This window comes from Azospirillum fermentarium (assembly GCF_025961205.1).
Classification (GTDB): Bacteria; Pseudomonadota; Alphaproteobacteria; order Azospirillales; family Azospirillaceae; genus Azospirillum; species Azospirillum fermentarium.
The window spans coordinates 170,213-284,006 of sequence record NZ_JAOQNH010000003.1; the positions used below are offsets into that span (position 1 = coordinate 170,213).

General features: G+C 69.4%; 100 protein-coding genes (2 of these 100 cut by a window edge). 24 read left to right on the forward strand and 76 right to left on the reverse strand.

The window, feature by feature from the left end; genetic code table 11:
* On the forward strand, window positions 1-27 hold the final stretch of the coding sequence (locus tag M2352_RS21025) for an MgtC/SapB family protein (RefSeq protein WP_264666489.1). Its footprint begins 687 nt before the window's first position; the window shows 27 of its 714 coding nt (coding positions 688-714); its start codon lies off the left edge, out of view; it ends in the stop codon at window positions 25-27.
* 133 nt (window positions 28-160) lie between these two features.
* Here the strand turns inward: M2352_RS21025 and M2352_RS21030 are convergent, their stop codons facing one another.
* The 12 genes from M2352_RS21030 to M2352_RS21085 form a co-directional block, all read right to left on the reverse strand.
* A complete protein-coding gene (locus M2352_RS21030) occupies window positions 161-823 on the reverse strand; it encodes a hypothetical protein (protein WP_264666490.1) in 663 nt (220 codons plus the stop codon).
* 271 nt (window positions 824-1,094) lie between these two features.
* On the reverse strand, window positions 1,095-1,595 hold the full coding sequence (locus tag M2352_RS21035; RefSeq protein WP_264666491.1) for a hypothetical protein: 501 nt from the start codon (window positions 1,593-1,595) through the stop codon (window positions 1,095-1,097).
* A 17-nt stretch (window positions 1,596-1,612) separates the two neighbouring features.
* On the reverse strand, window positions 1,613-2,356 hold the full coding sequence (locus M2352_RS21040; RefSeq protein WP_264666492.1) for a glycine zipper 2TM domain-containing protein: 744 nt from the start codon (window positions 2,354-2,356) through the stop codon (window positions 1,613-1,615).
* Between the two features lie 114 nt (window positions 2,357-2,470).
* On the reverse strand, window positions 2,471-4,048 hold the full coding sequence (locus M2352_RS21045; RefSeq protein ID WP_264666493.1) for a formylglycine-generating enzyme family protein: 1,578 nt from the start codon (window positions 4,046-4,048) through the stop codon (window positions 2,471-2,473).
* The gene (locus M2352_RS21050; RefSeq protein ID WP_264666494.1) at window positions 4,041-5,297 is read right to left on the reverse strand and encodes an ABC transporter permease family protein; all 1,257 of its coding nucleotides are present in this window, start codon (window positions 5,295-5,297) and stop codon (window positions 4,041-4,043) included. The genes M2352_RS21045 and M2352_RS21050 overlap by 8 nt, the downstream gene beginning before the upstream one ends.
* Entirely contained in the window at window positions 5,294-6,034 is a 741-nt protein-coding gene (locus M2352_RS21055) for an ABC transporter ATP-binding protein (RefSeq protein WP_264666495.1), read from the reverse strand. Before M2352_RS21055 ends, M2352_RS21050 begins: the two co-directional genes overlap by 4 nt.
* A 23-nt stretch (window positions 6,035-6,057) precedes the next feature.
* Window positions 6,058-8,172 (reverse strand): vWA domain-containing protein, encoded by a 2,115-nt coding sequence (locus M2352_RS21060; protein ID WP_264666496.1) that lies wholly within the window; start codon window positions 8,170-8,172, stop codon window positions 6,058-6,060.
* Window positions 8,173-8,185: 13 nt separating this feature from the next.
* A complete protein-coding gene (locus M2352_RS21065) occupies window positions 8,186-9,304 on the reverse strand; it encodes an SEL1-like repeat protein (RefSeq protein WP_264666497.1) in 1,119 nt (372 codons plus the stop codon).
* Window positions 9,305-9,330: 26 nt separating this feature from the next.
* Window positions 9,331-12,003: a putative virulence factor gene (locus tag M2352_RS21070; protein WP_264666498.1), complete on the reverse strand. Its 2,673-nt coding sequence runs from the start codon at window positions 12,001-12,003 to the stop codon at window positions 9,331-9,333.
* Window positions 12,004-12,015: 12 nt separating this feature from the next.
* On the reverse strand, window positions 12,016-15,027 hold the full coding sequence (locus M2352_RS21075) for a virulence factor SrfB (protein WP_264666499.1): 3,012 nt from the start codon (window positions 15,025-15,027) through the stop codon (window positions 12,016-12,018).
* Window positions 15,028-15,089: 62 nt separating this feature from the next.
* On the reverse strand, window positions 15,090-16,757 hold the full coding sequence (locus tag M2352_RS21080) for a hypothetical protein (protein WP_264666500.1): 1,668 nt from the start codon (window positions 16,755-16,757) through the stop codon (window positions 15,090-15,092).
* Entirely contained in the window at window positions 16,757-18,781 is a 2,025-nt protein-coding gene (locus M2352_RS21085) for a VWA domain-containing protein (protein WP_264666501.1), read from the reverse strand. The genes M2352_RS21080 and M2352_RS21085 overlap by 1 nt, the downstream gene beginning before the upstream one ends.
* A 251-nt stretch (window positions 18,782-19,032) precedes the next feature.
* Here M2352_RS21085 and M2352_RS21090 point away from each other — a divergent pair, with 251 nt between their 5' ends.
* Complete coding sequence (locus tag M2352_RS21090) at window positions 19,033-20,070, forward strand: S1 family peptidase (protein WP_264666502.1); 1,038 nt, start codon at window positions 19,033-19,035, stop codon at window positions 20,068-20,070.
* A gap of 3 nt (window positions 20,071-20,073) precedes the next feature.
* Here the strand turns inward: M2352_RS21090 and M2352_RS21095 are convergent, their stop codons facing one another.
* Entirely contained in the window at window positions 20,074-20,469 is a 396-nt protein-coding gene (locus M2352_RS21095; RefSeq protein WP_264666503.1) for a GlcG/HbpS family heme-binding protein, read from the reverse strand.
* Between the two features lie 5 nt (window positions 20,470-20,474).
* Window positions 20,475-21,788 carry a LysR family transcriptional regulator gene (locus tag M2352_RS21100; RefSeq protein ID WP_264666504.1) on the reverse strand — a complete coding sequence of 438 codons (1,314 nt, stop codon included), beginning with the start codon at window positions 21,786-21,788 and terminating at the stop codon, window positions 20,475-20,477.
* Between the two features lie 778 nt (window positions 21,789-22,566).
* Between M2352_RS21100 and M2352_RS21105 the strand changes: the two genes are divergently transcribed.
* Together M2352_RS21105 and M2352_RS21110 are read left to right on the forward strand one after the other, a co-directional pair.
* A complete protein-coding gene (locus M2352_RS21105) occupies window positions 22,567-23,880 on the forward strand; it encodes an MFS transporter (protein WP_264666505.1) in 1,314 nt (437 codons plus the stop codon).
* Between the two features lie 88 nt (window positions 23,881-23,968).
* Window positions 23,969-24,997 carry an amidohydrolase family protein gene (locus M2352_RS21110; protein WP_264666506.1) on the forward strand — a complete coding sequence of 343 codons (1,029 nt, stop codon included), beginning with the start codon at window positions 23,969-23,971 and terminating at the stop codon, window positions 24,995-24,997.
* A 145-nt stretch (window positions 24,998-25,142) separates the two neighbouring features.
* Here M2352_RS21110 and M2352_RS21115 read toward each other — a convergent pair whose 3' ends face one another.
* The 5 genes from M2352_RS21115 to M2352_RS21135 all read right to left on the reverse strand — a co-directional run bounded on the left by M2352_RS21115 (window position 25,143) and on the right by M2352_RS21135 (window position 31,169).
* On the reverse strand, window positions 25,143-26,675 hold the full coding sequence (locus M2352_RS21115; protein ID WP_264666507.1) for a PepSY-associated TM helix domain-containing protein: 1,533 nt from the start codon (window positions 26,673-26,675) through the stop codon (window positions 25,143-25,145).
* Window positions 26,672-26,962, reverse strand: a complete 291-nt coding sequence (locus tag M2352_RS21120) for a hypothetical protein (RefSeq protein ID WP_264666508.1) — start codon at window positions 26,960-26,962, stop codon at window positions 26,672-26,674. Before M2352_RS21120 ends, M2352_RS21115 begins: the two co-directional genes overlap by 4 nt.
* The gene (locus M2352_RS21125) at window positions 26,959-29,415 is read right to left on the reverse strand and encodes a TonB-dependent siderophore receptor (protein WP_264666509.1); all 2,457 of its coding nucleotides are present in this window, start codon (window positions 29,413-29,415) and stop codon (window positions 26,959-26,961) included. Before M2352_RS21125 ends, M2352_RS21120 begins: the two co-directional genes overlap by 4 nt.
* 141 nt (window positions 29,416-29,556) lie before the next feature.
* Entirely contained in the window at window positions 29,557-30,612 is a 1,056-nt protein-coding gene (locus M2352_RS21130; RefSeq protein ID WP_264666510.1) for a FecR family protein, read from the reverse strand.
* A complete protein-coding gene (locus tag M2352_RS21135; RefSeq protein WP_264666511.1) occupies window positions 30,609-31,169 on the reverse strand; it encodes an RNA polymerase sigma factor in 561 nt (186 codons plus the stop codon). The genes M2352_RS21130 and M2352_RS21135 overlap by 4 nt, the downstream gene beginning before the upstream one ends.
* A 431-nt stretch (window positions 31,170-31,600) precedes the next feature.
* Here M2352_RS21135 and M2352_RS21140 point away from each other — a divergent pair, with 431 nt between their 5' ends.
* Entirely contained in the window at window positions 31,601-32,515 is a 915-nt protein-coding gene (locus M2352_RS21140; RefSeq protein WP_264666512.1) for a TauD/TfdA dioxygenase family protein, read from the forward strand.
* Window positions 32,516-32,660: 145 nt separating this feature from the next.
* Here M2352_RS21140 and M2352_RS21145 read toward each other — a convergent pair whose 3' ends face one another.
* Genes M2352_RS21145 through M2352_RS21170 form a run of 6 tightly spaced genes read right to left on the reverse strand, consistent with a single transcriptional unit; the run spans window position 32,661 to window position 36,608 of the window.
* Window positions 32,661-34,775: a heavy metal translocating P-type ATPase gene (locus M2352_RS21145; protein ID WP_264666513.1), complete on the reverse strand. Its 2,115-nt coding sequence runs from the start codon at window positions 34,773-34,775 to the stop codon at window positions 32,661-32,663.
* Entirely contained in the window at window positions 34,772-35,107 is a 336-nt protein-coding gene (locus M2352_RS21150) for a YtxH domain-containing protein (RefSeq protein ID WP_264666514.1), read from the reverse strand. Before M2352_RS21150 ends, M2352_RS21145 begins: the two co-directional genes overlap by 4 nt.
* Window positions 35,100-35,426, reverse strand: coding sequence for a hypothetical protein (locus M2352_RS21155; protein WP_264666515.1), 327 nt, complete (start codon window positions 35,424-35,426; stop codon window positions 35,100-35,102). Before M2352_RS21155 ends, M2352_RS21150 begins: the two co-directional genes overlap by 8 nt.
* The gene (locus M2352_RS21160; protein WP_264666516.1) at window positions 35,423-35,743 is read right to left on the reverse strand and encodes a hypothetical protein; all 321 of its coding nucleotides are present in this window, start codon (window positions 35,741-35,743) and stop codon (window positions 35,423-35,425) included. The genes M2352_RS21155 and M2352_RS21160 overlap by 4 nt, the downstream gene beginning before the upstream one ends.
* 8 nt (window positions 35,744-35,751) lie before the next feature.
* Window positions 35,752-36,069, reverse strand: coding sequence for a cation transporter (locus M2352_RS21165; RefSeq protein ID WP_264666517.1), 318 nt, complete (start codon window positions 36,067-36,069; stop codon window positions 35,752-35,754).
* Window positions 36,070-36,107: 38 nt separating this feature from the next.
* Complete coding sequence (locus M2352_RS21170) at window positions 36,108-36,608, reverse strand: HMA2 domain-containing protein (protein ID WP_264666518.1); 501 nt, start codon at window positions 36,606-36,608, stop codon at window positions 36,108-36,110.
* Window positions 36,609-36,826: 218 nt separating this feature from the next.
* Between M2352_RS21170 and M2352_RS21175 the strand changes: the two genes are divergently transcribed.
* Window positions 36,827-38,278 (forward strand): catalase, encoded by a 1,452-nt coding sequence (locus M2352_RS21175; RefSeq protein WP_264666519.1) that lies wholly within the window; start codon window positions 36,827-36,829, stop codon window positions 38,276-38,278.
* Between the two features lie 188 nt (window positions 38,279-38,466).
* Window positions 38,467-39,129 carry a DUF1906 domain-containing protein gene (locus M2352_RS21180; RefSeq protein WP_264666520.1) on the forward strand — a complete coding sequence of 221 codons (663 nt, stop codon included), beginning with the start codon at window positions 38,467-38,469 and terminating at the stop codon, window positions 39,127-39,129.
* A 10-nt stretch (window positions 39,130-39,139) separates the two neighbouring features.
* Here the strand turns inward: M2352_RS21180 and M2352_RS21185 are convergent, their stop codons facing one another.
* From M2352_RS21185 to M2352_RS21215, 7 genes are all read right to left on the reverse strand, one after another.
* Window positions 39,140-40,249 (reverse strand): 4Fe-4S dicluster domain-containing protein, encoded by a 1,110-nt coding sequence (locus M2352_RS21185; protein ID WP_264666521.1) that lies wholly within the window; start codon window positions 40,247-40,249, stop codon window positions 39,140-39,142.
* Between the two features lie 53 nt (window positions 40,250-40,302).
* Complete coding sequence (locus M2352_RS21190; RefSeq protein ID WP_264666522.1) at window positions 40,303-41,058, reverse strand: TorD/DmsD family molecular chaperone; 756 nt, start codon at window positions 41,056-41,058, stop codon at window positions 40,303-40,305.
* Window positions 41,059-41,796, reverse strand: coding sequence for a 4Fe-4S dicluster domain-containing protein (locus M2352_RS21195; RefSeq protein WP_264666523.1), 738 nt, complete (start codon window positions 41,794-41,796; stop codon window positions 41,059-41,061). It lies immediately after the preceding gene.
* 21 nt (window positions 41,797-41,817) lie between these two features.
* The gene (locus tag M2352_RS21200; protein ID WP_264666524.1) at window positions 41,818-44,367 is read right to left on the reverse strand and encodes a molybdopterin-containing oxidoreductase family protein; all 2,550 of its coding nucleotides are present in this window, start codon (window positions 44,365-44,367) and stop codon (window positions 41,818-41,820) included.
* An 8-nt stretch (window positions 44,368-44,375) separates the two neighbouring features.
* On the reverse strand, window positions 44,376-45,575 hold the full coding sequence (locus M2352_RS21205; RefSeq protein WP_264666525.1) for a cytochrome c3 family protein: 1,200 nt from the start codon (window positions 45,573-45,575) through the stop codon (window positions 44,376-44,378).
* Between the two features lie 196 nt (window positions 45,576-45,771).
* Entirely contained in the window at window positions 45,772-46,374 is a 603-nt protein-coding gene (locus M2352_RS21210; RefSeq protein WP_264666526.1) for a hypothetical protein, read from the reverse strand.
* A gap of 200 nt (window positions 46,375-46,574) precedes the next feature.
* Window positions 46,575-46,865, reverse strand: coding sequence for a hypothetical protein (locus tag M2352_RS21215; RefSeq protein WP_264666527.1), 291 nt, complete (start codon window positions 46,863-46,865; stop codon window positions 46,575-46,577).
* A 650-nt stretch (window positions 46,866-47,515) separates the two neighbouring features.
* Between M2352_RS21215 and M2352_RS21220 the strand changes: the two genes are divergently transcribed.
* The 3 genes from M2352_RS21220 to M2352_RS21230 all read left to right on the forward strand — a co-directional run bounded on the left by M2352_RS21220 (window position 47,516) and on the right by M2352_RS21230 (window position 51,808).
* Window positions 47,516-48,535, forward strand: a complete 1,020-nt coding sequence (locus M2352_RS21220) for a S1C family serine protease (RefSeq protein WP_264666528.1) — start codon at window positions 47,516-47,518, stop codon at window positions 48,533-48,535.
* 147 nt (window positions 48,536-48,682) lie between these two features.
* Window positions 48,683-49,777 carry a TAXI family TRAP transporter solute-binding subunit gene (locus M2352_RS21225; RefSeq protein WP_264666529.1) on the forward strand — a complete coding sequence of 365 codons (1,095 nt, stop codon included), beginning with the start codon at window positions 48,683-48,685 and terminating at the stop codon, window positions 49,775-49,777.
* Between the two features lie 57 nt (window positions 49,778-49,834).
* Window positions 49,835-51,808, forward strand: coding sequence for a dipeptidyl-peptidase 5 (locus M2352_RS21230; protein WP_264666530.1), 1,974 nt, complete (start codon window positions 49,835-49,837; stop codon window positions 51,806-51,808).
* A gap of 112 nt (window positions 51,809-51,920) precedes the next feature.
* Here M2352_RS21230 and M2352_RS21235 read toward each other — a convergent pair whose 3' ends face one another.
* Both M2352_RS21235 and M2352_RS21240 read right to left on the reverse strand, forming a co-directional pair.
* A complete protein-coding gene (locus M2352_RS21235; RefSeq protein WP_264666531.1) occupies window positions 51,921-53,003 on the reverse strand; it encodes an ATP-binding protein in 1,083 nt (360 codons plus the stop codon).
* Complete coding sequence (locus tag M2352_RS21240; protein ID WP_406567318.1) at window positions 53,000-53,779, reverse strand: response regulator; 780 nt, start codon at window positions 53,777-53,779, stop codon at window positions 53,000-53,002. Before M2352_RS21240 ends, M2352_RS21235 begins: the two co-directional genes overlap by 4 nt.
* A 131-nt stretch (window positions 53,780-53,910) precedes the next feature.
* On the opposite strand from M2352_RS21240, the gene M2352_RS21245 reads away from it, so the two are divergent.
* From M2352_RS21245 to M2352_RS21260, 4 genes are all read left to right on the forward strand, one after another.
* Entirely contained in the window at window positions 53,911-54,951 is a 1,041-nt protein-coding gene (locus M2352_RS21245) for an efflux RND transporter periplasmic adaptor subunit (protein ID WP_264666532.1), read from the forward strand.
* A gap of 9 nt (window positions 54,952-54,960) precedes the next feature.
* A complete protein-coding gene (locus tag M2352_RS21250) occupies window positions 54,961-57,984 on the forward strand; it encodes an efflux RND transporter permease subunit (protein ID WP_264666533.1) in 3,024 nt (1,007 codons plus the stop codon).
* Window positions 57,985-58,121: 137 nt separating this feature from the next.
* Window positions 58,122-59,549 (forward strand): efflux transporter outer membrane subunit, encoded by a 1,428-nt coding sequence (locus M2352_RS21255; RefSeq protein WP_264666534.1) that lies wholly within the window; start codon window positions 58,122-58,124, stop codon window positions 59,547-59,549.
* Window positions 59,546-60,799 (forward strand): MFS transporter, encoded by a 1,254-nt coding sequence (locus M2352_RS21260; protein ID WP_264666535.1) that lies wholly within the window; start codon window positions 59,546-59,548, stop codon window positions 60,797-60,799. Before M2352_RS21255 ends, M2352_RS21260 begins: the two co-directional genes overlap by 4 nt.
* Before the next feature lie 147 nt (window positions 60,800-60,946).
* Here M2352_RS21260 and M2352_RS21265 read toward each other — a convergent pair whose 3' ends face one another.
* The 3 genes from M2352_RS21265 to M2352_RS21275 are packed head-to-tail and all read right to left on the reverse strand — an operon-like array spanning window position 60,947 to window position 62,546.
* Window positions 60,947-61,393 carry a hemerythrin domain-containing protein gene (locus M2352_RS21265; protein ID WP_264666536.1) on the reverse strand — a complete coding sequence of 149 codons (447 nt, stop codon included), beginning with the start codon at window positions 61,391-61,393 and terminating at the stop codon, window positions 60,947-60,949.
* The gene (locus M2352_RS21270) at window positions 61,390-61,767 is read right to left on the reverse strand and encodes a DUF1858 domain-containing protein (protein ID WP_264666537.1); all 378 of its coding nucleotides are present in this window, start codon (window positions 61,765-61,767) and stop codon (window positions 61,390-61,392) included. Before M2352_RS21270 ends, M2352_RS21265 begins: the two co-directional genes overlap by 4 nt.
* Window positions 61,768-61,826: 59 nt before the next feature.
* A complete protein-coding gene (locus M2352_RS21275) occupies window positions 61,827-62,546 on the reverse strand; it encodes a Crp/Fnr family transcriptional regulator (protein WP_264666538.1) in 720 nt (239 codons plus the stop codon).
* Window positions 62,547-62,819: 273 nt separating this feature from the next.
* On the opposite strand from M2352_RS21275, the gene M2352_RS21280 reads away from it, so the two are divergent.
* The 4 genes from M2352_RS21280 (at window position 62,820) to M2352_RS21295 (ending at window position 67,559) form a co-directional block, all read left to right on the forward strand.
* Window positions 62,820-64,469, forward strand: a complete 1,650-nt coding sequence (locus M2352_RS21280) for an FAD-dependent oxidoreductase (protein WP_264666539.1) — start codon at window positions 62,820-62,822, stop codon at window positions 64,467-64,469.
* Complete coding sequence (locus tag M2352_RS21285) at window positions 64,466-64,813, forward strand: 4Fe-4S dicluster domain-containing protein (RefSeq protein WP_264666540.1); 348 nt, start codon at window positions 64,466-64,468, stop codon at window positions 64,811-64,813. Before M2352_RS21280 ends, M2352_RS21285 begins: the two co-directional genes overlap by 4 nt.
* Before the next feature lie 33 nt (window positions 64,814-64,846).
* Window positions 64,847-65,857, forward strand: coding sequence for an ABC transporter substrate-binding protein (locus tag M2352_RS21290; protein ID WP_264666541.1), 1,011 nt, complete (start codon window positions 64,847-64,849; stop codon window positions 65,855-65,857).
* A 379-nt stretch (window positions 65,858-66,236) separates the two neighbouring features.
* Entirely contained in the window at window positions 66,237-67,559 is a 1,323-nt protein-coding gene (locus M2352_RS21295) for an LLM class flavin-dependent oxidoreductase (RefSeq protein WP_264666542.1), read from the forward strand.
* A gap of 62 nt (window positions 67,560-67,621) precedes the next feature.
* On the opposite strand, the gene M2352_RS21300 is transcribed toward M2352_RS21295, so the two are convergent.
* The 12 genes from M2352_RS21300 to M2352_RS21355 form a co-directional block, all read right to left on the reverse strand.
* A complete protein-coding gene (locus tag M2352_RS21300; RefSeq protein WP_264666543.1) occupies window positions 67,622-68,488 on the reverse strand; it encodes an alpha/beta fold hydrolase in 867 nt (288 codons plus the stop codon).
* 27 nt (window positions 68,489-68,515) lie between these two features.
* Window positions 68,516-69,091, reverse strand: coding sequence for a hemerythrin domain-containing protein (locus M2352_RS21305; protein WP_264666544.1), 576 nt, complete (start codon window positions 69,089-69,091; stop codon window positions 68,516-68,518).
* Window positions 69,088-69,840, reverse strand: a complete 753-nt coding sequence (locus M2352_RS21310) for an ABC transporter ATP-binding protein (protein ID WP_264666545.1) — start codon at window positions 69,838-69,840, stop codon at window positions 69,088-69,090. The genes M2352_RS21305 and M2352_RS21310 overlap by 4 nt, the downstream gene beginning before the upstream one ends.
* 3 nt (window positions 69,841-69,843) lie before the next feature.
* Complete coding sequence (locus M2352_RS21315) at window positions 69,844-71,682, reverse strand: branched-chain amino acid ABC transporter ATP-binding protein/permease (RefSeq protein WP_264666546.1); 1,839 nt, start codon at window positions 71,680-71,682, stop codon at window positions 69,844-69,846.
* The gene (locus M2352_RS21320) at window positions 71,679-72,719 is read right to left on the reverse strand and encodes a branched-chain amino acid ABC transporter permease (protein ID WP_264666547.1); all 1,041 of its coding nucleotides are present in this window, start codon (window positions 72,717-72,719) and stop codon (window positions 71,679-71,681) included. Before M2352_RS21320 ends, M2352_RS21315 begins: the two co-directional genes overlap by 4 nt.
* Before the next feature lie 240 nt (window positions 72,720-72,959).
* Window positions 72,960-73,991, reverse strand: a complete 1,032-nt coding sequence (gene dmpG, locus M2352_RS21325) for a 4-hydroxy-2-oxovalerate aldolase (RefSeq protein WP_264666548.1) — start codon at window positions 73,989-73,991, stop codon at window positions 72,960-72,962.
* 14 nt (window positions 73,992-74,005) lie between these two features.
* Window positions 74,006-74,923, reverse strand: coding sequence for an acetaldehyde dehydrogenase (acetylating) (locus M2352_RS21330; RefSeq protein WP_264666549.1), 918 nt, complete (start codon window positions 74,921-74,923; stop codon window positions 74,006-74,008).
* Between the two features lie 15 nt (window positions 74,924-74,938).
* Window positions 74,939-75,745, reverse strand: a complete 807-nt coding sequence (mhpD, locus tag M2352_RS21335) for a 2-keto-4-pentenoate hydratase (protein ID WP_264666550.1) — start codon at window positions 75,743-75,745, stop codon at window positions 74,939-74,941.
* Window positions 75,742-76,887, reverse strand: coding sequence for an ABC transporter substrate-binding protein (locus M2352_RS21340; RefSeq protein ID WP_264666551.1), 1,146 nt, complete (start codon window positions 76,885-76,887; stop codon window positions 75,742-75,744). Before M2352_RS21340 ends, mhpD begins: the two co-directional genes overlap by 4 nt.
* A gap of 40 nt (window positions 76,888-76,927) precedes the next feature.
* The gene (locus M2352_RS21345; RefSeq protein WP_264666552.1) at window positions 76,928-77,518 is read right to left on the reverse strand and encodes a flavin reductase family protein; all 591 of its coding nucleotides are present in this window, start codon (window positions 77,516-77,518) and stop codon (window positions 76,928-76,930) included.
* Window positions 77,519-77,536: 18 nt separating this feature from the next.
* Window positions 77,537-78,736, reverse strand: a complete 1,200-nt coding sequence (locus tag M2352_RS21350) for an acyl-CoA dehydrogenase family protein (protein WP_264666553.1) — start codon at window positions 78,734-78,736, stop codon at window positions 77,537-77,539.
* A 55-nt stretch (window positions 78,737-78,791) separates the two neighbouring features.
* Window positions 78,792-79,733 carry a 3-carboxyethylcatechol 2,3-dioxygenase gene (locus M2352_RS21355; RefSeq protein ID WP_264666554.1) on the reverse strand — a complete coding sequence of 314 codons (942 nt, stop codon included), beginning with the start codon at window positions 79,731-79,733 and terminating at the stop codon, window positions 78,792-78,794.
* Window positions 79,734-80,014: 281 nt separating this feature from the next.
* Between M2352_RS21355 and M2352_RS21360 the strand changes: the two genes are divergently transcribed.
* Window positions 80,015-80,830, forward strand: a complete 816-nt coding sequence (locus tag M2352_RS21360) for a DNA-binding transcriptional regulator (protein WP_264666555.1) — start codon at window positions 80,015-80,017, stop codon at window positions 80,828-80,830.
* A gap of 63 nt (window positions 80,831-80,893) precedes the next feature.
* Here M2352_RS21360 and M2352_RS21365 read toward each other — a convergent pair whose 3' ends face one another.
* From M2352_RS21365 to M2352_RS21400, 8 genes are read right to left on the reverse strand one after another with little or no spacing between them, the layout of a single operon-like run.
* Window positions 80,894-81,151: a hypothetical protein gene (locus M2352_RS21365; RefSeq protein ID WP_264666556.1), complete on the reverse strand. Its 258-nt coding sequence runs from the start codon at window positions 81,149-81,151 to the stop codon at window positions 80,894-80,896.
* The gene (locus tag M2352_RS21370; RefSeq protein WP_264666557.1) at window positions 81,148-83,841 is read right to left on the reverse strand and encodes a chemotaxis protein CheA; all 2,694 of its coding nucleotides are present in this window, start codon (window positions 83,839-83,841) and stop codon (window positions 81,148-81,150) included. The genes M2352_RS21365 and M2352_RS21370 overlap by 4 nt, the downstream gene beginning before the upstream one ends.
* On the reverse strand, window positions 83,838-84,254 hold the full coding sequence (locus tag M2352_RS21375; protein WP_264666558.1) for a response regulator: 417 nt from the start codon (window positions 84,252-84,254) through the stop codon (window positions 83,838-83,840). Before M2352_RS21375 ends, M2352_RS21370 begins: the two co-directional genes overlap by 4 nt.
* The gene (locus tag M2352_RS21380; protein ID WP_264666559.1) at window positions 84,251-85,117 is read right to left on the reverse strand and encodes a CheR family methyltransferase; all 867 of its coding nucleotides are present in this window, start codon (window positions 85,115-85,117) and stop codon (window positions 84,251-84,253) included. The genes M2352_RS21375 and M2352_RS21380 overlap by 4 nt, the downstream gene beginning before the upstream one ends.
* A 14-nt stretch (window positions 85,118-85,131) precedes the next feature.
* A complete protein-coding gene (locus M2352_RS21385) occupies window positions 85,132-85,758 on the reverse strand; it encodes a HEAT repeat domain-containing protein (RefSeq protein ID WP_264666560.1) in 627 nt (208 codons plus the stop codon).
* 1 nt (window position 85,759) lies between these two features.
* On the reverse strand, window positions 85,760-86,830 hold the full coding sequence (cheB, locus tag M2352_RS21390; protein WP_264666561.1) for a chemotaxis-specific protein-glutamate methyltransferase CheB: 1,071 nt from the start codon (window positions 86,828-86,830) through the stop codon (window positions 85,760-85,762).
* A gap of 58 nt (window positions 86,831-86,888) precedes the next feature.
* The gene (locus tag M2352_RS21395; RefSeq protein ID WP_264666562.1) at window positions 86,889-88,442 is read right to left on the reverse strand and encodes a chemotaxis protein CheW; all 1,554 of its coding nucleotides are present in this window, start codon (window positions 88,440-88,442) and stop codon (window positions 86,889-86,891) included.
* Window positions 88,443-88,487: 45 nt separating this feature from the next.
* The gene (locus M2352_RS21400) at window positions 88,488-90,416 is read right to left on the reverse strand and encodes a methyl-accepting chemotaxis protein (protein ID WP_264666563.1); all 1,929 of its coding nucleotides are present in this window, start codon (window positions 90,414-90,416) and stop codon (window positions 88,488-88,490) included.
* Between the two features lie 248 nt (window positions 90,417-90,664).
* Here M2352_RS21400 and M2352_RS21405 point away from each other — a divergent pair, with 248 nt between their 5' ends.
* Window positions 90,665-91,096: a bacteriohemerythrin gene (locus M2352_RS21405; protein WP_264666564.1), complete on the forward strand. Its 432-nt coding sequence runs from the start codon at window positions 90,665-90,667 to the stop codon at window positions 91,094-91,096.
* A gap of 2 nt (window positions 91,097-91,098) precedes the next feature.
* On the opposite strand, the gene M2352_RS21410 is transcribed toward M2352_RS21405, so the two are convergent.
* The 14 genes from M2352_RS21410 to M2352_RS21475 form a co-directional block, all read right to left on the reverse strand.
* Window positions 91,099-92,961, reverse strand: coding sequence for a hybrid sensor histidine kinase/response regulator (locus tag M2352_RS21410; RefSeq protein WP_264666565.1), 1,863 nt, complete (start codon window positions 92,959-92,961; stop codon window positions 91,099-91,101).
* 21 nt (window positions 92,962-92,982) lie between these two features.
* Window positions 92,983-93,621, reverse strand: a complete 639-nt coding sequence (locus M2352_RS21415; RefSeq protein WP_264666566.1) for a chemotaxis protein CheX — start codon at window positions 93,619-93,621, stop codon at window positions 92,983-92,985.
* A 6-nt stretch (window positions 93,622-93,627) separates the two neighbouring features.
* Window positions 93,628-94,026, reverse strand: coding sequence for a response regulator (locus M2352_RS21420; RefSeq protein ID WP_264666567.1), 399 nt, complete (start codon window positions 94,024-94,026; stop codon window positions 93,628-93,630).
* A 37-nt stretch (window positions 94,027-94,063) separates the two neighbouring features.
* Window positions 94,064-95,107: an ATP-binding protein gene (locus tag M2352_RS21425; protein ID WP_264666568.1), complete on the reverse strand. Its 1,044-nt coding sequence runs from the start codon at window positions 95,105-95,107 to the stop codon at window positions 94,064-94,066.
* Window positions 95,107-95,523, reverse strand: coding sequence for an anti-sigma regulatory factor (locus tag M2352_RS21430; RefSeq protein WP_264666569.1), 417 nt, complete (start codon window positions 95,521-95,523; stop codon window positions 95,107-95,109). The genes M2352_RS21425 and M2352_RS21430 overlap by 1 nt, the downstream gene beginning before the upstream one ends.
* Window positions 95,520-95,900 carry an STAS domain-containing protein gene (locus M2352_RS21435; RefSeq protein WP_264666570.1) on the reverse strand — a complete coding sequence of 127 codons (381 nt, stop codon included), beginning with the start codon at window positions 95,898-95,900 and terminating at the stop codon, window positions 95,520-95,522. Before M2352_RS21435 ends, M2352_RS21430 begins: the two co-directional genes overlap by 4 nt.
* Window positions 95,901-95,904: 4 nt before the next feature.
* Complete coding sequence (locus M2352_RS21440; protein WP_264666571.1) at window positions 95,905-96,732, reverse strand: STAS domain-containing protein; 828 nt, start codon at window positions 96,730-96,732, stop codon at window positions 95,905-95,907.
* A 30-nt stretch (window positions 96,733-96,762) separates the two neighbouring features.
* The gene (locus M2352_RS21445; RefSeq protein ID WP_264666572.1) at window positions 96,763-97,137 is read right to left on the reverse strand and encodes a response regulator; all 375 of its coding nucleotides are present in this window, start codon (window positions 97,135-97,137) and stop codon (window positions 96,763-96,765) included.
* 12 nt (window positions 97,138-97,149) lie between these two features.
* Entirely contained in the window at window positions 97,150-98,655 is a 1,506-nt protein-coding gene (locus M2352_RS21450; protein ID WP_264666573.1) for an ATP-binding protein, read from the reverse strand.
* The gene (locus M2352_RS21455; protein ID WP_264666574.1) at window positions 98,645-99,007 is read right to left on the reverse strand and encodes a hypothetical protein; all 363 of its coding nucleotides are present in this window, start codon (window positions 99,005-99,007) and stop codon (window positions 98,645-98,647) included. Before M2352_RS21455 ends, M2352_RS21450 begins: the two co-directional genes overlap by 11 nt.
* A 17-nt stretch (window positions 99,008-99,024) precedes the next feature.
* Window positions 99,025-99,396: a response regulator gene (locus M2352_RS21460; protein ID WP_264666575.1), complete on the reverse strand. Its 372-nt coding sequence runs from the start codon at window positions 99,394-99,396 to the stop codon at window positions 99,025-99,027.
* Window positions 99,393-100,628, reverse strand: a complete 1,236-nt coding sequence (locus tag M2352_RS21465) for a methyl-accepting chemotaxis protein (protein ID WP_264666576.1) — start codon at window positions 100,626-100,628, stop codon at window positions 99,393-99,395. Before M2352_RS21465 ends, M2352_RS21460 begins: the two co-directional genes overlap by 4 nt.
* Before the next feature lie 142 nt (window positions 100,629-100,770).
* A complete protein-coding gene (locus M2352_RS21470) occupies window positions 100,771-101,424 on the reverse strand; it encodes a response regulator transcription factor (protein WP_264666577.1) in 654 nt (217 codons plus the stop codon).
* A 530-nt stretch (window positions 101,425-101,954) separates the two neighbouring features.
* Window positions 101,955-102,728, reverse strand: a complete 774-nt coding sequence (locus M2352_RS21475) for a response regulator transcription factor (protein ID WP_264666578.1) — start codon at window positions 102,726-102,728, stop codon at window positions 101,955-101,957.
* Window positions 102,729-102,993: 265 nt separating this feature from the next.
* On the opposite strand from M2352_RS21475, the gene M2352_RS21480 reads away from it, so the two are divergent.
* The 3 genes from M2352_RS21480 to M2352_RS21490 all read left to right on the forward strand — a co-directional run bounded on the left by M2352_RS21480 (window position 102,994) and on the right by M2352_RS21490 (window position 108,691).
* On the forward strand, window positions 102,994-105,084 hold the full coding sequence (locus tag M2352_RS21480; protein WP_264666579.1) for a sensor histidine kinase: 2,091 nt from the start codon (window positions 102,994-102,996) through the stop codon (window positions 105,082-105,084).
* Between the two features lie 465 nt (window positions 105,085-105,549).
* Window positions 105,550-107,349, forward strand: coding sequence for an ABC transporter permease (locus tag M2352_RS21485; protein WP_264666580.1), 1,800 nt, complete (start codon window positions 105,550-105,552; stop codon window positions 107,347-107,349).
* Window positions 107,350-107,362: 13 nt separating this feature from the next.
* Window positions 107,363-108,691 carry an ABC transporter ATP-binding protein gene (locus M2352_RS21490; protein ID WP_264666581.1) on the forward strand — a complete coding sequence of 443 codons (1,329 nt, stop codon included), beginning with the start codon at window positions 107,363-107,365 and terminating at the stop codon, window positions 108,689-108,691.
* 79 nt (window positions 108,692-108,770) lie between these two features.
* On the opposite strand, the gene M2352_RS21495 is transcribed toward M2352_RS21490, so the two are convergent.
* The 3 genes from M2352_RS21495 to M2352_RS21505 all read right to left on the reverse strand — a co-directional run bounded on the left by M2352_RS21495 (window position 108,771) and on the right by M2352_RS21505 (window position 110,945).
* Window positions 108,771-109,142 (reverse strand): hypothetical protein, encoded by a 372-nt coding sequence (locus M2352_RS21495; protein WP_264666582.1) that lies wholly within the window; start codon window positions 109,140-109,142, stop codon window positions 108,771-108,773.
* Between the two features lie 159 nt (window positions 109,143-109,301).
* Complete coding sequence (locus tag M2352_RS21500; RefSeq protein WP_264666583.1) at window positions 109,302-110,168, reverse strand: prephenate dehydratase; 867 nt, start codon at window positions 110,166-110,168, stop codon at window positions 109,302-109,304.
* 21 nt (window positions 110,169-110,189) lie between these two features.
* Complete coding sequence (locus tag M2352_RS21505; RefSeq protein WP_264666584.1) at window positions 110,190-110,945, reverse strand: 3-deoxy-manno-octulosonate cytidylyltransferase; 756 nt, start codon at window positions 110,943-110,945, stop codon at window positions 110,190-110,192.
* 219 nt (window positions 110,946-111,164) lie between these two features.
* Here M2352_RS21505 and M2352_RS21510 point away from each other — a divergent pair, with 219 nt between their 5' ends.
* Complete coding sequence (locus M2352_RS21510) at window positions 111,165-111,692, forward strand: c-type cytochrome (protein ID WP_264666585.1); 528 nt, start codon at window positions 111,165-111,167, stop codon at window positions 111,690-111,692.
* An 87-nt stretch (window positions 111,693-111,779) separates the two neighbouring features.
* Here the strand turns inward: M2352_RS21510 and M2352_RS21515 are convergent, their stop codons facing one another.
* On the reverse strand, window positions 111,780-113,672 hold the full coding sequence (locus tag M2352_RS21515) for a methyl-accepting chemotaxis protein (RefSeq protein ID WP_264666586.1): 1,893 nt from the start codon (window positions 113,670-113,672) through the stop codon (window positions 111,780-111,782).
* Between the two features lie 117 nt (window positions 113,673-113,789).
* Window positions 113,790-113,794, reverse strand: partial view of a DNA-3-methyladenine glycosylase family protein gene (locus tag M2352_RS21520; RefSeq protein WP_264666587.1) — the final stretch only. 703 nt of this gene lie beyond the right edge of the window; 5 of the gene's 708 nt are visible here — the last part of the coding sequence; its start codon lies off the right edge, out of view; it ends in the stop codon at window positions 113,790-113,792.

Here is a 113,794-nt window from a genome sequence, read left to right on the forward strand (position 1 = left end):
ACCTGGACCGTCAGCACGACGACTTAGAGTCCTTCAGGTGCTTATTGAAGCACCTGAAGGACTCTAAGCTTTTGGTTTTCCCGTCTGATTCACGCTTCAAACGATTCCGTTTGAACCGATCACACTCTGGAGCGTGAAGCACACGGAAAACCGACGGTCCCTAGCCTGTGGTGGCCAGAGCCTCCTGGAATTTATGCAGCAGGGCGATCTGGTTTTCGCGCACCGGGCGCTGCCACTCCTTATCGAAACGCTTGGCATACTCCAGCCCTTCGATGGTCCTGGCGGTCATGGCGCCGTAATCGGCGTCTTCGGGGATATAGGCCGAGCCGTTGTTCACGCCGGGGATCACCAGCGGCATGAAGCTTGTCATCAGCAGCAGATCGTTGCCGTTCAAGTCTTTGGTGGCCGTCTTCCATGCCTCCTTCACGCTGTCCGGTGCGTTGTTGGGCGGGAATTGCCACATCTTGGCCAGCCCGACCATGTTGAAGCCGTCGCGGTCCACATCCTCGGCCCGGTTGGGCGGCAGGATCAGGTTCTGCGCCCCCTCCTCGGTCAGCCCGTCGGGATCGATGGGGTCCGCCAGGGAATGAATCGTCTGAAGCGCGTGCCGTTCCTGCGGCGACAGGGATTTCAGGAACGCCTTGGGGTCGGACAGGCCGTTCTGGGCCGCGGCCTTTTCCAGAACCGACAGATAGGTGGAGGATTGCGACTCCACCGCCTGCTGCCGGTCGGCGAACACCCTGGGTTCATAGCCGGCGCGCCATTCCTGGAAATCGGCGGTCAGGGCGGCCACGCTGGTGCTCCGCCCGCCCAGGGTGGTCATGGAGACGGGCGGCGGTGCGGGCTGGGCCGGAACGGCCGGATCATTTTGCTCGGCGGCAGAAAGTGCCGCCCCGAAGGCATCCGCCGATCCGGTCCTCTTGTCCCGTGCGGCTGCCCCGGTTTGCGGGGAAACCGCGGATGAAGAGTGTACGGCGATTGTCATGTGGCCCTCTTTGGCTTCTGGTTGCAGGTGAAGCCAAAGCAAATCCGGGGCCAAGGGAGCCCCACACGGAACCGGAGGGCGCCGCGGCACCCCCCGGTTCCGGGAAGGGTCAGTTGGTGTAGGCGAGCTTCAGGGCCTGTTCCAGCTCGTTCTTCTTGCGCTGGAGGGCTTGCAGCTCCTGTTCCTTGGCCGCGAGTTCCGCCGGGTTGCCGGAACGGGCGGTGCGGACCTGGAAGTCCAGGTCGGCGGCTTCCCGCTGCAGGCTTTCCGCCTCCTGGCGCATCTTGCGGTACGCGCTCTCTTCGATGCGGTTCTGGCGGCGGGCGGTTTCCAGATCCCGGCGGACCTTCGCCAGATCCTTTTCCGCCGCGCCCAGCATGCGGTTGGTGCGGTCGATGTCGCGGTCCAGCCCCAGCTTCTCGTCGTTCAGGTCGGTCTGCTGCTGCTGCGCCCGGTCCAGCCGCTGCTGGGCGGCGGCGACGCGGTTCTGGGGGCCGCCGCTCGCCAGATCGGCTTTCTGGTTCAGATAGGTCTGGACGCACCCGCCTTGCAGCAGGACCGCCGTCAGCAGGACGGCCAGGGTGGGGGTGCCGTGGCGTTTGACTGTCATGATGGCCCGTATCCTTCTCAGGTGCGGCGGATCTGCATGGCGGCGTTCATGCCGGAAATGTTGTTTTCCAACTGGGCGATCTGGGTGTTCATGTCCTTGATCTGGCGGTCCAGGGTGGCGGTGGAATCGCCCTGCTGGCGCATCTGGGCGGACGCCTGGACATACTTGTCCCGCTCTTCCTTGGCCTTGCCCAGCCAACTGACCAGACGGTCGCGGTTTCCTTCGATGCGCTGGCGTTCGGCGGCGACCTGTTCGGCGCTGGCGCGCCCGGCCTTCTGGTCGGCGGTCAGCCTGGCGTAGCGCTGCTGGGAATCCTCCAGAACCCGGCGGGAGCTGACGACCAGCTTCTTCAGCTTGTCGTTCTGCTGTTCCACGTCGGCGGTCATGGAGTTCAGCATCATGGTGCGGTTGTTGCCGGTCTCCTGCGCCTTGGCGGTGACATAGCCGTCCACGCCCCCCATGATGCCGCCCGCTGCCGCCCCGATGAGGGCGCCGCGGGCGACATCGCGGGAGTTGCCGGTCAGCAGCCCGGCCAGCGCCCCGACCGCCGCCCCGGCCAGCGCGCCGGTGATGGCACCGCCGGCCACGGTTTCGTTGAAGGTGGTGGCGGCGTCGGCGCACATCTGGCGTTCCGCCGGGGTCAGGCGGGGGTTGTTGGGGTTGCAGTAATCATCCCCCGCGGCGGTGTTGGTCCCCCCGCCCGAGGTGGCGCACCCCGACACCGCGAGGCTGGCCGCCAGCACCAGGGCTGCCGAACGCATGGCCCAGCCATGGCGACGGGGGGCTTGAAATGGACTGTGACAATCGCCCATGGACTATCTCCTGCTGTCGCTGTTCTTTTATTGGTTGTCGAAGAAAAACCGTCTGCCGAACCGTCACGGGTGGGGGATGGACGCCAGCACCGCATCGCGGTCCAGCCGTCCGTTCTGGCGCAGGGTCCGCGCGTGTTCGGTGAAAAGGTCGGTGAAGCGGTTGACCGCGGCCAGCCCGCGGGCTTCCGTCTCGCGTTTCAGCACGTCGGCCTGTTCCCGGACCGCCGTCTCCGGGTGGTCGGCCACAAGCTGGGTCAGGGTGTCGAGATAGTAGGAGAGGTTGAGCGTCAGCGCCTCGCGGTTGCTGTCCAGGGACGCCTTGAGGCTGTCGCGCAGGCCCTTGTTGGCCTCGCTCAGCGCGGCGATCTGTTTTTCCTTCAGCGCGATGATCTGCTTGTCGTCGGCCAGCTTGCGGGCCAGATAGGTGCCGACGCGGATCTCGCTCTTCACCGCGCGGCCCCGCTGCTCGTTGGTGGCCTGCACGTTGGATTTGATGACGGTGGCCAGACTCTGGATGCGCTGCTTCAGCGCCGGTTCCTCCACCGCGGCGACCAGGGCGTCCACCTCGCGCACCGGGTCTTCCTGGCGTTCGGTCAGGACGTTGGTGGCCGCCACCGACAGGGTTTTCCAGGCGTCGCGCACCGCGGCCAGCCGCTGCCGGCTGGGCACGCCGGGGGCGGCCAGGACCAGACGGAAGCCCACGGTGGCCAGCCGCCGTTCACCTTTCTTGTCCACCGGCACGAATTCGTCGCGGGCGGCGGCGCGGATGGCGTCGGCGGGCGTGCGGAAATCGCCGCCCTTGGTCATGAAGCCGCCCACCTGCCCGTGCTGGTGCGACAGCTTGTTCAGCCGGTAGGGGTCGAGCACGAATTCCGCGGCGTTGCCCAGCATGTCGTGGATGCCCAGCGGGTTCGGCTTCAGCAGGCCGATGGCGTTCAGGGCGTTGTTGGCCGAATCCGGCCCCTGGTACCAGACATAGCGGGCCATGCCCTCGGGCATGGGGTGGGTGGGCTGGACGAAATCGCTGTCGGGCACGGCGATGCCGCCGCGGGCGGCGAATTCCCATTCCGCTTCCGTGGGCAGGCGCAGGAAGCCGGGGCTTCCCTCCTCCACCGGCAGGGCGCCGCCGCCGTCGCGCACCAGCCACGCGGAATAGGCGGCGGCGAAGGCCGCGGCCTCGGCCCACGTCACGCCGACCTTGGGCAGGCGGCTGTCGTCCCCCGGCGTGGGGCAGGGACCGCCCAGAGCCGCGAACTGAAGCTGCGACACCTCGTACTTGCCGATCCAGAAGTGGCGCAGGCCCGCCGTGCCGGCGCTGGTGAAGCCGCCGGCCACCCAGTCGCGGCGGGTGTGCTCCGACCAGGAAAAGCGCTCGTCGCTGCCGCCCAGCTCCACCCGCCGGTCGTCCAGCACGCCCGCCGCCGGCACCGCCACCGCGCGGAACGCCATGCGCCCGCCGCACGGCATGGGCATCACCAGGTCGTCGGCTGCCGGCTGGGGGTTCCACAGGGCGTCCGGCCACGCCGCCGCCGTGGGTGCCGCCGCGGGGGGCTGTGAGGCCGGCGGCGTCTGGGCCGCCGCCGGGGCGGCGGACAGGACCGCCGCCACAATCACGCGCATCAGGGTGCGGGGATCAGACATGGCGCAACTCCTCATTCACGTCGATGCGGCGGAACGCCAGCCCCACGGCGGCGGCCGGCAGCGTGGACAGAACGGTGGTGACCGCCGCCGCCGCCAGCAGGCTGGCGGCGTCCAGACGGCAGGCCGCCTCCCCGTGGGCGATGGAGGCCTGGAACAGGGTGTTGATGGCCGCCGCCGCCCCGGCGAAGCCGGCCACCGCCGCCACGCTGCCGGCGGCGGCCAGCACGACGGCCTGCGCCACCGGAAAGGCCACCATCCAGCCGGTGCCGTAGCCGGCAAGGTTCAGGATGGCCAGATCGCGCCGCTTGCGCCGCAGGTTGCCCCATTGCCCGGCGGTGACCGCCACGATGTAGCCGGCCACCGACAGGCTGGAGATGATCAGCAGCACCGCCCGCAGGCTGTCGTCCAGCGACAGGGCCGAGGCGATTTCCGCCCGCCGGGTGGCGACGGTGATCCCCCGCGCCTCCAGTGCGGCGGCGACGGGCTGCACGCTGCGGATGGAGCGGGCGTAGAGCCGGAACAGGGGATAGTCCGCCGCCGCGTGCGCCGGCTCGCCCGTGGTGACGCCCAGCGCCGGCACCGCCTTGCCGTCGCGGAAATCCTGCACCGCCTCCACCAGCGCCAGAGAGCCATAGGCCGTGGTGCCGCCGTCGTTCTGCGCCGCCAGCACCGCCGCGACGGTCAGGGGAACCGCCAGCGGTTCGGTGCGGCCGCCGCGCACCCGCTCCACGAACGCCGTCACCCCATCGCCCGCCGCCACCCCCAGGCGCCCAGCGGCGCGTGCGCTCAGCACCACCGCCCCCGCCCCCGCCCCCGCTCCCGAGGGCGTTCCCATGGACGCCGCCGCGCTTCCCGTCACCGGGTCGCCCGGGGCCGTCGGGATCAGGGAGGTGCGCACCTCCACCCGGCTGGCGCCCGGCGACGGGGCGGCGGGCAGCAGGTCGATCTGCCCGGCGATCAGCCGGGTGGACGGGATGACGAAGGCCACGTCGGGGTTGCCCGCCATCTCGCGGAACCACGCGGCGTCGAAACGGTTGGCGCCCGTGGCCTCGGGCGTGATCAGCCGCATGGCCGGGTCGCGGTCCAGGCGCGCGATCAGCGTGCCGATGGCCCCCTGGTGCAGCCCGAACAGCACCAGCAGCGGCGTCAGCACCGCGGCGATGGCGATCACCTGCGCCAGCGCCACCGGCCATTCCCCGCGCAGGTCGGCCAGCGACAGCCGCAGAAGCTGGACCAGACGCCCGGTCATGGCGTGTCCCCCGGTTCCGCCGCGCCGCCGTGATGGAGGAGCGACCCATGAGCCCGCGGCTGGCAGACGGCGACGGTCAGGCCGTGGCGTTCGGCCAGGGCACGGTCGTGGGTCACCACCACCAGTGCTGCCCCGTGGCGGCGGGCGGCGGCGGTCAGCAGGGCCATGGTGGTCTCGGCGCTGGCGGGATCGAGGGAGGCGGTGGGCTCGTCGGCCAGGATCAGCGGCGGTTCGTGGGCCAGGGCGCGGGCGATGGCCACCCGCTGGCGCTGGCCGATGGACACGTGCCGCGGCAGCCGGGCGCGCAGGGCGGCGATGCCCAGCTCCTCCAGCAGCCGGTCCGCCGGGCCGGGGCAGGGCAGGCCCAGCAGCCGGCGCGTCAGCAGCGTGTTCTCGCCCACGCTCAGGAACGGGATCAGCCCGCCGGTCTGGAGCACATAGCCGATGCCGGCGGCGCGCAGCCGGGTCAGCCGCCCCCGCGCACCGTCCCGCCACAGGGCCGGCACGTCCGCCGCCGGTTCCGCCGTCACCCGCAAGGTGAAGCTCCGGGCCGCCGTCGGGCGCAGCACCAGGGCCAGCATGTCCAGCACCGTGCTCTTGCCGCAGCCGCTGGGGCCGGTCAGGGCGATCTGCTCCCCCGGCATCACCCGCAGGCGTTCGATGCCCACGATGAAGCGGCCAGCCCCCTCGCCCCGCTGGAGAAAGCAATCGGCGATGTCGATGACCGGGCCGCCCATGTCCCCCTCCCGTTCCGCCGCCGTCAGGGCAGGCTGTCGATGGGAACGGGATAGACCGCATCCCCCGCCGCCGATCCGTCGGACAGCGGAACCCAGCGGTCCACGTCATCGTGAAAACGCTGGTACAGCGCGACCTTGGACTTGATCTCGTCGATCAGCGTCTGCTGCTCGCCCACGCTCATGCGGGTCCAGGAATCCGGGTCGATGCCCATGATCTTGCTCTGATAGGGCAGGCCGTCGAGATACTCGCCCATCAGCCCCACCTCCTCCAGGTTGCGGGCCGGGCCCTGGGCGATGCGCGACGGGTCGCGGCCCATGGCGGCGGCGGCGCTGCGCAGCTGGTTGAAGAAATCCTCCGGCTCGATCTGGCCCTTTTCGCCCGCGTCCACCACCCGGCGCAGGGTGGCCTGCAGGTCGCTCAGCTGGTTCTTGGTCAGCAGCAGCCGCACGCTGAAGGCGGCCAGATCGGGGCGGCGGAAATCCCGGTCGGAGGCCCAGGCTTCGAACATGGGCGGCGCCTTGGTCCCCTGCACCGTGCCCAGATAGGCCAGCCGCATGGCGCGGCCCACCGCTTCCGCCGTCTGCTGCAGCCGGTCGGCCGCCGCCGCGGGTGCCGCCGCGGCTGCTGCTGCGGGCGCCGCCGTGGCGGGCGCCGGGGGCGGGGCGGTGGGGTCGGTCTTGCCGGCGTCGCGGACCTGGGTGACGAGGCTCTGGGCCAGCTTTTCCACCTGACTGCGGAACACCTCCTGATCCCCGGCGTCCACCGGGAAATACAGGGAGCCCACGCCGGGGAAGTGCGACAGCCGTTCGTACTGGGCGCGTGCCGCGGCGTGGTCGTTGCGCCCCTCCGCCGTTTTCAGGTGCAGGATGTAGAGGGCGATGCCGTTGGCCTCCGCCAACTGGCGGATCTGGTCGGTGGACAGGCCGGTGCTGGCCAGCGGCGACGACCCTTCGCGCGAGCTGGCGTCGGTGACCATGATGATGTAGCGGCCCCCGAACCCCTTCCAGTCGATGCCGCGGATGGCCTGTTCCAGGCCGGCGTAACCATCCTCGGCAAAGGCGCGGGTGGAGATGGGGGTGGCGCGCAGATCCTTGACCTGCTGCATGAAGGCATCGCGGCTGGCGGTGGCCGACGGGTCGGCGAACATGCGGGCCAGATACTCCAGCCCCTTCACCTTGCCCGGATCGTCGCGGTAGGCCACCAGCCCGAACCGCACCCGGCTGTCCAGCTTGGCGCTTTCGATTTCGCGGTACACGGCATCCACCGCCTGACGGGTGCGGTCGATGTAGGGCTGCATGGACGAGGTGGCGTCGATGACGAACACCACCCCGGACCGGAACTTCGCCAGCGCGTCGTCCATGTTGCCGCGCTGGAGCACCTGCGGCTGCGCCGCCTGGGGCGGGGCCGGCTGGGTCTGGGCCTGCGGCTGGGGGACGGCGGTGGCCGCGTCCGCCGTCTCCTTGGTGACGGACGCGATCTTGACCGTGCGCACGCGGAACCCGCTGGGCAGCGGCTTGGTCTCCGCCTCCAGGATCGGCAGCAGGTAGAACTGCTTTTGCAGGTCGATGAAGGTTTCCGGCTCGATGGACACCACCGGGCTGCCGGGGGGCAGGGCACCCTTCACGATCTGCCGGCGCCATTCCTCGCTCTGGGCCAGCAACTGGTCCGATTGCAGCAGGCCCGTCAGGGACGGCTGGTCGCGGAAGAACAGCACGCGGTCGCGGTTGGCCGGGTTGTTGAACGCCAGGACCAGCGAATGGCGCCACGGGATGGTGTCCTGGATGCGCACCCACCCGGCGGTGGTTCCCTGGCTGTCCGGCCCCACCTCCACATAGGACGCCTCGCCCTGCTCCTGCTGGCCATAGACGTACATCACCGACAGCGGCGGCAGGCTCTTGCCCGGCGGTCCCCCCGGCTGGGCGGCAAGCTGAGCCCCCGGACGGGTCAGCACCCGCTGAAACAGGGTGGTCTTTCCCGGAATCAGCAGCGGCGTGCGCTTGCCCGCGGCCTGGGGCTGGGCGGCGGCCTCCTGCGCCGGGGCGGCGGCTGCCCCCGCCAGCAGCAGGGCCGCGGCAGCGAGGCCGGCGGCAAGGCGGCGGCGGAGGGCCGGACGGATGGCAGGGAACGGCGTGGTCATGATCTCCCCCCGGTCATTGTTGCTGGGGCAGGGCGCTGCGCGCCTGCTGGTGGCCATGGCCGGCGGCCCGCTTCAGCCACGCCAGCCCGCTTTCCGCCCCCTGGGGATCGCTGGTGGCGCCGCTCATCAGCACACGGCCCAGCCGGTATTCCGCCTCCGCGTCGCCGGCCTCGGCGGCCTTGCGGTACCAGCTTGCGGCCACGTCGGCGTTGGGGGTGGGCATCGGGCTGGTCTTGGGCGAATGGAACGCGGGGTCGTACATGGCCCCTACCTCCACCGCCGCCTGCGGCATCCCCTTGTCCGCCGCGTGGCGCAGCAGCAGGAAGGCGCCGTCCAGCGACGCGGCCTCCAGATAGCGCTTGCCCTCGGCATAGGCGCGGTCGGCGCCCACCCCTTCCTGCAGCAGGCGGCGGGCGTCGGCGGTTCCCGTGGGGGCCGGTGCGGCGGGGGGCGGCGGTGCCGGGGCCGCAACGGGCGCCGGTGCGGGCGCCGGTGCGGGCGGCGGCTCCGGCTCCGTGCCGGCAATCCGGCTGTCCCGCTGGGTCAGGAACCACCAGCCACCGGCGGCACCGCCCGCCAGTATCAGCACGGCGGCCACGGCCAGCCACGGCATCCCGCTCCGGGTGACCGGCGGCGGAGGGGGCGGGGGCGGCGGAGGGGGCGGCGGCGGGATGATGATCTCGTCCGGTCCCGTCGGCGGGGGGGTGGCTTCCCCGCCCGAAGGCCCGGCGGGCGGCCACTCGGCATCGGGCGGCGGCTGCCAGTCGGGCGGGGTGGACTTGCCGCGGAAGGCGCGCAGGATCAGCCGCTCCTCCACGACGCCGCCGTCCACCGCCTGCAGCCGCAGCAGATAGGGTGCGTTGGGCCGCAGGTGGAACATGACGCCGTGTTCCAGGTCGAACAGAAGCTGCCCGTCCTCGTGCCGGACATTGGCGGGGGGGAACCAGAACACCGCGGATTTCCACGGCGCGTCCGGGGTCCGCGGGTCCAGGTGCATCGCCTTTTCCGTGCCCCGCGTCTGATCGACCAGGGTGATGAGCACGGGCATGGCGATGCGCCCGGTATCCCCGCCGACCGCGACCAGAACGCGGCCGCCGGGATAGCTGGGGGGTTGGCTCGTACGGACGGGCATGGCGGCTCCTGCTGGGTTCCCGGTGGTCAGGATGCGAGGTCGATGGTGGCGAGGATGGCGCCGAGCGCGCGGTTCTGCTGCTCGTCGATCTCACGCCCGCCGGCAAACGCGATGTTGTCCAGCCCAAGCTGACGCAAGGCCACGCCCCAGTCGATGAAGCGTTCCCGGTCGATCAACTGGCGCTGGGTGCCCAGGGCGGGCAGCCGTTCGGGCAGCGGCGGCAGGGTGAAGACCGCCCGCTGCCGCGGCTTGGGCGCTTCGGGGAAGCCGGGGCGCCCCGTCTCGTCCGCTTCGCCGAACCCCAGATAGGCGACGTAATCGTTCAGCCGCATCAGGGCGATGCCGGCGGCCCGCTCCACCACGTCGTCCCAGCGGGTGTTGGCCGCCTGCACCTGGGCGCGCACCCCGTCGGCGATCTGGCGGCGCAGGTCCAGGCGGTTGGCGCCGATGATGACCTCCTGCACCAGCTGGTCCAGCACGTCGGCGCCCAGCCCCAGATGGGCCAGCAGGCCGGCGTCGCGGGACAGGGTGCGCAGCCGTTCGGTCCAGGCGTTCATCATCAGCCCGGCGAAGATCTCGGGCCGGTCGGGGGGCGCCTTGGCCGCAGCGGCGGGGGCCGCCCCCGCCGGCTCCTCGGCCCAGGGGTCGTCGTCGTCCACCGGGGCGGCGTCGGCGGGCGGGGGGGCAACGCGGTCCAGCCGCAGGGCCGCCACGTTGAGGAAGATCTCCACCACGTCGTCCGCCGGCATCATCAGCCGTTCCAGCAGCAGCCCGAACAGCGCGTAGTCCCCCGGCTTCAGCGCCGTGTTCAGCCGGACGCGCAACGAGCCCAGCGCCTGTTCCCGCTCGGTGCGCGAGGCGTCGTCGGCGGCGTGGTAGAAGCGCTTCAGGCTGGCGTGCAGGCCGGCCGCCTCGCTCATCAGCCGCTGGCGGATCTGGTTGGCCTTCAGGTTGGGGTCCAGCACCGCGTCCAGCCGGCGGACCAGCAGCCCGACGCCGCCGTCGTTGGGGGCGAACGCCGCCTCCCACACCTCGGCGGGATTGCGGAAATGGGTGCGGCACAGGGGCGAGGCGTCGAAGGCGCCGCGGTATTCCGCCAGCCGTTCGGCGTGGCGCCGGGCCGGGCCGGTTTCCACCAGCCCCTGCCCGCCCGCGGATTCGTCGTAATCCATCAGGTGTTCCTGGCGCATGCCGGGATTGCGCAGGAACAGGCTGTTGTCGAACGGGCGGCCGTCCCAATCGTGGGGCCAGCCGTCCTTGCCGTACATTTCCAGGAACGAGGCGTCGAGCCGGCGGTCCCACTTGCCGCGGCGCGAATCCGCCGTCTCCCCGCCCTTTTCCAGGAATTCCAGGTCGAACTTGGTCAACACCAGGAACAGGGCGTTCCTTACCTGCGCGCGCAGGGCCGGGGTGGCGCCGTGGGTCACCTCGATCCAGCCGCGCACCAGGGCGGCCAGATCCTTCACCTCGGCCACGCTGGGCGGCATGCACAGCAGCATGGCCGTCAGCTCGCGCTCCTCGCTGTAGCGCTGGAAGAGATAGGCGATCTTGCCGCGCAGCAGCAGCTCGCGCACCTGTTCCGACCGGTCGGCGGCATCGGCGGGCAGGCTGGTCAGCTTCAGCCGCGACCGCGCGCCGGGGAAATCCAGCAGGTCGGTGTGCTCGAAGAAGCCCCAGGGCCGGTCGTTCATCACGATCTTCAGCTCGGCCACCAGCGCGCACAGCACCGCGCGGGGCACCGGCACCGCCGGCCCCAGGGCGCCGCCCGCCGCCATGGGCCGGACGCTGACCGGATCGGCGGCGTCCTCCGCCGTGCCCAGCCGCTGCTTGACCAGCATCACGTCGATGATGGACCGCTCGCGCGGGATCAGTGCCGTCAGGGCGGCGTGGGCGTCGGTGGGGTGGCCCAGCCGTTCCAGCGCCCCGGCCAGCATGACGAACAGCTCGGTGAAGGCCGGCAGCCCGCCCCACAGCATGGCGTACACCTGCGCCCGCCGCGCCAGCGGCAGCCGCCCGGCGGTGCGGATGACCGCGTCCCAGTAATCGGTGCCGTTCAGCGTCTTGATGCGGGCGGCGAAATTGCGCTGGAAATAATCGCCCAGGTCGTAAAGGGCGATTTCGTCCAGGTGGGGGGCCGCCGGCCCGGTGGCCTCGGCCTGTGCCGCGGCCAGAACCTGCCGGATCTCCGCCTCGTCCGGCAGCGGCACCGTCATGTTGTTGGGGTCGAAATCGGACAGGAAGCTGTTGGCCAGGATCTTCACCAGATCCGTTTCGGTCAGCATCCGCAGCTCCACCGGATGCTCGGGGTCGGTCACGCCGCCGCCGTGAATGGTGAAGCGCGTCACCAGCCCGGTGGATTCGCGGTCCCCCGGCGGGTTGATCTCGGTCAGGAAGTCCTTGCGCAGCGGGCCGAAGCAGGCCTGGAGCTGCTGGGGCGGCTTGCGGGCCAGCGCCGACACCAGATAGGACTTGCCCGCCTGGCTGGGGCCGAACACCCCGGCGCAGTTGCGCCGCCCGGCGGCCCCGGCCAGCTTGCGCGCCAGGTTTTCCGCCCGCCGCGTGGCGGTGGACAGGCCGTGCGCCTCGTTGGCGACGCTGACGGCGCCGCCGCGCACCGCGTCGATCCACAGCCGGGCCTGCCGGCTGCCCTCGGCCAGACGGCGGACCCCATCCACCAGCGTGTTGTCACCCTGAGTCACGATCCGCCCCCGTCACTTGTCCAGCAGAATGCCGGTGTCCAGCCAATAGCCCTGTTGCCGGTCGATGGTTTGCAGCCGCAGGCGAAGCTGGTTCTTGGGCACCGTCCGTCCGTTGGCATCGGTGATGGTGTCGGGCTCGAAGCTGTCCACCACCTGTTTCTTCACGTCGCGTTCCGTCCGCTTGAGGCAGACGCTGAGCGGCGTGCGCGCGTTGAGGGCCTTGGCGATCTCCGACGAGGCGTAATCCAGGCTGTACTGCCGGGTCGCCGGCCACCAGTCCACGGGAAACTGCCGGAAGCCCAGCGCCATCGGCCCGCGGAACTCGAACGGCGTGTCGGGCAGGGTGTAGTCGGGATCGTCCAGCCGCATGCCGGCGTAATAGACGTCGGCGTCCAGCAGGCGGTTGTTGCGGTCCAGCTTGCCGAAGAACTGCGCGGTCGAACCGGGCTTCAGCTCGTCGGAGCGGAAGTTGAAGTTCTGAAGCTGCCCTTCCCCCAGCAGGCAGATCATGGCCCCCACCGACGCCGTGGTCTTGGGATCGGCGATGGTCGCGTCCAGGGCGCGGAACGGATACCACTGCCCCACGCGGAACTGGTGCAGGCAGATGATGCGGTGGGGCGGCAGGCACCCCGTTTCCTCCATCACCGCGCGGATGGCCGGCAGCCGCGACGGGCGGCCCGACAGCAGCAGCAGGTCGGCCCGGCAGCGCCAGATCACCTCCGCCAGGGCCTGGAGCATGTCGCGGAACACCGACCGCACCACCCGGTCGATCTCCGCCCCGTCCACGGGGAAATCCACCTGGGCCAGATCGAAGCCGGTGGCGCCGGCCCGCTCCGCCTCCTTGTTGAAGAAGCCGATGACGGCGGCGTTGGCCCCGTGGTCGCCGTCGAAGAAGCCGGCGAAGCCCCGCACCTCGGGCGCGAAGGGGGCGGTGGGGTCGTAGGATTCGTAGCGGTTCAGCATCGCCACCGCGATGGGGGTGGCGATCTGGGCGGCGAACTGCTGGCGGCGGACCTGCTCCACCACATGCATGTCGCCGCGGTCCCCGCCCAGCAGGCGGTTCATCAGATGCTCGGCCTGCCCGGCCAGCCCGCACGCCTCCAGCCGGCGGCGGATGGGCGGCAGCACCAGTTCGCGGATGACGGCGAACACCGCCCCGTCCCCGGCCAGATTGAAGCCCTCGCGGAAATCCTGGCGGGGGAACAGGGTGACGTTGGCCCCCTGGCCCTCGGCCCGGTAGCTGGTGACCACCAGATCGGTGGTGCCGCCGCCGATGTCGAGCGTGGCGATGCGCAGCCCGGTGCGCGCCGCCGGATCCTGCTGGTTCAGCGGCAGCCGCATCACGTCGAAGAAGGCGCGGGCGTCGCCGGAATATTGCAGCGCCACCTGGCCATAGAGATAGACGGCCTGGGTGGCGCTGGCCTCGTCCCATTTCAAGATGACGTCGGGCAGGCGCACGTCGTCGCGCAGCACCATCACCGGGCGGCCGTCGTCGCCGTAATCGGTGTCGGCCAGCCCCAGCGACAGGAAGGCCAGATCGCGGGCGGCGTCGGCCTGCTGCTGGAGGATCTGGCGCTCGGCCAGCGGCATGGCCGTGGGCATGGTCATGATGATGCGGCGCAGCCGGCGCGGCAGGTCGGCGCTGCGCCGCCGCAGCCGGTGGGCCGGCGAATTCATCATGCACAGCGCCTGCAGGAAGATTTCCGCCAGCACGAACGACATCAGGTTGCGGCGGGCGTACAGCGCGCGGATGGACGGCAGCAGCAGCATGTCCGACCCCGGCCGGTTCGGGTCGATGCGGTGAACCGCGTCGCCGAAGTCGTTGACCAGGGTGGTGAAGGCGACGCCAGTGGCGATGGGCGCCTGTTCGCCGTGTTCGGTTTCGGCGTTGAAGCGCCAGCTTTCCTCCCGCGCGTCGTCGTCCCACAGATAGCGCTTGGGGCTGGACAGGCCGGTCGCCCCCTCGCTGCCGCGGCGCTGGCTGGCCAGATGCACCGCTTCGGGGCCGACGCGCACCACGGTGGGCCAGCCGAAGGCGTCGGGCCGCCCGCTGCGCAGGGACAGGTGATCGCGCCCGAAGCTGGCGCGGCTGAATTCCAGCCAGCTTTCGAAGGGATCGTTGTAGACCCGCTCGGGCCGCGTCAGGTCGCGGAGCTGGAGCTTCACCGCCTTGGTGATGTCGGTGCCGAGCTGGTCCGGTTCGGCTTCGATCAGCAGGCCGCAGGTGCGCGAATTGCCCAGGTCGAGCACCATGTCCACGTCCACCGGCACCGGGCGCGGTTCGGTGGCGCGGTCCACGATCTTCAGCTTGGGCAGCAGGTCCAGCGCGTGCAGCAGATCCAGGAACGCCTTGTAGCGGGCAAGGTGCTCATGCGCCCCTTCCATCCGCTCGCGCAGGTCGTCCATGGACAAGGTTTGGGCGTGGCGGGAGCCGGCGCGGCGCCGCTCCTCCCGCTCCACCATTTCCTTGAAGGTTTCCAGGCACCAGTCCTTCACCCACGCTTCGCGCACGAACCAGTCGATGGGGTCGCGGCGGGACGGCAGGGAGAAGGTGCGCCCGTTGCGGGCGTCGTCGGGGGAGGGGGCGAGGTACGCTTCGTCCTCGATGAAATCCATCAGCCCGGTGTCGATGGCGATCACCAGGCGGTAATCGTTGCCGTTGCGGTCGGGCTGGTCCAGATGGCGCAGATAGCCGCGGACCCAGTTGGTCGGCCCGCGGAAATACCCGCCCCCCAGCTCCTCGCGCAGCAGCGGCAGCGGCATCCACACCTGTTCCACCATCAGCAAGACCCGTTTCAGGTCCAGCGAATAGCTTTCGTGGCGGTCCGTCTCCTCGTTGCCGCGGCGGATCATCACCGGCATGGCATCGTCGTTCAACTGCGACTTGGGGTCGTCCCAGAACCCCCAGTCGCGCGGCACGGGCGCGTCCTTGGGCAGGGCGAAGCCGAAATCGAGGAACTGGACCCCGCTGCCGGGGATGACCGACACCAGATTGGGGAAGGCGGTGAGTTCGTTCAGCGGCATGAGCAATCCTCACCGGGGCAGGCGGCTGGGACGGGGGCGGAAAAAAACGGCCGGGCCATCGGTCAGTTCCCCTTCTGGATGCCGATGCTGTAGGTGGAACCGGACGAGCCGGTGCCGGTGCACACCGTCCGCCCGTCGGGCAGCCGGCGGCATTCGGTGCGTGCGCGGTCGATGGACGTGCCGTCGGGGCAGCGGGCGTTGTTCTGCTCGTCGATGGACAGGACGCCGTTGCGCATGGCCGCCTGGGCGGGGGCCGTGCATTCGGTGCCGTCCTGACGGCGGACCACCACCTCGCCCTGGCCGCTGCGGTCGAAACGGTAATACTGCTCCAGCGGCTGGCCGGTCACGGTGTCCACCAACCCCCGGCCGCTGCGCCACAGCCCTTCCATGAAGGCCGGGTCCGACGGGCCGCCGGCCCCGGCGCCGGCCGGGGGAATCGCCAGTTCGGCGCCTGGCTTCACCGGCTGGCCCAGGGGGGGCAGCGGCGGCAGCAGGGGCTTGTGCTGGGGGGCCGGCGGCGCCTTGCCGTCGGCGGCACCGGGTTTGCCGGCGTCCGGCTTGTCGGGGGGGGGCCTGTCGGGGGCGGGTCTGGCGTCGGCGCCCGGCTTGTTGTCCAGCCCCGTCTTGCCCGGCGCCGGTTTCTCGCCCGGCGGCGTCGCGGGGACCGGCGCGTTCGGCGTGCCGTCCGCCTTGGGCATGGGCAGCAGCCCGGCCTTGGGCTCGGCCTTGAGGCCCGGCAGCAGCCCGCCGGGGGCGGGAACGACGGGGATGACGGGCTTCAGGACGGCATCGGGGCGCACCTCGGCCCCCGGCACGGCGGGAACCACCACGGTCCCGGCGTCCGGGACGACGACCCCGCCGGGCACCACGGGCGGCACCACGTCCACCCGTCCCGGATCGGGCAGGGCGGGCTTCAGGGGATCGGGCACGGGCGGCAGGGCGGGATCGGGCTTGACCGGATCGGGGATGGGGGCCGGCGGCGCCGGCGTGTCGGCGGGGGGCGCCTCGGGAGCAGGGCGGGAATCGGTGATGGCCGGCAGCCGCCCGCCCAGGTCGGGCAGGCGGAAACGGTCGAACAGCCCCAGCAGGTACGCGGCCAGCAAGGCCAGCAGCACGATCAGCAGCCCCAGCAGCAGCCACCACCACCACCGCCATCCCCCGCGGGTCACCGCGGCGGCGGGGGCCGGGACCGGCGGCGGGCTGCCGCCGGGGGCGGGGACCGGCTGGCGCGGCGCCACCGACAGGGCATCGAACGCCGCGCCGTCGCCGTGGCTGAACCCCCAGAAGCTGACCACCGGCTGGTCGCCGACCAGAAACAGGTGGCTGTCGTCGGGCACCCGCAGGGCGGTGTCCAGCAGGGCGACGAAAGCCTGCGCCTGCTGCGAGGTGCGCATGGCGCGCAGCTCGTCGGCATAGCGGGCGAAGCCGCTGCGCAGTTCCTCGATGGACAGGGCGTGCAGAAGCTGCTGCTCGGGGGGCAGCTCGCTCCACCGCGTGCGCGGGCCCTGCACGTCGGCCAGCCAGCGGATGCGCCCGCTGCCCGGCTCGCGGTCGGGGGTGGCGAAGAAGTCGGCGTAGCGCGGCCCCAGCTTCTGCCTCACCGCGGCTTTCAGTTGCACGTGGGCGAGATAGACCGGCTGCCCGAACGCCCCCAGGGGCGTGTAGGTCTCGAGCGTTCCGGTGGCCAGCAGCGGGCCGCTGCGCCCGCTTCCCGTGGTGGTTCCGCCCATCACTTGCAGTTCCTGACGTCGGGCAAGCGGGTCGCCTGCTGCATCTTGTTGATCATGTCGGCCCCCGATTGCGGCGACAGCACCCGCCCGCCCGTGGCCCCGGCGATGCACTGGAGAACCTGTCCGCCGCTGCCGTTGGAGATGTCGATCACATTGATGATGACGTTGGGCTTGTGGGACTTCACCGACCGGGCGGCGGCGCAGGGATCGCCGGAGCAGGTGTCCTCGCCGTCGCTGACCACGATGATGGTGGCGGGGGCCACGCTGCTGACCACGTTGCCGGCGCGTTCGATGCTGCGCGCCAGCGGGGTGCCGCCGCTGGGGGACAGCCCCTGCACCTTGCGGATCAGCTCGCCCCGCCGCCCGGCGTCGTAGAAATCGTGGCGGACGACGTTGGAGCAGCCGGTGAAGTCGATCAGCCCGATGGACACCGGCGGCGGCAGGGAATTGGCCAGATTGGTGATGGAGCGCCGCGCCATGCCGATCTTGGTCGAGTCGCGGAAGGTTTCGTTCATGCTGCCCGATCCGTCCACGATCAGCACCACCTCCGGCTCCTTGCCTGGCGGATAGGTGACGTTGCAGGACGGTGCCGCGGGCGTCTTTCCCGGTGCGGCGGCGCCGGGGGCGGCCTGCGCCTGCGCCTGGGCCTGGGCCTGCGGTGCCGGCCTGGGGGGCGGGGGCAGGGTTTTGTTCTCTTCCGGGATGGCGCCGATGATCGACGACAGCGACGGCGGCGGCGTCACCGGCTTGGCCTCGGTGACGGCGGGCGCCTCCACCGTGGGGGCGGGGGGCGCGAGAACGGCGGCAGGGGGCCGGACGGGCACGGTCTCCGGCGGCGTGGCCGGCGGTGCCGGCGGATCGGGCAGGCGCGCGTCCTGCTGCGGGGCCGGCGGCGGCGTTTCCGGCTGCGGCGGGGCTTCCGCCTTTTTCAGCGGCTCCACCGGGCGGCACTGGGCGAGCGCGTCGGCCTGCTGGCGGTCCAGCAGGGCCAGCCGGTCGCGGAGTTCCTTTTCCCGCGATTCCAGCGCCGGGATCGGGTTGGCGGCGGGGGCCGCCGGTTCCGGCACCTGGACGACCACGGGGGGCAGGGGCTCGCACGCCTTCATGGACAGGACGACGGTCAGCCCCAGCAGCAGCAGCGGCAGGCCCCAGGCCAGCCGCCCCCCCCAGCCGGCCGGCGCGGTTCCACCGGGGCCGGAGATGCCGCCCCCGCTGCCCGAGCCGGGGCGGGCGAAGCCACCGGAACCGCCGCCGTCCGGTTGCCGGAACGCCCCGTTGCGCCCGTTGGCGGCGTTTGCGCCGGTTTCACCGAAGGCCGGGTCCGATGCGGAACCGGAGGCCGGGCCGGAACCGGATTCGCCGCCGGCGCGTTGCTCTGCGCGGGCCGGGGGCACGGATTGCGCGCCGTCCGCATTGTTGCCGCCCGCACGGCTTCCGGTGCCCTTGCCCGGCGCCGGGCCCGCGTTCGCGGCCGGCGGCGCGCCGCCGGCACTCCGCCCCGTTCCGCCGGTCTGGGCGGCGGGCGGGGCGGTCTGCGCAGGATTATTCTGGGCGGGCGGGGCGGTGGCGTCCACCGCGGCGGCCACCCCTTCCGCCTCGTGGCCCCACAGGATCAGCACCGGCTGGCTGCCGGTGGCGCGCAGGCAATCGGTGCCCGCCGGGGTGACCAGCGCCAGTTCCAGCATCCGCCCGACGAATTCGCCCGTCGAACCCTCGGCCTTCAGCCGGCCCGCAAGCTGGGCGATCTCGGCGGCCAGCTGGCGCGACAGCGTTTCCACCCGCCCGCGCGCTTCCGCCGGAAGGTCGGCGGGCCGGGCGAGCGGGCCGTCGTCGTGACAGTACCAGTCGATGCGCCGGCTGGACGGGTCGATCTGGGGCCGGGCGAAACAGCGGGCGTGCTGAACGCCCAGGCGGTTGTTCAGGATGGTGGCGATCTGCCGATGCATCTCCACGACGGCTTGGCCATGCATGCCAAGGCGGCGGAAACCTTCGGGTCCGGTCGTGGCGATTCGCAGTTCGGGCATCGAGAAAACACTTTGAATTCAAACGGGCATAAATAAACGAGTCTTGGGAGAATAGCCTGCGCCCGTGCGTGCGAACAAGCCTATAAAATATTGTTATCTCGTGGAATAAATCCTTTTCTCTGTATCGCGCGGTGTGAAGGCGCTATAACCCTGTCTTGTTTTACCATCCTGACAGGTGGCGTGAGGGGGCTGGGGCGGTGTCGGTCGCTGCAATCGATAGAATTCCTCATAAGGGGCCCTGGATCGCGGCGGTGGCGGTCACCTTGGCGGGCGTCGCCGCCCTTTCCGCTCACTTGTGGTTGCGGCGCCCGGCGGAGGTCCGGCAGGCGGTGCCCGCCCCGGCGGCGGACCTGCCCGCCGACGTGCTTCAGCGCGCCCGCCAGCTTGAGGAGCTGAACCGCTCGCTGGAAGAGGCCGTCACCCGGCAGTCGGGGCAGGAGGTTCCCTGTCCGCCGGGAACCGTGCGTGCGGCCGATGCGGGGCCGGCGGCGGCCCCGCCCGTATCGGCGCCCGCGTCATCCGTCCCGGCCATCCCCACCACCCCGGCCATCCCCACACCGGCGGCGGCATCCCCGCCGCCCCCGCCCGCCGCGGGGGCCGGAAACGGCCTGAGCGCCCTGAACGCCGCCCAGCTCGTGCAGCGGCTGGAGGCGGGGACGGCCCTGGTGATCGCCGGCGACAGCATCGCCACCGGCTTTTTCGTCACGCCGGACCTGCTGGTCACCAACCGCCACGCGGTGGAGGATTCCACCGATGGGCGGGTGGTCATCGCCAGCCGCAGCCTGGGCCGCGCCCTGCCCGGCACGGTGGTGGGGGCCTCGGCGAACGCGCCGGTGGGGGGGACCGATTTCGCCCTGGTGCGGCTGCCGGCGGGCAAGGCGTCGGGCACCCTGCCGGTCACCACCAGCTTCGCCAAGCTGTCGGGGGTGACGGCGGCGGGCTATCCCGGCCTGACGGTGCTGAACGATGCCGGTTTCCGCCGGCTGGTGGGCGGGGACATGCGGGCGGCCCCCGACCTGAACATCACCCAGGGCACGGTGCAGGCGATCCAGCCCCTGGCCACCGGCGGTGTCGGCATCGTCCACACCGCCTCGATCCTTCAGGGCAATTCCGGCGGGCCGCTGGTGGACGCCTGCGGCCGGGTGATCGGGGTGAACACCTTCATCGCCGTGGATCAGGAGCAGTCGGGGCGCATCAGCTACGCCCAGACCACCGAAGCGCTGCTGGCCTTCCTGAAACGCCATGGGGAAACGCTGCAGGACGACTCCCGCCCCTGCGGCGCTCCTTAGGCGTTACGCCGCCAGGGCGGCGATGCCCGCGGCGGCGATGTCGCAATCCTCGTCCTCGTGGGCGCCCGACACGCCCAGCGCGCCGATCAGCGTGCCGTCCACCGTCACCGGCACGCCGCCGCCGATGGGGATGAAGCCGGCCCGCCCGTTCAGCCCTTCCAGAATGTGGGGGCGGTCGGCGGTGCGGGTCTTCCACACCGCGGTGGGAACACCGAACCCGGCGGCGGTCCTGGCCTTGTCGGTGGAAATCACCGCGCCGTGGAACGGCGCGCCGTCCATGCGCAGCAGCGCCTTGGGGTGGCCGCCGGCGTCCACCGCCACCGCGGTGATGCGCAGCCCCATGGTCCGGGCCTTTTCCACGGCGGCCAGCACCATCTTCAACGCCTGTTCGTCGGTCATCGTTCTCATCGTCCTTCTGGTGTTTGCGCAGGCTCGCCGGCCAGCCGGCGGATCGTCTTGCAATGGGTGGGCAGGTCGCGGGCATAGAGCCGGATGCTGTCCAGGATGGAATGGGCGATGGGCGGCAGCAGCGCCCCGTCGCGCAGGGTCAGCCCGATCTGCCGCGTGGTCTGTCCCAGCGGCACCGGCAACTCCACGATGGCCCCGCTTTCGACCTCCACCCGCAACTGCCGCGGCGAGATGGCGGTCAGCATGTCGCTGCCGCACAGCAGTTGCCGCACGATGGCCAGATCGCCGGTCTCCACCGACGCTTCCGGCGGGGCCAGCCCCAGCTCGGCGAAGGAATCGTCGATCAGCCGCCGGCCCGGCGCGTCGGTGCGCGGCAGGATCCATTGCTCGTTCAGCAGCTCGTCCAGTTGGATCTGCGGATGCCCGGCCAGGGGGTGGCCGGCGCGGGCCATGATGCCGATGCGGTCGCTGAACAGCTTTTCCGTGATCAGGCCGCGGCACATGGCCTCCGGCCTCAAGGCACCCAGGATCATGTCGATGTCGCCGGTGCGCAGGCGCGACACCAGCACGTCGTACGGCGCCTCCACCGTCTTCACCCGGATCTTGGGAAAGCTCTTGAGCGCGTTGGCAATCGCCATGGGCAGGATGTAGGTGCGCCCCAGCGGCAGTGCGCCCACGATCACCGTGCCCTGCTGCGTGCCGGCCAGGGCCGACAGGTCGGCCTCCATATGGCGCAGTTCGGCGAAGATGCGCTTGCCCGCCGCCACCAGCTTGTCGGCGGTGTCGGTCGCCACCATGCCCTGGATCATGCGGTGGAACAGCGGCTGGCCGATGGCGCTTTCGATGCGCGACAGCGACATGCTCGCACCCGCCTGCGATACCCCCAGCTTTTCCGCCGCCGCCGACAGGTGCCGCAGTTCCGACAATTGCTCCAGAAGCTGGAGCTTCTTGCCGCTGAACATCAGGTTGAACACCACGTTGCGGGAAATGGCGCCCAGCGCCTTGGACCGGCACAGCTCGTCCGCCGTCTGCTCCGCCTGGTCGCGGATGCGCACGGCCCGGCGCATCACCGCCTCGCCATAGGCGTTCATCAGCATGCCGCGCGGCTTGCGCTCGAACAGCACGGTGCCCAGCGCCTTTTCCAACTCGCGGATGGAGCGGGTGATGGCCGACGACGCCTTGAAAATGTCGTCGGAGGATTTGGCGATGCTGCCGGTGCTGGCCACCGACAGAAAGGCGCGCAGGTGCGCCAGCCCCTGTTCGGGGTTGATGCCCGGATCGGGAGGAGGGGTGAAAGTGCTCTCTGCCATGCCCATCGGGTGTTTCCGTTCCCCGCGCCGTCCCGCTTCCCGTGCCCTTTGGCGGGCATTCGTGGTTTGTCCGGCGCTGTTGTTGGCCGCCACTGTAGCGGCGCGTCCCTGGTGGCGGAAGGCGGCATCACACAATCAGAACGCAATTTCACGAATGGGCAATGCCGTCCCCTCCCCCCGGACGCCTATAGTCGCAGGCATTCCCAAGGGTCCGGCGCGCCGCTACCGTCCGGCCCACCGTTCGAAAAATGGGAAGAGGGATATTGCTCCGCAACAAAAGCCGCAAGCAGCCCCATCGGCCGCGCGGGGGATGCGGGGATGACCATAAAACTTTTGGCTGAGTTTTGGATGTTCCCCTGACCTGGGCCGGGAGCGGTTGCGCTTCCGGCCCTCTTTTTTGGCCGGTGCATCACAGTTTTCGCTGGATTCATCACGTGATCCAGGGTGGATGCGGCGGTCGGCTTGGGGAATATTTTCCAATTAATTCAGTGTATTCGTTTGCAGTCTCGGGGAGATCACTGTTTTTATTGCGGTGCATCATAACATTATCGGAACGCATCTTCACCAACCGGCAACGGATGGCCCGTGGGGCAGCGCTTATAGTCGCCCGCACATGGCGGACGGTTGTGAAGCCAGGACCGCAGCGGGCAGGGGCTGCCGGGGCGGGCTTCACGCAAGGAACCGGCCGCCCGACAAAAAAGAGCGAAGTTGTGGGAGCGTCCTTACTATGAAAAGCGCCGGCTCTGTTGAAATCAGGGCGTTGATCGATGACCGCCGCATGTCTGCGCAGCAGTGGATCCTGACGGCTCTGTGTTTCCTGATCGTCGTGGCCGACGGCATCGACGTGGCGATCATGGGTTTCGTCGCTCCGTCCATCATTGCCGAATGGGGCATTTCCCGCCCGGCCTTCGGCATGGTGATGGGGGCGGCCCCCATCGGTCTGGCGGTGGGCGCCATCGTCGCCGGCTCCTCCTCCGACTGGTTCGGGCGGCGGCGGGTGCTGCTGGGCTCGGTGCTCAGCTTCGGGCTTCTGACCCTGGCGACGCCGTTCGCCCGCGACCCCATGGAAATGGCGGTCCTGCGTTTCCTGACCGGCCTGGGGCTGGGGGCGGCCATGCCCAACACCACCACCCTTTTGTCGGAATACGTACCGGCGCGGTCGAAATCGTTCCTGCTGGCGGCCATGTTCACCGGCTTCAACGTCGGATCGGCGCTGATCGGCTTCGTCGCCGCCTATCTGATCCCGCGCCACGGCTGGGCGTCGGTGCTGTACTTCGGTGCGGCCATTCCGCTGGCGCTGGTGCCGGCGCTGCTGTTTCTGCTGCCGGAATCCGCCCGCTTCATGGTGGTGCGCAACCACGCGCAGGATAAGATCCGCGCCGTGTTGTCCCGCATCACCGGGGCCGACCTGTCCCGCGTGACCCGCTTCACGGTGACCGAGGAAACGGCGGGTGCCAAGCAGCCCATCGCCGTGCTGTTCACCCGCGCGTTCGCGCTGCGCACCTTCACGCTGTGGATCACCTATTTCATGGGGCTGCTGGTCATTTATCTGACCACGAGCTGGCTGCCGACCATGATGAAGGACGCCGGCATGTCCATCGACGAGGCGGCCAACGTCACCGCCCTGTTCCAGACCGGCGGCACCGCGGGCGCGCTGCTGGTGGGCATGGCCATGGACCGTTTCGGCGCCAACCGCACCATCGCGCTGTCCTATGTGCTGGGGGCGGCGTTCCTGATCCTGCTGGGCACCGGCGGCATCCATTCGGCGTGGCTGGCGGTGGTGGTGGCCCTGGTCGGCTTCTGCATGAGCGGGGCGCAGACCGGGCTGAACGCGTTTGCCCCCGGCTGCTATCCCACCCTGGCCCGCGCCACGGGCGTGAGCTGGATGCTGGGTGTCGGGCGGATGGGCAGCATTCTGGGATCGTCCATCGGCGGCCTGCTGCTCAGCTTCGGCTGGGGCTTCGACGGGATCTTCTCGGCCCTGGCCGTGCCCGCCTGCATCGCCGGCGTCGCCATCATGGTGAACCGCATGGCCGCCCCGCTGGACACCGACGGTGGTATGCCCCAGGCACGCCCCGCCCAGGCCCATTGACGGGATCGGGCCGCGCGTTCGACGGGATACCGCCGGCGCCAAGCCGGCGGCATAATCAACGATTAGGGAAGGAAAAGGGGAGCTGACGATGATCATCGACATCCACGGCCATTACACCACGGCGCCCAAGGCGCTGGAAGCGTGGCGCAACCGCCAGATCGCCGGGCTGAAGGACCCGTCGCAGGCGCCCAGCCCGTCGGAACTGTCCATCAGCGACGACGAACTGCGCGAAAGCATCGAGCTGAACCAGCTTGCCAAGATGCGCGAACGCGGGTCGGACCTGACGGTGTTCTCGCCGCGTGCCAGCTTCATGGCCCACCATGTCGGGACGTTCGAGACCAGCTCCACCTGGGCCGCCATCTGCAACGAGCTGTGCCACCGCGTGGCCCAGCTCTTCCCCGACAACTTCATCGGCGCGGCCATGCTGCCGCAGTCGCCGGGCGTGGACCCCAAGACCTGCATCCCCGAAATCGAGAAGTGCGTGAAGGAGTATGGCTTCGTCGCCATCAACCTGAACCCCGACCCGTCGGGCGGCCATTGGACCGCGCCGCCGCTGTCGGACCGGCACTGGTATCCCATCTATGAAGCGATGGTGGAATACGAACTGCCGGCGATGATCCACGTCTCCACCTCGTGCAACGCCTGCTTCCATACCACGGGTGCCCATTACCTGAACGCCGACACCACGGCGTTCATGCAGTGCCTGACGTCGGATCTGTTCAAGGACTTCCCCACGCTGAAGTTCATCATCCCCCACGGCGGCGGGGCGGTGCCCTATCATTGGGGCCGGTTCCGCGGTCTGGCGCAGGAGCTGAAGAAGCCGCTGCTGACCGAGCATCTGCTCAACAACATCTTCTTCGACACCTGCGTCTACCACCAGCCGGGCATCGACCTGCTGACCAAGGTCATTCCGGTGGACAACATCCTGTTCGCGTCGGAAATGATCGGGGCCGTCCGCGGCATCGACCCGGAGACCGGCTATTACTACGACGACACCAAGCGCTACATCGAAGCGACCCTCAACCTGTCGGAGGAGGAGCGTTACAAGGTGTACGAGGGCAACGCCCGCCGCGTCTATCCGCGCATGGACCGGGCGCTGAAGGCCCGCGGAAAGTAAGCGCCGTCACGTTTTCGCCGTGCCTGGACGGGCCGCTCCCTTTTTGGGGGCGGCCCATTTTTTGAAGCGCGGGGAAATCCCGCACGCGCCCGTGGTTCCTGCGGCATGCGTGGCTGGCGATGCCCATCTGGGCGTTCCCGCTCCGTCAGGCCGCCCGGCCGGGGGCCGGTGCCGTCTCCGGGGGGGCCGTGACGGCTGGCCGCCGGCCAAGCCATGCGAACAGGCCGCCCGCGGCCAGGGCCGTCAGGTCGATGCCGGCCACCCCCCACAGTCCGGCGGCCAGCGTCACCCCCAGATGGGCGTGGCTGGTCAGGGCGTTGACCAGCGGCAGGGCGGTCCACAGGAACGCCGCCGCCGCCAACTGCTCGCCCCAGGCCCGGCGGACGCCGCGCAGGGCCGGGTGCAGCGCTGCCAGCAGCCACGCGGCGAAGAAGGCGCCGACCTCCAGCATCTCCCGCCCGGCCAGCCCGGCGGGCAGCAGACGGTTGGCCCAGAGATAGGCGGCGATGGCGATCGGCAGCCCCACCATCACCGCCAGATTGGCGCCGTCGGCCAGACGCAGCCCGCGGGACGCCTCCTCGCGCTTGCGCCGCTTGAGCACCCAATAGACCTGCCCGGTGCCGATCATCGCCGTGCCCGCCAGCCCGCACAGGATCATCGCCAGCCGCAGCGGCGCGTCGGCGAAACGCATCATGTGCAGGCCATAGGCGCCGGCCCGCGTGGCGGCGGCGGCGCCGTCGCCGTTCCAGACCCGCAGCACCGTGCCGTCGGTGCCGTCGAACAGCACGGCTTCCGGCGTGATGACCACCCGGTCGGCGTCGGTGCGCTTGATCAGGATGGTGGCGGCGGCATCGCCGGGGTTGTCGATGACGATGCGCCCCGCCTGCCCGCCGCCCCAGCGCCGGGCGGTCTCATCCAGAAGCGGCTGGAGGGGGACGAGGGGGGCGGGCCGGCCCGCCGCCGTCCGGGCCGGCGGCTCGCCATAGACCGCCGCGGCGAAATCGGCCTGCCGGCCGCCGTACGCCGCCTGAAGCCCCCACGGCAGGTACAGCAGCATCAGCGGCACCAGCCCGGTCAGGGTGATGAGCGCGTGATAGGGCAGGGCGATGATGCCCAGCCCGTTGTGCATGTCCATCCACGCCCGCGGGCGCGACCGGGTGGGGGACGGGGTGAAGAAATCCCAGAACACCCGCCGGTGGATGACGAAGCCGGTGATGAGCGCCACCAGCAGCACCACCGCGGCGGCCCCCACCAGATAGCGCCCCGCCACCCCCGGCAGCCGCAGGTCGAAGTGGAAGTAATAGAGGAAATCGCCGCCGAAGGTCGCCCGCGCCTGCACCGGGCGCCCGTCCGCCGGCTCCAGCGCCATCCGGCGGAAGCCGGGCTGCACGCCGGGCGGGTTGTAGACATAGACCTGTGTGGCCGTCTCCCGCCCGTCGGGCAGCAGGATCAGCCAGCGGCGGGCCTGCGCCGCTTCCCGCGACAGGGTGGCGGCGGCGGCCGCGGCGGCGTTGGGGCTGCCGGTGGCCTGAACCCGTTCGGGCTGCATCCAGCGGGTGATCTCGTGGCGGGCATAGGCGGTGGTGCCGGTCAGGAACACGCAGAACAGCAGCCAGCCGGTGATCAGCCCGCCCCAATTGTGCAGCCACGTCATGGACAGGCGGAAGCTGCCGTTCATGGCCCACCCCCCGTCAGGGTGCCGAGGGCGCCGGCCAGCCCCCACGTCGCCGCCGCCAGCCCGGCGACCCAGGCGGCGGCGCGCACGGCGCTGGCCGCGGCGAACGCCCCGATCACCGCCAGGACGCAGGGCACCAGGGCGGCCATGGTGGCGGTCAGCACCGCCTCCGCCCGGTCCTGGACGGCGGGCAGCGCCAGGGACAGCGCCGCCGCCGTTCCCGCCGCCAGGGCGTAGCCGCCGACGGTGGCGGTCACGGCCCGCAGCGCGATGCCGGTTCCCCGTTTCACCAGGAATACTTCAGCGAGGCGATGACGCTGCGGCCCAGGCCGTAATAGCAGTTCGTCGCCCGCGTGCAGGCCGAGACATACTCCTTGTCGAAGAGGTTGGTGGCGTTGACCGCCGCCTGCACGCCCTTCAGATGGGGGGTGAGAGACGACAGGTCGTAGCGGATCGCCGCGTCCACCAGCGTGTGCGACGGCACCGAGAAGCTGTTGGCCGGATCGCCGTAGGTGGACCCCACATAGCGCACGCCGGCCCCGCCGCCCAGCCCGGCCAGCGGCCCGCTCTGCACCGTGTAATCGGCCCAGGCGGAGGCCGAATGTTCCGGCACGGCCACCGGGCGCTTGCCCCGGCTGACGTCGTTGCTGGCGATCACCTCCGCATCCAGCCACGTGTAGCTCGCCACGGCGTTCAGCCCGGCGCCCAGGCTGACGCGCGCCTCCGCCTCGATCCCGCGGGAGCGGATCTCGCCGGTCTGGACGTTGAAGCCGGTGTGCTGCGGGTCCGCGGTGGTGACGTTCTGCTGCGTCAGGTGGAAGGCCGACAGGGTGAACAGGCTGCCGCCGCCCGGCGGCTGGTACTTGATCCCCGCCTCGACCTGCTGGCCGGTGGTGGGTTCGAAGGCGTTGCCGCCGTAATCGCTGCCCACCGCCGGCTCGAACGATTCCGAATAGCTGGCATAGGGCGCCAGACCGTTGCCGAACAGGTAGAGCACGCCGGCCCGCCCGGTGAAGGCGTCGTCCTTCTGCGACCCGCTGGCCTGGGTGCGGCGGTTGCGCTGCTGGGTTTCCGCCCAATCCTTGCGCCCGCCCAGCAGCACGGTCAGCCCGCCCCAGGTGATCTGGTCCTGGCCGTACACGCCGGTTTGGGTGACGCGGGTGGCGATGCTCTGGTAGATCGGCGGATCGGCGATGGACAGGCCGTAGACCGGGTTGAACAGGTCCAGGCTGGGGGCCGCCGCCAGCCCGCGCACCGTGTCGCTCTTCAGCCGCTGGTGATCCACGCCGGCCAGCACCGTGTGGTGCAGCGGGCCGGTGTTGAAATCAGCCTGGACCTGATTGTCGATGGTCAGGTCGTCGGCCCGTTCGCGCAGGGAAAAGGCGTTGCGCCGCATGGTGCGCAGGTCGGCCAGCAGACCGCCGGCGTACAACCCCTTGTAGCTCAGGTCGTTGTGCAGATACCGCGCGTTCTGCCGCACCGCCCAATGATCGTCGAAACGGTGTTCGAAGCGGTAGCCGATGCTCTGGGTCTTGCGGTCCCATTCGTTGAAGTTGGGATCGCTCATGGAAAAGCTGGTGGGCAGCGTGCCGTTGGGGTTGTACAGCAGCGTGCCCTGCGCCGGCAGGAAGTTCAGCGGCGAGCCGTCGAAATCGTCGCGCTGGTACAGCCCGATCAGGGTCAGGCTGGTGCCGTCGGCGGGCTTCCACGTCAGTGTCGGAGCGGCGGCCACCCGGCGGCGTTCGGTGAAATCGGTCTGGGTCTCGGTGTCCTGCATCATCCCGGCGAAGCGGTACGACAGGCGCCCGTCGGCGGTCACGTCGCCGCCCACGTCCACCGCCCCCTGCTTGCGCCCATGGCTGCCGGTCTGGAGCATCACCTCGTGCCGGGCGTCGGGGGCGGGCTGCTTGGTCACCATGTTGACCAGCCCGCCGGGGCTGGTCTGGCCGAACAGCACCGACGCCGGACCCTTCAGCACCTCCACCCGTTCGAACAGATAGGGGTCGATGCCGGAACTCAGATACCCGCTGCCCTTCAGCCGCAGCCCGTCGAGATACTCGTTGAACGACACGCCGGTGGTGCCGTCGCCGCCGAAACCGCGCACCGAGATGCCGTCTCCGCCGAAGGAGGAGGATTCCCCGTTGCGCCCGGTGGTGACGCCGGAGGTGTAGTTCAGCACCTCGGCCAGATTCTGCGCCGCCTGGGCGTCCATCTGGTCGCGGGTGACCACGGTGATCGACTGCGGCGTTTCCAGGATCGGCGTGTCGGTCTTGGTGGCGGTGGCGCTCTGGCGGGCGGCATAGCCCTGGACCGGGCCGGTGGCCCGTTCGCGGCTGCCCTCCACCGTCACCGGGTCCAGCACCATTCCGCCGGTCTGGGGCCGCGACAGCACCACGCGGCCCGGCGCAGTCATCTGGAACGACACGCCGGTGCCCGCCAGCAGCCGGCGCAGCGCGTCTTCCGGCGCCATGGTGCCCGACACGCCGGGCGACGACAGACCGCGCGCCACCTCGGCGGGGAAGCCCACCTCCCACCCGCTGGCCGTGCTGAAGGCGTTGATGGCCGTCACCAGACCCTGGGCCGGAATGTCGAACCGCTGGCCCACCGCCGGCGCCACCTGCCCATGGGCCGGCGACGGCCCGGCGGTCACCGCACCGGTCATCACCGCACCGGCCATGGCCGACGACAGCAGCATGCCCCGCAGCAGGGCCGCACCCCGGCGCCCGCGTACGCCCGTTGTCAAAACCCCCAAACCCATCGTCGCTCGTCCCCGCACTCAAGGATGTTTCGGCTGGCCGGGATACGCGCAACACTGCAAGTGAGACGCATTCCCAGCGCTATGCCGACCTGACGTTTCCGGGTGGGGAAAAGCGGAAAAATTTTTTCAGGGGCGGGGGCGCAGGATCAGCAGGGCGTCCGACACCCGCACGAGGTCGGCCTGGACCAGCCCCGCCAGGGCCGCCGCCGTCCGGGCTGGATCGTCCAGCCGGTAATTGCCGGTGATCCGCCGGGTGGTCAGGGACTCCGGCACCATGATCAGCCCGGGATGATAGCGGCCCAGCTCCGCCACCACGGCCCCCAGGGGGCGGTCCTCGAACACCAGCCGCCCGTCGGCCCAGCCCAAGGCCGTGGCGAGATCGGCGGGGTGGCCGGCCCCGATGCCCGAGGGCGTGACCGCCACCTCCTCCCCCGCCCGCAGGCGGACGGGGGGGCCGCCCAGCGGGGCGACATCGACGGTGCCGTGGCGCACCGTGACCGTCACCCGCCCGTCCAGGTACCGCACGCCGAAGGCGGTGCCGACCACGGTCACGGCGGCGGGGCCGGCCTCCACGCGGAAGGGGCGGGCGGTGTCCGGCGTCACCTCGAAATAAGCGGCACCGCGCAGCAGCCGGGTCCGCCGTTCGGTTCCGGCGAGATCCGTGGCGATGGCCGAGCCGGTGTCCAGCAGCACCCGTGTTCCGTCGGCCAGCATCACCTGTTCCTGCACCCCGGTGGCGGTGCGGTGGTCGGCCTGCAGGCGCACCGGCAGGTCGGCGGCCCAGCCCAGCCCGACCGCCAGCAGCACGGCGGCGGCCCATGCCTGCACCCGGCGCCGCATGGGCCAGAGCATGGGCCGGCCCATGGAGGACGGTCCGGGGAGCGCCGTGGCGGTGGGCCGGGCGGGGGCGGCCGCAGGGGTTGCGGCTGCCGCCAGCGCCCCGGTCAGAAGGGAGGAGTCCCACATGGCCCGTGTCAGCGCCCAGGCGTGGGCGTTGCGGGGATCGGCGGCGCACCACGCGGCGCAGGCCCGGCGGTCCTCGTCCCCCGCGCCGTCGCCCTGCAGCCGGATGAACCAGTCGAGCGCCTGGTCCAGCGGCAGATCGGGATCGGAGGAGGATGGGGCACCGGCGGGGGGCATGGGCGGTGGGGGCGGTGGGGGCATCACGGTCTTCACCCTCATGAGACGTCCGGGCGGGGCGAAACCCGTAACCCTTCCCGGTCCAGCCGGGCAAAAACCTCCAGACAGGCCAGGAGCGCTGTTTTCAGATCCTTCTGCACGGTGCTGACCGACACGCCCAGCCGTTCGGCGATCTCGCCATGGGACAGCCCCTCCATCCGGTTCAGCAGCAGGATCCGGCGCTGCCGTTCGCCCAGGCCGGCCAGGGCCGCTTCCATGCGGGCCAGACGCTGGCGGTCACCGGCCTCGGTTTCCGGGCTGGGAGTGGGGGCGGCGATCTCCTCCAGACCCTCCGTTGTCACATTGGGCACCATCACCACCGCGTGCCGGCGTTCCTGGCGCAGATGATCGACGGCCAGATTGCGGGCCGTCTGAAACAGGAAGGGGGCCAAATGCTCCACCGGGCGGCCCTCGGCCGCCGCCCGGACCTTGAGATAGGCTTCCTGCGCCAGATCCTCGGCGGTGGCGGCGCTGCCGACCATGCGGGCCAGCAGCCGCACCAGCGCCCCCCGGTGCCCCATGAAAACGGCGTCGAGCGCCGGCTTGACGGTATCAGCCATGCGCCGCCGGACCCGGCAAGAAAGCGTTCGCGCAATACCCATCGGGCATGGTCTGCCCCATTCCCCCACGAAAAAAAGTGGCGAGGCCGTGCCACGGGCCGGCGTGTGACACCGCGACTTTAATTCGAATAGGAATGATTCGCAATTTCTGAGTCGGTGTTTGGTGGGAACGGTGGACCTGTTTCCTGGGCTGGGCAAAACCGCCGGGATTATACATTATAAATCTAGTAGACATATATTCAATTAACCCGTTAACATGGGGGAATGTGGCGCGCATCCACGGGAAAGAACGAAATTCATCAGTGAAATATGGCTGCCACTCCCGGTCCTCCCCTGTGCCGCGGCCCTGTGCCGACAGGGGCCGTGGCCGGCGCCCGGATACGCCGCCGCGATCCGACACACACCAACCCACCGCAAAGGGAAAACGGCTGATGAGCACGACCACCGGCACCGCCCCCACCCTTCTGGACATCCGACCGATCAACGGCAACATCGGCGCCGAAATCCGCGGCGTCACCCTGTCGGGCGACCTGCACCCGGCCACCTTCAAGGCCATCCAGGATGCCGTCTATCAGTACAAGGTCGTGTTCGTGCGCGGCCAGGACGCCATCACCGACGAAAAGCAGGAAGCGTTCGGGCGCCTGTGGGGTCCGCTGGTCGGTCATCCCACCGTGCCGTCCCTGGGCGGGACCGAGGCGATCCTGGATGTGGACGGGTCGCGCGGCGACCGCGCCAGCTCGTGGCACGCCGACATCACCTTCCTCGACGCCTATCCCAGCATCACCATCCTGCGCCCGCACCAGCTGCCCGAACGCGGCGGCGACACCCTGTGGGGCAACACCACCGCGGCCTATGCGGAACTGCCCGAGGCGCTGCGCGATCTGGCCGACAAGGTGTGGGCGCTCCATTCCAACCAGTATGATTACGTGGGCGACCGCAAGCTGCGCCAGGACGGGCTGAAGCGCTACAACGAGGTGTTCACCGCCGCCCTTTACGAGACCGAACACCCGCTGGTGGCCGTGCACCCGGTGACCGGTGAGCGCACGCTGATCGTCGGCCATTTCCTTCAGCGGCTGATCGGCTTCGGCTCGTCGGATTCCCGCCGCCTGATCGACATCTTCACCGACCACGCCACCCGCCCGGAAAACACCGTGCGCTGGCATTGGTCGCTGGGCGACGTCGCCATCTGGGACAACCGCGCCACCATTCACCGCGCCGTGGACGATTACGACGACCTGCCGCGGGTCGTGCGCCGCACCACCGTGGCCGGTGCCCCCGTGACCGGCGTCGATGGCCGCCGCAGCACCACCCGCTATCTGGGCAAGAAGCCCGGACTGGCCGCCTGATTGTCAGATGCCGTGTTTTGGGGACGGGACCGGCGGGGCTGGCCGCCGGTCCCGTGCCTTTGCCCGTCCGCATCATCCCGGGCGTTTTTCATGAGCGTTCCCCACCGCACCGGCCCGAATCGTTACGTTACGGGCGATGGCGTTCCTATCCCCGCCGCAGCGCGTTGAGCAGGATGCCGATGGTGGTGCCGTTGTGCAGCACCGCCGTTCCCACCGGCGACAGCAGGCCCATGGCCGCCGCCCCCAGGATCGCCGTGTTCAGCCCCACCGTCAGGCGGTAGTTGGACGCGATCAGGGCCATGGTGGCGTTGGCCGTTTCCTTGGCGTCGGCCACCCGTTCGATGCGGTCTTCCAGCAGGGCCACGTCGGCGGTCAGGCGGGCGATGTCCGCCCCCTTCTGCATGGCGATGCCCACATGGGCGCCGGCCAGGGCCGGGGCATCGTTGATGCCGTCGCCGACGAAGGCGATGCGGGCGCCATCGCGGCTGAGATCCTCCACGATGCGGGCCTTGTCGGCGGGCAGAAGCTCGGCGTGGAAATCGTCCAGGCCCAGCTCATTCGCCAGCTCGGCCGCACGGTCGCGGTGGTCGCCGGTCAGCAGCAGGATGCGCGTCACCCCCGCCTGCCGCAGCCGGGCGATGGTGGCGGCACTGGTGGCGCGCGTGCTGTCCTTCAGCGCCAGAACCCCCACCAGCTTGCCGCCGAAGCCGATGAACAGCAGGGTCTTGCCCTCCTGGTACAGCCGGTTGATGGCATCCTCGTGGGGGGCGACGTCGATGCCCTCGTCCTCCTGCACGAAATGGCGGGAGCCGACGACGATGCGCTTGCCGTCGATGATGCTGGCGACCCCGTGGGCGACGATGAACTGCACCTCCTGGTGATCGAAATGGCGGTTCTCGATCTCGCGCGCCGCCGCCACCACCGCCATCGCCAGGGGGTGGAAGTAATGCTCCTCCACCGACGCCGCCAGACAGATCAGGTCGTTGGGGGTGTAGGCGGCGTCGAAGGTGATGGAATCGGTGACCTGCAGCATCCCCGTGGTCAGGGTGCCGGTCTTGTCGAACACGAAGGTGTCGGCCTGGGCCAGCCGTTCCAGCGCCCCCGCACCCTTCACCAGAATCCCCGACTGCCCCGCGCCGTACATGGCCGATTTGAAGGCGACCGGCGTCGCCAGCTTCAGCGCGCAGGAATAATCGGCCTGCAGCACCGACGCCGCGTTCTGCCACGTGCCGCTCAGCACGGCGGAGGTGGCGGCCAGCCGCAGCACCGTGGGCACGAGCTGGTCGGCCAGGCGCGACGCCTCCAACTGCGCGGTGCTCTTGGCGGTCAGGGACTGTTCCACGTAATCGGCGATGCGGGCGGCGGCGGTGTGGGTGCCCACCTGTTCGGCGTAGATGACCAGCCGCCCTTCCTCCATCAGCGTGCCCGAAAGCACGCCGTCGCCGCGGCCCTTGGCCACCGGCACGCTTTCGCCGGTCATGGCCGCCTGGTTGACGGTGGCGGTGCCGCTCATCACCGTGCCGTCCACCGGGATGACCGCACCGGCCCCGACCACCACCGAATCCCCCACCGCCACGGTGCCGGCGGGCACCAGGATCTCCACCCCGCCGCGCAAGACCCAGATCTCGTCGCTGGACGGGCGCAGCAGGTGTTTCAGCAGGCTGTCGGAGCGCCGGGCGATGGATTCCTCCATATACTCGCCCAGCGCCAGCATGAAGGTGGTGGTGTTGGCGGCGGTGAAGTCGCGGCGCGCCAGCGAGATCGACACCGCCATCGCCTCCAGCACGTGGGAGGTGACGCCCTCCCGCGCATAGATCCCCGTGGCCTCCTTCAGCAGCGGCAGCGCGCCGGCCAGGGCCAGCGGCAGGCGCAGCGGCATGGGCAGCAGGAAACTGCCCGCCAGGGTCGCCAGCCGTACCAGAACCTGCCGTCCGGCGTCCCCCGCCGCCGCGCGCGTTTCGGGCGCGGGGGCGGGCGTGTCCGCCGGGACGGGCAGGGCGGCCAGGGTGCCGCACAGCGCGGCGGCGCTGGTGCGCCCGCGGTCGTAGCGCACGGCCAGCGAGCGGGCGGCGGGCGACACCCGCACCGATTCCACCCCCTCCACCCGTTCCACCGCGCGGGCCAGCGCGTCGGCGCCCGACGGGCTGCCGGGACGGCAGCGGTAGCGCAGCCGCACCCGGCCCGGCACATGATGCACCGGCTCCAGCGCGGTGAACCACGGCAGATCCGGGGGGATGGGCCAGGGGGCGGGGGCGGTCATAGGGCGCCGGCCTGTTCCGCCTCCAGCTCCGCCTGAAGGTCGGCGGCCTGTTCCTTCATCTCGGCCAGCCCGCCGGCCAGCGAGCCGTAGAGCTTCAGCCCCGACTTGATGATCTTGCCGCGCAGCTCCGCGTCGGACAGCACATAGGCCGCCGCCGCCCCGACCAGGGCGCCCACCAGGAACTGTTCCGACGGGCGGCCCGGCAGCAGGTTGGACAGCCCGCCCAGCATCCCCTGGTTCCGCGGGGCCGGCGGCGTCCAGCCGGCGGCGATCATGTCGGCGTACTGGCGCTGTTTCTTCGCCTTCTTCGACGCTTTGTTCTTCTTAGCCACGGGTGTCCTCCTGGTTGGCGGGGGTGTCCGCCGGATTCAACAGATGTTCGAGCGCCACGACCCCGGCCACCCCGGCGGCCACCGCCAGCACCGCCCCCGCCGCGTTGCGGCTACGCACTGCGTCGGCGGCGGCGGTTCCGGCGGCCAGGGCGGCCCCGCCCTGAAGCGCGTAGCGCAGGATCTTGCGCCCCGGCGGCGGTGCGCCGCCGGCCCAGCGTTCCTGCACCGCGGTCAGCAGCGCCGCCGCCACCATGCCGCGGGTGAAGGTGGCCGACATCTCCGGCAGGGCGAGGGCCTTGACCCGCCGGCCCTTCTTCATGGTGCGGTCCCTTCGGGCCGCGGTGCCGGCTCGGCGGTGTCCGTTACCGGCGTATCCGTTACGGTGGTATCCGTTACGGACGTATCGGGTTCGGTGGTCTCCGGTGCGGCGGCGGCCGCCGCCTCCGGCTCCAGCTTGGTGCGCAGGCAGGCGGAGGTGCGCTCGATGGCCGACAGGCCGGACACGGCGGCCCCGCGCACGGCGCCGGTGGCCTGCTGCCCCGTGGCCTTCAGCGGCCCCTTGACACCCTTGAGCAGGCGCACGCCGGCGGCACCGGCCAGCAGACCCGTGGCGAAGACCAGCAACGGATACATCATTCTTCTCCTTATTCCGCAGGGACGGCGGCAAGACGCAGCAGCGCCGCGGCGCCGGGGGAGGCCGTGCCGGCCAACAGGTCGGTCCAGGCCGACGGCGGGATCGCCGCCGGGTCGTATTCGATGGTGCAGGACAGGGCCAGGGGATTGACCGACACCGACCGGATGGCCGGAGCCGCCGTCAGCGCCCGGTTCAACGCCGCGATGTCCGCGGCGGCGGCGGCCAGATGCCCCCCGGCGGATGCCTCCAGCTTCAAGCGGATGCGTCCGGGAATGTGATGGGCGATGCGCAGCAGGGCGGTCAGGCGAAGGAGGGGGGAAGACGGCATCGGGTCGGCTCGGCGCAGGCGGTCGGGGGATGGGGCGGTCACTGGAACAGGCGTTTGCGCTGAATGACCATGTGAACCAGCATCAGGGCGACGAACGCCGCCCCGGCCCCGGCATGGACCCGTTTGCCCACGCCCAGGGCGGCGAGGGTGGCGGCCATGCTGCCCATCATGCCGATCTTGGCGGCGCGGTTCACACGGCGGGTCAGGCTCTGCCCGCCCTGGCCGCCCGTTTGGGGGGCGGGGGCCGGTGCGGGGGAGGGGGCGGCGGGCGCCGTGTCCAGCCCCAGCATGTCCAGCCCCAGCACGGCGGCGGCGCTGGCGGTGGCGTGGGCCTCCGCCGCCGCGCGGTCCACGCGGGTGGGGTCATAGAGAACCAGAAGGCTGCCGGCGGCGGTGCTGCTTTCCGCCACCCGCAGGCCGTCGAGTGCGGTCAGCCGTTCCGCCAGATCCCGGTTGAGGCCGGGCCGGCGCAGCAGCGGATGGCGCAGGCGCATCCGCCCCGGCAGCGCCGACGCGAGAGGGGTGCCCGATCCGGTCATGGAGTCCTCCCGGTGGGGGGTACGCTAATGCAAGTGAGTCTCATTTATGGGGCTTATGCTAATCCACACCGGGGGGCGGGTCAAACGCCACGTTGCCGCGGATGCGAAGGGGGGCTGCGGTAGGGAAAACCTATTGCTGCGGTCGGAAGTAACGATTGGACGCACGGCCAGGACACAGGCAATCATCGGCCAACCCCCGATGAAAACGAGAGGACGCCATGACCACCCTGACCACTACCTTCGGCACTCCGGTTGTTGACAACCAGAATTCGCTGACCGCTGGACCGCGTGGTCCGGTGCTGTTGCAGGATTTTCACCTGATCGAGAAGCTGGCTCATTTCAACCGCGAGCGTATTCCCGAGCGTGTGGTCCATGCCAAGGGAGCCGGTGCTTACGGTGTCTTCCGCGTCACCCGCGACGTGAGCGCCTATACCAAGGCCGCCTTCCTGTCCGCCGTGGGCAAGGAGACGGAGGTGTTCGTCCGCTTCTCCACCGTCGGCGGCGAAAAGGGATCGGCGGATGCCGAGCGCGACCCCCGCGGCTTCGCGGTCAAGTTCTACACCGAAGAGGGCAATTACGATCTGGTCGGCAACAACACCCCGGTGTTCTTCCTGCGCGATCCGCTGAAGTTCCCCGACTTCATCCACACGCAAAAGCGCAACCCGGCCACCAACCTGAAGGATCCCACCGCCATGTGGGATTTCTTCTCGCTGTCGCCGGAAACCATGCACCAGCTGACCATCCTGTTCAGCGACCGTGGCACGCCGCGCAGCTACCGCCACATGGACGGGTTCTCCAGCCACACCTTCTCGTGGATCAACGCGGCGGGGGAACGGTTCTGGGTCAAGTATCATTTCAAGACCCGCCAGGGGATCGAGAACTTCACCGCCGAGCAGGCGGTGCGCATGGCCGGAATCGACCCCGACCACGCCACCCGCGACCTGTTCGCCAGCATCGCCGACGGCAACGCCCCGTCGTGGCGGGTGGCGGTCCAGATCATGCCGGAGGCGGAGGCCGAAACCTACCGCATCAATCCCTTCGACCTGACCAAGGTGTGGCCGCACGCGGATTACCCGCTGATCGACATCGGCGAGATGACGCTGAACCGCAACCCGGAGAATTACTTCGCCGAGGTGGAGCAGGCGGCCTTCAGCCCGGCCAGCGTGGTGCCCGGCGTCTCCTTCAGCCCCGACAGGATGCTCCAGGGGCGGCTGTTCGCCTATGCCGACGCCCACCGCTACCGTCTGGGCGGCAACTATGGGCTGCTGCCGGTCAACCGGCCCCATGGCTGCCCCGTTCACAATTACCAGCGCGACGGGGCCATGCGGTTCGACGGCAACGGCGGCGGGGCGCCCAACTATGAGCCCAACAGCGCCGGCGGCCCGGTCCAGGCCGGCGCGGCGGCGGGCGAGCCGCCCTTGCGCATCAGCGGCGACGCCGCCCATTACGACCACCGCGCGGGCAACGACGACTATGCCCAGGCCGGCGCCCTGTTCCGTCTGATCGGGGCGGAGGCCCAGGCCCGGCTGATGGACGCCATCGCCGGCTCGCTGAGCAAGGCCCCGGCGGCGATCCAGGAGCGGCAATTGCGCCACTTCGCCGCCGCCGACCCGGCCTATGGCGCGGGTGTCGCCCGCCGGCTGGAGGCGGCGGCGGTCTCCGCCCTCTGACGGGAAGAGCCAGGGAGCCGCTCTGCGGGGCGGGTGGCGCGTGCCGCCCGCCCCGCATGCAATTGGCCCCGCATACAATTGCGCGCGTATGTGTTCTTTCTTTGCCTGTTGCCGTGCGGTGATTGCCTTATTTAGATGAATTCCTGATATGATTTTTCTTTTATTGTGATTGTTGGGGACAAGCGATCATGACATCACAGACCAGCGCCACGATCCGGACCGCCACGCCGGGGGCCGTCGGGTTCGATTGCAACACGGTGCTGACCACGCAGACGGCCACGGCTTTCCGGTCCGCCGGCTTCACCTTCGCCATCCGTTACCTGTCCCGCAACACGCCGGAATCCGCCGGTGATCTGAGCGCGCCGGAAACCGCTGCGATCCTGGCCGCCGGCCTGGCGCTGATGGCGGTGCAGCATGTCCAGGCCAGCGGCTGGACCCCCAGCCAGTCCCTGGGCACCCAGTACGGCAACGCCGCCGTCACCAACGCCAAGGCGGCCGGGCTGCCCGCCGGCACGTCGGTATGGCTGGATCTGGAAGGGGTGTCCTCCGCCGCCACCGCCACCGTCATCGAGTCTTATTGCAATGCGTGGTCCGCCGCCGTCAGCGGCGGCGGCTATCGGCCCGGCATCTATGTGGGCGCCAACTGCGGGGTGACCAGCAGCCAGATCGAAGCGTTGGATTTTCAGTATTTCTGGAAATCGGGCAGCAGCGTGCCGGCCCTGTCGAACCCCGGCTATTGCATGGTCCAGCAGATCGGCAGCGGTTACGAGGTGGATGGCGTCGCCTACGACAAGGACACGGTGCAGGCCGGCGTCAGCCCGTTGCCCGTGTGGGCGGTCAGCACCGGGTAATACCCCGGCGTCACTCCAGAACCTGAAACAGGGTACGGGTGCGCCGGGTGGTGCGGCACACCCGGCACAGCCCGTCATCGGCGGGGGTGTCCGGGGCCGTCTTGTCCGGTGCGCCGCCGGCGGGGGGAACCCGCCATTCGGTGACGCCGCAGGCCGTGCAGCGCGCACGGGCCAGCGGCACCGCATCCTGCCGCTGCGGCGCCAGCCGTTCCAGCAGGACGGCGTTGGTGTGGCACACGTCGGCGCACAGGCGGCAGCCGGTGCAGTCGGGGGCGGACAGGCGGAAGGCGGAGGCGGCCTCGTCCACCCGGATGGCCCCGGTGGGGCAGATGCGGGCGCACGCCGCACAGCCGTCGCACGCGGCGGCGTCGATGACCGGCACCCACGGCCACGGAATCCCCGCCGCCGCCACGCCGGGGGCCGGCGGGGGAAGGGTGCGGCCCGGCGGCTGGGGATGGGGGGCCGCCGGCTGCAGGGCGGCGCCGGCGGTGTCCACCACCTCGCTCACCCGCCGGGCGGTCATGCGGAACAGCGCCCGCCGGCCCAGCGCCGGCCCGCCGTCGGGTTCGGTGTCGAAGGTCAGCAGCGCCTGCCACGGCGCACGGGACCGGTTGACCAGCCGCATCGGTTCCAGCCCCCGCCGGGTCAGCAGGTGGTTCAGGTCGGCCATGGTCTTTTCCAGCCGGGCCGGGGTGTTGCTGCCGGTGGGGCAGGTGGCGCACCCCTCGCGCGTGGCATAGAACCGCCGCACCCCCGCCCGGTACAGCCCCGCCAGATCGGCGACGGTCAGCACCCCCAGACAGGGCATCACGCCGTCCACCCCGTCGCGCCCGTTGCGCAGGCCGGTGTTGGCGCAGGCGGCAAAGGCCACCCGTTCCCGCCCTTCCCGCCGTTTGGCGGGGGTGTGGGTGTGGGCGATCACCCCCTGCGGGCAGGCGGCGGCGCACAGGCCGCAGCCGTCGCAGGATTCGGGCGTCAGGCTGACGCCTTCCTCGTCCACCTGCCATGCCCCCCTGGGGCAGACGTCGGCGCAGGCCCGGCACGATGCCACCGCCGCCGCCACATGGACGCAGCGGGCGCCGTCGATGCGCGGCAGACGGTCCACGACGGCAGAATCCACGGCCCGATGCATCCGGCTCCCTTCCTCAAAGCACGGCACGTCGGAACATGAGATCAGCCGCAGCCGGTGGGCCGCGTGTCGGGTGCCGCCGCCTCTTTGGCGTAAGAGGGCCGTGGCACGTCGAGGAACGCCCCCAACAGGTCGCGCAGCCGGTCCAGATACGCGCCGGTCAGCAATGCCAAGCCGCCATAATAGGCCGTGGCGCACCGCCCCGCCACCCGCGAACAGAACGACGGCACCCACCGCATGGGGTGTGCGTCGAGAAACCGCAGGGCGTGGCGCAGTCCCTCCTCGTCCCGCGCCCGTTCCAGCAGCAGGGCCAGGAAGTGCAGCTCCAGCACCAGATGGTCGGAATCGCGGTTGTCCCCCGGTTTCTGAACCACGTTGGCGGCACTGTACCAGCGGCGGACGGCGAACATGGCCTCTTGCCGCACCAGCGGTTCGTCGTGCACCCACACCGATTCCAGCGGGGCCGCCCGGTAGGTGTGGTTCAGATAGATGGCCGCGAAATCGGCGGCCAGCGTGTCCAGCGTGCCGGGATCCACCGGCTGGGGCATGGCGCCCAGGAACTCCTCCATCAGGGCGAAGCCCTGGTGCGCGTCGTCCCGGTCCAGCGTCACCGCGAAAAAATCCTGGAGGGGCTGCCCGCGCAGCCCCTCCAGAAAGTCGGCAGCCGGCTCGCGGTCATGGAAATCGGCCAGCCGATGGAGATCGGCCGCCGCTCCCTGCCCGAAAGCCGAAACCACCGGGGACGCTTCCGGTCCGGTGTGGGCGGGGATGTTCTCCCCGCCGGTGTTGCTTCCGTCCACTTATTCCACCTTTCCCTTGGGATGGGCCACGAAGGCGATGGAAGGGTTGGTCAGTTCCGGGTTGGCCATGTTGCGCACCTGACGGACCGTGCGGTCGCCGGGGCCGACGGCCTTGGTCTCATAGGTGCCGGCGCGGATCTGGTCGATGGGGCCGATGTCCAGAACCCGCATCATGCAGCCCATGACGCAATAGGGCTTGCGTCCGGCGTCGATCTCATCGACGCACATGTTGCACTTCTTTACCGTGTTGGTGGTGACGTCGAACTGCGGCGCGCCGAAGGGACAGGCCGCCTCGCACCGGCGGCAGCCGATGCACAGCGTGCTGTCGATATCGACGATCCCATCCTTCTGCCGCTTGAAGATCGCCCCCGTGGGGCAGGTGGGCAGGCACGCCGGCTCCGCGCAGTGGTTGCACGACATGTTGACTTTGTAGGCGAACACGTCGGGGAAGTGCCCCCCCTCCACATACATCACCCGGCGGAACCGCGGGCCGGGCGGCAGGCCGTTCTTGTCCTTGCACGCGATCTCGCACGCCCGGCAGCCGATGCAGTCCATGTTGTTGTGGACGAACCCCAGCTGCATGTCGGGCTGGACGGGCGTGTAGGTGACGCGTTTCTTTTCCGCCACCGCCACCTTGATGCGTTCCTTGTCGTACGAGGGGCGCGTGCTTGCGCCATCGTCCGCCCCGGCAAGGGCTTCGGGTTCCGTCTGCCCGGTCAGGGAATGATTGTCGGTCATCTGCGTTCAATCTCCTGTCCGTCAGACGCCGCGGCGGAAGACATGGGCCCGCGAGGTGGCGAGCTGGTCCCAGCCGGGCCGGTGGTTGAGGTCGGTCTTGCGCATGTTCACGAGGATGGTGTTGTAGGCGAAGGCGCCCGCCGGGCTGGGTTCGTCCAGGGTCAGGAAATCGGGGTTGCCCGAGCGGTCGATGCCGTCCTTGTCCAGGTCCAGCCACGGGCCTTCGTGCACCACCACCACGCCCGGCATGACCCGTTCGGTGACATAGGCCGGCAGCACGATCCGGCCGCGGTCGTTCCACACCTCCAGCACGTCGCCGTTCTGGATGCCCAGCTTGGCGGCGTCGGCGGCGTTGACGGTGATTTCCTGTTCGTAGGTTTCGCGCAGCCAGGGGATGTTGTGGAAGATGGAATGGGTGCGCCACCGCGGGTGCGGCGTGATCATGTGGAACGGGAAATCCTTCACCTTGTCCGTGTGGTTCAGGCTTTCGAACGGCTCCGTCCACTTCGGGATGTAGGGGATCGGCGACCCCCAGGCGGTGTGGGTGAAATCCTGCGTCTGGGCGAGCGTGGTGGACAGGATCTCGATCTTGCCCGACGGCGTGTTGAAGGGGATTCCCTTCTCGATCTGGTCCTGGAACGCCACATGCAGCCGCGGCAGCTTGAATTTGTAGGTGCCGCGCTTCTTGAACTCCTCCCAACTGATGTCGGCGCCCTGGTGGTGCTGCACCTTTTCCCACCACGCGGTCAGATACGCCTCGTCCACCGCGTCGTCGTGGTGGAAATACTCGCGCGAGGCCCGCGGGTTGTAGCGGTCGCCGAAGCCCAGACGATAGGCCAGTTCGGTGTAGATCTGGAAATCGGTCTTGGACTCGCCCATCGGCTGGATGACCTTGGGGCGGTGGATGTAATAGTGGCCCTTGTACCAGGGCAGCGCCACGTCGTGCCGTTCGAAATGGGTGGCGACGGGGAACAGCACGTCGGCGAACAGGCCGGACGGCGTGATGGTGCTGTCGTTGCACACCACCAGATCCAGCTTCTTGATGGCCTGGATCTGCTTGTTGATGTTGGTGAGCTGGTTGAACCAGTTCGACCCCTGCCAGAAGATGCCGCGGATGTTGGGGATCACCCCGTCCAACTGGTCGCCCCGCGGCCACAGCCCGATCTCTTCCCGCTTCAGGTTGGGATAGTTCAGGACCAGATGCGCCCAGCGGTCGGATTTGATCGAGGCGTACCAGACGTTGGAGAATTCGTCGTAGGGATAGGCGATGCCCTCGGCGTGCCAGCCCTTGCCCACGCCCTCGGCGCAGCCGCCCAGCTTGCCGATGTTGCCGGTGATGGCCTGCAGCGCCGCGGCCATGCGGTTGTACTGCTCGCCGTTGGAATTGCGGCCCGGTGCCCACGACGCCTTCAGCGCCGCCGGCTTGGTGCGGGCGTACATGTCGGCCAGCTTCACGATGTCGGCCGCCGGCACGCCGCAGATGTTGGCCGCCCATTCCGGCGTCTTGGGCACGCCGTCGTAGGTGCCGAGGATGTAGTCCTTGAAGTTTTCCTTGCCCGCGGCCCAGCCCGGCATGGTGCCGGCGTCAACCCCTTGCGTGAAGCGGTTGATGAAGTCCTGATCGTGCAGGTTGTGGGTGAAGATGTAGTGGGCCATGCCGGCCATCATGGCGGCGTCGGTGGCCGGGCGGATGGGGATCCACCACGCATCGTACGCGCTGGCCGCATCGGTGTACTGCGGGTCGATCAGCACGAAGCGGCAGCCGCGCTGCTTGGCCAGGCGCATGTAATAGAAGGTGTTGCCGCCGTGGAAGGTGTAGGCCGGGTTCCACCCCCACATGATGATCAGGCGGGAATGGGCGTAGGCGTCGTCCTCGTTCCCATCCTCGATGGTGCCGAAGGTCATGCGGCTGGAAAAGGTGGTCGCCTGATACGACGGCACCGACCACGACGAGGTGCGGCAGCCGAACATGCCGAGGAAACGGCCCAGCAGCCCTTCGATCTGATCCGACTTGTGCAGGACGCCATAGGAGGCACCGGCGTAGGACTGGTCCAGCAGCGCCTGCGGCCCGTGCTTCTGCTTGATGTCCTGCATCTTCTGGGCAACGTAGTCGAGTGCTGCGTCCCACGACGCACGCTTGAACTTGCCCTCGCCGCGTTCGCCCACCCGGATCATGGGGTAGAGCAGCCGTTCGGCGGAGTAGAGGCGCGCGCGGTAGGAGCGCCCGCGCAGGCAGGCGCGCAACTGCGGCACCTGTTCGGTGTCGTAGCCGTAGCTCCCCTCCGGCCCCTGGAAGCGGCCGTCGTCGGTGGACAGGCGGACGATCACGTCGCCCTTCTTGTGCGCCACCAGCATGTGGCGCGAGCCGCAGTTGTGGGCGCAGCTGGTCGGCACGGTGACCAGTTCGTCGTCGCGGGGATAGGGTTCATAGGCGAAGGCTTCGGCTTTCTTCGGCTCCAGCGCGGTGAAGGCACCGGCCGCTGCACCGGCCGCCGCGGCGCCCTGCATGAAGCCGCGCCGGGAGACGTTGAGCGCGGACCCGAGGATCGAGGTGCGGTCGTCGTGGCTCATGGTGGCACTCACTGTTTCGGGATGGCGTAGCGCGGATCGGAGGCGGTGGGCCGGCTCTTTGCCCATTCCGGCGTCTCTTCGGGCATATCGGGCCACGGGTGACGCGGATAGGGGAACGAGATCCGGTACCAGGACCGCCCGCCGTGGCAGCCGTAGCAGGTGTCGGCGTTGGTCTCCGCCGCCGCTTCGATGGCGTCGGCCTTCAGATAGCTGACCTGATGGCGGTTGGTGCGGAAGCCGGCGTCCTTGTTATGGCACGACAGGCAGCCGTTGGTGCCGGGATCGGGCTCATAGGTCTCGCGCTCCGCCGCCCACGGGCCGCCCAGCCCCTCCATGTTCTTCCACGGGAACTGGCCGTGGCACAGCAGGCAGGTGGTTTCCGGGTTCACCTGCTTGCGCAGGGTATAGCCGGCGTTGGTGTAGGTGGGGGGGACCGGCGCCTCGTCACGGGGGTTGGACCCCTGGTGACAGAAGTTGCACTGCAGGTTCATCAGATCCTTCGCCATCCCTTCGGTCAGGTGGCGGCGGTGAAAGGTGTCCTGCGGCCCGGTGTAGGTGTCGAGGGTCTGGTACCACGCCTGCACCGACGCGGCCTTCACACCCGCCTGGGATTCCGGGCGCACGCTGTTGACCAGGATCTCGCCGTGGCAGGCCAGGCACTGCTCGTTGGTGGCGGTGTCGATGGCCGGCTTGAAATGCAGCGGGCTGTATTGGGCCTTGATGTAATCCGGCTCGCCGCTGGCGCTGGTGGCGGCGGCGATGGCCTCGGGCGGGACCGGGGGAAGCGGTGCGGCGGAGGCGACGGCGGAAAACACGGTGGCGGGCGCGGGGGCCGGAGCCGCCGTGGCCGCTGCCGGCGGCTGTTCCGTCTTGGCGGCGGGGGCGGCAGGAGCGGCGGGCGCCGCCGGAGCGGCAGCCGTGACCGGCTTTTCCGGTTCGGTCTTCGCCGGGACCGCGGCGGGCGCGGGAGGGGAAGCCGCGGCTGTCTGCTGCGGGGCCGGCGCGGCCGGAGGTGTTGCCGCCGGTGCGGCTTTGTCCGGTGCGGGTGCTGCTGCCGGTTTGGAGACGGTGGAGGCCACGGCGGGCGCCGGGGCCGGCTTGTCGGGGGCCTTTTCCGACGGCATCAGAAGCTGGACCAGCCCGAAAACCAGGAAGAAACCGAGAAAATAGACGATCGAAGGAAGATTCTTGGGACTCTGAGACGTCATGGCAGCGGCCCTTGTGACGGTTCGGGCCCATGCCGCTGGTGCCGGCGCCTGTGCGGCGACAGCCAGACGTTTCCCGGCCATGTCAAAGGACCAGGCGAGAGCCCCGCGTTCCGGAGAGGGTCGAAAGACGGCGAAATGAAAAGGACGGCGCCACGAGCCATCAGGGCCGATGGCGCCGTCCTCCCCATAAGGCCCGTTACTGCTTGGGCATCATGCCGGACATACCGCCCATGCCCGACATGCCACCCATGCCGGACATTCCGCTCATGCCGCCCATACCCGACATGCCGCCCATGCCCGACATGCCGGACATACCGCCCATACCGGACATACCGCCCATACCGGACATGCCGCCCATGCCGGACATTCCGCTCATGCCGCCCATACCCGACATGCCGCCCATGCCCGACATCCCGGACATACCGCCCATGCCGGACATGCCACCCATGCCGGACATTCCGCTCATGCCGCCCATACCCGACATGCCGCCCATGCCCGACATCCCGGACATACCGCCCATGCCGGACATGCCACCCATGCCGGACATGCCACCCATGCCGGACATCCCGCTCATGCCGCCCATGCCCGACATGCCGCCCATGCCGGACATCCCGGACATACCGCCCATGCCGGACATGCCGGACATGCCACCCATGCCGGACATCCCGCTCATGCCACCCATACCCGACATGCCACCCATGCCGGACATGCCGCTCATCCCCTGAGCCAGTGCAACCGAGGCAGTCGCCAGACCGCCAGCCAGAGCAACGGCGATCAGAGCAGCGCGCACGTTCTTCATACGAAACCTCCTGATGTTTTGTTTTTTTGAGTATTATTCTTTGTTTCCACAGCCGTCGGCTGTGGATCGCGTGATTTTTATTGGGTGAGCTTTGGGCCCACCACTCGTGCTACGAAAAATTTCCGCTGTCCGCCTGGGCCGGGGGGCACCATGGCGGGCAGATCCTGCGTGTCATGGCAAAAGCATGCCGCAGGGAAGGGTCAGCGGTGCCAACCGCGGAGATCGTAGGGACCGGTCATGCCGGACACGGTAAAGGGCGTGTACCAGGCGCCCTGGTCGTCCAGGAAGCGCAAGCTGGCCGGGTAGGGAGCGGTGACCCCATTCAAGGCCGTCTGGTACCAACGCGCATCCTTGTGAACCATCATCACCGCCGGTGCGTCGGCAGGACGAACGGACGGATTGACGCCGGAAACAAAGGTCACTGCATCATCGGCCAAAGCGGAGCCGGCGATTGTCACCAGAGCGCTGACGGTAATGACAAAATGACGCATCGTTTCCTCGCCCGGTTTATTGTTGGTGCGGAACGTTTAATGCTTCGGATTAGTTCTTTATGTCCGCACTATGATCCAGGTTATTACCATTGCGTCGGTTTGTGTGTCAACGCGGCCACAAAATATTACCGCATCGCACAAATATTAATCCATGGATAGCAAAGTAAATATGATAATCACTCGCAAATCATATGGCAAACCTGCTAAGCATGTTACAAGTTGTTGTGCTGTTATGGCTTTCGGCCCTGAATGCCCAGCGGCCGTCTGTGAAATAGACTGCAAAGCGGACCTATCCGGCCTTTCCAAATGGTTTATAAAAGGACAGCACGGCATACATTTATCGCGCCTTCGCCGCATATTTCGGTGAAAATGTCGCAGCTTTGCTCCGTCGGTCTTCCGCGTCGGCGAAGGCCGGAAGGTGGGAGCGGCAGGGCCGGAGGGATTAAGCGCTTTGCCGTGTCCGGTTCGTGTGGGGTGGGTGGTTGATGGCAAAAAATGCCGGGTCCACCTGTGGGTATCGCGGAATGTGCGCGGCAAAAAATGCCCGGTGCCGGATGGGCTTTTTTATAAGTCCTTGATTCAACGCCGTTCTTTTTTCCTGCGGCGTGGCACCGTTTTTGTTTCGCACCCCGTCCACGGGGAGGCGTGCCATGCAAAGACCCATGCTGTTGGCGATCATGCTTGCGGTCCTGCTGCCGGTGGCGGCGGGGGCGGTGGAATGCCGCTCGTCCACCCAGGCCCAGGTGGCGCGGGCTGCGGCGGGGCACACCCAATCGGTGGTGTCCATCGTGATTCGCACCGCCGACGGCCGTCCGGCCTATGGCGCCGGAATCGTCTGGGACGGCGGCGGGCATGTGGTCACCAACGATCATGTGGCCGCGGCGGGCGATGGCTATCTGGTGGAGTTTTCCGACGGCGCCAGCCGTTCGGCCCGGCTGGTGGCGCGCGCGCCGGGGCGGGATCTGGCGGTGCTGAAGGTCTATGGCACCACGCCCGAACCGGCCCCCCGCACCCGGTCCCACGACCTGCGGGCCGGCGACCCGGTGATCGCGGTGGGCAACCCCTTTGGCCGGGGCCTGTCCATGGCGGGCGGGGTGATCAGCGCGTTCGACCGCGAGATCATCACCGGCCCCGCGACCCGTCTGTCGGGGATGCTGCAGACCACGGTCGCCCTCAGCCCCGGCAGCTCCGGCGGGCCGCTGTTCGATTGCGCAGGGGCCGTGGTGGGCATCAACACCGCCGTCAGCCGGTCCCCCGCCAACGGTCAGGCCATGGGCTTCGCCATCCCCATCGAACGGGTGGCCGAAGCGGTCGGCACCATGCTGGAGAATCCCTCGCTGGCCGATGCGGCCCCGGCCCCGCCTGCTGCGCCGTTGGCGGCGGTGTCCCGTCCCGGCCTGGGTCTGTATGTGGCGGCCAACGCCGGGGGTGTGCTGATGGTGCAGAGCGTGGCCCCCGATTCCCCCGCCGCCCACGCCGGGGCGCAGCCCGGCGATGCCATCACCCACGCCAACGGGCGCCCGGTGCATTCCCCGTCCGACCTGCTGGCGCTGGTCCATGAGACCGGGGTGGGATCGACGGCGCTGCTGCGGGTCGTCCGGGGGGGAAAGCCGGTGCAGGTCCGGGTGCCGGTGGCGTCGTGGACGGTGGTGGAGCAGACCCTTTATTGAGGGATGACGGGGGCTGTGGTGTGGCCGTACCGCCGCGCACCCGCGTATTCCGCCGCCAGGGCTGTTTTTTGCCGCCCAAGAGCCTTGAAAACGTCGGTTTCTTGGTATCTTTCTTCCCCAGCTTCAGGGCTATGCGGGGAAGATCCGGTGCCACGCGCGATTGATGCCACGGCCCGGCCGGTGTGCCGGCCGCCCACGCGGCGCCGCTTCCTGACCGCGGCGGCGGGTCTGGCGGCGTGTGCCCTGATCCCGGGGGCCGGGTGGGCCCAGGATCCGCCGGGCCTGCGTTTCTTCCGCATCGGCACCGGCACCACCGCCGGCACCTATTTCCCCATCGGCGGGCTGATCGCCAACGCCATTTCCAGCCCCCCCGGCGCCCGCCCGTGCGACAAGGGCGGAAGCTGCGGCGTGCAGGGGCTGGTGGCGGTGGCCCAGGCGACGGCGGGCAGCGTGGAAAACCTCAACCTGCTGATGAGCGGCGGGGTGGAGGCGGCGATGGCCCAGGCCGATGTCGCCCATGCCGCCTACACCGGCACCGGCGTGTTCCAGGGCCGCCCGGCCTTTGACGGGCTGCGCGCCATCGGCACCTTGTATGTGGAGGCGCTGCACGCCGTGGTGCGCGCCGAGAGCGACATCTTCGAACCCGGCGACTTCCGCAACCACGCCGTGGCGCTGGGCGACGAGGGGTCGGGCACGCTGGTGGAGGCGCGTCTGGCGCTGGCCGCCTATGGCGTGCGGGAAACCGACCTGACGCCCCTGTACCTCAAGCCCGGAACCGGCGCCGAACGGGTGGCGAGCGGGGAGATCGACGCCTTCTTCATCGTCGGCGGCGCCCCGGTGGGGGCGGTCAGCGATCTGGCCGAGCGGCGGTTGATCCGTCTGATTCCCTTTGCCGGGCCGGAGGCCGACCGGCTGCGCACCCAGCACCGCTTCCTGACCGCCACGGTGATTCCCGACGGCATCTATCCCGGGGTTCTGGCCACGCCCACGCTGGGGGTGGGGGCCGAATTGCTGGTGCGGGCCGACGTTCCCGCCGATCTGGTCCATGGCATCACCCGCGCCCTGTGGCACGAGAACACCCGCCGCCTGCTGGTGGAAGGCCACCCGCGGGGCAAGCTGATCGACCCGGCCAACGCCGCCGCCAACACATCCGTTCCCCTGCACGAGGGGGCCGTGCGTTATTACCGGGAGGCCGGGCTGCTGGGGACCGCCGCCGGCGAGCCGGCCGCCACCATCCGCTGACCTCTGCCCTCCGCCCGCTGACCTCCCTGCTCTTTCTTGACCGACGGACCGCCGCCCATGCCGACCGTTGCCCCTTACGGGACGTGGACCTCCCCCTTCACCGCCCGCCGTCTGGCCGAGGCCGGCATCGGCCTGCGCGCGCCGTACCGCCGCGGCGGTTCCGTGTTCTGGCTGGAAGGCCGCCCGGCGGACGCAGGGCGCACGGTGCCGGTGTGCCGGGCCGCCGACGGCACGGTGCGCGACCTGCTGCCCGCCGGCTGGGACGTGCGCGGCCGGGTGCATGAATACGGCGGCGGCGACATCGCCCATCTGGTCGATGGGTTCGTCTTCGCCAACGGCGCCGATCAGGCGCTGTACCGGGTGGCCGGCGACGGGGCGCCGGTGGCGCTGACCACCCCCGGCCTTGACCGTTACGGCGACCTGACCCCCGATGTCCGCCGGGGCCGGCTGCTGGCCGTGCGCGAACGCCACCCCGCCGAAGGGCATGGGGAGCCGGAAAACGCCATCGTCGCCATCCCGCTGGACGGGGCGGGCGCGGCCGGAACCGGGATGGACGCCGTGACGGTGCTGGTGGCGGGCGATGATTTCTACGCCTCCCCCCGGCCCAGCCCGGACGGAAGCCGGCTGGCCTGGATCGCCTGGAACCACCCGGACATGCCATGGGACGCCACCGAACTGCGGGTGGCCGCGGTGGATGCGGCGGGTGCGCCGGGCACACCGTGCCGCATTGCCGGCGGGCCGGGCGAATCGGTGGTGTCGCCGGTGTGGCTGGACGACGGGCGGCTGGTCTTCGTCTCCGACCGCTCGGGGTGGTGGAGCCTGTATGTCTGGGACGGGGTGGCGGGCCGCGAGCCGCGCCCGGTCCTGGCGGAGCCCGCCGAGTCGGCGGAATTCGCCCGGCCCCTGTGGGTGCTGGGCAACCGCGACGTGGTGCCGGCGGGCGGGGCCACGCTCGTCACCGCCTTCACCCGCGACGGGCTGTGGCGCCTGGGCATCGTGGACGTGGACGCCGGGCGGCTGGACACGGTGGACCTGCCCTACACCATGATCGACGAGCTGAGCGTGGACGGGGGATGCGTCACCTTCCTCGGCGCCGGCCCGGCGGAGGTGCAGGTGGTGGCCACCCTCGACCTTGCCACCCGCGCGCTGGGCGTGGAGCGGCGGGCGGCGGCCCCGGTGGAGGCGGGGTATGTGTCCATCCCCCGGCCCATCCGCTTTCCCACGGGGGACGCGGGCGGGGCGGTGGCCCACGCCTTCTATTACCCGCCGGCCAACCGCGACTACATCGGGCCGCGGGGGGAAAAGCCGCCGCTGATCGTGCGCAGCCACGGCGGCCCCACCGCCGCCGCCGGCACCGGCTTCACGCCCAAGATCCAGTATTGGACCAGCCGGGGCTTTGCCGTGGTGGATGTGAACTACCGCGGCAGCACCGGCTATGGCCGCGCCTACCGCGATGCGCTGAAGGGGGCGTGGGGCATCGCCGACGTGGCCGATTGCGTGGCCGCCGCCCGCCACCTCGCCGCCGAGGGGCTGGTGGACCCGCAGCGGCTGATCATCACCGGCAGCAGCGCGGGGGGCTACACCACCTTGTGCGCCGTGACCTTCCACGGCACCTTCCGCGCCGGGGCCAGCCATTACGGCATCAGCGACCTGGAGACGCTGGCCACCGACACCCACAAGTTCGAGGCCCGCTATCTGGACAGTCTGGTGGGCCCGTACCCGGACCGGCGCGATCTCTACGTTGCCCGCTCGCCCATCCACGCGGTGGACCGGCTGGCGGTGCCGATGGTGTTCTTCCAGGGCTTGCAGGACAAGGTGGTCCCCCCCGATCAGGCCCGGCTGATGGTGGACGCCATCGAGGCCAAGGGGCTGCCGGTGGCCTATGTCACCTTCCCCGAGGAACGCCACGGATTCCGCCGTGCCGAGAGCATCACCGCGGCGTTGGAGGGGGAGTTGTACTTCTACGGGCGGGTGTTCGGCTTCATCCCCGCCGACCCGCTGCCCCCCATCCCGATCCGCAATCTGGGTTGAGGCCCGGCGCTCCTGCGGCCATTGAGGCCGCGGCCAAGGGCGCGGATGCGCCCGCCCGGCGAGGGGAAGACAAAGGTTACACCATCGTGCCTCATATGGGAGGCGCGATGGCCTAGTCCGGCCACGTCAGCGCGATGACGGTGCCGCCCGCCGTGCCGGCGCGGCACACCGCCTCTCCCCCATGGGCTCGGGCGACGGCCTTCACCACGGCCAGCCCCAGGCCGCTGCCGCTGCCCGGCCGGGCCTCCGGCCCGCGGCAGAACGCGTCGAACACGCCCTGTCCGAGGCCGCCGGGCATCCCCGGTCCGGTGTCTTCGACCTCAAGGCACGCCACGCCCCCGTTCGTCAGGAAGCGGATGGTCAGGGTGCCGGGATCGGCATGGTGGACGGCGTTGTCCAGCAGCGCCAGCAGGGCCTGCCGGATCCGCACCGGATCGCAGACCGTCTCCGCGTCCATCACCCCCAGGACCGGACGGAGACCGGCGGCGTGCAGGGCCGGCTCAAAGGCGCTCACCGTGCCGGCGATCGCGGCGGCGATGCCGCCTTGCTCGCGCTGAAGCTCCAGCCGGCCGCTTTCGTCCAGGGCCAGGACGCGCAGATCCTCCACAAGCCGGCTCAGCCCTTCCACCTGGGCCAGCAGCCCGGAAAAAAGGGCGGGGGTCGGCTGGAACACCCCCTCCGTCAACCCCTGAAGCCGGCCCCGCAGCACCGTCACCGGCGTCCGCAGCTCGTGGGCGATGGCCGCGTTCCAGAACGCCCGCTCCTTGGCCATGCGGTCCAGGCGCTCGGCCATGCGGTTGAAATCCTCGACCAGATGGGTGGCCTCGCCCATCGACAGCCCGTCGGCGGCGGCGCGGGCCGACAGATCGCCCTCCGCCACCCGGCGCAGGTTGACGGCGACGGAGTTCAGGGGCGTCAGAATCCGCCGCGCCAGCTTGACCGCGGTGACGCCGGCCAGGACCAGCGCCGTGAGCATGGTGGCCGCCAGCCAGCCCACCTCCACCGACGAGGGCAGCAGGTCGTCGGAGATGCTGGCCGGGAAGTAGGTCAGGGCAACGGCGTAGAATACATAGGTTCCGCAGACCACCAGCAGGACCGCGCTCGATGCCAGGACCGTCATGGACAGGATGATCTGCCGGCGGAGGCCCGATCGTTTCGGGTCCGCCGCCCTCTGCCGCAACGCTGCGGGGATCATGCGCCCCCCAGCCGGTATCCGACGCCGCGGACGTTGACCGGCACACCCACCACCCCCTGCGCCTCCAGCTTCTTGCGCAGCTTGCTCAGGTGGCTGTCAACGGTCCGTTCCAGCGCCTCCCCCTCGGGCAGGCAGGCGCCGAGGAGTTCGGCCCGGCTGAAGACCCGTTTCGGGGTCCGGGCCAGATGAACCAGCAAACGGTATTCGGTCAGGGTGAGGTCGAGTCCCCGTTCGCTCCCGCCGTCCCCGTCGATCAGGGCCTGATGCCCGTCCAGGTCGATCCGCAGCCGGCCGCAGCGCAGGACGCGGCGCGGTGACTCCCCGCCGTGCACGGCCGTCCGGCGCAGCACGGCCTGCACCCGCGCGACCACCTCCGCCGGGTTGAACGGCTTCACCACGTAATCGTCGGCGCCGATGCGCAGCCCCATCAGCTTGTCGATGTCCTGGTCCAGCGCCGTCAGCATGATGACCGGGGTGTCGCCGCGGTGGCGGACCTCGGACAGCACCTGCCACCCGTCCAGCCTGGGCATCTGCACGTCGAGCAGCAGCAGGTCGGGCCGGAGCGACAGGTGGAGATCCAGGGTCCGCCGCCCGTCCCCGGCCCGGACGACGCGCATCCCGGCCCGCTCCAGATAGGCGGTCAGGATATCCGCGATGTCCGGGTCGTCCTCGGCCACCAGAATCATCGCCCCCGCTTCCGGCGGCTCCGCCTTCGGCATGCCGTCCGCCGCTGTGCCCGTCATCGCCGTCCCGCCCGGTTTTTCCGCGATCTCCATCATATCTCCACACACCCGCGACCGAAACGCAACCGTCCTGCCCCATGCCAGGGCCGGGCGCCCGCCATGGGGTGAGAGGTGCCCGATTCTCTTGGCCGAGGACGAGCGGAGACATGAACCGGATCTTTCTTATGGGCACCGTGCTTGCGGGGGTGGCGGCCTTTGCGGGGGTCTCGCTTTCCGGCAGCGGGGCGGAGCCCGGCCCGCCAACGGTCACCCGGACGGCTGCGGACACGATGCTGAGCGTCACCGTCACGGCGCCCCGTGAGAAAACCGCCGTCGAGCGGGTGCCCGCCACCGGACTGCTCGTCCCCCGCGAGGAGGCCGCGGTCATGGCCGAGGTGGCGAACGTCCGCATCCTGGGCGTGGCGGCGGAGGTGGGGGACCGGGTCCGCCGGGGCGACAGGCTTGCCGTCCTCGACGCCGAGAGCCTGCGGCTGCAGGTCCAGCAGATGGAGGCGGACCACGCCAAGGCCCGCGACGAGTACGCGCGGGTCAATTCCATCAGGGACAGCGGTGCGGTCAGCAAGAGCATCGTCACCGAGAAGAAAAGCGCGCTGGAGGCGGCGAAGGCCAGGCTGGACGAGGCCAGGCTGGCCTTGCGCCGCACCGTCGTCACGGCGCCCGAGGACGGAACCGTGTTCGAGCGCCGCGCCACGGCCGGAACGGTCACCGCGGCCGGCGAGCCGCTTTTCCGCATCGCCAAGGGCGGTGAGGTGGAGGCGGACCTCCGTGTCCCCGAGGGGGACGCGGGCCGGGTGCCGCCGCAGGGGCGGGTGGCGCTGTCGCTGCCGGGCCTCGACACCCCGGTGGCCGGCACGGTGCGTCTGGTGACGCCGCGGATCGACGCGTCCGACCGCTCCGCCTCGGTCCGGGTGTCGATCGCCGGGGACCGGCCGCTGATGATCGGCGCCTTCGTTCACGGCGCCGTCGATCTGGCCACGGTCACGGCCTTCGCCGTTCCCTCCACCGCGGTGCAGCGCGATGCCCAAGGGGCGTTCGTCTGGGCCGTCGAGGACGGTGGGCGGGTGGTCCGCCGCCCGGTCCTGCCGCTGCTGCGGCAGGACGGCCTGACCCTGGTGGATGGCGTCACCGCGGGTCTGAACGTCGTCGCCCGGGCGGGATCCCTTCTGCGCTCCGGCGACCGGGTGAAGACGGTGGAGGCCCGCTGAGCGATGCCCATGCCGGTCTCAACCTGGGCGATCCGCAATCCCATTCCGCCCATCGTGCTGTTTCTCGCGCTGACCGTGGGCGGGCTGGCCGCTTTCCGGGCGCTGCCCGTCAACAACATGCCCAACATGGTTCTGCCGGCCGTCAGCGTGACGGTCGGCCAGCCGGGCACCGCGCCGACGGAGATCGAGACCCAGATCACCCGCCGTGTGGAGGGTGCCCTGGCGGGGCTGCACGGGGTCAAGCGCATCACCTCGAAGATCGCGGAGGAGACCTCCGTCACCACCGTCGAATTCCATCTCGACACCGGCATCGACCGTGCGATGAGCGACGTCCGGGACGCCGTTGCCAACATCCGCGACCAGTTGCCCCGCTCGATCCAGGACCCCCAGATCCGGCGGGAGGAGGCCGACGGCGCCGAACTGCTGGTGTTCAGCGCCGAGGCCCCCGGCCTGCGGTCCGAGGATCTCGCGTGGTTCGTGGACGATGCCGTCACCCGCGCGCTGCTGTCCGTTCCGGGCGTGGCGAAGGTGCGCCGCCAGGGCGGCACCGCTCACGAGATCACCGTCACCCTCGACCCGGCCCGTCTTGCCGCCTTCGGCGTTTCCGCCGCCGAGGTCAGCCGCCAGCTTGCCGTGACCGGCGCCGACCTTCCCGGCGGGCGGCTGGTTCAGGAGGAAACGGAGCACAGCCTGCGGACCCTTGGCGGCATGCGGTCGGTGGCGGCTCTGCGCGACCTGTGGATCGGCCTCGGGCCCGGACGCGGTGTGCGCCTGGGCACCATCGCCGAGGTGACCGACGGCGGTGCGGAGCCCCGTTCGGTCACGCGCCTGGACGGCACGCCGGCCGTCACCGTCTCCGTCTTCCGCACCAAGGGGGCCAGCGAACTGACCGTCGGCGCGGCCGTCGTCCAGGCGCTGGAAGAGATCGGGGCGGCCAACCCCGGCGTCGCGTTCAAGGAGATCTTCTCCCTCGTCACCTTCACGCGGACGAGCTTCGATTCGACGCTGTACGCCTTTTTCGAAGGGGCGGTGCTGACGGTCCTGACCGTCTTCCTTTTCCTGCGCGACGGGCGGGCGACGGCGCTGGCGGCGGTCACCATTCCGCTTTCGATCATCCCGACGTTCCTGGTCATCCATTTCCTGGGCTTCTCGCTGAACGTCGTCAGCCTGATGGCGGTTTCGCTCGTCACCGGCGTGCTCGTCGATGACGCCATCGTCGAGATCGAGAACATCCACCGCCACATGGCCGATGCCCGGCGCCCCTATGACGCCGCGGTGATCGCCGCCGACGAAATCGGGCTGGCGGTGGTGGCGACCACGGCGGTGATCGGGGCCGTGTTTCTGCCCGTCAGCTTCATGGGCGGCGTGGTCGGCCAGTTCTTCGCCCAGTTCGGCATCACGGTGTCGGTCGCCGCCTTCTTCTCCCTGGCGGTCGCGCGCCTGCTGACGCCGATGCTCGCCGCCTATCTTCTGAAAGCGCCCGCCCGCCAAGGCGCTGGGCCCGGCGGCTGGACCGTGCGCTACCGCCGGCTGGTCGAATGGACGCTGGACAACCGGGGCAAGACGCTGGGGATCGCCGCCCTCAGCGTGATCCTGTCGTTCGGCCTGCTGCCGTCCCTTTCGATGGGGTATCTGCCGTACGAGGATTATTCGCAGTCGAGCATGACGGTCGAGCTTCCGCGCGGGTCCACCCTGGCGCAGACGGACGCGGCGGCGCAGCAAATGGCGGGGATCCTGCGGGCACGCCCCGAGGTGATGCATGTGCTGACCACCGCGGGCGGCGAATCCGGCGTCAATACCGCCAGCGTCGAGATCAGGCTGGTGCCGCCGGGGATGCGGACCATCAGCCAGCGGACGTTCGAAAGCCTGGTGCTGCCGGACCTGGCGGCCGTCCCCGACGTCCGGGTCACCGTCGCCAACGCCGCCGGCGCCAAGGACATCAGCATCGCCGTGACGGGCGAGAACCCCGAGGCGCTGGACGCGGCGGCGCGGGCCATCGAACGCGGCATGCGGGGCATCGACGGCCTGACCAGCGTGGGCAGCACCGCGCCGTCGGAGCAGCCGGAAATCGTCATCGTTCCCGATTTCGCCAAGGCCGCCCAGCTCGGCGTCACGGTGCAGGCGCTGAGCGATGCCGTGACCATCGCAACCATCGGCGACAGCGAGGCGAATCTGGCCAGGCTTTCCCGCGACGGGCGCCCCCTTCCCATCCGCGCGCGTCTGGCGTCCGGCCCGGCCACGACGCTCGACACCGTGCGCGGCCTGCGCCTTCCCACCGCCGCGGGCGGATCGGTGGCGCTGTCGGCGGTGGCCGACGTCCGGTTCGGATTCGGCCCGGCCAGCATCGAACGGTACGGACGCCGCCGCAAGATCGCGGTCGAAGCCAACCTCGACGGCCTGTCCCTCGGCGATGCGCTGGAGCGGATCCACGCCCTGCCGGCCATGCGGTCCCTGCCCGCGGGTGTTGCGGTCCGCAACACCGGGGACGCGGAGGATATGGCCGATCTGTTCTCGCGCTTCCTGGGCGCCATCGCGGCGGGGCTGCTGGCCGTCTATGCGATCCAGGTTCTGCTCTACAAGGACTGGATCCAGCCCTTCACCCGCATGGCCGCCCTGCCCCTGTCGATCGGGGGGGCCTTCCTGGCCCTGTTGCTGACCGGGACGGATCTCAACATGCCGGCGGCGATCGGTCTTCTGATGCTGATGGGCATCGCCGACAAGAATTCCATCCTGCTCGTCGATTCCATGGTGGAACGCCTGCGCCAGGGCGTTCCGCGGCGGACGGCGATCGTGGAGGCCTGTTCGGTGCGGGCGCGGCCCATCGTCATGACCTCGCTGGCCATGCTGGCCGGCATGCTGCCCATTGCCCTGGGCATCGGCCTCGATACGGCGTTCCGCGCGCCCATGGCCGTTGCGGTGGTCGGGGGGCTGATCTCGTCCACGCTGCTCAGCCTCGTCTTCGTGCCCGTGCTGTTCGATTGCGTGCGGGATTTCGAGGACTGGCTGCTGCCACGCCTCCGGCGGCTGCTGTGACGCGTTCTCTTTTCTTCCCCGTCTCCCCCCGGCCGTTTCGGGCCGAACCCGCAACCCGCAGCCCGGACGGTGGGAACTCTGTCCCGCCGCCGCGGAGCGCCCCCGGACGCGGGGCGTCAGGGCCGAGGATCATGCCGATGCGCCTGCCCCTTCTGTTTGCGCCGATGCTGGCGGTGTCCGCCTGCTCCCTGGCTCCTCCCCTGGAAACACCGGCGCCGCCGGTTCCCATGCTTTTCCCGGCTTATGAGGCGGCGCCCGAGAGGAGCGGTGCCGCCGGGCTGGACCGGGCGGCGGTGTTCCGCGATCCCCGCCTGCGCCGCATCATCGGCCTTGCCCTTGCGAACAACCGCGATCTGCGGCTGGCGCTGCTCAACGTCGGGGCGGCCCGTGCGCAATACGGCATTCAGGAGGCGAACACCATGCCCGGTTTCGATGCGCAAGCGTTGTACAGCCGTGAACGCACGCCAGGGATCGGCGAGCGGTCCGCGGGAATCACGAAGCAATATGGGGTAACGGTGGGTTTGACCGCTTTCGAGATCGACCTGTTCGGACGTGCCAGCACCCTGTCCGACGCCGCCTTCGCCCGCTTTCTCGCCAGCGAGGAGGGCTACCGGGCAGCCCGCATCGCCGTGATCGGCGCCGTTGCCGACGCCTATGCCGCCGAACGGCTGGCGCTCGAACAGCGCGCCCTTGCGGAAGGGACGCTGGCGGACTGGCGGCAGTCCCTGGAGCTTGCGCGCCTTCTCCGGCGGAGCGGGCAGGGCGGCGGCATCGACGTGGTGCGGGCCGAGGCCCAGGTGGCATCGGCCGAGGCCGGCCTGCGGGCATGGGAGCGGGCCGCCGCCCAGGCCGGCAACGCGCTGCGGCTGGTGGTGGGGGCCGATGTTCCCCCCGGCCTGCCCCCCGCCATGAGCCTGGACCAGGGGCCGGTAAGGACGGATCTGCCCGCGGGCCTTCCGTCGGACCTGCTGCTCAACCGCCCGGACATCCGTCAGGCGGAACGCACGCTCGCCGCGGCGACCGCCGACGTGGGGGCGGCCCGTGCCGCCTTCTTCCCGCGGCTGTCGCTCACCGCCGCCTTCGGCTTCGCCTCGCCCGCGCTGAGCGCGCTGTTCGGCGGCCTGCAGGGCGCGTGGAGCATCGCCCCCCGCGCCGTCCTGCCCATCCTCGACGGCGGGCGGCTGGATGCCGAGCGGGATCTGGCGGCGGTCCGGCGGGACGAGGCGGCGGCCCAGTATGAAAAGTCGATCCAGACCGCGTTCCGCGAGGTGGCCGACGGTCTGGCGGGGCGCGCCACGCTGGGCCGGCAGATCGAGGCGCAGAGGCGCAGCGTGTCCAGCGCCGTGCGCGGCGTGGCGCTGGCGGAGGCGCGCTACCGCGCGGGGCTGGAAAGCCGGCTGGAACTGCTGGACGCCCAGCGGCAGGCCTACGCCGCCCGGCAGGCGCTTCTGGATCTGCTGCGCGAGGACATCACCAACGCCGTCGCTCTTTACAAGGCGCTGGGCGGCGGTCTGGCCGGCGACGGCGCCGTGCCGGCAGAGCACGAGGACACCCCGACGCGATGACCCCCGTTTCCGAAAACACGGCTTGGCACCTGCGGTTCTGTCTGATCTTCGGCGGTCAGGCGCTGTCCCTGTGCGGCTCCTCGCTGACCCAGTTCGTCCTGATGTGGTGGATCGCCGACACGACGGGCAGCATCACCGCCCTCTCGGCCGCGGGGCTTGCCGCCTTGCTGCCGCACGCCGTGATCAGCCCGCTGGGGGGCGTGCTGGCGGACCGCTACAGCCGGCGCGCCCTGATGCTTGCCGCCGATACCATCAGTGCGGTTTGCATGACGGTCCTGATCGCGCTGTTCGTCACCGGCCACGTCGCGCTTTGGCACGTCTATGGGATGATGGCGGTGCGGGGGGCCATGCAGGCGATCCAGGAGCCCGCCGCGGTCGCCTCGCTCGGCATGCTGGTGCCGCGCTCGTTCCTGCCGCGGGTGGGCGGGTTGCAGCAGACCCTGCAAAGCCTGACTCAGGTCGTCGCGGCTCCCTTGGGTGCCGTGGTGATGAGCGTTCTGCCGGTGGGCTGGGCGCTGAGCGTGGATGTGGCGACGGCTCTCCTGGGCACGGCTCCGCTTCTGTTCTTCCGTGTTCCGCAAAACCCCATTCCCGCGGAACAGCGGACCGGCGTGGTGGGAGAGTTCACCGACGGCTTGCGCGCGGTAACGGGGTCGCGGGGCCTGACGCACCTGTTTCTCGTCCTTGCCGCCGGGCTGCTGGTCGTCATGCCGTCGCTGACGCTCGTTCCGCTGCTGGTGAAGGAGCATTTTGCCGGCGGGCCGGGAAAGGTCGCGCTGATGGAGGGGGTGTCCGGGGCCGGGATGATCATCGGCGGCATGATCGTGACGGCCCTGGCGCCCCGGCGTCAGGTTCCCTGGGTGTTGTGGGGCATGGTGCTGGCCTGCCTGACGCTGGGGCTGACCGGGGCGACACCCGCCACGCTGTTCGGCGTTGCCGTGTTCTGGTGGGGTGTCAGCGGCCTGACCTATTCCCTGAGCGCGGCCCCCTGCATGGTGCTGCTGCAACTGTCCGTGGACAACCACCTGTTGGGGCGGGTGCAGTCCCTGTTCAACATGACGCTCAGCCTTGCGGCACCGGTCGGATTGGCGTTTCTCATGCTGTTGGGCGATTCCGCGGATGTGCGCACGGTGTTCGTGACGGCGGGGCTGCTCGCCGCCGCCGTGACGGCGCTGGGCATCCTGTCCCCGGCGCTGAGAGCGCTGGACGGGAAAACGGCGCGGGGTTCCCGGGGGGCGGGCAATGCATGAGGCCGTGCCTGCGGCACCCGTCAAGCGCTCCGATCAGCCCCAAAAGGCTTATCGAGCTTTCGTCCGGTCCGGGGCGCTCGACGGGCTGGGGCTGGGGCTGGGGCTGGGCGTCCGCGGCGCGGCCATCCGCTGCCGGCAGGGGGGCCGTCAGGCGGCGCCCGTCAGGGCCGAACGGTCGATGACGTCGTAGAGGCCGCGGTCCTCGCGGGCGATGCGCTGTTTCAGGGCGGTGACGATCTGGCGCGTGTCGTGGATGAAGGCCGCCGGATCCTTGGCGGCGGCGACCGGGCCGGGCCAGCGTGTCCGGTACTGGTCGAAGCGGGTCCGCAGACTGCCCATTTCCGTCTGGAAGCGGGCCGCGGTGCTGCGCAGGGCGGGGTCGGGATGGGCCAGAAGGCGGGGGTAGAGCGCGTCGTCCTCCAGCGCCAGATGGATGGTGAAGATGCCGAACAGGTCGCGGACCGTGGCGGCCAGGGGGCCGGGGTCCGCCGCCGTGGACGGTGCCGCGAGCAGCGTCTCGATGCGGTCCACGAGTTTGCCGACGCTGGCGTGATGGTCCCGGTAGAGGGTGGTGCTGAGGGTGACGGCGCTCATTCTGGGTCTCCGAACCTGTGCGGCTTCGTGTGGGTGGTGCCGGCGCCAGAGTGCCCGCGTGAGGGGGCGGGATCGTTGCGCCAAAGCAAGTTCGTCTGCGAAAGACCGGTCCCATGGGGGGCCGGGGATGGGGCGGCGATGGCCTGCGCGCAGGCGTCCAGCAGCAGGCCCACGTCGAGACCATAGGAGGCCGCCGCCTCGGCGACGGTCTGGAACCGCGCCACGGGGCAGCCCGGACAGGCCATCCGGTGCGTGAGGAACACGGCGATGGTTTGCGGCCAGCGGTCCAGCACATCCCCGACCGGATCGGACGGGGAAGGGCCGGGGGTGGCGGGATGCGGCGATGGGGGTGTCATGCGCCAAGGGTAGCGCACCCTGCCGCACCGCTCTTTGCGCCCGCGCAAACGGGACGGAAACCGGGAATGCCCGTCGCTTACGCCGGCGGCGGCGCGGGCGGCAGATCCTCGGCGATGGCGACCAGGGCGTGGGGCCGGCGGATGGTGACCTGCTGGCGCCCACCCTCGACGATGCCTTGGGATTCCCAGCCGCTGAGGATGCGGCTCACCGTGTGCAGGGTGGTGCCGGTCATCGCGGCGATGTCCTGCCGGGACAGCGGAAAACCGATCTCCACGCCACCCTCCACCCGGCGCCCCGCCTGGCGGGCCAGACGCAGGAGCGCGTGGGCCACCCGGCGCTCGACCCGCTCGGTGGCGACCTCGCGCAGGCGGTTCTGCACCTCCTGCAACCGGCTCCCGACGATGCCCAGCGCGTTCAGCGCGATGCGGGGGTACCGCTCCATCAGGATCCCCATCGCGGCCGCCGACCACTGGATGACGACGCAATCGGCGACGGCCAGCGCGTCGGCGGGGTAGGCGCTGCCCGAGAACACCGCCGCCGTGCCGAACATGTCGCCGCCGCCGACGTAGCGGACCACCATCTGCTGCCCGTCGGGGCCCGTCTGGGCGATCTTGACCCGCCCGTCGATGAGCGCGTGGCAGAAGGCCGCCGGGTCGCCCTGGGCCACGATGACCGTTCCCTTTTCCACCCGCCGGGTGTGGGCGGAGCGGACGGTTTCGGCCCGTGCCGCCTCATCCAGCCCGTCGAAAAGCCGCAGGCCACGCAGAACGGCGGGATCGGGAACGGGCGGGGGCATCGACGTCCTTGGGGGAAGCGGCGGTTTCTGGCCGGATGGTCACCGCCGAAACGTAACACGGGGCGTGCAACGGATTATTGTTAATAAAAATAGGGAAATACCGGCGTGTGAAAGTTCCGGCTGCGGTCCGGGCGGGCGATCCGCGCGCCGGTACCCCACACATTGGAAAAACTCATTGAAATCATGACGATTTCCAAATTGACGCAATCTTGCTGTCTTATGATAAGGAAATAACACACAAGGATACGATATCCTCGATGGAGTTTTACAGGAATGCCCGTCACCCCCCGCCCCACCCCCGTGACCGCGCTTCCATCCATCGCCGCCGACGTGCTGGTCATCGGCGGCGGCCTGTCGGGCACCTGGGCGGCGCTGGCCGCGGCGCAGGCGGGGGCCAGGGTGGTTCTGGCGGACAAGGGCTATTGCGGGGCCAGCGGCGTGGCCGCCACCTCCGGTCCCGGCCACTGGTGGGTGCCGCCCGACCCGGATCTGCGGGCCGCGGCCATCGCCGGGCGCATGGCCATTGCCGGCGGCATCGCCGATCCGGCGTGGATGGCGCGCATCCTCGACATCACCTGGACCACGCTGCCGACCATCGCCGACGTCTATGATTTCGCCACCGACGAGAACGGGGTGGTGCAGTACCGCGGCCTGCGCGGGCCGGAATATCTGCGGGCCATGCGGCGCAAGATCCTGAACCACGGCGTGCGCATCCTGGACCAAAGCCCGGCGCTGGAGCTGCTGGCGGACTGCAACGGTGCCGTGGCCGGTGCCCGCGGCCTGCGCCGCCAGCGTCACGAGGCGTGGACGGTGCGGGCACCGGCGGTGATCCTGGCGACCGGCGGCTGCGGTTTCAAATCGCGGCTGCTGGGCAGCCACACCAACACCGGCGACGGGCACCTGATGGCGGCGGAAGCCGGCGTGCCCTGTTCCGGCATGGAATTTTCCACCTACCACACGGTGTCGCCGGCGTGGTCCACCATGACCCGCTCCATGTCCTACGCCTTCGCCGTCTATTACGACGCCGGTGGGCGGGAAATCCCGGTCCCGCCGGGCGACATCACCCGCACGCTGGCCCGCGCCATGCTGGCCGGGCCGGTGACCTGCAGCCTGCACCGGATGCCCGATGATATCCGCGAACGGCTGCGGCGGGTGCAGCCCAACATGATGCTGCCCTTCGACCGCACCGGCGTCGATCCCTTCACCCAGCGTTTCCCGGTGCTGCTGCGGCCCGAGGGCACCATCCGCGGGTCGGGCGGCATCCGCATGGCGGATGAGGATTGCGCGACGGAAGCCAAGGGGCTGTTCGTGGTGGGCGATGCCGCCACGCGCGAACCCGTGGCCGGGGCGGTGTCGGGCGGCGGGGCGATCCTGGCCGCCTGGGCGCTGTCGTCGGGGGTCATGGCCGGGCGGGCCGCCGCCGCGCGGGCACGGGGTTCCGGCGGGCCGGGGGATGGGCCGGTCACGCCGCTGGGCCGCGCCGGGCTGCGGCCCGCCCGCCATGCCGCCCCGGTGGACGTATCCGCCGTCACCGCCGCGGTGCAGGGTGAAACGCTGCCCTATGACAAGACCATCTTCCGCCGCGCCCCCGTCCTGCGCCGTTCGCTGGCGGTGCTGGACGGGGTGTGGCGCGACGTGCGCGACCATCTGGACGGCTATGGCCTGTCCACCGCGGGGGAAACGGTGCAGGCGCGCGAGGCGGCGGCCCTGACCGCCGTGGCCCGCTGGTGCACCCGCGCCGGGCTGGACCGGGCGGAAAGCCGTGGAATGCATTGGCGCGAGGACGCGCCGGCCACCGATCCCGCCTATGCCCGCCGTCTCAGCGTCGGTGGTCTGGACGACGTGTGGGCGCGGTTCGACGGGGACGCGCCCCAGCCCATTCCCTCGCAAACCATCCCGGTGCCGGAGGCCGGAGCCGCATGATCAGCCTTCTCATCGCCGACCGCTGCACCGGGTGTCAGGTGTGCGTGCGCGTCTGCCCCACCAACGTGTTCGACGCGGTGCGGGGGCAGCCGCCGGTCATCGCCCGCCCGCAGGATTGCCAGACCTGTTTCCTGTGCGAGCTGTATTGCCAGCCCGACGCGCTCTACGTCGATCCCGATTGCGAGGCGGTGGCCGAGGTCACCGCCGGACAGGTGGACGCGGCGGGCCAGCGCGGCACCTATCGCCGGCATTCCGGCTGGAACGAATGGGCGGGCGATCCCCGCTATGCCAACGAACATTGGCGGATGGATCAGATCTTCGCCCGCGCCCGCGCGCTGTCCTGACCGCCGCTTCCTTTCACCATCAAGGGCCTTGCCATGCCGAACGACCGCTTTTTCCCCGCGGCGGGTTCCCTGTCGCGCCGCCGTCTGCTGACCGGCACCGTTGCCGCCGCCGGGCTGCTGGCCGCCCCGCGGCTGGGGCGCGCCGACACCGGCATCCTGAAGGTGGGGGATCAGCGCGCCTCCATCCGTTCCATCCTGGAAGCATCGGGGCAGTTGAAGGACGTTCCCTATACCGTGAAGTTTGCCGATTTCCCGGCGGCGGCGCCGCTGCTGGAAACGCTGAACGCCGGGGCCGTCGATGTGGGCTTCGCCGGGGATGCGCCCCATTCGTTCGCCCTGTCCAACGGGCTGCCGGCCAAGATCGTCGCGGCGGGCCGGTCGGACCCGGCGTGCATCGGCATTCTGGCGCGCACGGATTCGCCCATCCAGTCGGTGGCGGATCTGAAGGGGCGCAGCATCGCCACCGGGCGCGGGTCCATCGGTCATTACATGGTGGTGGCGGCGCTGACCGCCCACGGGCTGACGGTGAACGACGTCAAGCTGACCTTCCTCCAGCCGGCGGAAGCCAAGCTGGCGTTCGCCAACGGCACGGTGGACGCGTGGTCGGTGTGGACGCTCTACATCGCGCAGGAGGTGGTGGCCGGCACCGGGCGGGTGCTGGTGAACGGGCGCGGGCTGGTCAACAACAACGCCTTCATCAGCGCCGCCGACACCGCCATCGCCACCAAGCGCCCGATCGTGCAGGATTTCGTGGCCCGCGTGGCCGCCGCCCGGCTGTGGGCGCTGGACCATGCGGAGGACTACGCCCGCATCTGGGCCGATCTGGTGAAGGTGACGCCGGAGGTGGCGGCTTATGCCTTCAACCTGGAACGCTTCCGCCCGGTGGCGGTGGATGACGCGGTGGTGGCGGATCTGCAAAAGACCGCGGATTTCTACACCACCCTGGGCGTGATCCAGAAACCGTTCCAGGCGGCACAGCACGTGGACCGCAGCTTCCCCCTGGCCCCGGCGGTGCTGGCGGATTCCGCGGCCCGCGCTGGCTGAGAGCAGAGCCGAAAAGCCCTGACGTCAAAACGCGACATCCCCGTATTTGCCCTCTTCCCGGTGGGGCTACGCACTGCGCAGAACCATAACTTATTGATATAAAACATCTTATTTCATCGTCATTCCCGCGAAAGCGGGAATCCAGGTGTGAGTCGCGATCAGCGGCGATATGAATCGCCTGAGGTTTTGGTCCTGGAAACACCTTCTGGATCCCAGCTTTCGCTGGGATGACGATGAAAAATTATTTTATATCAATAAGTTATGGTTTTGCGCAGTGCGTAGCCGGTGGGGAGAGGGCGCAGGAACCAGCCTTCGATCCAGGCGATCCAGAGGCTGGAACTTTCTGGCCCTGGCCGAACCCATTCCCGAAAGACCGATCATGCATCTGGCCCTGTTCGTGACCGAGGCGGGGATGCACGCGGGCGGCTGGCGTCACCCCGACGCCGCCCCGGTGCGCCCCTTCGGCCTTGGCTTCTACCGTGATCTGGCGCAGAAGGCGGAAGCCGCCAAGCTGGACATCCTGTTCGTGGCCGACAAGGTCGGGCTGGACGATCTCTACGGCGGCAGCGTCGGCGCCACGGTGGCCCGGCGTCCCAACGCCCGGCCCGAGCCGGTGACGCTGGTGTCGGCGCTGGCGGCGGTGACCAGCCGCATCGGGCTGGGGGCCACGGTGTCCACCACCTATGCCGAGCCGTACCATGTGGCCCGCCTGTTCGCCACCATCGACCATCTGAGCGGCGGGCGGGTGGCGTGGAACGCCGTCACCTCGGTCAGCGACAGCGAAGCGCGCAACTTCGGGCGCGACGCCCATCTGGACCACGCCGCCCGCTACGCCCGCGCCGACGAGTTCATCGACGTGGTGCGCAAGCTGTGGGACAGTTGGGAGGAGGGGGCGATTGCCCCCGACAAGGCCACGGGCCGTTTCGCCGACGAGGCGCGCGTGCATACCGTCAACCACGACGGCCCGCATTTCCGCGTGCGCGGCCCGCTGAACATCGAACGCCCGCCCCAGGGGCACCCGGTGGTGATCCAGGCCGGGGTGTCGGGCACCTTTCAGGATGTGGCGACCCGGCAGGCGGATCTGGTGTTCACGGTCCACCCGGACATCGCCAGTGCCAAGCGTGCCTATGCCGCGTTCAAGGCGCAGGTGGCGGCCCAGGGGCGTTCGCCCGGCACGGTGAAGGTGCTGCCCGGCATCATGCCGATCATCGGGCGCACGGATGAGGAGGCGCAGGAGAAACGGGCGCAGCTTCGCGCGCTGATCGACCCGGTGGCGGGGTTGAGCTTCATGTCCGGCAGCATGAATTACGACCTGTCGCAACACCCGCTGGACGGGCCGTTCCCCGATCTGCGCGACGTCATCACCGGCAGCCGGGGCCGGTTTCAGCGTGTCATTGCCGATGCGCTGGAAAGCGGGGCCACGGTGGCGGAGGTGGGGGCGGCCTATGTGGAAAGCCTGTCGTTCGCGGTTGCCGCCGGCTCGCCCGTGACCGTCGCCGACATTCTGGAAGAATGGGTGACGGAGGGTGCTGCCGACGGCTTCGTGCTGATGCCGCCATACCTGCCCGGCGGCGTGGACGATTTCCTGACGTTGGTCGTCCCCGAACTGCAACGCCGCGGCCTGTTCCGCCGTGACTATGACGGAGCGACTTTGCGCGACCACCTTGGCCTGCCACGCCCGGTTTCGCGGTACAGTGCCTGATTGACGGGATGCAAGGGCCGTCGGCCCTTGCCGGGGGGCCGGGGGCAGTGCCCCCGGCTTCTTCACGCCTTCAAGAAATCCAGCACCATCCGATTGAACGTCTCGGCGTGCTCCCACTGCGCCCAATGCCCGCAGCGGTTCAGCACGTGCAACTGCGCGTCCTGCATCCCCCACAGCAGGCGCAGACCGATGTCGAGCGGCACGAAGCGGTCGTCGCGGCCCCAGATGATGAGGGCGGGGGCGGCGATTTCACCCAGACGCGGGCTGACGTCGGGGAACTGCCGGGGGTTGGCGGCGAGGCTCTTGACGAAGTTTTCCAGATGATCCCGGCGGGACAGCATGTTGTCCAGCCGTTCCTGAATCAGCGTGTCGGTGAGCTTGCTGGCGTCGTACATGAAGACGTTCAGCATCTTCTTCAGGCTGTCCAGCGTGGGGTCGCGGTAGACGCTCTGGAGCAGCTTGATGCCTTCCAGCGGCATGGGCTGGAACAGGCTGGGGCCGCCGGTGCCCCCGCCCATCAGCACCAGCTTGCCCACGCGGGCGGGGTTGGCGAGCGCGAAGGCGACGGCGCTGTGACCACCCATGGAGTTGCCGACGATGTGAACCTTGTCCAGCCCCAGCACGTCCAGCAGCCCGGCGAGCGCCCGCCCGTTCAGCTCGGACCGGGAGCCGGTGCACACGATGGGGTCGCTCTTGCTCCAGCCGGGGCAGTCCATCAGGATCACGCGGTAGCCGGCATTGACGAAGGCGTCGATGTTGCGGCTGAAATTGGCCCAGCCGCTGGCGCCGGGGCCGGAGCCGTGCAGCATCACCACCGTTTCCGCACCGGCGCCGGCATCGTTGTAGTGGATCTGCAGGTTCAGATCACCCTCGGCGATGCGGGCGAAACGGCTGGTGGCGGCTTCGGTCAGGGGGGGAGTGCCGGTCATGGTCAACGAATCCTTCCGTCTTGAAAATCAGCGGGTTGCGGCGTAGGGGCGGGCGCCCAGCCCGATGGGTTCCGGGGCGCATTCGACCAGACGGTCGAACAGGGCGGTGAAATCCTCGCCCCCCTTGTCCGCCGCGGCTTCAGCGAAGAAGGCGTCCACCTCCGCCCAGTCGGCGGGGGTCAGGGCGTGATGGGCCAGCGGCAGCACCGTGTCTTCCTCCAGCATCATGTGCGTGCGGTAGAAGTCGGCGTAGCGTTCGAACGCGGCGGTGAAGGCGCCCAGCGTGCGCGGGTCGGCGGTGAAATCGGCCAGCGCCCGCCGCAGGGTGGCGATGCGCTCCGGCCCGGCGGCGTGCTCGGCGGCCAGGGTGGCGAGTGCGGCGGCGCCGTCGTCCGTGCGGGTCTTGAGCACGGCGAACAGCCGGTCCTCTTTCGGGTGATGGCGCTGTTCGGCGTAGGCGTCGAGATAATGCACCATGGCCTGGAACAGCGCGCGGTCGGGTTCCAGCGTGCCGGCGGCGACCTTCTTCAGCATGAAGCGGATGGCGTGCAGCACGCCCGCCAGGGCCTGGTGCTCGTCGGACAGGATGCGCAGGGCGTTCATGCGGACAGCCTTTCCTGATGCTTGCTGGCGAGGCCCAGATAGCTTTCGATGATGCGCGGATCGTTGGCGAGATCCTGGGCGGGGCCGTGGATCTTCACCGCCCCGTTCTCCAGCACATAGGCGTAGTCGGCGACCTGAAGGGCGGCACGGGCGTTCTGTTCCACCAGCAGGATCGACACCCCGCGGCGGCGCAGTTCGGCGACGATGCGGAAGATCTCGCGCACGATCAGCGGGGCGAGGCCCAGGCTGGGTTCGTCCAGCATCAGCAAGGTGGGTTTCGCCATCAGCGCCCGGCCCACCGCCAGCATCTGCCGCTCGCCGCCCGACAGGGTGCCGGCGGCCTGGGTGCGCCGTTCCTTCAGGCGGGGGAACAGGGCGTAGACCTCTTCCATCGTCTGCCGCTGGTCGCGGTGGCCCTGGCGGTGGCGCTGGAAGGCGCCCAGCAGCAGATTGTCCTCGATGGTCATGGACCCGAACAGCTCGCGCTTTTCCGGTACGAGGTTCAGGCCGCGCACCACCATGCGCTCCACCTCCGGCACCGCTTCCACGGTGCCGTCGATGGCGATGTGGCCTGAGGAGGGGCGCAGGCCCATGATGGCCGACAGGGTGGTGGTCTTGCCGGCGCCGTTGGGACCGATGACGGTGACGATGCTGCCGCGCGGCACCGACAGGCTGACCTTGCTGACCGCTTCCACCTTGCCATAGGCGACGGACAGGTTGCGGACGTCGAGCAGGATCTCGGTGGTCATGGCTCACACCCCTCCCAGATAGGCTTCGAGCACGGCGGGGTCGCGCTGCACGTCGTCGGGCAGGCCCTCGGCGATCTTCTGGCCGAACTCCATCACCACCACGCGGTCCACCAGACCCATGACGAAATCCATGTCGTGTTCCACCAGCAGCACGGCCATGCCCTCCGCCCGCAGGCGGCGGAGCAGGTCGGCCAGCGCCTCCTTCTCCTTCAGGCGCAGGCCGGCGGCGGGTTCGTCCAGCAGCAGCAGGCACGGGTCGCTGCACAGCGCGCGGGCGATTTCCAGGATGCGCTGCTGGCCGAGCGCCAGGTTGCCGGCCTCCTCGTCCATCAGGGCGCCCAGCCCGACGCGCTCCAACTGGATGGCGGCCTCGCGCAGCAGGCGGGCCTCCTCCGCCCGGTCCAGGCGCCACGCCGCCGACAGCACGCCCTTGGTGCCGCGCAGGTGCGCGCCGATGGCGACGTTCTCCAGCACCGTCATGCGCGGCATCAGGCGCACGTGCTGGAAGGTGCGGCTCATGCCCAGGGCTGCGATGCGGCTGGTGCCCAGCCCGGTGATGCGCCGCCCGCGGAACAGGATCTCGCCGGACGTCGGCGTATCGACGCCGGAGAGCTGGTTGAACATGGTGCTCTTGCCCGCCCCGTTGGGGCCGATCAGCGCCAGGATCTCCCCCGCCTCCACCCGCAGGCTCATGTCGTTGTTGGCGATCAGGCCGCCGAACCGGCGGGTGACGTTGCGCGCCTCCAGGATCACCTCGCCGTGGGGCGGCTGTTCCTTGCGGGGCAGGGCGGGGGCGGCGGGGTCGATGCGGCGGGGGGACGTGCGCACCGGCACCAGCCGGGCCAGCAGCGGCCACAGACCGTCACGGGCGTGGTGCAGCACCAAAATCATCAGCACGCCGAAGACGATGACCTCGAAATTGCCGGCGTTGCCCAGCAGGCGGGGCAGGATGTCCTGCAGCCACTGCTTCAGCAGGGTGATGACCCCGGCCCCCACCAGCGCGCCCCACACCTGGCCGGCACCGCCGATCACCGCCATGAACAGGTATTCGATGCCGATGCCCAGCCCGAACGGCGTGGGATTCACGAAGCGCTGCAGGTGCGCGTACAGCCACCCGGCGGCACAGGCGTGCAGGGCGGCGATGACGAAGATCACCATGCGGGCGCGCGAGGTATCGACGCCCATGGCCTCCGCCATCACCATGCCGCCCTTCAGCGCGCGGATGGCGCGTCCCTCGCGGGAATCCAGCAGGTTGCGGGTGGTGAACAGGGCGGCCAGGACAAAGGCCCAGACCAGATAATAGTACGCGCGGTTGTCGGTCAGGGCATAGCCGAACACCGACACCGGCGGCAGGTTGGACAGGCCCGAGTGGCCGCCCAGAACCTCAAGGTTGCCGAACAGGAAATAGAGGCTGATGCCCCACGCCATGGTGCCCAGCGGCAGGTAATGGCCCGACAGCCGCAGCGTGACCGATCCCAGCACGACGGCGACCGCCAGGGTCAGCACCAGCCCGATCCCCAGCGCCAGCCACGGCGACCCGGCGGCAAAGGCCAGCCAGCCGGGCAGCACGTCCGGCCCGGCGGTGGTCAGCACGGCGGTGGTGTAGGCGCCCAGGCCCACGAACGCCGCCTGCCCGAACGAGGTCAGGCCGCCGACGCCGGTCAGCAGCACCAGACCCAAGGCCACCAGCGCCGACAGCCCGACGTAGTTCAGCAGCGTGACGGTGAAATCCGGCAGGACCAGCGGCCCCGCCGCCAGCCCGGCCAGGAAGAGGGCGAGCACCCAGTGTCCGCCCGGCAGCAAGGCGCCGGCCCGCGGCGCCGTGGTGGTTCGGATGGTCATTCGTCTTCCTCGACATGGTGGGAGGCGATGGAGCGCCACAGCAGCACCGGGATGATGAGCGTGAACACCAGCACGTCCTTGAACGCGCTGGTCCAGAAGGAGGAGAAGGATTCCAGCAGCCCCACCATCACCGCGCCTGCGGCGGCCAGCGGATAGCTGCCCAGCCCGCCGATGATGGCGGCGACGAACCCCTTCAGCCCGACCAGGAAGCCGCTGTCGTAATAGACCGTGGTCAGGGGCGCGAACAGCAGCCCCGACAGCGTGCCGATGAAGGCCGCCAGCAGGAACGTCAGCCGCCCGGCCAGGGCGGGGGAAATGCCCATCAGCCGCGCGCCGTCGCGGTTGACCGCGGTGGCCCGCAGCGCCTTGCCCAGCAGCGTGCGCCCGAAGAAGGCGTAAAGCGCCGCGATCAGCGCCACGGACACGACGATCACCACCAGCGTGTGTCCGCCGATCTGCATGGTGCCCACGTCGAGCATGGCGTCGCTGAACGGGCTGGTGCGCGACCCTTCCGGCCCGAACACCAGCAGCCCGACGCCGATCAGCGCCAGATGCAGCGCCACCGCCACGATCAGCAGCACCAGCACCGAGGCTTCGGCCACCGGCTGGAACGCGATGCGGTAGGTCATCGGCCCCAGCGGCACCACCAGCGCCAGCGTCAGCACCACCTTGACCGCCAGCGGCAGGGCGGCCAGCGGCAGCGCCCACACCACCGCCGCCAGTGCTGCGGGATAGCCCAGATTCCACGCCGCCGACCGGGGCAGCGACGGCCCGCGGCCCCCCCGGCGCCAGGAATCGTACACGTCCATGGCAAAGGCGATGGCCCCGATCGCCGGCAGCACCCAGACGGTGCCGGGAACGCTGCCGGCCTCCAGCGCCGCCATGGTCAGCCCGCCCCAGGCGAGGAACTCGCCCTGGGGGATGTAGATGATGCGGGTGACGGCGAACACCATCACCAGGGCCAGCGCCAGCAGCGTATAGACGGCACCGTTGGTGATGCCGTCCTGCGCCAGCAGAAGAAAGATCGTCTCGTCCATAGTCGGTGTCCCGGTGATCGGTGTCCCGTTCGGGCATCGCGCGGTCGTCGCGCATCAGGAGCCGTGGGGCTGAAAACACCCTTTCCCCGTCATTCCCGCGAAGGCGGGAATCCAGCGTGAGCCGCGGTCAGCGGCGACATGAGTCCCCAAGGTTTTGGCCTTGGAGACACCGTCTGGATCCCAGCCTTCGCTGGGATGACGATGGAAACGTGGGTTCCGGCCCGCTCGCCATCGGATGCGTCACACGGTCAGGCCGCGCGCCCGCGCCATGGTCAGGGCGGTGTCCTCGATCATGTCCTCCTGGCCGCCGACCATGCCGCGGCGGCCCAGTTCCACCAGGATCTCGCGGGCGGACACGCCGTATTTCGCCTCCGCCCGCTTGGCGAACAGCAGGAACGAGGAATAGACGCCGGCAAAGCCCAGGGTCAGGGAATCGCGGTCGATGCGGATCACGTGGTCCATGATCGGCACCACCCGGTCCTCGGCCACGTCGCCGATCTTGAAGGTGTCCACGCCGGTCTCGATGCCCATGCGCTCGCACACCGCCACCAGCACCTCCATCGGCGTGTTGCCGGCCCCGGCCCCCAGACCCGCGGCGGCGGCGTCGATGCGGGTGGCCCCGGCCTTCACCGCGGCGATGGAGTTGGCGACACCCATCGCCAGATTGTGGTGCCCGTGGAAGCCCAGCTCGGTTTCCGGCTTCAGCGCATCGCGCACGGCGGCAAGGCGCACCGTCACGTCGTCGGGCAGCATGTAGCCGGCGGAATCGGTGACATAGACGCAGTTGGCGCCGTAGCCCTCCATCAGTTTGGCCTGCTGCACCAGCGTGTCCGGGCCGGCCATGTGCGCCATCATCAGAAAGCCCACGGTGTCCAGCCCCAGCTTGCGGGCCAGCGTGATGTGCTGTTCCGACACGTCGGCTTCGGTGCAGTGGGTCGCCACGCGGATGGTGTTGACGCCCAGCCCGTGGGCCATGCGCAGATGGTCCACCGTGCCGATGCCGGGCAGCAGCAGCGCCGACACCTTGGCCCGCTTCATCCGCGGGATGACGGTGCCGAGATACTCTTCGTCGGAATGGGCGGGAAAGCCGTAGTTGATGGACGAACCGCCCAGCCCGTCGCCGTGGGTGACCTCGATCAGCGGAACGCCCGCCTCATCCAGGCCGGTGGCGATGGCCACCATCTGGTCCAGGGTCATCTGGTGACGCTTGGGATGCATCCCGTCCCGCAGCGTCATGTCGTGCAGCGTGATCTTGGTGCCGCGCAGAGTCATTGCCCGTGTCCCCCTCAGTCCGCCGCCGGCACCAGGGCCGGCGTGTCGTTGCGCAGCATTCCTTCGGCCAGCATCTCGGCGGTGCGGGCCGCGGCGGCGGTCATGATGTCCAGATTGCCGGCGTATTTCGGCAGGTAGTCGCCCAGCCCCTCCACCTCCAGGAAGACGGAGACGCGGTTGCCGTCGAACACCGGCCCGTTCACCAGCCGGTAGCCGGGGACGTAGGTGTTCACCTCGGCGATCATGGCGTGGATGGACGCGGTGATGGCGGCGCGGTCCGGCTCCCCTTCGGTCAGGCAATGCACGGTGTCGCGCATGATGAGCGGCGGGTCGGCGGGGTTGATGATGATGATGGCCTTGCCGCGCCTGGCTCCGCCCACCTTTTCGATGGCGCCGGCGGTGGTGCGGGTGAATTCGTCGATGTTCTTGCGCGTGCCGGGGCCGGCGCTGCGCGAGCTGATGGCGGCGACGATTTCGCCATAGGCCACCGGCTGCACCCGCGAGATGGCGGCGATGATCGGGATGGTCGCCTGCCCGCCGCAGGTGACCATGTTGACGTTGGTTTCCCCGCGCCCGATCAGTTCCGTCAGATTGACCGGCGGCACGCAGAACGGGCCGATGGCCGCCGGGGTCAGGTCGATCATGACCACGCCCAATTCATTGAGCTTGCGGCTGTTCTCCGCGTGGACATAGGCCGAGGTGGCGTCGAAGGCGATGCGGATGCCCTCGGCCTGCACATGGGGCAGCAGCCCGTCAACACCGTCCGCCGTGGTCTTCAGCCCCAGCGCGCGCGCCTTGGCCAGCCCGTCCGACGCCGGGTCGATGCCCACCATCCACACCGGTTCCAGCACCGGGCTGCGCTGCAGCTTCGCCAGCAGGTCGGTGCCGATGTTGCCGGGGCCGATCAGGGCGCATTTGATCTTCGCGGTCATGAATCCTTCCTCACATTAGGCGGGATCGAACAGGGCGGTGACGCTGCCCAGCCCGTCGATGACGGCTTCGAACCGCCCGCCGTCCTGGGCGGACACCGCCACCATGGGGCCGAGCGCGCCGGTCAGCACGATGTCGCCGGCCAGCAGCGGCCGCCCGCAGCGCACCATGATGTCGGCCAGCCACACCGCCGCCGTCAGCGGGTTGCCCAGACACGCCCGCCCGCTGCCCTGCGATACGGTTTCACCGTCGCGGGTCATGGTCATGGTGCAGGCGGCGATGTCGAAATCACCCAGCCGCCGCGGGCGCCCGCCCAGCACGAACAGCCCGCTGGACGCGTTGTCGGCCACCGTGTCCACAAAGCGGATGTTCCAGCCGGCGATGCGGCTGTCCACGATCTCGATGGCCGGCAGGGCGTAGTCGGTGGCGTCGATGATGTCGGCGTAGGTGTGGCGCTCGCGGGTCAGGTCGCGGCCCACCACCAGGGCGATTTCCGCCTCCACCTTCGGCTGGATCAACCGGTTTGCTGCGACGGGTTCGCCGTCGCCCACCGCCATGTCGGCGAACAGCATGCCGAAATCGGGCTGATCGACGCCAAGCTGGGTCTGCACCGCCTTCGACGTCAGGCCGATCTTGCGGCCCGCCAGACGCCGCCCGCCGGCCAGCCACGCGCGGGTATTGGCCTCCTGCACCGCGTAAGCCCCGTCGGGGCCGGCGTCGGCCAGACGGTCGCGCAAGGGGGCGATGGGCTGCCCGCTTTCCGCGGCGGCCCGAAGCAGGGCCGCCGCATCGTCAGCGTTGAGAAGGGTTGCCGTATCGGTCATTTCAGCAGCCGCCATTGGTTGTCCTTGATGGTCACGAGCACGATGGCGCCGGGGTCGTAGCCGGCATGGTCGGCGCCGGTGATGGTGTAGACGCCGTTGGTGCCCACCAGCCCGGCGGTGCGTTCGATGTGGTCGCGCACGGCGGTGCGGAACGCGGGCGTGCCCGGCTGTACCTTGTCCTTCAGCGCCGCCGCCATGGCGTTCTGCAGGATCAGCCACGCATCCCACGACGCGCCGGCGAAGGTGGAGCGGGTGTCGGCCCCGTTCTTGGCCTCCAGTTCCTTGACGAAGGCGACGCCCGCCGCCTTGGCCGGGTGGCTGTCGGGAAGCTGCTCGGCCACCAGCACCGGGCCGACGGGCAGGATGGCGCCTTCCACCGCCTTGCCGCCGACGCGCAGGAATTCCTTGCTGGTGACGCCGTGGGACTGATAGATGCGGCCCTTGTAGCCGCGTTCGCGCAGCGTGATCTGCGGCATGGCCGCCGGGGTGCCCGACGCGCCGATGAACACCACGTCGGGCTTGGCGGCGATGATCTTCAGCGCCTGCGCCTGTACGCTGGGATCGGTGCGGCCATAGCGTTCGGTGGCGACGATGCGGACCTTGCCGTCGGTCAGGCGGGTCAGCGCCTTGAGCAGCAGATCGCCCCAGGAGTCGGAAAAGCCGATGAAGCCCACCGTCTTGACGCCGCCCGCCACCATGTCGTCCACGATGCGCTGAACCATCAGGTCGGCGCTGGGTTCGGAGCGGAAGATGAACGCGCGCTTGTCGCCGGTCACATCCAGCGGGGCCACCGACACCATCGGCACGCCCTCGGCGTTCGCCACGTCGGCCATGGCGGTGGCGGTGCTGATCAGGTTGGGGCCGAGCAGGGCGTCAACCTTGTCCTCGCTGATCAGCTTGCGCACGTTCTTCACGCCGCTGGTGGGGTCGGTGGCGTCGTCCAGCAGGATGACGTTCACCTTTTCCCCGCCGATGCTGGTGGGGAACAGGGCCGCGGCCTTGCGGGTTTCGGCACCCAGGGCCGCGGCGGGGCCGGTCAGGGACGCGACCACGCCGATGGTGATGTCGGCGGACGCCGGCCCCGCGGCCAGGGCCGCCGTCAGCCCGGCCGCCGCCAGGGCAAGGCGCTGGTGAAGCTTCATCGTGCGTTTCCTCTTCGCTGTTTTTTAATTGTTCGGGCCGTTACTGATCGACGCGGCGGAAGGCGCCGTTGAGATAGACCAGGGCCTGCCCGTCCTCGCGCTCGCGGGTCGCCAGCACCTCGCACAGGAAGGCGTGGTGAGTGCTTTCGTCGAACACCTTGACCACCCGGCAATCGAACACCGCCAGCGCACCGGCCAGCGTGGGCGCGCCGGTGGTCAGCGTGTCCCACTGGCCATAGGTGAAGCGGTCCTCGCCGCGCACGTCGGGGATCATGCCGGCGAACGCCTTGGCGACGTCCTCCTGCTCTCCGGCCAGGGCGTTGACGCTGAGAGCGCCGCTTTTCAGGATGGCCTCGTCGGCGGCGACCGCCTTGTTGACGAACACCACCAGCCGCGGCGGGTCGGCGGTGACCGAGCACACGGCGGTGGCGGTCAGGCCCAGGCGGCTGCCGCCCTCGCTGACCGCGATCACCGACACCCCGGCGGCCATGTGGCGCATGCTGCGCTTGTGCGCGTCGGTGGCGACGGTGGGCATCTCGGCCAGGGGCGCGCTGGGCGTCCAGTCGAGAAGCTGGTTGATGGTGTGGTGGCCGTTGGCGGCAGGTGTGGGGGCGAGGGTGACGGTGGTCATGGCGTGTCCCTTTCCCGCTTACACGCGCGCGCCGAACTGGTTGCCCGCCGGCAGCGGGTTGCCCAGCATGTAGCCGCCCAGCAGGTCGCCGATATCGTCCTGGTTCTGGGTGATGTGGTTGGCGCCCACCAGGATGTCGCGCATCTGGCGCTGCATGGGGTTGTTCAGCCACACGCCGCGGGTCGCGGTCTTCTTGAACACCATGTGCGCGGCCTCGAACACCTCGCCGCCGGTGAACATGTTGGTGGCGAAGTGGCGCACCCGCACGTCCAGCGGCACCAGCTCGCCGCGGGAGACATAGGACCACGCCTCGTCGGTGTTCATCAGGATGCGGGCGGCGGCCCCGGTGATCTTGGCCTCGGCCTCGCCCAGCTTGCCCTTGACGAACGGGTTCTGGGTGGCCGCACCCACGGCCTGGGAGATGTTCTGCCGCGGCTTCATGTGCTCCACGTACAGATCCACCATGCCGCGCGCCATGCCGGTGATGACCGACGACACCGCCGCGTAGAACACATAGAGGAACGGCATCTTGTACAGCGGGTTCAGCCCGCCGTGGCTGTCCTGGTCGTAGTTGATGATGCTGTGGGTGCGGTAGGCGGGGATGAACACGTCGCGGATGCGCAGCTTCTTGCTGCCGGTGCCGGCCAGACCGACCACGTGCCAGTCGTCGATGATCTCGTAGTCCTTGGCCTCGATCCAGAACGCCTTGTAGTCGATCAGCTTGCCGTCGTCGGTGAACAGGCGGGCACCGACGAAGGCGCCGCCGTGGGCGTGGTCGCAGCCGCTGGAGGTCAGCCAGTCGCCGTTCAGCACGTAGCCGCCGTCCACCGCCTTCACCGTGCCGAACGGGGCGTAGGACGACGACACCAGCCGCGTGTCGTCCTGGCTCCACAGTTCATCGCCGCAGCGCGGGTCCAGCAGCCCCACCTCGAACGGGTGGACGCCCAGCACCATCACGTTCCACGCGCTGGACGGGCAGCCGCGGCCCAGCTCCATCAGCACCTTGTTCAGCACGTTGGGGTGCATCTCGTACCCGCCCCAGCGGCGGGGCTGGAGGATGCGGAAGAAGCCGGCGTCGTGGAACGCCTGAATGGTCTCGGTGGATACCATGCGCGCCTGTTCGCAGGCGTCGGCCCGCTCGCGCAGCCACGGGATCATCTCCCGCGCGCGGCCGACCAGTTCGTCTTCGCTGGGGGTGGCGATGGTCATGCTGTTCATGATCCGGGTGTTCCTTGGCAGAAGAAGGGGGGAGGGGGCGGTCGGGCGGGCCGGTTCAGGCCGGCTGGGCGCTGACCACGCCGTAACCGGCGATCCATTCGGAAATCGGCCGGTAGTAATCGGTGCGGGCGGTGTAGGGGCCGGCGGCGGCGGAGAGGGCTGCGAAGGCCGCGACCCAGGTGCGGATCTCGTGGGTGGAGCGGCCCGCGGCCTTGGAGATCTCCTCCACCGAGAAACCGTCCACATCGGCCAGCCGGCCCGACGTCAGGGTTTCGATGAAGGTCAGATCCCAGTCGGGGTTCAGCGGCGTCAGCGGGCTGTCCGGCGTGCCGTAGACCTTGCCGGCGGCAATGGTGCGGGCCTGGCGGGCGGCGCGCGCTTCCGGCGTCGGGTTGCGCCCGGCGATGAGGAAGTTGGCGATCTCGTCCGGCGCGCCGGCCAAGAGCGGCACCGGCGGTTCGTGGGACAGCCCGCCGGTGCCCAGCACCAGCACCCGCTTGTTCAGCGTGGCGAGGAAACGGCCCACCGCCTCCCCCAGCTTGCGGATGCGGCGGTAGGGGGCGAAGGGCGGCGCCACCGAATTGATGATGATCGGCACCACCGGATAGCGGGTCAGGCTGCCGGTCAACTCTTCCAACGTCTGGGTGCAGCCGTGGTCCACCTGCAAACGGTGGGACAGGGCGATGTCCACGTCCGAGTCCAGGATGAAGCGCGCCATTGACAGCGCCGTGTCCCGGTCCACCGACAGCGGACCCGGCAAGGTCTTGTAATCGGCCACCGATTCCGCCGCCGTGGCGATGACGAACGGCGGCATCAGGTCATAGAACAGGCCGTTGTAATGGTCGGGCGCGAAGATCACGATCAGTTCGGGATCGAAGGCTTCGACCTCCGCGCGGGCTTGGGCGAGGACCGCATCGACTTCGCGGACAACCTCCTCACCAGGGTCGTTCAGTCCGCGCAAGGGTGTGTGTGACAGGCATTTGACGGTGATGGTCATGAATGGCCCCCGAAAGGCAAAGAGATCCCGGCCACTCCAAAAGGAGTGGAGAAAATTTTCCTAATTTTTTCTTTTGGTATCAGGGGATTTTGCAGCGCCGAAGCGATGGGCCGGGCAAGGTCATCTTTGCCATGGACGTTTTATTCTCCCCAGAACGCGCTTTTTATTTTGTTCGGCCATTTTATGAAACGGGATGGGTGATAACAATCTTGTTCTCATGGATGTGCACAATGTGCACAACATTGAAGAAGAAGGAATTTTCGACGCACAGGAGCGGTTTGATGAGCGTTTCCGCCGACGGCCCGTACCGTCATGTGCAGGGGTTGAGCCGTGGGCTGGCCGTCCTGCACGCCATCAGCCGCACCGCCAACGGTTGCGCCACCATCGGCGATCTCAGCACCGTCACCGGACTGCACCGCACCACGGTGCAGCGTCTGTTGAAGACTTTGGAGACCGAAGGGTACGTGCGCCGCAGCGCGTCCGACGGCAGCTACCGGCTGGCGCACAAGATCCGGCAGTTGGGCGACGGCTTCACCGACGACGAATGGATTTCCGAAATCGCCGCCCCGGTGCTGGGCGAACTGCTGCAAAAGCTGATCTGGCCGTCGGACCTGTGCACCATCGACGGCACCAGCATGCTGGTGCGCGAAACCACCCACCGTTTCAGCCCGCTGTCGTTCCACCGCGCCATGGTCCGCCAGCGCATGCCGGTGCTGAGCACCGCCGCCGGCCGCGCCTATCTCGCCCATTGCGGCCCGGAGGAGCGGGAGGAGATCCTGCGCATGGTCGTTGCCGGCGGCGGGGAACAGGCGGCCATCGCCCGCAACCGCCCGGCGGTGGAGCGCATCATCGAGCGCGTCCACCGCCAGGGCTATGCCAGCAACGACGGCGAATGGACCGAACAGAGCAAGGTCGGGGCGCTGGCGCTGGCGCTCGGTCACCGCGGGCGGGTGCTGGGGGCGATCAACGTGGTGTTTTTGAAAAAGGCGGTGACCATCGAACAGGCGGCGGAACGCTACCTGCCCCCCCTGCGCGCCGCCGTCGCGCGCATCGACGCCCTGCTGGGCGCCACGCCCCACCCGTTGATCGGGGAATAGGGGGGCGTGCCGTGATGGTGCGGAGTCCGTTCCGGGCTTGCGCCCCGAAACGGAGGAGCCCTGTCACGCCGCCCCCCGGCCCGACGGTTTCAGCGGCTGGCGGCCGGCCAGCAGGCCGGCCAGCAGGGCTTCGGGCGGGGGAACATGGATGGGCAGGGGGGCGGCCAGCAGAAGCTGAAGCACCGCCGTATGAACGGACCGGCAACCGCCGAGGTCGATGCCGGTGGCGGTGCCGGACTGCAGAAGCTCCAGCAGCCGCTCGGCCTCTTCCACCGGGCAGGCATCCTCCAGGCGGATGGTGGTTCCCTCGAGCCGGATCATTCCACAAGCTCCTTCAGATTCATCACCAGCAGCACCCGTCCGTCACCCAGCAGGGCCGTGCCCAGATAGCCGGGCATGCCGGCCAGCGGACCGTCCAGCGGTTTCACGATCACTTCCATCCCCTCGCCGAAGGCTTCGATGGCAAGGCCGACCGGCTGCTTGTCGATGCGCACCACCAGGACGGCGACCTCCTCGGCCTCGGCCTTGGGCGGCAGGTCCAGCACGCGGTCCAGATGAACCAGCGGGATGATGCGGTCGCGCAGCAGGAACGCTTCCTTGTCCTTGATCGCCACCACGTCGGCGCGGGGGATGCGGACGGTTTCGGCGATTTCGTCCATGGGGATGCCGAACTGGCGCCCCGACACCTCCAGCGTCATCACCCGCGTCACCGCCATGCTGAGCGGCAGGTGCAGGCTGACCGTGGTGCCGGAGCCGGGGATGCTGGTCAGCTCCACCCGCCCGCCGGTCTTTTCGATGGCGGTGCGCACGGCGTCCATGCCCACGCCCCGCCCGCTGACGTCGGTCACGGCGGCGGCGGTGGAAAAGCCGGCGGCGAAGATCAGGTTCATCGCCTCCCCATCGCTCAGCCGCAGGGCGGCATCGCGGTCCATCAGCCCCTTTTCCACCGCCTTGTCCCGCATCAGCGCCGGGTCGATGCCGCGGCCGTCGTCGGCGATGCGGATGATCACCTGGTCGTTGTCCTGGCTGGCCGCCAGGGTCAGGCGGGCGGTGTCCGGCTTGCCGGCGGCGGCGCGGTCGGTCTCGATCCCGTGGTCCAGGCTGTTGCGCACCAGATGCAGGATCGGTTCGAACAGGTTTTCGATGACCGTCTTGTCCGCCTGGGTGTCCTCGCCCTCGATCACCAGATCGACGTGCTTGTTCAGCTTGCGCGACAGGTCGCGGACCAGACGGGGGAAGCGCTGGAACACCGTGGACACCGGCAGCATCCGCACCTGCATGATGCTGTTGCGCAGTTCCAGCGCGATGCGGTCGATGACGGCGTGCTGCTCCTTGATCTCCCGCGCCATCTCGCGCGAGCCATAGACGTTCTCCGCCCGCCGCGCCAGGAAGGGCAGGCTGTTCTTGGCCACCACCAGCTCGCCGATCAGGTTCATCAGCGCGTCGATGCGCCCCTGGTCCACCCGCAGCACGGTGGAGGGCCGCTCGCCCCCGTCGTGCGTGCCGCCGTTGGCCGGGCTGGCGGCGCCGGTGTTGCCGTTGCCCGCTGCCGGCGCGGTCTTGGCCGCGGGAGCGGGCTGAGCCGGGGCGCCGGCCGGTGCCGGGGCCTTGGGTGCCGTGGCGGCCTTCTTGAGCGTCTTCCTCGGCGCCGCCGGCGTGTGGACGGGGGTGGGGGGCGGCGGGTTCAGGATACCGGCGATGGCGTCCAGCAGCGGTTTCGCCGCCGTGGCGTCCAGGGCGGCGGTGCCGGCCCGCAGCACCCGTTCGGCGTCGTCGTTCCGCCCGCTGAAGCGCAGGGCATTGGCCGCCACCTTGGCCGCCGCACCGATGCTGCCGGACAGCCACACGGCGGAGCGCACGGCGGCCAGCGTCCGGCACTGTTCGTTCAGCACCCGCAGCACGGCCTCGCTCAGCGGCGGCGGGGGCGGCGGCGGGGGACCGTCCGCCGTTTCTTGCGCGGCGGCCTCATCCCCGGCGGCAGCACCGCCGTGCAGGGCGGCGATCAGCGCCTCCAGGACCGCCGGGTCCATGCCCTCGGCCCCGGCCAGCCGGGCCAGACGGCGCAGGAGCGTGGCGGCGGCGGCATCGTCGCCGGCCTCTTCCTCGGCCATGGTGCGGGCGGCCTCGGCCAGGCCGGCGCGGTCGCCGCGCTCCAGCAGCAGCGCCAGCGGCTCGGCCAGGGCGGATGCCGGGCCGGTGACCGGGCGCAGCCCGGCCAGCGCCAGATCCGCCGGGGCGATGTCGGTGATCTCCGTCTGGTCGCCCACATAGCGCAGCAGGTGGGCGACCTCCTTGCGCGGGGCGGTGGTCAGAACCTGGAAGGCGAGCACGCAGGAGAACGGGTCATATTCCGCCAGCGGCGTCCAGGCGGCGGGCGGCACCACCGCCAGGTGGGTGCTGTCGGGCACCTGCACCATCAGGGCCAGCGGGTCGTCACCCTTGAAGAAGCACTGGGATTCCGGGCGGTAGCTCACGGCCAGAACCGGCAGCCCCGCCACCCCGGCCCGTTCCACCGCGTCGGTCAGCGCACCGTCCGGCACATGGTCCAGCCACGCGGGCAGGGCGGCGGCGTCTTCGCCGCCATCGTCCGCGTCCCCGTCCCTGGTGGCGTCCTCGTCCGCCGGGGCGCCGTTCAGCCAGCCGCGCAGGGCGGCGATGACCGGGCGCCCGCGCAGGGCGGCGGTGTCGGGCAGGGATTCGGTGTCTTCGATGTGGTCCAGCCACACCGCCACCAGATCCAAGGCCGCCAGGATCTGGTCCAGCATGGCCGGATCCAGCACCAGCCGCTGTTCGCGCAGGGCCACCAGCAGGTCTTCGCCCGCGTGCAGCACCGCGGTCAGGGCGGGAAAGTCGAACAGCCCCGACGATCCCTTCAGCGTGTGGACCGAGCGGAAGACGCCGTTGAGCAGGGCCGTGCTGTGGGGGTCGCGTTCCAGCCCCAGCAGGCCGTCGGTGGTCGCGGCGATCTGCTCGCGGGCTTCCACCAGAAACTGGGCGAGAAGGGGACTCATGGCTCGGTCGCTCCCGTCATGATGGCGGCGAACAGGCGCAGGTCATCGACGCTGATGGGTTTGACCAGATACAGGTTCACCCCCACCGCGCGGGCGGCGGCGATGTCCTTGTCGCGGTTCAGCGTGCTGGTCATCATCACCGGCAGACAGGCGATCTCTTCGGTGGTGCGCAGGGTGCGGACAAAGGTCAGCCCGTCCATCTTGGGCATGTTCACATCGACCAGGATCAGGTCGTAGGGGCCGCTCAGCGCCTTTTCCAGCGCCTCGATGCCGTTGAACGCCTCGTCCACGGTGTAGCCGCCGGGCTGTTCCAGCGCCTGCCGGTAATAGGCCCGCACCAGCGCGGCGTCGTCCACGATCAGAAGCCGTTTGGGGGGGCGGGGGCGGATGTGCGCGTCGTTGCCGTGGCTCATCGGGCTGGCCTCTGGTAGACGATCGCGTCCGCGAACCGGCGGACGGCGAACAGCGGGGAAATCCGGCTCATGGATTCGGAATGGCCCAGGCAGACGAAACCGCCGGGGCGCAGGCTGGAATACATGCTGTCCGCCACCTCGCGGCGGGACACGTCGTCGAAATAGATCAGCATGTTGCGGCAGAAGATGACGTCGATGTTCTCCATCGCCGCCATCTGCGCGCGGTCGAAGGCGTTGATGCGGGTGAATTCGATGGACCCGCGCAGGGATTCCACGATCTGCCAGCGGTCGGACGTGGGCCGTTCGAAATAGCGGTCCAGCACCCATTTGGGCAGCCGCTGCACCGAGCGCGCGTCGTAGATGCCCCGCCGGGCCGCCCCCAGCACCTGGGTGTCGATGTCGGAGGCGATGATCTCCACGTCGTAGCGGTCCACGTCGGCCCAGTTTTCCAGCAGCCACATGGCGATGGAATAGGGTTCCTCCCCCGTGGAACAGGGCAGGGACCAGATGCGCACCGGCTCGCCGCGGCGCTTGGTGCGCACCACCTCGGGCAGGATGGAATTGGCCAGACAGGCGAACTGGTACTCTTCGCGCCAGAAATAGGTTTCGTTGACGGTCAGACTGTTGATGATCTCTTCCAGCTCGCGGCCCGTGGTGTCGAACCGCAGCAGCGCCAGATACGACTGCACGCTGCTGACCCCGGTGCGCTCCACCCGGTCCAGGATCCGGCGGTCGATGAAATAGCGCTTTGCCTCCCCATACGACAGACCGGTGCGGCGGTAGATGAATTCGCAAAAGCGCGCGAATTCCTCGTCCGTCACGGTGGTGGGCTGGGATTCGCCGCTCGTCCTGGGCATCGCCATGGGGGATGTCCCTTTCAGTCGGTGGGAAGACGGGACAGGGCGGTTTCCACCGAAAACCGCAGGAAGGGGTTTTCGGGGATGCGTTGCAGCACGGCGGTCAGGGCCGCCGCCGTTTCCACCGTGCCGATCTCGGCCAGCACGTCGATGAAGGCACAGCAAACGTTGATCTCCTCCTCCGTCGCCAGCAGGTGTTCCAGCGTCTGGACCGTGGCCACCCCCGCCCGCCCGCGGGCGATTTCGGCGGCCATGATGCGCACCTGCGGGTCGGGATCGCGGACCAGCGCGTCGAAGAAGGGCAGGGCGTCCGGCCCCATGTCGGCCAGCGCCTCGGCGGCGGCGAAGCGGCACCCGGCCCGGTCGGAGCGCAGCAGCGGCGCCAGCGCCGCCGCCGCCGCCGGCCCGCCGATGGCGACCAGATTGAGCACCAGCGCCTCGACCACGCGGGTGTCCTCCTCCACCTCCAGCCGCCCGGCGATCAGCGCGATGGCGTCGGGGAAGGCGCGGCAGGCGCGGGCGGCACCCCGGCGGGTGTCGGGGCTCTCGGCGTTCAGGTCCGCCAGCACGGCATCCCGGCTGGGGGTGTCCTTGTCGGCGCCGCCGGCGGGGGCGGCCGTCCCGGATGGGGCCTTCACGAGCGGCATGTCAACGCACCCACTTTTCCAGTTGTTCGGCAACACGGTGGACGGGCAGAACCACGTCGGCCCCACCCCGGCGGATCAGATCCTGGGGCATCCCCCAGACCACGGCGGTTTCTTCCGATTCCGCGATGGTGCGGCCCCGGCGGTCGCGCAGGGCGGTCATGGCCGCCGCCCCGTCGTTGCCCATGCCGGTCAGCAGCACGCCGATCAGCCGGGCGGGGTCCACCACCTCCAGCGCGCTTTCGACCATGCGGTCCACGCTGGGGTGCCAGATGTGGCTGGGCGATGCCGGGGCCGGCAGCGCCGTCAGGCCGTTGGGCCGGCGCGCGATCAGCAGGTCGGCGTCGCCGCGGGCGATATAGGCGGTGCCGGCGCGCAGCAGGGTGGGGCTTTCCACCTCCTCCACCGTGATGGCGCTGGCCCCGTTCAGGCGGCGGGCCAGAACCCCGGTGAAATTGGCCGGCATGTGCTGGCAGATGACCACCGGCCAGCGGAAATCGGCGGGCAGCAGCGGCAGGATGCAGTCCAGCGCCCCCGGCCCGCCGGTGGACACCCCGATCAGCACCAGCCCGTTGACCGCCGCCGGGGCGGGTGCGGCAGCGGCGGCGGCGGCACGGGGGCGGGGGGGGCCGAGATCGGCGTGCTGGCGGCGGATGCGCTGGGCCAGGTTGCGGGTGCGCAGCCGTGCCTTGGCCGCGGCCCGCACCTTGGCCACCAGTTCGCGTTCGATGGTGTCGATGGTCAGCGACACCGTGCCGTCGGGCTTGGGGATGAAATCCACCGCCCCCAGTTCCAGCGCCTCCAGCGTCGCCAACGCCCCCTTGGACGTCAGCGACGACACCATGACCACGGGCCGTGGGCTTTCGGTCATGATGTGGCTGAGACAGGTCAGCCCGTCCATCTCCGGCATGTTGACGTCGAGCGTCACCACGTCGGGCTGCTGGTCGCGCACCGCGGCCAGCGCCTCGGCGCCGTTGCGGGCGAAGGTGATCTCGAAATCGCCTTCGGCCCCGAAGATCCGTCCCATATGGCGCCGCATCAGGGCGGAATCATCGACGATGAGCAGCTTGATCATGGCCGGCAGTCACGGTTGGAAACGGTGGGAGCGGGGGGCGGCGGGGCAGCGGGGCGGGTCAGGCGGCTTCGCCCGCATAGTCGCCGACCGCCGCCACCTCGGCGGTGTCGAGCAGGTTGTCCACGTCGAGCAACAGGATCATGCGCTTGCTCTTTTCCAGGTTGGCGACCCGGCCGATCAGGCGGGCCTGCTCGTCGGACATGGACGGGGTGGGGCCGATGGCGGAGCGGGGGATCTTCAGCACCTCCGACACGCTGTCCACGATGAAGCCGGTGCGCTTGCCGCCGATGGTGAAGACCATGATCCGCTGGCGGTCGTTGCGGGCCACCTCGGGCAGGTCGAAGCGGCGGCGCTGGTCGATCACCGGCAGGACGGAACCGCGCAGGTTGACCACCCCCTCGATGAAGCTGGCGGTCTTGGGCACGCGGGTCAGCTCGTCGGGAACGCGGACGATCTCGTTCACGCTGCCGATGGGGGCGCCGTATTCCTCGTTGCCCAGGCGGAAGACGACGAACTGTTCCTCCTCGTCCACCACGATGGTGCGGGCGGATGTCTCCTCGGCCATGTCGGTGTTCTCCTGATCCTGAACGGCGGCAAGGGCCGAACGCACGGCGTCGTGGTGGAACAGCTTTTCGGCGGACAGGATCGACACCAGCCGCCGCCCGTTGTTCAGCCGGCAGATGGACTGGATCTCGCCCCGCCCGTCGCCCAGCATGGCCGGCAGCGGGTCCACCACGTCCTTGCGCACGCGCAAGACCTCGCGCACCGTGTCCATCACCACGCCGACCGAGTTGCGCTCGTCCAGCGGCACGACGACGATCTTGCTGCGCTCGTCCAGCGGCGTTTCCGGCAGCCGGAACATGGCCCGCAGGCTGACCAGCGGCAGCAGCCGGTTGCGCAGCGTCATCACCCCCAGCACATAGCTGTCGGTGCGGGGGATGCGGCTGATGGTGTCGGGCACCTGCACGATTTCCTGCACGCTTTCGATGCCCAGCGCGTATTCCTGCCGGGCCACCTCGAAGCTGACGAGCTGGAGTTCGTCGCTGACCCCATCCTCGGCCTGGGCACGTCCGGCGTCGCCGGATGCGGCCACCCGTGCGGCGCGGGCACGGGCCGCACTCTCGCCGCCGTTCTCCCGCTGGATCAGCCGCTGGGGGTCGATGATCATGATCATGGCGTGGCCGCTGACGCCCTTGATCATGCCGCGCAGCAGGTCGGTTTCCACCGTGGCCTGGATGGTTTCGGCGGCTTCGATCTGGTTGGGGTCCACGGTGACCACGGCGGCCATGCGGTCCACCACGAACCCCACCGGGATGCCCTGGTTCAGCACCACCACGCGGGTGGAGTCGTCGTGGTCGCGGTCCTCGAACTGGAAGATCCGGCGCAGGCTGGTCACCGACATGACCGCACCGCGCAGGTTGGCCAGCCCTTCCAGGCTGGCCGGGCTTTTGGGCACGCCGACCACGGGCGGCATGCGGATGATTTCCTGCACCTCGGCCAGCGGCACCGCGAACATCTCGTCCTTGACGTAGAAGGTCACGTATTGCCGCGTGTCACCGACGGAGCCTGTTCCGGCGGCTGCCCCGGTGGAAGCCGGTGTGTTGATGTTCATGGGTCAACCCTTTCGCGTGCGGGTGTGGCGCTTGCGGGTCGCCCCTCAGTCGGCGGAGTTCTGCAGTTCGTCGGCCAGGCTGGCGATCTCTTCGACGGCGGCGGCCAGTTCCTCGGCCCCGCGGGCCTGCTGCTTGGCGGCGGCGGCGGCTTCCTGTGCGGCGCGGGAGGCCTCCTCGGAGGCCGCCGCGATCTGCTGCACGCCCTTCTTGGCCTCCTCCAGCGCCGACAGGATCTCTTCGGAGCCGCGGCGGATGCTGTCGTTGCCGTCCACCACCACGCCCATGTCGCGGGCGGCGTTGGCGAGGTTGAGGGTGATGGCCTTGTTCTTCTCCACTTCCGCCAGGGCGGAGGTGGCGATCTGTTCCAGGTCGTTGCGCACGGCGACGATCTGGTCCTGGGTGGCCTTCACCACGTCCTTGATGCGGTCGGCGTTCTCGGCGCTGTCGCGGGCCAGGTTGCGGATGTCGGTGGAGACCACGGCGAAGCCCTTGCCGAATTCACCGGCGCGCGCCGCCTCGATGGAGCCGTTGACCGCCAGCATGTTGGTCTGCACCGCCACCGTGGAGATGGCGTCCACGATCTTGTCGATGCGGCGGCTGACCTGCTCCAGGTTGTTCATGAGCTGGTTGGACTTGCGGGTCTCGTCCAGCGCCTGGCCCACGCCCTCGATCAGCCCCTCGATGGCCTTGTTGCTGTCGCCCAGCAGCTTGGCCAGAAACTGGGCGCGCTCCAGCGCTTCCCCGGAATTGTCCTGGAACAGCTTGGCGCTGCGCTCGATCTGGTTGATGGCGGCGGAGGATTGCTGGGTGGCGGCGGAGGACTGCTGCGCGCCCTTGGAGATCTGCTCGACCGCGGCCATGATCTGGGCGGCGGCGCTGGAGATCTCCTGCACCGCGGCGGACAGTTCCTCGGCGGCGGACGCCACCTCTTCGGCACTCTTGGTGATGTCGGTGGAGTTGCGCAGTTCCTCCGCGATGGTCTGCAGCTCGCCCGAGGCGGTCTGGGACTGGCCCAGGGCCGCGGTCTGCTGATCGACGGTGCGCAGGGCCTCGTCGCAGGCGGCGGACTGTTCCTCGGCGGCCGCCGCGATGCTTTCCGATCCCTTCTGGGCCTCGCGGGCGGCGCGTTCGGCCTCGACGGACGCGGACGCGATGTCGCCCGCCCCCTTGGCCAGCGCCTGCATGTCGGTGCGGATCTGTTCGAGCTGTCCGCTGACGGTGCGGCCCTTGTCCACCTCGCCCTTGGCGGCCTCGGCGGCGATGTTGATGCCCTGGGCGATGACCTTCACTTCGCTCTGGATCTGGCCCACCAGCTCCTGAATGTCGCGCGCACTCTTTTCCGAGGTTTCGGCCAGGGTGCGCACCTCGTCGGCGACGACGGCGAAGCCCTTGCCGTGCTGGCCGGCGCGGGCGGCCTCGATGGCGGCGTTCAGCGCCAGGAGGTTGGTCTGGTCGGCGATGCGGGCCACGGCCTTGACGATCTCGCCGATGTTGGCGGCCTGCTTCTCAAGCTCCACCACCATATCGACCGAGGCCAGCTGGCGCTCGGCGTTGGCGCCGATGCTGGTGACCGAGGCGGCGATCTGGGTGCTGACCTCGGCCAGCAGGATCTGGAGCTGGTTGGATTTCTGCCGGCTGACGTCGGCCTGATCCTTGGATTCCAGGATGGCCCTGGAGATGTTGGTGATGGCGGTCAGCGATTCCTGGGCGGCCCCCGACGCTTCCTGGGCGCCGGTGGCGATCTGCTCCATGGATTTGCGCAGTTGATCGGACGCGGACGCCGATTCGGAAATGCCGCTGGCCATCTGCGACGTGGCCGAGGCCACCCGCTCGGCGACCTTCTGCTGGCGGGCGAAGGTGCGCGCGCGCTTGCGCTGGGCATCGGCCGTGGCGCTGCTGCGCACGCTGCCGGAGGCCGTTCCCGTGCCCGCGGTTCCCGGTTGGCCAATGTCCGCCTTCTTCACCAGTGCCATCTTCCACTCCGTCTCGATCGTTCGCCCTTCATGGCGCGCGGCACTGTGGCACCGCCCCGGCGGCGGGGGCAGATGGGGGCAACCCTATTGGGGTGCGCCCTATCAGGGTCAACCCCAATACGAAACGAATAGGGACATATTCAAAAGAACGGATAGATCGAACAAGAGTATGGACGTGACGCAAATGTTTTGGCAGGATTTCAATCGTGCGGTCACATGATTACAAGAAAGAAATAATTATGGGATTCATGGTGTTGTCCTGGACCGACGACATGTCGGTGGGTGATGAGCTTGTCGATCATCAGCATCGGGAAATACTCTCTTTGATTGCGCGGCTGTCTTCTTGCGCCAAAAAGCCGGCGGCGCAGGACGAGGCGTTTCCGGCCATGACCGCCCTTCTGGCCTGTCTGGACGAGCATTTCGCCGAGGAAGAGAGGCAGATGCTCGATGTCCGCTATGCCGGGGCCGACGAACACCGGCGCGAACACGATGCCATGACCCGGACCCTGCGCACGCTCAGGGCGTCGGTGCGCACGCCGGCGGATCTGATCCACGCCACCATCACCATCCTGCCCCGCTGGGTCGCCAGCCATCAGGCCAGCCTGGACCGGGAACTGTGCCATCATGCCGCCCTGCGCCTGGGCGTGACGCCCCGTCTGCGCACGGCAAGCCGTTTCTGACATCAGGAGCGCCCGCCGCCGGGCCGCTGCCGCAGGGCGGCGGCCATGGCCCGTTCCAGGTCGGCGCGGGCAAAGGGTTTGCGCAGCACCGCCGCCGGCCCCGCCGCCTCCAGCAGCGCCGGGTCGAAGCCATGATAGCCCGACATCAGCACCACCCCCAGCCGGGGGAGCATCCGCCGCGCCTCGCACGCCAGCGCCACCCCGTTCATGCCGCGGGGCAGCATGATGTCGGTTATCAGCAGGTCGAAATCCTCCTCCGCCAGACGCTCCAGGGCGTCCGGCCCATGGGCGGCGGCGGCGGTCCGGTGGCCGCCGTGGGCCAGCATGGACAGAACACCGGCCCGCACCTGGGCGTCGTCCTCGGTCACCAGCAACCGCAGGGGGGGCAGGGCGGGCGGCGGCGCGCCGTCCTCGCCGGCGGTGTCGGGGCTGTCCCCGGTGGCGCACCGCAGGCGGACGGTGGCGGTGGTGCCGGCGCCCGGGCGGCTGGACAGCAGGAAGTCACCGCCCGACTGGCGCGCGAATCCGGCGACCATGCTCAGCCCCAGCCCGGTGCCGCGGCCCTGTTCCTTGGTGGTGAAGAACGGCTCGCACGCCTTTTCCAGAATTGCGGCCGTCATGCCGGTGCCGGTGTCGGTGACGGCGATGTGGCATTGCCCCGGTTCGGGGCCGGGACCGGCGGCGATGGTGATCCGCCCGCCGTCGGGCATGGCGTCGCGGGCGTTGATCAGCAGGTTCAGCAGGGCGTTCTGAAGCTGTGTGCGGTCGGCCATGGCCGCGGTTCCGGCGGGGATCGGGGCGACGGCGATGTCCACCGCCACCCCCAGCAGCGGGGCGGCCAGCCGCTGGATGTCCTCCACCGCCGTGTCCAGTGGCACCCGCACGGGATTGAGCGGCTGACGGCGGGCGAAGGACAGAAGCCCGTCGGTCAGGGTGCGGCCCCGGTCGGCGGCCTGCACGATTTCGGCGGCGCGGGCCGCGGCCTCGCCCTCGGCGGCGCTCAGCACCAGTTCGGCGTTGGCCCGGATGACCATCAGCAGGTTGTTGAATTCATGAGCCACACCGCCGGTCAGCGCCCCCAGCGCCTGGATCCGTTCGGTGCGCCGCAGGTTCTCCGCCGCCAGGTTGCGTTCGGTGACGTCGCGGATGAACAGGGTGAAATGGCGCACCCCGTTGTTCATCCATGAACCCATGGAGATTTCGGCGTCGAATTCCCGGCCCCCGGCGCCCGTGGCGCGGACCATCACCAGCGGGTCACCCAGGAAGGGCAGATCCTGAAGCTGCGGCAGCAGGCGGGTGATCGGCTGGCCCTGCATGGCGGTGGCGGTGCAGCCGAACCGTTCCTCGGTGGCGGGATTCATGCCCCAGATGGCCCCGTCCTCGTCCACCGTGACGAAGCAGTCGCGGGCGGCATCGACGATGGCGTGGTAGCGGGCGCTGCGCTGGGCGCGCAGCTTCCGTTCCCGCTCCACCGCCGCGGTCTGGTCGTAGATCTGGATCAGGCAGCCCACGCCCCGGCGGGTGCGGGTGGGGCGCACGACGATGGATTGCGCCACCCGTTCGTCGGTCATGCCGTCGCCGCGCAGCAGCGGGAACAGGCCGTGGTTGACGTGGTGGGAGATCACCGCCGGCAGCCCCGTCTCCAGCGCGTCGCGCACCGCCAGATCCACCCGCCCCCCGGCCATGGCCGGGAGCAGCGCGAACAGGTCCGATCCCAGGGCCGCGCGGCGGGAAATGCCGGAATGGCGCACCATCCAGGTGTTCCACAGCGTGATCCGCCGGGCGTCATCGACGATGACCACCCCCATGTCCAGTTCGTCCATGACGGTGCGGGCGGTGGCGGGGCCGGCGGCGGTGTCGGGCATGACCGGACGGAGGGCTTGCGGTTACGGGGAGTGGGGATCGGGCAGGGACCGGCGTATTCCGTCCACATAGCGGGCGACGGCGTTGCGCAGGTTGGAAATGGCGTTCAGGTCCATCAGCAGGATGATGAAGCCGCCGATGTCCCGGTCACGGATGGAAAAATCGATGGATGTGAAGAGAATGATGCCGTCGTCGTCGTCGCGGATGGTGCGTTTGAAGATCCGCTCGCCCCCGCCCTGGAAGCAGTGGGGCAGGGTGGCCTCGATCCGGCAGCCCAGCATGTTGGCGATGCCGGACAGGCAGTTGTTGAGGATGACGTTGCCGACCTCGATCATGGCGTCCTCTTCCAGGTCGGCGATCTCCTCCAGCGTCAGATGCTCGCCGACGATGGCCTGGACCAGATGCAGGCTGCGGGTTTCGGGGAACACCAGCAGGGCGCGGCCGGAAAACGGCCCGCTGAACTGTTCGCCCACCGCGATCAGGGATGTGTTGCGGTTGCCGGCGATGGTGTCCAGCGCCTCGGCCCGCGACAGGATGCGGACGTCGGGCACCGACATGGCGACCGGCTTTCCCACCATCCGGCTGAGTGCCGCCGCGGACCGGCTGACGGCCACGTTCAGCAGTTCGGTCACGGCGTCCCGTTCCAGCGCGTCGAGCATCATGGGCGGTTACACCTTCTCCGCCACGCCCATATCGGCGATGTGTCCCGCTGCGGCGATGAAGCGGGCGATGTCGTCCCGCCGCACGGGCTTTCCCAGAAAGGCCACCCGCAGCCGGCGGGCCTCGGCCAGGATATCGTCCTGTGCGTTGGCCGTCACCAGCGCAATGGCCGCATCGGGCTGGCGGGCGCGGATGACGGCGGCGGCGGACAGCCCGTCCACCCCCGGCATGTTGTAATCCATGAACACCGTATCGTAGCAGGACCGTTCCGACAGCTCCAGGGCGGTTTCGGCGTCCGCCGCTTCGGTCACCTCGGCGGTCACCCCCAGATCGTTGAGCAGGGCGCGCAGCGCCATGCGGGCCAGCTTGCTGTCATCCACCACAAGAATGCGTTTGCAGAAAACCATGATGCGTCGCTTTCCGCCGAAAGGGGCCGTTTCGCTGTCAGAGGGATGCGGGATGGCGCAACACCATCACCATCTGATCGTCCACCCGTGCGCACCCGTCGCGCATCAGCACGGCGGCGGCCAGGGCGGGATGGGTGTGGAGCAGGTGCCGCTCGGTGAACAGGTCGGCCAGCCGGGAACAGCCGTCGCTGTGTACGACCACATGGTCGCCGGCCTGCCAGGAAAGCCAGGCGGTGGGCGGCGGGGCGGCGTTGTAGCCCACCACCCCCCAGCGCCCGGTCAGGGCCGCGGCGCCACCCGGACGGACCAGGGCGGCGGTGATGTTGCCGACCCCGGCATAGCCGATGCGGTCCGGCTCCAGCCGCAGGACCAGGGCGACCGCCCCGCGGGTTCCGCGCAGGGCGCCGTGGAGTGCGGCCAGCACGGCACCGGGATCGGCGCCGCCGGGAGCCGCGGCCGCCACGGTTTCGGCCTGCCGGGCGGCGGCGGATGCCGCCTCCCCATGGCCCAGCCCGTCCACGGCCAGCACCAGCCCGTCGCCGCGCACCAGCCATCCGTCGCCACACCAGTCGCCGCCCCCCATGGCCAGCATCGCCCCCCCCCAGAACGCCGCGGGCGGCGAAAGGCCGGCGGGATTGCCGGGGCCGTGGGCGGTGATGCGGGTCAGAACGGCGGTGCCCAGCCCCGGCCGGGTGTGGATGTCGAACAGGTCGGACAGCCGCCGCACGGCCCCCAGCCCATAGCCCAGCCCGCTGGCCGGCACCACGCCCGGCGGGTGGGATGGGCCGGCGATGGCGCGGCCCACGTCGGCGATGCCCGGCCCGTGATCCAGCGCCACGCATTCCACGCCGGGGGCCGCCCCGTCCAGCCCCGCGGCCAGGGGGCGCAGCAGCAGGTTCCCCCCCTCCGGCGTGTGGTGCAGCAGGTTGCTGCCCAGCTCGCTCACCACCAGCGCCAGCCGGGCGGCGGCGTCCTCCCCCAGCGCCTGGGCGGTGGCCAGATCGGCGGCCAGACCGCGGGCCAGCGTCAGGGCGGACGGGTCGTCGATCCTCAGACGGGTGTGGCAGTGGGCGGGCAGCATCAGCGTTTCCACAAGACGATGGTGACGCGGGTGCCGGAACCGGCGGCGGAATCGATGGCGAATTCATGCACCAGCCGGCGGGTGCCGGGCAGGCCCAGCCCCATGCCCTTGCCGGTGCTGTAACCGTCCTGCATGGCGCGGCCCACGTCGGGGATGCCCGGTCCCTGGTCGGTGAAGGTCAGGCGCAGGCCGTTCTGGCCGCCGCGGTCCATCTCCTCCACCTCCACCTGTCCGCTGCCGGCGTAGAGCACGATGTTGCGCACCAGCTCGCTGGCGGCGGTGATCAGCTTGGTCTGGTCCACCAGCCCATAGCCCATGACCTGCCCCGCCTCGTCCACCAGCCGGTGGACGGCGGCCAGGGATTCCTCGCCATGGACGGGCACGGTTGCGCGGATCGGACGCGTGGCGGGCTTCACTCCGACCTGCCTGCGCGGGTGCGGAGATCCGCAAGGCCGTGCCTGACCGATAGGGCGGTCGGGATGCCGCCCAGGTCCATACCCAGTTCCACCATCGTCATTGCGACCTCCGGGCGCAGGCCGGCCACCATGGTTTCCGCCCCCAGGAGGCGGATCATCGCGGCCATCACGTTCAGCACCCGCCCCATGTGCGAATCGATCATGCGCATCTGCGCCATGTCGATCAGCACGGCGTGCGCCTGTTCCGCCACCAGCCGCCCGCCCACCTGTTCGGCCAGATGCTCGGCGTCGCTGTCGCCCAGAATCGGCGGCAGGGTGACGACCAGGATACCGTCCAGGGGGATGATGTGGGCCTGGGGGGGTGTCGCCGCGGCCATGGGCTCAGCCCCCCTTGACCACGGTGTAGTTCAGCTTGCCGAAGCAGTACCGCAAGCCCTCGGCCAGGGAAAACCGCGTCTCGATGGACGACAGGTTGATGCCCAGCGACACCATGACCTGGGCGATGGCCGGGCGGATGCCGGTGATGACGCACTCCGCCCCCATCAGCCGCGCCGCCGCCACGGTCTTGGCCAGATGCTGGGCGGTCTGGGTGTCCACCGTCGGCACGCCGCTGATGTCGAGGATGGCGTAGCGCGAGCCGCTGCGGGCGATTTCGAACAGCAGCTTTTCGGTGATCGCCTGGGCGCGGCTGGAATCCAGCGTGCCGATGATGGGCAGGGACAGAACCCCTTCCCACAGCGGCACCACGGGGACCGACAGATCCACCAGCTCCTGATTTTGCCGGCGGATGATCTGTTCGCGCCGGCTGATGAAGGCGTCCATGGAATAGAGGCCCATGGTGTCGATCAGCTTGTGGATGTCCTCCATCGCCCCCGATCCGCCGGAAAACGCCTCGTTCAGCACATGTTTCAGGCTGAAGATGAAGGTGGCGGTCTGCGAGGGGGCCAGGCCCCGTTCGGCGAACTCCACCGACAGCGCCGACAACAGGCCCCGCAGCCCGTCGGTCAGCACCGCCGGGGATGTTCCCTGCGCCTCGGTCACGGCGTCGAGCAGCCCTTCGCACAGGTCGTTCACGATGCGGTGGTCGATCTGGGGCATGGGCAGGAAATTGCCCAGATAGGTCCGCCATGTGGTCAGCAGGCGCTGGCGTTCGCCCAGCAGGGACGTGGGCGACAAGTCGTGGAGGAAGGGCATGACGGTGGCTTTCATGGCGGGAAACGGAGAATCCGGGGGGAAGCGTCAGGGCTGGGCGGTCAGGGCGTCGATGGCGCCGATCAGTTCCTGCCGTTCGAACGGCTTGAACAGGATGCGGTCGGCCCCGAAGTCCTCTTCCCGCAGATGGCCGACGCCGGTGGCGCCGTTCGGCGACCCGCCGGTGATGGCAAGGAAGCGGGTTTGCGGGGCCGCCGCCCGCCCTTCGCGGATCACGGTGGCGCCGTCCTTGCCCGGCATCCAGATGTCGGTGACCACCACGTCGAACCCTTCCCGGTTCAGGCGGTCCAGACCTTCGGCCCCGTCGCCGGCGGTGACGACCTTGTGGCCCTGGCCCTCCAGCACCATGCGCAGGGAGAACATCACCGACGGGACGTCTTCGATGACAAGAATGCGTGCCATGGCCGTGTCTCCTCAGGCGGTGGCGGGGGGATCGAATACGGGCAGGAGCACCGTGGCCACGGTGCCCAGGCCGGGGGTGCTGGCCAGGGTGATGTCGCCGCCCATGTCCTTGATCAGGCCATAGGCGACCGACAGGCCAAGCCCGGTGCCCTGGCCCACGGGTTTGGTGGTGAAGAAGGGTTCGAAGGCGCGGTCCAGAACCGCCCGGTCCATGCCGCACCCGGCATCGGCGATGGTGATGCGCGCATGCCGCGGGCCGGTCCCGTTGACCGGATCCACGGCCCGGTCCAGGTCCAGCGCCACCGTGATGGTGCCGTTCCCCCCCATGGCGGCGGCGGCGTTGCCGGCCAGATTCAGCAGCACCTGGGCAAAGGCGGTCCGGTCGGCCCGTACGGTCAGCGCCGCCGCCCCGCCGTCGATGCGCGTGTCCAGCACCACGCCCGGACCGATGGCCTTGCCCACCAGCGGCAGGGTGGCCGCCACCAGATCGCCCGCGGCCACCGGTTCCGCCGTGCGGTTGCCGGGGCGGGAAAAGGCCAGCAGGTCGCCGATGATCCGCCGCGCCTTGCGCGCGCAGTCGAGCACCATGTCCAGATACGGCCCGTCGGCGTCGTCCGCGTGCCGGTCCGACAGCTCCTGCGTCAGCAAGGTGATGGGCTGGAGCAGGTTGTTGATCTCGTGCGCCACGCCGCCCATCATGCGGCCCATCACCTCGATCCGCTGGCGCTGGCGCTCGGCCTCTTCCCGCCGGGCGTCCTCGGTCACGTCGCTCTGAAAGCCGATGTAGGCGGTGACCGCACCGTCGCCGCCGCGGATGGGCGCCAGCAGCAGCCCGTTGACGAAGGGGGTGCCGTCCTTGCGGTAATTCAGGATGCGGGTGTCGATCCGGTCCCCGGCGGCGACGGCGCGGCGGATGGCGGCCACCGCCTCGGGATCGGTGTCCGGTCCTTGCAGAACGCGGCAGTTCCGCCCCAGGATGTCCGCCGGCTCATAGCCGGTCAGCCCCTGGAAGCGGCGGTTGACGTAGATCAGGGGGGTGTCGGGCTGCTGCGCGTCGGCGACCGAGATGCTGATGGGGCAGGCGTCGATGATGGCCAGCAGCATCTGCTTGGAGCGCAGGGTGTCGTTCAGCGTCCCTTCGAACCGGCGCCGTTCGCTGATGTCCTGGATGGTGCCGGTGATCCGCCGCGGGCGCCCGCCGCCGCCCGGCTCCACCATGGCGTCGCACGACAGGTGGATGTCGCGCCCCGCCCCCTTCAGGCGGAATTCCCCGGCCCGCACCGCCCCGCCCCCGGGGGAGAACAGGCCCAGCAGGCAACCGCGGTCGCTGTCGGTCACCGCGTCGAGCAGGGCGGCCAGACCGCGGCTGTGCACCCCGTCCACACCATAGCGGCAGCCGATCCATTGCAGATCCCCGGCAATGCCGCACGGGTCGCGGTCCCAATCGGGTTCGTGGCGGAAGACCGCCAGCCGGGCGCCGTCCAGCGCCGATTCCACGGCGTCGGGGTCAGTCCGCATCACCCCGCTCCAGCGCGGCCCGATGCACGTCGCGCTGGGCATCGGAGATGTAGAGGCCGACCAGCCGGTCGGGGTCGATGCCGTCGGGCAGCAGGCTGAGGGCATGGGCGATCACCCCCATCATCTGGCGGATGATGTCGTGTTCCTGCGCCTGGGCGAACAGCAGCCCGTCCAGCGCGTCCTGCATGGCGGCGGTTTCCCGCGCGTGGGCGGGATCGGCCGCCAGCAGCCCGTCGAGCCGGTCCAGAGTGGCGATCAGCTCCTGGCTGGACGATTCGAAACGGGCCTGCACCTCGGCCACCTGCGCGGCCAGGACGCGGCAGACGCGCGAACAGTCTTCCTTCGAGCCCACGGCCTTCTCCTTTCCGTTCAGGACGGCAGAAGCTGTTTCAGGGTGGCCAGCAGCTCGTCGGGCGGGGTCGGCTTGGTCAGCCAGCCGGACGCCCCGGCGGACCGCGCCTCGTCGCGCTTGCCGGGCACGGATTCGGTGGTCAGCACCACAATGGGCGTGAAGCGGGTGGAGGAGTTCTTGCGCGCTTCCCGGATGAAGGTGAGGCCGTCCATCACCGGCATGTTCAGGTCGGTCAGGATCAGGTTGGGGCGGGTGCCTGATTTCAGCTTGTCCAGCCCGTCCTTGCCGTTGGCGGCGGTGACGACGGCATAGCCGGACTTCTGCAAAATCCGCGACAGGCTCATCACCATGGTGGGGGAATCGTCGAGGACGAGGATCGTGCTGCTCATCGGTCACGGCTTTCGTTGGGGGCGCGGCTTGCGCCGGCACCGAAGGAGGGGGGGAGTGAGGGGGACATGGCGTCCATGGGCTGGATCGCCATGCCGCTGCCCACCTGCGTCAGCCGGTCGCGAAGCTGGTGCATGTGGGTGTCCACCTCGTTGGCGGTGTCGAGCACCAGTTCGGACAGCATGCCGCTGTTGGCGGCGATCTGGGCCGCCTCGCGGATTTCCCGCGACAGGCTGAACACGGCGTCGTGCATCTGGGTCAGGCTGCCGTTCACCTCGCGCGCAAGGCCTTCCTGCTGCTGGACGGCGGCGGCGATGCGCTGGCTGGCGGCGTCAACCTGGGCGATGGTGTCCACCAGCTCGCGCAGCGCGTCCACCGACGCCGCGGTGGTGTCGCGCATGGATTCGATGCGGGTGGTGATGGTTTCGGTCGCGGTGGCGGTCTGATGGGCCAGCGCCTTCACCTCGCCCGCCACCACGGCGAAGCCCTTGCCGGCTTCACCCGCCCGGGCGGCTTCGATGGTGGCGTTCAGCGCCAGCATGCGGGTCTGGCGGGCGATGTCGCCGATCAGGCCGACGGTGGCGCTGACCTCCTGGGCCAGCCCGGCCATGGTGTCCACGCACTGGCGGGTGGTGTCGGCCCGTTCGGTGGCGTTGCGCACCACCCGCATGGTTTCGGTCATTTCGCCGACGATGATGCCGATGGCGCCGGTCAGCCCCTCGCCCACGCTGCCCAGCCGTTCGATGCACTCCTCGGCCGCACTGGCGCCGGCCATGGATTTGCCGAACTGTTCGTTGGCCTGCACCGCGGCGGTGGCCATGTCCTGGGCCATTTCGCGCATCTGGCTGTTTTCCTGCACCACCGCCGCGACCGATGTTTCCACCTGATCGACGATGACGGAGCTGAACAGGCTCATGGCCGTTTTGAGGTCGCGCGGCGTACCGCCTTCCGGTTGGGCGAGAGTCGCCGGCCGTGGCATGGCCTCGGCCGGAGCAGGCGGCGGCACCGGGCCGGATGCGTCTGCCGCTTCATCGCCGTTCCGGGTGCCGCGGAACAGGGCGAGGCCGGCAGCGGCGGCGGCCAGAAGCGCCAGGATGCGTGACGGCCAGGGAACATCGGGGAGGACGGCAGCGCACAGGCACAGCGCGGCGGCGATTCCCAAAGGCACCGCCAGACCGGACGGCCGCCGTGGACTCTTATGAGCCGGCAGAGGGAGATCGGCGGCGAGCGCCATCGGTGACCCCTTGTTCAGTTTGTCTGCAAACATGGGCCGTCCCCGTGCAAAGCACCAGTTAGGGTCAACCCTGATTTATATCTTTTGGTTTATGCCTTCTCATACTACAAAAGATATATTGTCGCACCTGCCTCCCCCGGTCTCACGCCCCCAGGGCCAGGGGAAGAGGGGGGGCGCTGTCGTCAGTCCAGTCCAGACCGGCGATTTCCCACATGCGGGCAAGCTCGATGAGGGACGAAGCCCCGGTCTTTTCCATGATGTGGGCCCGGTGAACCTCCACCGTCTTGATGCTGATCCCCAGCTCCCAGGCGATGCATTTGTTCTGTTTCCCGCCGATGACCAAGCGCAGCACCTGCGCCTCCCGGCTGGAAAGGGCGGACAGCCGTTCGGCGGCGTTGCGGCGGCGGGTGTGGACCCGAGCCCGTGCCCGTCCGATGGTCAGACAGTTTTCGATCTTTTCGAGAAAGGCGGCGTTGCCGAACGGCTTTGCCAGGAAATCGGAGGCCCCGGCCTTCATAGCCCGAACGGCCATGTCGATATCGGCGAATCCGGTTATGACCAATATCGGAAGGTCAGACCCCTGTTCCTGCAAGGTTTCAACCAGATGAATCCCGTCCATGTCAGGCAAACGCACGTCGGTGACGATGCAGCCACTCCCCCCCGAGTAACACTCAAGGAATTCAGCGGCTGTTCCATACGCATGGGTTTGGATTCTCATGCCTGATAACACGCGGGCCAGGGTCCGACGAACACCCGGATCGTCATCAATAATGTGGACATTTTCAGGTGTATTCATCGGTTGGCCTGTAAGTATGTATGGTTTAGGGTGCCGACATTATGCGGAAATTATCATTTCATGAAGACAATAATGGTAATTGATTTATCAAAAGTTAAAGAATAACCATACGATTATTTAGAAATTGAACGTTCTTTGATTCGCTGTGGGCTTTGTATTTATGGTTAAGAACATTTCACCACGGAAGAATTTTTTATTCTTTCTTGGGTAATTATATAATATCAAAGCATTGCTTTCAGTTCTGAAAGCGATACCGCGCCGGTGCGCAGCATGAAGGCGTGCGGATGGCGCCGGTCCTTCCGGCGGAGGGTTGGACGACTGGCGGCGGCTGGTGGGATGGTCCGGTCCGGGGCCGGCTTATTCTCCGCACGGTTGCGGTGCGCGGGGCGGGGAGCCGCCCGGCTTCGGGACCGCCGTGCCATCGTCCGCGCCATCGTCATGGCTCTGCGCGTGCCGGCGCTCCCGATGGAACGGGTACCGGCGGACGCTCAGGGACTGACGGTTCCTGAACGCACTGCGGCAGGGCGGTATCAGGGTTTGCCGGCTATCTGATTCACGGATATGCCGGTAAAGGTGTAACCTGAGGACCGGATCGATTTCACGGGCAGGAGAACCCCCGTCTCCTCCCGCACCTTCCGGCGCAGCAGGGACAGCAGGTTGTCGATCCGCCGGTCGCTTTCCTGCTCAAGCTTTTTGCCCAGGGTGGTCATGATGGCTTCCCGGCTCACCTGCCTGCCGGGGGCCCTGAACAGCGCTTGCATGATGCGGAATTCCGATGCCGTCAAGGACACGGCGGCCCCCGTCGGGGCGATCAGGCTCCAGTCCTGTTCGTCCAGCCGCCAGCCGTTGAGGGGCTGGCGCTTCGGCGTGGCGGGGGCATCCCCGGCGGGGGCGGCGGGCGGCGGCCCGCACGGTACGCCGCCTTCCGCCGCCCGTTCCAGGGCGATGCGGCGGGTCAGGTTCTGGATCACCACATGAAGTTCGGTCAGGTGCAGCGGCTTGCTCAGGTAATTGTCCGCACCGTTGAGCAGCCCCGTCACCCGGTCGTCCACGTCGCTGCGGGCCGTCAGGATGACGATGCCGACGCTGGGGGACAGATCGCGCACCTGGGCGGCGGTTTCGAAACCGTCCTGCCCGGGCAGGTTGACGTCCAGCACCACGACATCGAACGGTTTTTCCCCATGGGATGCCAAAAAGGATTCCGCGTCGGGGTACCCGGTGACGGAGAAGCCGACCTTTCCCAGAAAGCGGCAGATTGTGCGCAAAAGGGCCGATTCATCCTCGACCACCGCGACGGAGAACATCCGATCCTCTTCCTCGTTCCCACCGGGCGATACGCGGCCCACCTCGTGCCAAGCCGGTTTGAAGGGCCTGTATATTGTCAGGGTTATTCGGATATGTATAGATCCTGGCCGGGGCCGCGCAAAACGGGAAGAACCGTATCGGCCCTTCTCCAGGGCGGCATGACTTGCCTGCGCCCGATGGCCATGGCTGTATTTTGCCAATACAGGCAGAAAATAAAGCGATTCTTCCGAAAAAATTCCGCCGCTTCTTGGCATGATGGACGTGTTGGATAAGAAAAAGACGCCGTTTCCGCCGGGGTTCCCCGCCGGCGGCAAGGCAGGGGTGGTCCCGGACCGTTCCCGTCCCGGCTCCGGGCTGGGGCGTTTGCTGCTGCTGATCGCGGTCTTTCTGGTGATGTCCGTGCGCTCCGCCTCCGGGCAAGCGCCGCCGGCCGTGATCCTGGCCCCGGACAGCCCGGTCCTGTCCTTGGACGCCGGCATGGCTTTGCTGATTCCTCCCGACGAGGGGGTGACCGTCGAAGACGTCCTGTCGGTCCCGGCCACCGCCTTCACCATTCCGGGCGAGCGTGCCCCCGCCCACTTCGACATGGCGGTGCAATGGCGTCTCGTCTCTTTGAGAAACCCGACGGAGCGGGCCACGGTGCGGTTGATCGAGGTCGGCAGGCCACGGCTGAACTATGTGGATTTCTACAGCGTCGATGAAGCCCTGCGCGTGACCCATTACGCGGCCGGAAGCCGCCGGCCCTTTTCGGTGCGGCCCTATCCCCACCGCACCTTCCTCTTTCCCGTGACCGTCGGCGCCGGCGAGACCGTCCGCATCCTGCTGCGGACCAAATCCGAAGGGGCCATCGTCGTCACGGCCAAGGCTTGGGAACCGGATGCCTTCACCGCCCATTCGACACGGACGGCCTGGTATTACGGCATCATGCACGGGACGGCGCTGGTGCTCCTGCTCCTGGCTGCCGTCGGAGCCTTTTCCTTTCGTGACCGGGCGTCGTTCTGGCTGCTGATCCAGGTGGCGGGGTTCCATGTCCGGCTGCTGGGGCTGAGCGGCCATCTCCATGAGATCGTCCTGCCGGCCCACCCGCTTGCGGCCGACAGGCTGGGGGATTTCGCCACCGGCCCCGGCTTGGCGGGGGGCTTCATGTTCATGGTGGCGTTTCTCGATCTGCGCCGGCGTCTGCCCCGTATCGCCCTGCTGTTCCAGGGGCTGGCGGTGGCGAGCGTTCTGCTGGGGGCCACCGCCTTTGCCGGGTATTACGGCCTTGCCGCTCCGGTCGTGAACGCGGGGGTGCTGGCCTACGCTTTTCTCAGCGTCGGGGTGCTTGCTTATCTTGTGGTGCGGGGCGAACGGGGGCTTGGCCTGCTGTGTCTGGGCATGGCGGTTCCCATGGCCGCCATGGTGATGAGAATCGGCAAGAACTTCGGCCTGCCCGTGGCGGCGGACACGGCGGAATGGAGCATTTATGTGGGTTTCTACGGCTACGCGGTCATCCTGGGCGTCGCCATCGCCCGCCACATCCGGCGGATCGAGGAAGAGCGCCTGCGGCTTGCCCACACGGCGTTGGACGAAACGGCCAGGCGGGAAAGCATCCTGAACCGCATGGTGCAGGAACGCACCCAGGAGCTTGAGGAAAGCCAGCGCATGCTGATGGCCAATCTGGAGCGGGAGCGGCAATCGCGGCAGGAGCAGCGCAATTTCCTCTCCATGGTGTCCCACGAGTTCAAGACACCCATGAGCATCATCCTCGCATCGGTCTCGACCATGAGCGAATGCCGGCTGGACGAGGCCGAAACGGCGGAGGAAATGGGCAACATCGTCACGGCGGTGGCCCGCATGCAGGGGCTGGTGGAAAAATGCCTGTCCGATGAATGGCTGGATCAGGCCAGCATCGTGCTGGACGCGGCTCCCCTGGATCTTCCAGCCCTCCTGCGGGAGCTGCTGGCCGCCCAGCGCCTCACCCACGAGGACCGGGCGTTCACCCTGGCCAGCCACGGAACCCCGCGCCGGGTGACCGGCGACGACATGCTGCTGCGGATGATGTTCGCCAACATCATCGAGAACGCCGCCAAATATTCGCCCCCCGGCACCCCCATCGGCGTCGGGATCCGGTGGGAGGACGACCGGGTGCAGGTCTTCGTCCAGGATCAGGGGGAGCCGATCGCGCCGGAAGACCGGGCGCGCATCTTCGAGAAATTCTACCGCTCCCCCCGCCAGCGCCGGAAGGAAGGGGCGGGGCTGGGGCTGTATCTGGTCCGGCGGATCGCCCGCCTGCACGGCGGCGACATCATCCTGGACAACCACGCCGCCACGGGAAACCGCTTTGCCGTCACGCTGGGGGACCGCGCCGGATGATGCTTTCGTGACGATGTGCTCCACGGCGAAAACGCTCTTGACCCGGCGTCGGGCGGGGAGTAGAGGAGCCGGAGTGCCGTTGAAGTATCGGCCCCCATCCGTGCGGTCAAATCACGGATGGCCGCCGAGAAGGTCAGGAATGGAACCCCACAGTCGTCGATCGAAACAGAAGCAGGCGAAGACGCCGGTTCTGGGCTGACCTTATCTGAGGGTCCACCCGGTCCGGCCCCGTACGCCGGACAATCAGAGGTGGACCATGGTGTGTTCTTCCATCACCATCCGCATGTTCATCCCTCCCCCCCGCTGTGCTGCCGCGGTGGGGATGGCGCCGTGTGACCCGCTCCCGCGACAGCGTTAACCCGTTCCCTCCTTCCTGACACCGCATCCCGTCCCCACGCCGGGACCGGGAGCCCTTCGTCCTGTTTTGCCCATGCGGTCCCCGGCGGGCCGCGGGAAGGTACGGTCATGGTCTGGATCAACATGAGCATTTCCGCCACGGGTCTGTCGGCCCGCGCGGCGGGGGCCGCCCCCAACCGGTGGGATCTGCTGGCGCTGCCGCTGGTCATCGGCCTGCTGGCGCTGATGGCCGTCGGGGGGGAGGAGATGACGGCCCCGCTGGACAGCATCGCCGCGGCCCCGGTGTCGCTCGACCCGTGGATGCTGCCGGAATACGCCCTGCGCTCCACCTTGCGCATGCTGGCGGCGATGGCGGCGTCGCTGGTCTTCACCTTCACCTACGCCACGCTGGCGGCCAAGAGCCGGCGGGCCGGCATGGTGCTGATCCCGGTGCTGGACGTGCTGCAGTCGGTGCCGGTGCTGGGCTACATCTCGTTCACCGTGGTGTTCTTCCTGGGGCTGTTTCCCGGCAGCGTTCTGGGGGCGGAGTGTGCGGCGGTGTTCGCCATCTTCACCAGCCAGGCGTGGAACATGGCCTTCAGCTTCTACCAGTCCCTGCGCACCGTGCCGCGGGATCTGGGGGAGGCGGCGAGCGGCTTCGGCTTTTCCGGCTGGCAGCGGTTCTGGACGCTGGAAGCGCCCTATGCCGCGCCGGGATTGGTGTGGAACATGATGATGTCCATGTCCGGCGGCTGGTTCTTCGTGGTGGCGTCGGAGGCGATCACGGTCGGCGACCGCACCATCACCCTGCCGGGGGTCGGTTCCTATCTGGCGCAGGCCATCGGGGAACGGGATCTGGGGGCGGTGGGCTGGGCGGTGCTGGCCATGCTGCTGGTGATCCTGGCCTATGACCAGTTGCTGTTCCGCCCGCTGGTGGCGTGGGCCGACAAGTTCCGCGTGGAGCTGACGGGCGCGCAGGAGGTGCCGGACTCCTGGCTGCTCAACCTGTTCCAGCGCACCCGCTTCTTCCGCACCCTGTTCGCCCCGGTGGGCGGGCTGCTGGACCGGGCGGTGTGGTGGCGGCCCCGTGGGTTCGGCCTTCCGCTGGCGGCGAGGGCGAGGGCGAGGGCGGGGGCGGGGCGGGTGGCCGGGCCGTTTCTGCGCCGGCTGGACCGGGTGCCGGCCCGCACGGTGGATGCGCTGTGGTACGCGGTTCTGGCCGTGGCCGGCGGGTGGTGCGGCTGGACCATGGTGACGTTCATCGCGTCGGGCGTGGGCTGGGGCGACGTGGGCACGGCGGTGCTGCTGGGGGCGGCCACGCTGGCGCGGGTGGTGGCGCTGATCGTGGTGGCGTCGCTGGTGTGGGTGCCGCTGGGGGTGCTGATCGGGCTGCGCCCGCGGCTGGCGGAAATGGTGCAGCCGGCGGCCCAGTTCCTCGCCGCCTTTCCCGCCAACCTGCTGTTTCCGGTGGCGGTGGTGGCGATCCTGCGGTTCGATCTCAACCCCGATGTCTGGCTCAGCCCGCTGATGATCCTGGGCACCCAGTGGTACATCCTGTTCAACGTGGTGGCCGGCACCACCGCCTTTCCCAGCGATCTGCGGGAAGCGGCGGCCAATTTCCGCATCCGCGGCTGGCAATGGTGGCGCGACGTGATGCTGCCGGGGGTGTTTCCCCACTACATCACCGGGGCGGTCACCGCGTCGGGCGGGTCGTGGAACGCCAGCATCGTGGCCGAAGCCGTCAATTGGGGCGACACCACCCTGACCGCCCATGGCTTGGGCAGCTACATCGCCCAGGCCACGGCGGCGGGCGACTATCCCCGCATCGTGCTGGGCATCGCGGTGATGGCGGTGTTCGTCATTCTTCTCAACCGACTTCTGTGGCGCCCGCTCTACGCCTTTGCCGAGCGCCGCCTGCGTCTTGCCTGAGGGAGGACCGGACATGCCGGATACCCTGGAAACCGTGGATACCCTGAACCCCGTCCTGTTCGACCTGACGGGCGTGCGCCAGTCCTATGCCAAGCCGGGCGCGCGGGAATACGTCGTGCTGGACGGCGTGGACCTGAGCCTGCGGGCGGGGGAGATCGTCGGGCTGCTGGGCCGCTCCGGCTCGGGCAAGTCCACGCTGCTGCGCATCGTCGCCGGGCTGGTGCGGCCCACCGGCGGTGCGGTCACCCACCACGGCGCCCCCGTCACCGGCCCCGCCGACGGGGTGGCGATGGTGTTCCAGTCCTTCGCCCTGTTCCCCTGGATGACCGTGTGGGAAAACGTGCTGGCCGGGCTGAAGGCCCAGGGCGTGCCGCTTCGGGAGGCCGAGGCGCGGGCGGAGGAGGCCATCGACCTGATCGGCCTGTCGGGCTTCGAATCCGCCTATCCCAAGGAGCTGTCGGGCGGCATGCGCCAGCGGGTGGGCTTCGCCCGTGCGCTGGTGGTCCACCCGGAAATCCTGCTGATGGACGAGCCGTTTTCGGCGCTGGACGTGCTGACGGCGGAAACCCTGCGCACCGACCTCCTGGACCTGTGGATGGAACGGCGGCTGCCGATCCGCTCGATCCTGATGGTCACCCACAACATCGAGGAGGCGGTGCTGATGTGCGACCGCATCCTGGTGTTCTCGTCCAATCCCGGACGGGTGGCGGCGGAAATCCGCGTGGATATTCCCCACCCGCGCAACCGCCTGGACCCGGTGTTCCGCGCCATGGTCGATGACATCTATGGCCGGATGACGGCGCGCAAACCGCTGACCGCCCCGGCCGTCCCCGCGGCCCGCCAGCCGCCGGCCCATGCGGTGCCGCTGGTGCCGGTGTCCACCAACCTGCTGGCCGGGCTGATGGAGACCCTGGCCTCGCCCGTTTATCACGGCCGGGCGGATCTGCCCCATCTGGCGGCGGCGCTGCAGCACGAGATCGACGACCTGTTCCCCATTGCCGAGGCGCTGCAGATGCTGGGCTTCGCCGAGGTGGCGGAGGGCGACATCCACCTGACCGAGCCGGGGCGGCTGTTTGCCGAAGCCGGGGTGGACGACCGCAAGCGGCTGTTCGCCGAGCATCTGGTCCGTTTCGTTCCGCTGGCCGCCCACATCCATGGGCTGCTGAAGGAGGTTCCGTCCCATCATGTTCCCCGCGCCCGCATCGGTGCCGAGCTGACCCCCTTCATGAGCGAGGATTACGCCGGCGACACGCTGAGGGCGGTGACGAGCTGGGCGCGTTACGCCGAACTCTTCGCCTATGACGACGAAAGCGAGACCTTCGCGTTCGAGGATGGGGAATAGCAGGCTGGAAAAGGGGGCCGGCCCCTCTCGGGGCCGGCCCCCAAATCATAACCCGCGGCTCCCCGCCGCGGCACCGCTTCTACCCGTGCCAGATGGGATGGGTGGCCCGCACCGGCGACTGGCGCCGGTCGTACGGGCTGGGGTGGTGCAGGCAGGTCAGGCGGTAGAGGCCCAACAGGTCTTCGGTCCGGCCCGGATCGTTGTGCCGGGCCACGCTGCACAGATTGTCCCACACCATCTGACGAAGGGCTGCGTCACCCCATGGGTGGTTCAGCAGATAGACACCTTTTTCCAGAGCGATCATCGACGGCAACCGCTCGTGCGCGGCGATCTGGGCAACCTCATCCTTGTCGAGGTTGGCAAGGCCGATACAATCCTCATAGGTGAGCATGGCAACCTCCCGGTGCGGCACCCACGGCTGTGGGGCCGCATCCTTCCCGGCGTCCGCCATGGCGCGGCACCCGCCCGCCGGAAGAGGGCGGGGGGCGTGAGCGCCGGTGGGCTTACATCACCCTTTTCTTATACCACATTTCCAGATGCGGCATGGATGCGAAGACGGGGGGAGGAGGCATCCATCCGCGGGGTGCGGCATGATGCCTCGGGCAGGAAATCAATCGTCGCCCTGGGTCTGCTGCCGTTCCTGGAAGCGGAACGGGTTGGCGGGATAGACGCCCAGGATCTTCACCTCGCGGGCGAAGAAGTCCAGTTCCTCCAGCGCCAGCCGCAGGGAACGGTCCTCCGGGTGGCCTTCCACGTCGGCATAGAACTGGGTGGCGGTGAATCGCCCCTCGACCATGTAGCTTTCCAGCTTGGTCATGTTGACGCCGTTGGTGGCGAATCCGCCCAGCGCCTTGTACAGCGCCGCCGGCACGCTGCGCACGCGGAAGACGAAGGTGGTGATGGTGGGGGTGCCGGGGGCCGGAACCTTCGGCTCGCGGGCCATGATCAGGAAGCGGGTGGTGTTGTGCCGCGCGTCCTCGATGTCCGCCTTCAGGATCTCCAGCCCATAGATCTCGGCGGCCAGCGACGAGGCGATGGCCGCGTGCCGGGGATCGTTCAGCGCCGCGATCTCGGCGGCGGAACCGGCGGTGTCGGCGTGGTTGATGATCTCCAGCCCCAGGCTGCGGATGGCGGACCGGCACTGGGACAGGGCCTGGATATGGCTGCGCACCGTGCGGATGGTGCCCAGCGTGGCGCCCTTGGGGGCCAGAAGCTGGTGGTTCACCGGCTGGAAATGCTCGCCGATGATGTGCAGCCCGCCTTCGGGCAGCAGATAGTGGTTGTCGGCCACGCGCCCGGCGATGGAGTTTTCCACCGGGATCATGGCAAGGGCCGCGCGCCCCTCGCGCACGGCGGCGAACGCGTCCTCGAACGTCTGGCAGGGCAGGGTGGTCATGCCCGGAAACACCGAACGGCACGACAGGTCGGAATAGGCGCCGGGATGCCCTTGGAAGGCGATGATGTTCGAGGTCGGCATGGGAAACGTCTGTCCGCTGGGTCAGGAACGCCGGGCCAGCAGGGTGCGGGCCCGTTCGAGGTCTTCGGGAGTATCGACGCCCAGGGGAACCGCGTCAACGACCGCCACGTCGATGCGCAGGCCGTGGGCCAGCGCGCGGAGCTGCTCCAGCCGCTCGCGCTGTTCCAGCACCGACGGCGGCAGGGCGACGAACCGCTCCAGCGCCGCCCGGCGGTAGGCGTACAGGCCGATGTGGTGCAGCAGCGGCCCGTCGCCGGTGGGGGCGGTGGCGCGGGTGAAATAAAGGGCGCGGCCCCGGTTCAGCACCGGGTCCAGTTCCACCACCGCCTTGACCACGTTGGGGTTGTCCACCTCCTCCGCCCGCGTGATGACGGCGGCGAGCGTGGCGATGTCCACCGCCGGATCGGCCAGGGTGGCGAAGGCGGTGCGCACCACCGCCGGCTCGATGGTCGGCAGGTCGCCCTGCACGTTGACCACCGCGTCGTGGGTGTGGTCCGGGTCGATCAGGTTCACCGCCTCGAAGATGCGGTCGGAGCCCGAGGGGTGGTCGGGGCGGGTCAGCACGGCGGTGCCGCCCGCCGATTCGACGGCCCGGACGATGTCCGGCTCGGCGGCGGCGACCAGGACGGGGCCGATATCGGCCTCCACCGCCCGGCGCCAGACCTGCACGATCATGGGCAGCCCGTTGATGTCGGCCAGGGGCTTGCCCGGCAGCCGGGTGGACGCCATGCGGGCGGGAATCACCACGATGGGGTTGGACGGCGGGGAAACGGTCATGGCGGACGATCCCGATCTGAACAGGGGGCCTTTGCGATGACGGGGGGTGAAGCACGTCCCAGGCCCCGCGTCAAGGGGCCGGAGGCCAAGGCTGCCGGTGACATTTGCCGCAGGGCGGACTATCCTTGCGGCAAAACGCCCGGTCCGGCCGGGTGGCGCTCTCACACGTCCGGTGTCACCGGGCCCATGGATCGAACAAGGGGACGGAACCCTATGTTTATGGAGTTGAACAAGGCGTTCGGCGCGGTGCTGCTGGCGCTTTTGGTTGCCTTGCTGTCGGGCTTTGCCGCGCGGGTTCTGGTGATGCCCAGGCCGGCGGTGCAGCCGGGCTATGTGGTGCAGGCGGCCGCCGGCGGCGCCGCCAAGACCGACACCGCGGCCCCCGCCGGCCCGGCGCCCATCGGCCCGCTGCTGGCCGCCGCCAACGTGGACGCGGGCAAGGCCGCGACCAAGGCCTGCACCTCGTGCCACACCTTCGACAAGGGCGGTGCGGCCAAGGTCGGCCCCAACCTGTACGGCGTGGTCGGCGGCCCGCACGCCCACATGGAGGGCTTTGCCTATTCCGACGCCATGAAGAGCCAGCAGGGCGTGTGGGATTTCGAGGCGCTGAACAAGTTCCTGACCAACCCCAAGGCGGCGGTGCCCGGCACCAAGATGAGCTTTGCCGGGATCAAGGGCGACCAGGACCGTGCCAACCTCATCGCCTATCTGCGCACCCTGTCGGATGCCCCGGTGCCGCTGCCGTAAGGCCGGGCGGACCGGACACGGGACGGTGTGAAAAAGCCCCGCGGCGCTTCGGCCCGCGGGGTTTTTTCCTGTGTGCCCGCGCGCCCGTCACCCCGCCCGGCGGAAGAAGGCGATCAATTGCTGCATGGAGTGAGCCTGTTCGGTCAACTGATGGGCGGCGGCGGTGGTTTCCTCCACCAGGGCCGCGTTCTTCTGGGTCATCTCGTCCATCTGCGCCACCGCCGAGTTGATCTCGTCCAGCGCCGATGCCTGCTGGGCCGACGCGGTGGCCATCTCGGCGATCAGCGCCGCCACGTCCTGGACCCCGCGCACGATGCCTTCCAGGGCACCGCCGGCCTTCTGCACCAGCTCCACGCCGCCATGCACCTGGGAATCGCTGTCCATGATCAGCGCCTTGATCTCCTTCGACGCCTGGGCCGAGCGCTGGGCGAGGTTGCGCACCTCCTGCGCCACCACGGCGAAGCCGCGGCCCGCATCGCCGGCCCGCGCCGCCTCCACCGCGGCGTTGAGCGCCAGCAGGTTGGTCTGGAAGGCGATTTCGTCGATCACGCCGATGATGTCGGTGATCTTGCGGCTGGCTCCCTCGATCCGCCGCATGGCGTCCACCGCCGAGACCGCCACCTGACCGCCCGATTCGGCGGCGGTGCGGGCGTCGGACGCCATACGGTTGGCGCGCTGGGCGTTGTCGGCGTTGGAGCGCACGGTGGCCCCCAACTGCTCCATGCTGGCCGCGGTCTCCTCCAGCGAGGAGGCCTGCTGCTCGGTGCGCTCGGCCAGGTCGGAGGAGCCCATGGACACCTCCGACGCGGCGGACGCGATGGCGTCGGAGGCGTGCGCGATCTGGCCGACGATGCGCGACAGGGTTTCCGACGTGGTGTTGAAATCGCTCTTCAGGGCATGGAACGCCCCCTGGTAATCCTTGGTCAGCCGGGCGTTCAGGTCGCCGTGGGCCAGCGCACCCAGCACCTGCCCCAGATCCTTGATGACCGACTGCACGGTGTCGGTCAGGCGGTTGATCCCCTCCGACATCGCCCGGTAGAAGCCGTCCTTGCCGGCAAGGTCGATGCGCCGGCTCAGATCGCCCTTGGAGACCGACTCGATAAGAGCGGCGATTTCCCGGCCGATGGCCTGTTCGCGGGCGCGCTGGGCCTCGTCCTCGCGGCGCTCCTGCTCGATGCGGGCGCGCTCGGCCTCGTCCATCCGCCGCTTTTCGATGGCGTTGTCCTTGAACACCTGCACCGCCCGGGCCATGGACCCGATCTCGTCGTGGCGGTCCAGGCCGGGCACCGTCACATCCAGCCGGTGATCGGCCAGATGGCGCATGGTGTCCTCGATGGCGGTCACGGCCTTCATCTGGCGGCGGACCAGCAGGAAGCTCAGCAGGCCGAAGGCGATGGTCACCACCGGCGCGATGACGATCAGGGTGCCCTGCACCTCGTCCATCGTCTTCAGCACCTCCGCCCGCTTCAGACCGACGAACAGCACGCCGGCCACATTGCCCCGCGCGTCGAACAGGGGGTCGTAGGCGGTGAAGTAGGCCTGCCCCAGAATGTCGGCCACCCCGCGGAAGCTCTTGCCCTGCGTCAGCACCGTGTCATAGACCGGGCCGGCGGCCAGGCGGGTGCCCACGGCGCGGGTGCCGTCGTCCTTCAGCACGTTGGTGGCCACGCGGGTGTCGCCGCGGAACACCGTCGCCATGCCGCCCGTCAGGCCGCGCACCGTGTCCACGACGGTGGTGTCGCCGTCCAGCCGGGTGTCGCCCACATAGAGCGCCCCGTCGCGGATGGAATAGGTGTTCCCCTTCTGCTTCAGCAGCATATGGGCCAGCGCGATGCTGCGTTCCCGCTGGTCCTGGGCACCCTGGGCGCTGCGCTCCTCCAGAACATAGCTGGCGGACAGCATCAGCACCATGGCGAGAAACACCAGCCCGGCGATGTTCAAGGCGCAGAGTTTCGCCGTCAGCGACAGTTTTTTCAGCACGATAAACCCCTGGCCGCCGTGTGTTAGAAAAACCTTATTGACAGGAAGGTTTTTCCAGTGTCTCACACAAAAGCGGGCGGGGAAAGGGTATCCGGCGCAGTGGTCATACCGGAATCGTCATA

What these genes read in the sequence shown, in the direction of transcription:
- M2352_RS21030 (WP_264666490.1), bottom strand. Translation starts at nt 823, where the DNA reads ATGACCACCCTGGGCGGGCGGAGCACCAGCGTGGCCGCCCTGACCGCC.
- M2352_RS21035 (WP_264666491.1), bottom strand. Translation starts at nt 1,595, where the DNA reads ATGACAGTCAAACGCCACGGCACCCCCACCCTGGCCGTCCTGCTGACG.
- M2352_RS21040 (WP_264666492.1), bottom strand. Translation starts at nt 2,356, where the DNA reads ATGCGTTCGGCAGCCCTGGTGCTGGCGGCCAGCCTCGCGGTGTCGGGG.
- M2352_RS21045 (WP_264666493.1), bottom strand. Translation starts at nt 4,048, where the DNA reads ATGTCTGATCCCCGCACCCTGATGCGCGTGATTGTGGCGGCGGTCCTG.
- M2352_RS21050 (WP_264666494.1), bottom strand. Translation starts at nt 5,297, where the DNA reads ATGACCGGGCGTCTGGTCCAGCTTCTGCGGCTGTCGCTGGCCGACCTG.
- M2352_RS21055 (WP_264666495.1), bottom strand. Translation starts at nt 6,034, where the DNA reads ATGGGCGGCCCGGTCATCGACATCGCCGATTGCTTTCTCCAGCGGGGC.
- M2352_RS21060 (WP_264666496.1), bottom strand. Translation starts at nt 8,172, where the DNA reads ATGACCACGCCGTTCCCTGCCATCCGTCCGGCCCTCCGCCGCCGCCTT.
- M2352_RS21065 (WP_264666497.1), bottom strand. Translation starts at nt 9,304, where the DNA reads ATGCCCGTCCGTACGAGCCAACCCCCCAGCTATCCCGGCGGCCGCGTT.
- M2352_RS21075 (WP_264666499.1), bottom strand. Translation starts at nt 15,027, where the DNA reads ATGCCGCTGAACGAACTCACCGCCTTCCCCAATCTGGTGTCGGTCATC.
- M2352_RS21080 (WP_264666500.1), bottom strand. Translation starts at nt 16,757, where the DNA reads ATGGGCGGAACCACCACGGGAAGCGGGCGCAGCGGCCCGCTGCTGGCC.
- M2352_RS21085 (WP_264666501.1), bottom strand. Translation starts at nt 18,781, where the DNA reads ATGCCCGAACTGCGAATCGCCACGACCGGACCCGAAGGTTTCCGCCGC.
- M2352_RS21095 (WP_264666503.1), bottom strand. Translation starts at nt 20,469, where the DNA reads ATGACCGACGAACAGGCGTTGAAGATGGTGCTGGCCGCCGTGGAAAAG.
- M2352_RS21100 (WP_264666504.1), bottom strand. Translation starts at nt 21,788, where the DNA reads ATGGCAGAGAGCACTTTCACCCCTCCTCCCGATCCGGGCATCAACCCC.
- M2352_RS21105 (WP_264666505.1), top strand. Translation starts at nt 22,567, where the DNA reads ATGTCTGCGCAGCAGTGGATCCTGACGGCTCTGTGTTTCCTGATCGTC.
- M2352_RS21110 (WP_264666506.1), top strand. Translation starts at nt 23,969, where the DNA reads ATGATCATCGACATCCACGGCCATTACACCACGGCGCCCAAGGCGCTG.
- M2352_RS21115 (WP_264666507.1), bottom strand. Translation starts at nt 26,675, where the DNA reads ATGAACGGCAGCTTCCGCCTGTCCATGACGTGGCTGCACAATTGGGGC.
- M2352_RS21130 (WP_264666510.1), bottom strand. Translation starts at nt 30,612, where the DNA reads ATGAGGGTGAAGACCGTGATGCCCCCACCGCCCCCACCGCCCATGCCC.
- M2352_RS21135 (WP_264666511.1), bottom strand. Translation starts at nt 31,169, where the DNA reads ATGGCTGATACCGTCAAGCCGGCGCTCGACGCCGTTTTCATGGGGCAC.
- M2352_RS21140 (WP_264666512.1), top strand. Translation starts at nt 31,601, where the DNA reads ATGAGCACGACCACCGGCACCGCCCCCACCCTTCTGGACATCCGACCG.
- M2352_RS21145 (WP_264666513.1), bottom strand. Translation starts at nt 34,775, where the DNA reads ATGACCGCCCCCGCCCCCTGGCCCATCCCCCCGGATCTGCCGTGGTTC.
- M2352_RS21155 (WP_264666515.1), bottom strand. Translation starts at nt 35,426, where the DNA reads ATGAAGAAGGGCCGGCGGGTCAAGGCCCTCGCCCTGCCGGAGATGTCG.
- M2352_RS21160 (WP_264666516.1), bottom strand. Translation starts at nt 35,743, where the DNA reads ATGATGTATCCGTTGCTGGTCTTCGCCACGGGTCTGCTGGCCGGTGCC.
- M2352_RS21165 (WP_264666517.1), bottom strand. Translation starts at nt 36,069, where the DNA reads ATGCCGTCTTCCCCCCTCCTTCGCCTGACCGCCCTGCTGCGCATCGCC.
- M2352_RS21170 (WP_264666518.1), bottom strand. Translation starts at nt 36,608, where the DNA reads ATGACCGGATCGGGCACCCCTCTCGCGTCGGCGCTGCCGGGGCGGATG.
- M2352_RS21175 (WP_264666519.1), top strand. Translation starts at nt 36,827, where the DNA reads ATGACCACCCTGACCACTACCTTCGGCACTCCGGTTGTTGACAACCAG.
- M2352_RS21180 (WP_264666520.1), top strand. Translation starts at nt 38,467, where the DNA reads ATGACATCACAGACCAGCGCCACGATCCGGACCGCCACGCCGGGGGCC.
- M2352_RS21195 (WP_264666523.1), bottom strand. Translation starts at nt 41,796, where the DNA reads ATGACCGACAATCATTCCCTGACCGGGCAGACGGAACCCGAAGCCCTT.
- M2352_RS21200 (WP_264666524.1), bottom strand. Translation starts at nt 44,367, where the DNA reads ATGAGCCACGACGACCGCACCTCGATCCTCGGGTCCGCGCTCAACGTC.
- M2352_RS21205 (WP_264666525.1), bottom strand. Translation starts at nt 45,575, where the DNA reads ATGACGTCTCAGAGTCCCAAGAATCTTCCTTCGATCGTCTATTTTCTC.
- M2352_RS21210 (WP_264666526.1), bottom strand. Translation starts at nt 46,374, where the DNA reads ATGAAGAACGTGCGCGCTGCTCTGATCGCCGTTGCTCTGGCTGGCGGT.
- M2352_RS21215 (WP_264666527.1), bottom strand. Translation starts at nt 46,865, where the DNA reads ATGCGTCATTTTGTCATTACCGTCAGCGCTCTGGTGACAATCGCCGGC.
- M2352_RS21220 (WP_264666528.1), top strand. Translation starts at nt 47,516, where the DNA reads ATGCAAAGACCCATGCTGTTGGCGATCATGCTTGCGGTCCTGCTGCCG.
- M2352_RS21230 (WP_264666530.1), top strand. Translation starts at nt 49,835, where the DNA reads ATGCCGACCGTTGCCCCTTACGGGACGTGGACCTCCCCCTTCACCGCC.
- M2352_RS21235 (WP_264666531.1), bottom strand. Translation starts at nt 53,003, where the DNA reads ATGATCCCCGCAGCGTTGCGGCAGAGGGCGGCGGACCCGAAACGATCG.
- M2352_RS21240 (WP_406567318.1), bottom strand. Translation starts at nt 53,779, where the DNA reads ATGGAGATCGCGGAAAAACCGGGCGGGACGGCGATGACGGGCACAGCG.
- M2352_RS21245 (WP_264666532.1), top strand. Translation starts at nt 53,911, where the DNA reads ATGGGCACCGTGCTTGCGGGGGTGGCGGCCTTTGCGGGGGTCTCGCTT.
- M2352_RS21250 (WP_264666533.1), top strand. Translation starts at nt 54,961, where the DNA reads ATGCCGGTCTCAACCTGGGCGATCCGCAATCCCATTCCGCCCATCGTG.
- M2352_RS21255 (WP_264666534.1), top strand. Translation starts at nt 58,122, where the DNA reads ATGCGCCTGCCCCTTCTGTTTGCGCCGATGCTGGCGGTGTCCGCCTGC.
- M2352_RS21260 (WP_264666535.1), top strand. Translation starts at nt 59,546, where the DNA reads ATGACCCCCGTTTCCGAAAACACGGCTTGGCACCTGCGGTTCTGTCTG.
- M2352_RS21265 (WP_264666536.1), bottom strand. Translation starts at nt 61,393, where the DNA reads ATGAGCGCCGTCACCCTCAGCACCACCCTCTACCGGGACCATCACGCC.
- M2352_RS21275 (WP_264666538.1), bottom strand. Translation starts at nt 62,546, where the DNA reads ATGCCCCCGCCCGTTCCCGATCCCGCCGTTCTGCGTGGCCTGCGGCTT.
- M2352_RS21280 (WP_264666539.1), top strand. Translation starts at nt 62,820, where the DNA reads ATGCCCGTCACCCCCCGCCCCACCCCCGTGACCGCGCTTCCATCCATC.
- M2352_RS21285 (WP_264666540.1), top strand. Translation starts at nt 64,466, where the DNA reads ATGATCAGCCTTCTCATCGCCGACCGCTGCACCGGGTGTCAGGTGTGC.
- M2352_RS21290 (WP_264666541.1), top strand. Translation starts at nt 64,847, where the DNA reads ATGCCGAACGACCGCTTTTTCCCCGCGGCGGGTTCCCTGTCGCGCCGC.
- M2352_RS21295 (WP_264666542.1), top strand. Translation starts at nt 66,237, where the DNA reads ATGCATCTGGCCCTGTTCGTGACCGAGGCGGGGATGCACGCGGGCGGC.
- M2352_RS21300 (WP_264666543.1), bottom strand. Translation starts at nt 68,488, where the DNA reads ATGACCGGCACTCCCCCCCTGACCGAAGCCGCCACCAGCCGTTTCGCC.
- M2352_RS21305 (WP_264666544.1), bottom strand. Translation starts at nt 69,091, where the DNA reads ATGAACGCCCTGCGCATCCTGTCCGACGAGCACCAGGCCCTGGCGGGC.
- M2352_RS21310 (WP_264666545.1), bottom strand. Translation starts at nt 69,840, where the DNA reads ATGACCACCGAGATCCTGCTCGACGTCCGCAACCTGTCCGTCGCCTAT.
- M2352_RS21315 (WP_264666546.1), bottom strand. Translation starts at nt 71,682, where the DNA reads ATGACCATCCGAACCACCACGGCGCCGCGGGCCGGCGCCTTGCTGCCG.
- M2352_RS21320 (WP_264666547.1), bottom strand. Translation starts at nt 72,719, where the DNA reads ATGGACGAGACGATCTTTCTTCTGCTGGCGCAGGACGGCATCACCAAC.
- dmpG (WP_264666548.1), bottom strand. Translation starts at nt 73,991, where the DNA reads ATGACTCTGCGCGGCACCAAGATCACGCTGCACGACATGACGCTGCGG.
- M2352_RS21330 (WP_264666549.1), bottom strand. Translation starts at nt 74,923, where the DNA reads ATGACCGCGAAGATCAAATGCGCCCTGATCGGCCCCGGCAACATCGGC.
- mhpD (WP_264666550.1), bottom strand. Translation starts at nt 75,745, where the DNA reads ATGACCGATACGGCAACCCTTCTCAACGCTGACGATGCGGCGGCCCTG.
- M2352_RS21340 (WP_264666551.1), bottom strand. Translation starts at nt 76,887, where the DNA reads ATGAAGCTTCACCAGCGCCTTGCCCTGGCGGCGGCCGGGCTGACGGCG.
- M2352_RS21345 (WP_264666552.1), bottom strand. Translation starts at nt 77,518, where the DNA reads ATGACCACCGTCACCCTCGCCCCCACACCTGCCGCCAACGGCCACCAC.
- M2352_RS21350 (WP_264666553.1), bottom strand. Translation starts at nt 78,736, where the DNA reads ATGAACAGCATGACCATCGCCACCCCCAGCGAAGACGAACTGGTCGGC.
- M2352_RS21355 (WP_264666554.1), bottom strand. Translation starts at nt 79,733, where the DNA reads ATGACCATCACCGTCAAATGCCTGTCACACACACCCTTGCGCGGACTG.
- M2352_RS21360 (WP_264666555.1), top strand. Translation starts at nt 80,015, where the DNA reads ATGAGCGTTTCCGCCGACGGCCCGTACCGTCATGTGCAGGGGTTGAGC.
- M2352_RS21365 (WP_264666556.1), bottom strand. Translation starts at nt 81,151, where the DNA reads ATGATCCGGCTCGAGGGAACCACCATCCGCCTGGAGGATGCCTGCCCG.
- M2352_RS21370 (WP_264666557.1), bottom strand. Translation starts at nt 83,841, where the DNA reads ATGAGTCCCCTTCTCGCCCAGTTTCTGGTGGAAGCCCGCGAGCAGATC.
- M2352_RS21375 (WP_264666558.1), bottom strand. Translation starts at nt 84,254, where the DNA reads ATGAGCCACGGCAACGACGCGCACATCCGCCCCCGCCCCCCCAAACGG.
- M2352_RS21380 (WP_264666559.1), bottom strand. Translation starts at nt 85,117, where the DNA reads ATGGCGATGCCCAGGACGAGCGGCGAATCCCAGCCCACCACCGTGACG.
- M2352_RS21385 (WP_264666560.1), bottom strand. Translation starts at nt 85,758, where the DNA reads ATGCCGCTCGTGAAGGCCCCATCCGGGACGGCCGCCCCCGCCGGCGGC.
- cheB (WP_264666561.1), bottom strand. Translation starts at nt 86,830, where the DNA reads ATGATCAAGCTGCTCATCGTCGATGATTCCGCCCTGATGCGGCGCCAT.
- M2352_RS21395 (WP_264666562.1), bottom strand. Translation starts at nt 88,442, where the DNA reads ATGAACATCAACACACCGGCTTCCACCGGGGCAGCCGCCGGAACAGGC.
- M2352_RS21400 (WP_264666563.1), bottom strand. Translation starts at nt 90,416, where the DNA reads ATGGCACTGGTGAAGAAGGCGGACATTGGCCAACCGGGAACCGCGGGC.
- M2352_RS21405 (WP_264666564.1), top strand. Translation starts at nt 90,665, where the DNA reads ATGGTGTTGTCCTGGACCGACGACATGTCGGTGGGTGATGAGCTTGTC.
- M2352_RS21410 (WP_264666565.1), bottom strand. Translation starts at nt 92,961, where the DNA reads ATGCCCGACACCGCCGCCGGCCCCGCCACCGCCCGCACCGTCATGGAC.
- M2352_RS21415 (WP_264666566.1), bottom strand. Translation starts at nt 93,621, where the DNA reads ATGATGCTCGACGCGCTGGAACGGGACGCCGTGACCGAACTGCTGAAC.
- M2352_RS21420 (WP_264666567.1), bottom strand. Translation starts at nt 94,026, where the DNA reads ATGGTTTTCTGCAAACGCATTCTTGTGGTGGATGACAGCAAGCTGGCC.
- M2352_RS21425 (WP_264666568.1), bottom strand. Translation starts at nt 95,107, where the DNA reads ATGCTGCCCGCCCACTGCCACACCCGTCTGAGGATCGACGACCCGTCC.
- M2352_RS21435 (WP_264666570.1), bottom strand. Translation starts at nt 95,900, where the DNA reads ATGGCCGCGGCGACACCCCCCCAGGCCCACATCATCCCCCTGGACGGT.
- M2352_RS21440 (WP_264666571.1), bottom strand. Translation starts at nt 96,732, where the DNA reads ATGAAAGCCACCGTCATGCCCTTCCTCCACGACTTGTCGCCCACGTCC.
- M2352_RS21445 (WP_264666572.1), bottom strand. Translation starts at nt 97,137, where the DNA reads ATGGCACGCATTCTTGTCATCGAAGACGTCCCGTCGGTGATGTTCTCC.
- M2352_RS21450 (WP_264666573.1), bottom strand. Translation starts at nt 98,655, where the DNA reads ATGCGGACTGACCCCGACGCCGTGGAATCGGCGCTGGACGGCGCCCGG.
- M2352_RS21460 (WP_264666575.1), bottom strand. Translation starts at nt 99,396, where the DNA reads ATGAGCAGCACGATCCTCGTCCTCGACGATTCCCCCACCATGGTGATG.
- M2352_RS21465 (WP_264666576.1), bottom strand. Translation starts at nt 100,628, where the DNA reads ATGGCGCTCGCCGCCGATCTCCCTCTGCCGGCTCATAAGAGTCCACGG.
- M2352_RS21470 (WP_264666577.1), bottom strand. Translation starts at nt 101,424, where the DNA reads ATGAATACACCTGAAAATGTCCACATTATTGATGACGATCCGGGTGTT.
- M2352_RS21475 (WP_264666578.1), bottom strand. Translation starts at nt 102,728, where the DNA reads ATGTTCTCCGTCGCGGTGGTCGAGGATGAATCGGCCCTTTTGCGCACA.
- M2352_RS21485 (WP_264666580.1), top strand. Translation starts at nt 105,550, where the DNA reads ATGGTCTGGATCAACATGAGCATTTCCGCCACGGGTCTGTCGGCCCGC.
- M2352_RS21490 (WP_264666581.1), top strand. Translation starts at nt 107,363, where the DNA reads ATGCCGGATACCCTGGAAACCGTGGATACCCTGAACCCCGTCCTGTTC.
- M2352_RS21495 (WP_264666582.1), bottom strand. Translation starts at nt 109,142, where the DNA reads ATGGCGGACGCCGGGAAGGATGCGGCCCCACAGCCGTGGGTGCCGCAC.
- M2352_RS21500 (WP_264666583.1), bottom strand. Translation starts at nt 110,168, where the DNA reads ATGCCGACCTCGAACATCATCGCCTTCCAAGGGCATCCCGGCGCCTAT.
- M2352_RS21505 (WP_264666584.1), bottom strand. Translation starts at nt 110,945, where the DNA reads ATGACCGTTTCCCCGCCGTCCAACCCCATCGTGGTGATTCCCGCCCGC.
- M2352_RS21510 (WP_264666585.1), top strand. Translation starts at nt 111,165, where the DNA reads ATGGAGTTGAACAAGGCGTTCGGCGCGGTGCTGCTGGCGCTTTTGGTT.